Origin of the sequence: Nocardia sp. NPDC051052 (assembly GCF_044456045.1) — a bacterium.
Classification (GTDB): domain Bacteria; phylum Actinomycetota; class Actinomycetes; order Mycobacteriales; family Mycobacteriaceae; genus Nocardia.
Genome location: NZ_JBITFL010000019.1, coordinates 1 through 96,878, shown reverse-complemented (window position 1 = coordinate 96,878; position 96,878 = coordinate 1). Strand labels below are relative to the sequence as shown.

The 96,878-nt window shown below is 67.8% G+C and carries 93 protein-coding genes; 67 read left to right on the top strand and 26 right to left on the bottom strand.

The window, feature by feature from the left end; translation table 11 throughout:
• Positions 1–141 precede the first annotated feature (141 nt).
• The 7 genes from ACIBCN_RS40835 to ACIBCN_RS40805 all read left to right on the top strand — a co-directional run bounded on the left by ACIBCN_RS40835 (position 142) and on the right by ACIBCN_RS40805 (position 8,679).
• A complete protein-coding gene (locus ACIBCN_RS40835) occupies positions 142–1,086 on the top strand; it encodes a sigma-70 family RNA polymerase sigma factor (protein ID WP_396997747.1) in 945 nt (314 codons plus the stop codon).
• A 77-nt stretch (positions 1,087–1,163) separates the two neighbouring features.
• Complete coding sequence (locus ACIBCN_RS40830) at positions 1,164–3,197, top strand: DHA2 family efflux MFS transporter permease subunit (RefSeq protein WP_396997745.1); 2,034 nt, start codon at positions 1,164–1,166, stop codon at positions 3,195–3,197.
• An 81-nt stretch (positions 3,198–3,278) separates the two neighbouring features.
• On the top strand, positions 3,279–3,938 hold the full coding sequence (locus ACIBCN_RS40825) for a PadR family transcriptional regulator (protein WP_396997744.1): 660 nt from the start codon (positions 3,279–3,281) through the stop codon (positions 3,936–3,938).
• A 182-nt stretch (positions 3,939–4,120) separates the two neighbouring features.
• On the top strand, positions 4,121–5,323 hold the full coding sequence (locus ACIBCN_RS40820) for an FAD-dependent monooxygenase (protein WP_396997743.1): 1,203 nt from the start codon (positions 4,121–4,123) through the stop codon (positions 5,321–5,323).
• 72 nt (positions 5,324–5,395) lie between these two features.
• Complete coding sequence (locus ACIBCN_RS40815) at positions 5,396–6,163, top strand: ABC transporter ATP-binding protein (RefSeq protein WP_396997742.1); 768 nt, start codon at positions 5,396–5,398, stop codon at positions 6,161–6,163.
• Positions 6,148–7,716: a hypothetical protein gene (locus ACIBCN_RS40810; RefSeq protein WP_396997741.1), complete on the top strand. Its 1,569-nt coding sequence runs from the start codon at positions 6,148–6,150 to the stop codon at positions 7,714–7,716. Before ACIBCN_RS40815 ends, ACIBCN_RS40810 begins: the two co-directional genes overlap by 16 nt.
• Before the next feature lie 39 nt (positions 7,717–7,755).
• Positions 7,756–8,679 (top strand): LysR family transcriptional regulator, encoded by a 924-nt coding sequence (locus tag ACIBCN_RS40805; protein WP_396997740.1) that lies wholly within the window; start codon positions 7,756–7,758, stop codon positions 8,677–8,679.
• 68 nt (positions 8,680–8,747) lie between these two features.
• Here ACIBCN_RS40805 and ACIBCN_RS40800 read toward each other — a convergent pair whose 3' ends face one another.
• Positions 8,748–9,539, bottom strand: a complete 792-nt coding sequence (locus ACIBCN_RS40800) for a helix-turn-helix domain-containing protein (RefSeq protein WP_396997739.1) — start codon at positions 9,537–9,539, stop codon at positions 8,748–8,750.
• A gap of 129 nt (positions 9,540–9,668) precedes the next feature.
• Between ACIBCN_RS40800 and ACIBCN_RS40795 the strand changes: the two genes are divergently transcribed.
• Together ACIBCN_RS40795 and ACIBCN_RS40790 are read left to right on the top strand one after the other, a co-directional pair.
• A complete protein-coding gene (locus ACIBCN_RS40795; protein WP_396997738.1) occupies positions 9,669–10,115 on the top strand; it encodes a hypothetical protein in 447 nt (148 codons plus the stop codon).
• Complete coding sequence (locus ACIBCN_RS40790; protein ID WP_396997736.1) at positions 10,112–11,131, top strand: NAD(P)-dependent alcohol dehydrogenase; 1,020 nt, start codon at positions 10,112–10,114, stop codon at positions 11,129–11,131. Before ACIBCN_RS40795 ends, ACIBCN_RS40790 begins: the two co-directional genes overlap by 4 nt.
• Position 11,132: 1 nt before the next feature.
• Here the strand turns inward: ACIBCN_RS40790 and ACIBCN_RS40785 are convergent, their stop codons facing one another.
• A complete protein-coding gene (locus ACIBCN_RS40785) occupies positions 11,133–11,864 on the bottom strand; it encodes an HNH endonuclease family protein (RefSeq protein WP_396997734.1) in 732 nt (243 codons plus the stop codon).
• Positions 11,865–12,546: 682 nt separating this feature from the next.
• On the opposite strand from ACIBCN_RS40785, the gene ACIBCN_RS40780 reads away from it, so the two are divergent.
• The gene (locus ACIBCN_RS40780) at positions 12,547–13,422 is read left to right on the top strand and encodes a haloalkane dehalogenase (RefSeq protein ID WP_396997732.1); all 876 of its coding nucleotides are present in this window, start codon (positions 12,547–12,549) and stop codon (positions 13,420–13,422) included.
• 18 nt (positions 13,423–13,440) lie between these two features.
• Here the strand turns inward: ACIBCN_RS40780 and ACIBCN_RS40775 are convergent, their stop codons facing one another.
• Positions 13,441–14,364 carry a TetR/AcrR family transcriptional regulator C-terminal domain-containing protein gene (locus ACIBCN_RS40775; protein WP_396997731.1) on the bottom strand — a complete coding sequence of 308 codons (924 nt, stop codon included), beginning with the start codon at positions 14,362–14,364 and terminating at the stop codon, positions 13,441–13,443.
• Positions 14,365–14,479: 115 nt separating this feature from the next.
• Here ACIBCN_RS40775 and ACIBCN_RS40770 point away from each other — a divergent pair, with 115 nt between their 5' ends.
• Both ACIBCN_RS40770 and ACIBCN_RS40765 read left to right on the top strand, forming a co-directional pair.
• Entirely contained in the window at positions 14,480–15,619 is a 1,140-nt protein-coding gene (locus tag ACIBCN_RS40770; RefSeq protein ID WP_396997730.1) for an FAD-dependent monooxygenase, read from the top strand.
• A 45-nt stretch (positions 15,620–15,664) separates the two neighbouring features.
• Positions 15,665–16,528 (top strand): RNA polymerase sigma factor, encoded by an 864-nt coding sequence (locus ACIBCN_RS40765; RefSeq protein WP_396997729.1) that lies wholly within the window; start codon positions 15,665–15,667, stop codon positions 16,526–16,528.
• A gap of 27 nt (positions 16,529–16,555) precedes the next feature.
• Here ACIBCN_RS40765 and ACIBCN_RS40760 read toward each other — a convergent pair whose 3' ends face one another.
• A complete protein-coding gene (locus ACIBCN_RS40760; protein WP_396997728.1) occupies positions 16,556–17,710 on the bottom strand; it encodes a TDT family transporter in 1,155 nt (384 codons plus the stop codon).
• 70 nt (positions 17,711–17,780) lie between these two features.
• Between ACIBCN_RS40760 and ACIBCN_RS40755 the strand changes: the two genes are divergently transcribed.
• A complete protein-coding gene (locus tag ACIBCN_RS40755; protein WP_396997726.1) occupies positions 17,781–18,692 on the top strand; it encodes a LysR family transcriptional regulator in 912 nt (303 codons plus the stop codon).
• 3 nt (positions 18,693–18,695) lie between these two features.
• Here ACIBCN_RS40755 and ACIBCN_RS40750 read toward each other — a convergent pair whose 3' ends face one another.
• Positions 18,696–19,361 carry a phosphate signaling complex PhoU family protein gene (locus tag ACIBCN_RS40750; RefSeq protein ID WP_396997724.1) on the bottom strand — a complete coding sequence of 222 codons (666 nt, stop codon included), beginning with the start codon at positions 19,359–19,361 and terminating at the stop codon, positions 18,696–18,698.
• Between the two features lie 141 nt (positions 19,362–19,502).
• Here ACIBCN_RS40750 and ACIBCN_RS40745 point away from each other — a divergent pair, with 141 nt between their 5' ends.
• On the top strand, positions 19,503–20,306 hold the full coding sequence (locus ACIBCN_RS40745; RefSeq protein WP_396997722.1) for a transglutaminase family protein: 804 nt from the start codon (positions 19,503–19,505) through the stop codon (positions 20,304–20,306).
• A 4-nt stretch (positions 20,307–20,310) separates the two neighbouring features.
• Here ACIBCN_RS40745 and ACIBCN_RS40740 read toward each other — a convergent pair whose 3' ends face one another.
• A complete protein-coding gene (locus tag ACIBCN_RS40740; protein ID WP_396997720.1) occupies positions 20,311–21,471 on the bottom strand; it encodes an FG-GAP repeat domain-containing protein in 1,161 nt (386 codons plus the stop codon).
• A 214-nt stretch (positions 21,472–21,685) separates the two neighbouring features.
• On the opposite strand from ACIBCN_RS40740, the gene ACIBCN_RS40735 reads away from it, so the two are divergent.
• Positions 21,686–22,081, top strand: coding sequence for a nitroreductase/quinone reductase family protein (locus ACIBCN_RS40735; RefSeq protein ID WP_396997719.1), 396 nt, complete (start codon positions 21,686–21,688; stop codon positions 22,079–22,081).
• A gap of 6 nt (positions 22,082–22,087) precedes the next feature.
• Here ACIBCN_RS40735 and ACIBCN_RS40730 read toward each other — a convergent pair whose 3' ends face one another.
• On the bottom strand, positions 22,088–23,086 hold the full coding sequence (locus tag ACIBCN_RS40730) for a DUF4189 domain-containing protein (protein ID WP_396997717.1): 999 nt from the start codon (positions 23,084–23,086) through the stop codon (positions 22,088–22,090).
• A 173-nt stretch (positions 23,087–23,259) separates the two neighbouring features.
• On the opposite strand from ACIBCN_RS40730, the gene ACIBCN_RS40725 reads away from it, so the two are divergent.
• The 13 genes from ACIBCN_RS40725 to ACIBCN_RS40665 all read left to right on the top strand — a co-directional run bounded on the left by ACIBCN_RS40725 (position 23,260) and on the right by ACIBCN_RS40665 (position 35,837).
• Positions 23,260–23,664, top strand: a complete 405-nt coding sequence (locus ACIBCN_RS40725; protein ID WP_396997716.1) for a PPOX class F420-dependent oxidoreductase — start codon at positions 23,260–23,262, stop codon at positions 23,662–23,664.
• Positions 23,665–23,740: 76 nt separating this feature from the next.
• Positions 23,741–24,832, top strand: coding sequence for a calcium:proton antiporter (locus ACIBCN_RS40720; protein ID WP_396997715.1), 1,092 nt, complete (start codon positions 23,741–23,743; stop codon positions 24,830–24,832).
• Positions 24,833–25,269: 437 nt separating this feature from the next.
• Positions 25,270–26,115 (top strand): ABC transporter permease, encoded by an 846-nt coding sequence (locus tag ACIBCN_RS40715; protein WP_396997714.1) that lies wholly within the window; start codon positions 25,270–25,272, stop codon positions 26,113–26,115.
• Between the two features lies 1 nt (position 26,116).
• Positions 26,117–26,971 carry an MlaE family ABC transporter permease gene (locus ACIBCN_RS40710; protein WP_396997712.1) on the top strand — a complete coding sequence of 285 codons (855 nt, stop codon included), beginning with the start codon at positions 26,117–26,119 and terminating at the stop codon, positions 26,969–26,971.
• 20 nt (positions 26,972–26,991) lie between these two features.
• Positions 26,992–28,002, top strand: a complete 1,011-nt coding sequence (locus tag ACIBCN_RS40705; RefSeq protein WP_396997827.1) for an MlaD family protein — start codon at positions 26,992–26,994, stop codon at positions 28,000–28,002.
• Complete coding sequence (locus ACIBCN_RS40700) at positions 27,999–29,000, top strand: MlaD family protein (RefSeq protein WP_396997711.1); 1,002 nt, start codon at positions 27,999–28,001, stop codon at positions 28,998–29,000. The genes ACIBCN_RS40705 and ACIBCN_RS40700 overlap by 4 nt, the downstream gene beginning before the upstream one ends.
• Positions 28,988–30,022 carry an MCE family protein gene (locus ACIBCN_RS40695; protein WP_396997709.1) on the top strand — a complete coding sequence of 345 codons (1,035 nt, stop codon included), beginning with the start codon at positions 28,988–28,990 and terminating at the stop codon, positions 30,020–30,022. Before ACIBCN_RS40700 ends, ACIBCN_RS40695 begins: the two co-directional genes overlap by 13 nt.
• Positions 30,022–31,107: an MlaD family protein gene (locus ACIBCN_RS40690; RefSeq protein ID WP_396997708.1), complete on the top strand. Its 1,086-nt coding sequence runs from the start codon at positions 30,022–30,024 to the stop codon at positions 31,105–31,107. Before ACIBCN_RS40695 ends, ACIBCN_RS40690 begins: the two co-directional genes overlap by 1 nt.
• Positions 31,104–32,231, top strand: coding sequence for an MlaD family protein (locus ACIBCN_RS40685; protein WP_396997707.1), 1,128 nt, complete (start codon positions 31,104–31,106; stop codon positions 32,229–32,231). The genes ACIBCN_RS40690 and ACIBCN_RS40685 overlap by 4 nt, the downstream gene beginning before the upstream one ends.
• Positions 32,228–33,184, top strand: coding sequence for an MlaD family protein (locus tag ACIBCN_RS40680; RefSeq protein WP_396997706.1), 957 nt, complete (start codon positions 32,228–32,230; stop codon positions 33,182–33,184). The genes ACIBCN_RS40685 and ACIBCN_RS40680 overlap by 4 nt, the downstream gene beginning before the upstream one ends.
• A gap of 14 nt (positions 33,185–33,198) precedes the next feature.
• The gene (locus tag ACIBCN_RS40675; RefSeq protein WP_396997705.1) at positions 33,199–33,798 is read left to right on the top strand and encodes a hypothetical protein; all 600 of its coding nucleotides are present in this window, start codon (positions 33,199–33,201) and stop codon (positions 33,796–33,798) included.
• A 171-nt stretch (positions 33,799–33,969) separates the two neighbouring features.
• Positions 33,970–34,785 (top strand): hypothetical protein, encoded by an 816-nt coding sequence (locus ACIBCN_RS40670; protein WP_396997703.1) that lies wholly within the window; start codon positions 33,970–33,972, stop codon positions 34,783–34,785.
• Positions 34,786–34,952: 167 nt separating this feature from the next.
• A complete protein-coding gene (locus ACIBCN_RS40665; RefSeq protein ID WP_396997702.1) occupies positions 34,953–35,837 on the top strand; it encodes an aminoglycoside phosphotransferase family protein in 885 nt (294 codons plus the stop codon).
• Between the two features lie 82 nt (positions 35,838–35,919).
• Here ACIBCN_RS40665 and ACIBCN_RS40660 read toward each other — a convergent pair whose 3' ends face one another.
• Positions 35,920–36,927, bottom strand: a complete 1,008-nt coding sequence (locus ACIBCN_RS40660; RefSeq protein WP_396997701.1) for an SDR family NAD(P)-dependent oxidoreductase — start codon at positions 36,925–36,927, stop codon at positions 35,920–35,922.
• 127 nt (positions 36,928–37,054) lie between these two features.
• On the opposite strand from ACIBCN_RS40660, the gene ACIBCN_RS40655 reads away from it, so the two are divergent.
• From ACIBCN_RS40655 to ACIBCN_RS40645, 3 genes are read left to right on the top strand one after another with little or no spacing between them, the layout of a single operon-like run.
• On the top strand, positions 37,055–38,242 hold the full coding sequence (locus ACIBCN_RS40655) for a sensor histidine kinase (RefSeq protein ID WP_396997699.1): 1,188 nt from the start codon (positions 37,055–37,057) through the stop codon (positions 38,240–38,242).
• The gene (locus ACIBCN_RS40650; RefSeq protein WP_396997698.1) at positions 38,239–38,877 is read left to right on the top strand and encodes a response regulator; all 639 of its coding nucleotides are present in this window, start codon (positions 38,239–38,241) and stop codon (positions 38,875–38,877) included. Before ACIBCN_RS40655 ends, ACIBCN_RS40650 begins: the two co-directional genes overlap by 4 nt.
• Positions 38,878–38,909: 32 nt before the next feature.
• Complete coding sequence (locus ACIBCN_RS40645; RefSeq protein ID WP_396997697.1) at positions 38,910–39,794, top strand: aminoglycoside phosphotransferase family protein; 885 nt, start codon at positions 38,910–38,912, stop codon at positions 39,792–39,794.
• A 163-nt stretch (positions 39,795–39,957) separates the two neighbouring features.
• On the opposite strand, the gene ACIBCN_RS40640 is transcribed toward ACIBCN_RS40645, so the two are convergent.
• Both ACIBCN_RS40640 and ACIBCN_RS40635 read right to left on the bottom strand, forming a co-directional pair.
• On the bottom strand, positions 39,958–40,338 hold the full coding sequence (locus ACIBCN_RS40640) for a DUF5313 family protein (RefSeq protein WP_396997695.1): 381 nt from the start codon (positions 40,336–40,338) through the stop codon (positions 39,958–39,960).
• A gap of 32 nt (positions 40,339–40,370) precedes the next feature.
• On the bottom strand, positions 40,371–40,811 hold the full coding sequence (locus ACIBCN_RS40635) for a MarR family winged helix-turn-helix transcriptional regulator (RefSeq protein WP_396997694.1): 441 nt from the start codon (positions 40,809–40,811) through the stop codon (positions 40,371–40,373).
• 120 nt (positions 40,812–40,931) lie between these two features.
• Between ACIBCN_RS40635 and ACIBCN_RS40630 the strand changes: the two genes are divergently transcribed.
• Complete coding sequence (locus ACIBCN_RS40630; protein WP_396997692.1) at positions 40,932–41,927, top strand: DUF418 domain-containing protein; 996 nt, start codon at positions 40,932–40,934, stop codon at positions 41,925–41,927.
• A 44-nt stretch (positions 41,928–41,971) separates the two neighbouring features.
• Here the strand turns inward: ACIBCN_RS40630 and ACIBCN_RS40625 are convergent, their stop codons facing one another.
• Complete coding sequence (locus ACIBCN_RS40625; RefSeq protein ID WP_396997691.1) at positions 41,972–43,144, bottom strand: cytochrome P450; 1,173 nt, start codon at positions 43,142–43,144, stop codon at positions 41,972–41,974.
• A gap of 151 nt (positions 43,145–43,295) precedes the next feature.
• Between ACIBCN_RS40625 and ACIBCN_RS40620 the strand changes: the two genes are divergently transcribed.
• Positions 43,296–44,867: a Na+/H+ antiporter gene (locus ACIBCN_RS40620; RefSeq protein ID WP_396997690.1), complete on the top strand. Its 1,572-nt coding sequence runs from the start codon at positions 43,296–43,298 to the stop codon at positions 44,865–44,867.
• 37 nt (positions 44,868–44,904) lie between these two features.
• Here the strand turns inward: ACIBCN_RS40620 and ACIBCN_RS40615 are convergent, their stop codons facing one another.
• Entirely contained in the window at positions 44,905–45,099 is a 195-nt protein-coding gene (locus tag ACIBCN_RS40615; RefSeq protein WP_396997689.1) for a heavy-metal-associated domain-containing protein, read from the bottom strand.
• A gap of 127 nt (positions 45,100–45,226) precedes the next feature.
• Here ACIBCN_RS40615 and ACIBCN_RS40610 point away from each other — a divergent pair, with 127 nt between their 5' ends.
• Genes ACIBCN_RS40610 through ACIBCN_RS40600 form a run of 3 tightly spaced genes read left to right on the top strand, consistent with a single transcriptional unit; the run spans position 45,227 to position 46,045 of the window.
• Entirely contained in the window at positions 45,227–45,679 is a 453-nt protein-coding gene (locus ACIBCN_RS40610; protein ID WP_396997688.1) for a hypothetical protein, read from the top strand.
• Between the two features lie 24 nt (positions 45,680–45,703).
• Positions 45,704–45,859, top strand: coding sequence for a hypothetical protein (locus ACIBCN_RS40605; RefSeq protein WP_396997687.1), 156 nt, complete (start codon positions 45,704–45,706; stop codon positions 45,857–45,859).
• Positions 45,860–45,868: 9 nt separating this feature from the next.
• Positions 45,869–46,045 carry a CsbD family protein gene (locus ACIBCN_RS40600; RefSeq protein ID WP_396997685.1) on the top strand — a complete coding sequence of 59 codons (177 nt, stop codon included), beginning with the start codon at positions 45,869–45,871 and terminating at the stop codon, positions 46,043–46,045.
• A 92-nt stretch (positions 46,046–46,137) separates the two neighbouring features.
• Here the strand turns inward: ACIBCN_RS40600 and ACIBCN_RS40595 are convergent, their stop codons facing one another.
• Entirely contained in the window at positions 46,138–46,740 is a 603-nt protein-coding gene (locus tag ACIBCN_RS40595; RefSeq protein ID WP_396997684.1) for a TetR/AcrR family transcriptional regulator, read from the bottom strand.
• Between the two features lie 107 nt (positions 46,741–46,847).
• Here ACIBCN_RS40595 and ACIBCN_RS40590 point away from each other — a divergent pair, with 107 nt between their 5' ends.
• The gene (locus tag ACIBCN_RS40590) at positions 46,848–48,059 is read left to right on the top strand and encodes an alpha/beta hydrolase family protein (protein WP_396997683.1); all 1,212 of its coding nucleotides are present in this window, start codon (positions 46,848–46,850) and stop codon (positions 48,057–48,059) included.
• 46 nt (positions 48,060–48,105) lie between these two features.
• Here ACIBCN_RS40590 and ACIBCN_RS40585 read toward each other — a convergent pair whose 3' ends face one another.
• Both ACIBCN_RS40585 and ACIBCN_RS40580 read right to left on the bottom strand, forming a co-directional pair.
• Positions 48,106–48,837 carry a VIT family protein gene (locus ACIBCN_RS40585; RefSeq protein WP_396997682.1) on the bottom strand — a complete coding sequence of 244 codons (732 nt, stop codon included), beginning with the start codon at positions 48,835–48,837 and terminating at the stop codon, positions 48,106–48,108.
• Positions 48,838–48,882: 45 nt separating this feature from the next.
• Positions 48,883–49,428, bottom strand: coding sequence for a YdcF family protein (locus ACIBCN_RS40580; protein ID WP_396997825.1), 546 nt, complete (start codon positions 49,426–49,428; stop codon positions 48,883–48,885).
• Between the two features lie 210 nt (positions 49,429–49,638).
• Here ACIBCN_RS40580 and ACIBCN_RS40575 point away from each other — a divergent pair, with 210 nt between their 5' ends.
• The gene (locus ACIBCN_RS40575) at positions 49,639–50,103 is read left to right on the top strand and encodes a MarR family winged helix-turn-helix transcriptional regulator (RefSeq protein ID WP_396997681.1); all 465 of its coding nucleotides are present in this window, start codon (positions 49,639–49,641) and stop codon (positions 50,101–50,103) included.
• Between the two features lie 4 nt (positions 50,104–50,107).
• Positions 50,108–51,097: a zinc-binding alcohol dehydrogenase family protein gene (locus tag ACIBCN_RS40570; protein WP_396997679.1), complete on the top strand. Its 990-nt coding sequence runs from the start codon at positions 50,108–50,110 to the stop codon at positions 51,095–51,097.
• Here ACIBCN_RS40570 and ACIBCN_RS40565 read toward each other — a convergent pair.
• The gene (locus ACIBCN_RS40565; protein WP_396997678.1) at positions 51,049–52,311 is read right to left on the bottom strand and encodes an FAD-dependent oxidoreductase; all 1,263 of its coding nucleotides are present in this window, start codon (positions 52,309–52,311) and stop codon (positions 51,049–51,051) included. The two genes, ACIBCN_RS40570 and ACIBCN_RS40565, sit on opposite strands and share 49 nt — an antisense overlap.
• An 80-nt stretch (positions 52,312–52,391) precedes the next feature.
• Between ACIBCN_RS40565 and ACIBCN_RS40560 the strand changes: the two genes are divergently transcribed.
• The gene (locus ACIBCN_RS40560) at positions 52,392–52,871 is read left to right on the top strand and encodes a MarR family winged helix-turn-helix transcriptional regulator (RefSeq protein WP_396997677.1); all 480 of its coding nucleotides are present in this window, start codon (positions 52,392–52,394) and stop codon (positions 52,869–52,871) included.
• Positions 52,872–53,100: 229 nt separating this feature from the next.
• Here the strand turns inward: ACIBCN_RS40560 and ACIBCN_RS40555 are convergent, their stop codons facing one another.
• Both ACIBCN_RS40555 and ACIBCN_RS40550 read right to left on the bottom strand, forming a co-directional pair.
• Entirely contained in the window at positions 53,101–55,980 is a 2,880-nt protein-coding gene (locus ACIBCN_RS40555; RefSeq protein ID WP_396997823.1) for an AfsR/SARP family transcriptional regulator, read from the bottom strand.
• A 159-nt stretch (positions 55,981–56,139) separates the two neighbouring features.
• A complete protein-coding gene (locus ACIBCN_RS40550) occupies positions 56,140–57,570 on the bottom strand; it encodes an MFS transporter (protein ID WP_396997676.1) in 1,431 nt (476 codons plus the stop codon).
• Between the two features lie 126 nt (positions 57,571–57,696).
• On the opposite strand from ACIBCN_RS40550, the gene ACIBCN_RS40545 reads away from it, so the two are divergent.
• Positions 57,697–58,266 (top strand): TetR/AcrR family transcriptional regulator, encoded by a 570-nt coding sequence (locus ACIBCN_RS40545; protein WP_396997675.1) that lies wholly within the window; start codon positions 57,697–57,699, stop codon positions 58,264–58,266.
• 3 nt (positions 58,267–58,269) lie between these two features.
• Here the strand turns inward: ACIBCN_RS40545 and ACIBCN_RS40540 are convergent, their stop codons facing one another.
• The gene (locus tag ACIBCN_RS40540; RefSeq protein WP_396997674.1) at positions 58,270–59,286 is read right to left on the bottom strand and encodes an AraC family transcriptional regulator; all 1,017 of its coding nucleotides are present in this window, start codon (positions 59,284–59,286) and stop codon (positions 58,270–58,272) included.
• A gap of 69 nt (positions 59,287–59,355) precedes the next feature.
• Between ACIBCN_RS40540 and ACIBCN_RS40535 the strand changes: the two genes are divergently transcribed.
• From ACIBCN_RS40535 to ACIBCN_RS40525, 3 genes are all read left to right on the top strand, one after another.
• Positions 59,356–60,867, top strand: coding sequence for a flavin-containing monooxygenase (locus tag ACIBCN_RS40535; RefSeq protein ID WP_396997672.1), 1,512 nt, complete (start codon positions 59,356–59,358; stop codon positions 60,865–60,867).
• A gap of 163 nt (positions 60,868–61,030) precedes the next feature.
• The gene (locus ACIBCN_RS40530) at positions 61,031–61,441 is read left to right on the top strand and encodes a nitroreductase family deazaflavin-dependent oxidoreductase (RefSeq protein WP_396997671.1); all 411 of its coding nucleotides are present in this window, start codon (positions 61,031–61,033) and stop codon (positions 61,439–61,441) included.
• Between the two features lie 63 nt (positions 61,442–61,504).
• Positions 61,505–62,425 carry an LLM class flavin-dependent oxidoreductase gene (locus tag ACIBCN_RS40525; RefSeq protein WP_396997670.1) on the top strand — a complete coding sequence of 307 codons (921 nt, stop codon included), beginning with the start codon at positions 61,505–61,507 and terminating at the stop codon, positions 62,423–62,425.
• On the opposite strand, the gene ACIBCN_RS40520 is transcribed toward ACIBCN_RS40525, so the two are convergent.
• A complete protein-coding gene (locus ACIBCN_RS40520) occupies positions 62,408–63,148 on the bottom strand; it encodes a hypothetical protein (RefSeq protein WP_396997668.1) in 741 nt (246 codons plus the stop codon). The two genes, ACIBCN_RS40525 and ACIBCN_RS40520, sit on opposite strands and share 18 nt — an antisense overlap.
• Before the next feature lie 148 nt (positions 63,149–63,296).
• Here ACIBCN_RS40520 and ACIBCN_RS40515 point away from each other — a divergent pair, with 148 nt between their 5' ends.
• The 8 genes from ACIBCN_RS40515 (at position 63,297) to ACIBCN_RS40480 (ending at position 71,741) form a co-directional block, all read left to right on the top strand.
• Positions 63,297–64,055, top strand: a complete 759-nt coding sequence (locus ACIBCN_RS40515) for a class I SAM-dependent methyltransferase (protein WP_396997666.1) — start codon at positions 63,297–63,299, stop codon at positions 64,053–64,055.
• Positions 64,056–64,121: 66 nt separating this feature from the next.
• Positions 64,122–64,718 carry an NAD(P)H-dependent oxidoreductase gene (locus ACIBCN_RS40510; RefSeq protein WP_396997665.1) on the top strand — a complete coding sequence of 199 codons (597 nt, stop codon included), beginning with the start codon at positions 64,122–64,124 and terminating at the stop codon, positions 64,716–64,718.
• A gap of 207 nt (positions 64,719–64,925) precedes the next feature.
• Positions 64,926–66,014 carry a sugar ABC transporter substrate-binding protein gene (locus ACIBCN_RS40505; RefSeq protein ID WP_396997663.1) on the top strand — a complete coding sequence of 363 codons (1,089 nt, stop codon included), beginning with the start codon at positions 64,926–64,928 and terminating at the stop codon, positions 66,012–66,014.
• A 70-nt stretch (positions 66,015–66,084) separates the two neighbouring features.
• Positions 66,085–66,858 carry an ATP-binding cassette domain-containing protein gene (locus ACIBCN_RS40500; protein ID WP_396997661.1) on the top strand — a complete coding sequence of 258 codons (774 nt, stop codon included), beginning with the start codon at positions 66,085–66,087 and terminating at the stop codon, positions 66,856–66,858.
• Positions 66,855–68,090 carry a sugar ABC transporter permease gene (locus tag ACIBCN_RS40495; protein WP_396997659.1) on the top strand — a complete coding sequence of 412 codons (1,236 nt, stop codon included), beginning with the start codon at positions 66,855–66,857 and terminating at the stop codon, positions 68,088–68,090. The genes ACIBCN_RS40500 and ACIBCN_RS40495 overlap by 4 nt, the downstream gene beginning before the upstream one ends.
• Before the next feature lie 154 nt (positions 68,091–68,244).
• Entirely contained in the window at positions 68,245–69,444 is a 1,200-nt protein-coding gene (locus ACIBCN_RS40490; protein WP_396997658.1) for an ROK family protein, read from the top strand.
• Between the two features lie 162 nt (positions 69,445–69,606).
• Positions 69,607–70,416, top strand: a complete 810-nt coding sequence (locus tag ACIBCN_RS40485) for an SAM-dependent methyltransferase (RefSeq protein ID WP_396997657.1) — start codon at positions 69,607–69,609, stop codon at positions 70,414–70,416.
• Positions 70,417–70,469: 53 nt separating this feature from the next.
• Positions 70,470–71,741: a diguanylate cyclase domain-containing protein gene (locus tag ACIBCN_RS40480; RefSeq protein WP_396997655.1), complete on the top strand. Its 1,272-nt coding sequence runs from the start codon at positions 70,470–70,472 to the stop codon at positions 71,739–71,741.
• Between the two features lie 8 nt (positions 71,742–71,749).
• Here the strand turns inward: ACIBCN_RS40480 and ACIBCN_RS40475 are convergent, their stop codons facing one another.
• Positions 71,750–72,349 carry a TetR/AcrR family transcriptional regulator gene (locus ACIBCN_RS40475; protein ID WP_396997654.1) on the bottom strand — a complete coding sequence of 200 codons (600 nt, stop codon included), beginning with the start codon at positions 72,347–72,349 and terminating at the stop codon, positions 71,750–71,752.
• Between the two features lie 91 nt (positions 72,350–72,440).
• On the opposite strand from ACIBCN_RS40475, the gene ACIBCN_RS40470 reads away from it, so the two are divergent.
• The 3 genes from ACIBCN_RS40470 to ACIBCN_RS40460 all read left to right on the top strand — a co-directional run bounded on the left by ACIBCN_RS40470 (position 72,441) and on the right by ACIBCN_RS40460 (position 75,277).
• Positions 72,441–72,893: a nuclear transport factor 2 family protein gene (locus tag ACIBCN_RS40470; RefSeq protein ID WP_396997653.1), complete on the top strand. Its 453-nt coding sequence runs from the start codon at positions 72,441–72,443 to the stop codon at positions 72,891–72,893.
• A complete protein-coding gene (locus ACIBCN_RS40465) occupies positions 72,890–73,777 on the top strand; it encodes an ergot alkaloid biosynthesis protein (protein WP_396997652.1) in 888 nt (295 codons plus the stop codon). The genes ACIBCN_RS40470 and ACIBCN_RS40465 overlap by 4 nt, the downstream gene beginning before the upstream one ends.
• A 402-nt stretch (positions 73,778–74,179) precedes the next feature.
• A complete protein-coding gene (locus ACIBCN_RS40460; RefSeq protein ID WP_396997650.1) occupies positions 74,180–75,277 on the top strand; it encodes a CSLREA domain-containing protein in 1,098 nt (365 codons plus the stop codon).
• Positions 75,278–75,452: 175 nt separating this feature from the next.
• Here the strand turns inward: ACIBCN_RS40460 and ACIBCN_RS40455 are convergent, their stop codons facing one another.
• Together ACIBCN_RS40455 and ACIBCN_RS40450 are read right to left on the bottom strand one after the other, a co-directional pair.
• Positions 75,453–76,691, bottom strand: a complete 1,239-nt coding sequence (locus ACIBCN_RS40455; RefSeq protein ID WP_396997649.1) for a hypothetical protein — start codon at positions 76,689–76,691, stop codon at positions 75,453–75,455.
• A 149-nt stretch (positions 76,692–76,840) separates the two neighbouring features.
• Complete coding sequence (locus tag ACIBCN_RS40450; RefSeq protein ID WP_396997648.1) at positions 76,841–78,097, bottom strand: hypothetical protein; 1,257 nt, start codon at positions 78,095–78,097, stop codon at positions 76,841–76,843.
• A 277-nt stretch (positions 78,098–78,374) separates the two neighbouring features.
• Here ACIBCN_RS40450 and ACIBCN_RS40445 point away from each other — a divergent pair, with 277 nt between their 5' ends.
• Complete coding sequence (locus tag ACIBCN_RS40445) at positions 78,375–78,875, top strand: CGNR zinc finger domain-containing protein (RefSeq protein ID WP_396997646.1); 501 nt, start codon at positions 78,375–78,377, stop codon at positions 78,873–78,875.
• A gap of 3 nt (positions 78,876–78,878) precedes the next feature.
• On the opposite strand, the gene ACIBCN_RS40440 is transcribed toward ACIBCN_RS40445, so the two are convergent.
• Together ACIBCN_RS40440 and ACIBCN_RS40435 are read right to left on the bottom strand one after the other, a co-directional pair.
• Complete coding sequence (locus ACIBCN_RS40440; protein ID WP_396997645.1) at positions 78,879–80,240, bottom strand: DUF2252 domain-containing protein; 1,362 nt, start codon at positions 80,238–80,240, stop codon at positions 78,879–78,881.
• Between the two features lie 42 nt (positions 80,241–80,282).
• Positions 80,283–81,071, bottom strand: a complete 789-nt coding sequence (locus tag ACIBCN_RS40435) for a CPBP family intramembrane glutamic endopeptidase (RefSeq protein WP_396997643.1) — start codon at positions 81,069–81,071, stop codon at positions 80,283–80,285.
• 489 nt (positions 81,072–81,560) lie between these two features.
• Between ACIBCN_RS40435 and ACIBCN_RS40430 the strand changes: the two genes are divergently transcribed.
• The 6 genes from ACIBCN_RS40430 to ACIBCN_RS40405 all read left to right on the top strand — a co-directional run bounded on the left by ACIBCN_RS40430 (position 81,561) and on the right by ACIBCN_RS40405 (position 89,600).
• Positions 81,561–82,916 (top strand): flavin monoamine oxidase family protein, encoded by a 1,356-nt coding sequence (locus tag ACIBCN_RS40430; RefSeq protein ID WP_396997642.1) that lies wholly within the window; start codon positions 81,561–81,563, stop codon positions 82,914–82,916.
• Between the two features lie 237 nt (positions 82,917–83,153).
• Entirely contained in the window at positions 83,154–83,489 is a 336-nt protein-coding gene (locus tag ACIBCN_RS40425; protein WP_396997640.1) for a hypothetical protein, read from the top strand.
• A 123-nt stretch (positions 83,490–83,612) separates the two neighbouring features.
• Entirely contained in the window at positions 83,613–88,121 is a 4,509-nt protein-coding gene (locus ACIBCN_RS40420) for a hypothetical protein (RefSeq protein WP_396997638.1), read from the top strand.
• A gap of 50 nt (positions 88,122–88,171) precedes the next feature.
• Complete coding sequence (locus ACIBCN_RS40415; protein ID WP_396997636.1) at positions 88,172–88,699, top strand: hypothetical protein; 528 nt, start codon at positions 88,172–88,174, stop codon at positions 88,697–88,699.
• A gap of 30 nt (positions 88,700–88,729) precedes the next feature.
• Positions 88,730–89,014 (top strand): hypothetical protein, encoded by a 285-nt coding sequence (locus ACIBCN_RS40410; protein WP_396997634.1) that lies wholly within the window; start codon positions 88,730–88,732, stop codon positions 89,012–89,014.
• A gap of 43 nt (positions 89,015–89,057) precedes the next feature.
• Complete coding sequence (locus tag ACIBCN_RS40405) at positions 89,058–89,600, top strand: hypothetical protein (RefSeq protein WP_396997632.1); 543 nt, start codon at positions 89,058–89,060, stop codon at positions 89,598–89,600.
• 6 nt (positions 89,601–89,606) lie between these two features.
• On the opposite strand, the gene ACIBCN_RS40400 is transcribed toward ACIBCN_RS40405, so the two are convergent.
• Entirely contained in the window at positions 89,607–90,782 is a 1,176-nt protein-coding gene (locus ACIBCN_RS40400; RefSeq protein ID WP_396997630.1) for an ROK family protein, read from the bottom strand.
• Between the two features lie 103 nt (positions 90,783–90,885).
• Here ACIBCN_RS40400 and ACIBCN_RS40395 point away from each other — a divergent pair, with 103 nt between their 5' ends.
• From ACIBCN_RS40395 to ACIBCN_RS40375, 5 genes are all read left to right on the top strand, one after another.
• Complete coding sequence (locus tag ACIBCN_RS40395) at positions 90,886–91,968, top strand: sugar ABC transporter substrate-binding protein (RefSeq protein ID WP_396997629.1); 1,083 nt, start codon at positions 90,886–90,888, stop codon at positions 91,966–91,968.
• Positions 91,965–92,702, top strand: coding sequence for an ATP-binding cassette domain-containing protein (locus ACIBCN_RS40390; protein WP_396997627.1), 738 nt, complete (start codon positions 91,965–91,967; stop codon positions 92,700–92,702). Before ACIBCN_RS40395 ends, ACIBCN_RS40390 begins: the two co-directional genes overlap by 4 nt.
• A gap of 73 nt (positions 92,703–92,775) precedes the next feature.
• Entirely contained in the window at positions 92,776–93,990 is a 1,215-nt protein-coding gene (locus tag ACIBCN_RS40385) for a sugar ABC transporter permease (RefSeq protein ID WP_396997625.1), read from the top strand.
• Between the two features lie 247 nt (positions 93,991–94,237).
• The gene (locus ACIBCN_RS40380; protein WP_396997821.1) at positions 94,238–95,278 is read left to right on the top strand and encodes an alpha/beta hydrolase; all 1,041 of its coding nucleotides are present in this window, start codon (positions 94,238–94,240) and stop codon (positions 95,276–95,278) included.
• Positions 95,279–95,409: 131 nt separating this feature from the next.
• Entirely contained in the window at positions 95,410–96,414 is a 1,005-nt protein-coding gene (locus tag ACIBCN_RS40375; protein ID WP_396997623.1) for a cation diffusion facilitator family transporter, read from the top strand.
• Positions 96,415–96,878 lie beyond the last annotated feature (464 nt).

The window sequence follows — 96,878 nt, the reverse complement described above, 5'->3', positions numbered from 1 at the left end:
CGACCTCCTCTTCTCACCAACCCTCATGCGCCGCTTGGTCGACCGCGCCCTCGCCCCCCCCCCCCCCCCCCCCCCCCCCCCGGGGGGGGGCCCCCCCCCCCCCCCCCCCCCCCCCGGCTCGCTCCCTTTGGAAGGACTCTCGTGCCCCAGTTCTGCACGGCCCGCTTCTCCGGCACCGTCAGCGAAGACCCGGTCACCGACTACCTGCGCCACATCGCCCGCACCCCACTGCTCACCGCCACTCAAGAGGTCGAGCTGGCCCAGCGCATCGAAGCGGGTGTGCTTGCCGCCCAACGGCTCGCCGACACCGGCGATCTCGACCCGGCGGAACGCCGCGACCTGCGCAGCCGAGTCACCGATGGTCGGCGCGCCACCGACCACATGGTCGAAGCCAACCTGCGCCTTGTCGTCTCGATCGCCAAGCGCTATCCGACGCCGGTCGGCATGTCGCTGCTCGACTTGGTGCAGGAGGGCACCGTCGGCATGATGCGCGCGGTGGCGAAGTTCGATCACCACCGCGGCCTCAAGTTCTCCACCTACGCCACCTGGTGGATCAAGCAGGGCATCGGCCGCGCGCTCGCCGACCAGGGCCGCACCATCCGCATCCCGGTGCACGTCGTCGAGGTACTGAACCGGGTGAACCGCACCCAGCGGGCGCTCGCTGTGCGACTCGGCCGTGAGGTCAGCACGGCGGAACTGGCCAGCGAGCTCGACATGACCGAAGACAAGGTGCGCGAGGTACTCGACCATGCGCGCCAACCGATTTCGCTGCACACCCCGATGGGTTCGGACGACACCACGGAGTTCGGTGAACTCATCGCCGATGCCGCACCCGACCCGTCCGAATCGGCGCTGGCGACCGCGACGCGCCGCGAACTCGACAAGGTCCTCACCGCGCTGACAGCGCGCGAAGCCGAGGTGATCGCCCTGCGTTTCGGCCTGGACGGCACCGACCCGAAGACGCTCGACGAGATCGGCAAGACCTACGGCGTTTCCCGTGAACGCGCCAGGCAGATCGAGGCGAAAGGCATGGCCAAGCTGCGGCAACCGGCGCGCGCCAAGGTGCTCGAAGGGCTGCTCGGCTAACCCGGCAGCCACCCCCGATGGAGTCGCTGCCGTGTCGCTGGACGGACAGGCAGGCGGATCAAGACCATACTGTTTCAATGACCGGTGCAGTCGCTGTCGCCGAGAAAGCTCCCGAGCCGATGAGCCGGGCGAAGATCAACATCGTGTTCGCCACGATTGTGCTGGGCATGTTGCTTGCGGCCCTCGACCAGACGATCGTGTCCACCGCGCTGCCCACGATCGTCGCCGATCTCGGCGAGGCCGGGCATATGGCCTGGGTGGTCACGGCGTATCTGCTCGCCGAGGCGGTGGCCACCGCGCTGGCGGGCAAGCTCGGTGATCTGTTCGGCCGCAAGCTGATCTTCCAGCTCAGCGCGTTGATCTTCATCATCGGCTCGATGATCGCCGGCCTGGCCAACGGGATGACGCTGCTGATCATCGCCCGCGGCATCCAGGGCTTCGGCGGTGGCGGGCTGATGGTCACCGCGATGGCACTCATCGCCGACACCATCCCGCTGCGCCAGCGCGGCAAGTATCAGGGCGCGCTCGGCGCGGTCTTCGGCGTCACCACGGTGATCGGGCCGACGCTCGGCGGCTTGTTCACCGACCACGCGAGCTGGCGCTGGTGCTTCTACGTCAACGTGCCCGTCGCGATCATCATGATCGCGATGTCGGCCCGCACCATTCCGCGAGTGCGCGCGGTGATCAAGCCGATCATCGACTACGCGGGCATCGGCCTTGTCGCCGTTGCGGTTTCCACCCTCATCCTCGGGCTGGAGTGGGGCGGGCAGGAGTACGCGTGGGGCTCGTCGATGATCCTCGGGCTGTTCGCGGCGTCGGTGCTGCTGTTCGCGGCGTTCGTGGTGGTCGAGTTGCGGGCCGAGGAACCCATGCTGCCGATGGGGTTGTTCCGCAGCAGAGTGTTCACGGTCTGCTCGATCCTCAGCTTCGTCTGCGGCTTCGCGATGCTCGGCTCGATCACCTATCTGCCCGCGTATCTGCAGTACGTGGACGGGGTTTCGGCGACCATGTCCGGCGTGCGCTCGCTGCCGTTGGTCGCCGGACTGCTGGTGACCTCGATCCTGTCCGGCCAGGTGGTCGGTAAAACCGGTCACTACCGGTACTTCCCGATCGTCGGCACATTGGTGATGGCGCTCGGGCTCTATCTGATGTCGACGATGGGCCGCGATACCGGGATCTGGGAAGAATCGCTGTACATGCTGGTGCTCGGTCTAGGCATCGGCCTGACCATGCAGGTGCTCACCATCGTCGTGCAGAACACCGTGCCCTACGCCCAGCTCGGCACCGCGACCTCCGGCGTCACCTTCTTCCGCACCCTCGGAAGTACTTTCGGCACAGCGATTTTCGGCACGCTGTACAGCAACGAGATCGGCCCGAACCTGCGCGAGGCGCTGGTCCAGGCGAAGGTGGTGCCGCCCGAGGTCGCGGCGAATCCGCAAGCGCTGCAAAAGGTTCCGGAGGAAGTGGCCGCGCCCGTCATCGATGCCTACGCCAACACCATCGATCACGTCTTCGTTTGGGTGGTCCCGGTGGCGCTGGTCGGTTTCGTGGTGGCCTGGTTCCTGAAGGAAGTGCCACTGCGGGACAGCGCCCGAACGAGCGCGGGCGATGTGGGCGAAGGCTTTTCGGTGCCGGACTCCGCGGATCGGGTGGTGCAGCTGGAACGAGCCATCGCCGGAAGCCTGCGCAAGGAACACGCCGAGGGGCCGATCGGCCCGCGCATCCTCGCCGACGCGGGCAGCACGCTCAGCCGCGGCGAGGCCTGGGCGCTCGGCCAGGTCTACCTGCGCGACCGCGTCAAGGGTGGGGCCACGCTGGACTCGGTCGCGCGGGCGCACAAGCTGCCCGACGACGTGCTCGCGCCGATCTATCGCCGGGTGGCCGACAAGGGCTACCTCGTCGACGACGGCCGCGAGCTGCGGCTGACCGACCAGGGCACGGCCGAGCTGGACCGGGTCAAGGCCGCGTGGCGCCGCTGGCTCGACAGCAGGCTCGACGACTGGAACAACGACGACCCCGCCGACCGCGCGCTGTTCGATCAGGCCCTGGACAACCTCGCCGCCAAGCTGCTCGAGCAAGAGGCCGGCGAGCACGAACCCGCTCGCGCCTGAATTCATCCGCCGCATGCCACGAAACCCTCTTGCGTCGCAAATACTCGTGCACGTATATTCGTATACGAGTAAGGAGGTGTGATGGCGACCAAGCGCAAGGTGAACAACCTGCTCGCGCTGGCGGTGCTCTCGGTGATGATCGACCGGCCCAAGCATCGCTACGAGATCGCGCAGACGCTGCGCGACCGCGGCAAAGAGCACGACATGGACATCAAGTGGGGCTCGCTCTACACCGTCGTGCAGAGCCTGGAAAAGGCCGGCTTCCTGGAGATCGTCGGCAGCGAGCGCGACGGCGCCAGGCCCGAGCGGGTGATCTACCAGCTCACCAGCGCCGGACGGACCGAACTCACCGACTGGACCCGGGAATTGGTCGCCGTGCCGGAACCCGAACAGCACCGCTTCGTCGCGGGCTTGTCCATTCTCTCGGTGCTGCCTCCCGACGACGTCATCGAATTGCTCGGCCAGCGCATCGAGGCGCTGCGTCACCTCATTGCCGCGGTGCGCCGGGAAATCGACAAGGTTCTGGCCATGCAGCTGCCGCGACTGTTCATCATCGAATCCGAATTCGGCGTGGCGATGTTGGCGGCCGAAATGGCTTGGGCGCGTTCGTTCCGCGACCAACTCGCCGACGGCACGTTCCCCGAGGTGGACTGGTGGCGGCAGGTACACGCCGACAACGTCCCGCCCGCGGAAGTGATCGCGGCCGTGGAAGGGAGGCTGGCCGAACCGGAACCGTCCTGACCGCGAGACCAGGCTCGGCGGGGTGCGGCAACACCGCCGCCGAGCCCGATTGAACAGTCTCGAACCGCGCCCGCATGCGCGCACCCGGCTACAAGGCTGGCAACCACAGGATAACTGGGTGCGTACTGCACGGGTTGGTTCGGGGATTCGAAAACCCGTAACACACGAACCTGGAGACACCCATGTCCACAACACGGACCGCACTGGTCATCGGCGGCGGCATCGCCGGACCGGTCGCCGCCACCGCGCTGCTGAAGGCGGGCATCGACGCCCGCGTCTACGAGGCCTATCCCGGCCCGTCCTACAACATCGGCAGCGGACTCGCACTCGCGCCGAACGGCATTGCCGCTCTCGACATCATCGGGGCGGGCGACCCGGTCCGCGACATCGCGCTGCCGGTATCGAAGATGGGTCTGTCGATCGGTGGCAAGATCAGCTACCTGCCCGGTCTGGTCGGCCTGCCGCCACTGCAATTGGTGGATCGCAGCGAACTGCACCAGGTGCTGCACAATCACGCGGTCGCGGCCGGCGTCGGCTTCGAGTACAACAAGCGCCTGGTCGACGTGGTCGAGGACGAGTCGGGCATCACCGCCCGGTTCACCGACGACAGCACCGCCACCGCCGACGTGCTGATCGGCGCCGACGGCATCCGGTCCACGGTGCGCGGCTTGATCGACCCGGACGCGCCCGGCCCGGAATACCTCGGCATGCTCGGCTTCGGCGCGATCATCGACTACGACGGCGTCGAGCCGGAATCGATGACCTTCGCCTTCGGCAAGAATGCCTACTACCTGTTCGGGTCGACCGGCGCAGGCCAGGTCATGTGGGGCGCCAACCTGCCGCACAAGGAGTACCTGTCGCTCACCGCCGCCCGGGCGATCCCGAAGGCACACTGGCTCGGCATCCTGCGCGAGACCTACGCCGACGACACGCCCGGCGGTGAATTCGCCCGGCGCACCACCGAAGAGCAGCTGGAAGTGACCGGCGCACTGCACATCATGCCGTCGGTGCCGCACTGGTTCCGCGGCCGCATGGCCCTGGTCGGTGACTCGGTGCACGCGCCGTCCAACAGCTCAGGGCAGGGCGCGTCGCTGGCCATCGAAAGTGCCGTTCAGGTGGCGCGCTGCCTGCGCGACTTGCCGACGCCGGAAGCCGCGTTCGCCACCTACGAGCAGCTGCGCCGCCCCCGGGTGGAAGCCGTGGCGGCCCGCGCCGCGAAGGTCAATCACAGCAAGACCCTCGGACCGGTCGGGCGCAAGATGATGCAGCTGATGGCGCCGCTGTTCATCAAGCTGATGAACCCGGAGAAGAGCATGGGGCCCGAGCAGCGCTACCGGATCGACTGGGACGCCCCGGCGCGGAAAGAACTCGCGGTAACTGCCTGATTCGGTCGAACCGCGCGGGCTGATGGTCCGTACCCTTGGAGAACATCGATCCGAAAGGACTCCGGGGGACCCATGCAACCTGACCATCAGCCCGCGCTGCACCTGACCGGCCTGTGTAAACGCTTCGGCGGACCGTGGGTCGTCGACAACGTGAGCCTGGCGGTACCGCCGGGCTCCTTCTTCGGCCTGGTCGGCCCGAACGGGGCGGGCAAGACGACGACGCTGTCGATGGCCTGCGGGCTGCTGCGGCCCGACGGCGGCGGCGCCGCGATCTTCGGCGCCGACGTGTGGGCCGATCCGATCCGCGCGAAGACCCTCGTCGGCGTGCTGCCGGACGGTCTCGCGCTGCCGGAACGGCTCACCGGCCGCGAATTGCTCACCTACACCGGCCTTTTGCGCGGCATGCCGGAGCGCACCGTCGCCGAGCGCGCCGACGAGCTGCTCACGGTCTTCGAATTGACCGGCGCCGAAAAGACCCTGGTGGTCGACTACTCCGCGGGCATGCGCAAGAAGATCGGCCTGGCGACCGCGCTGCTGCACGCGCCGAAACTGCTGGTGCTCGACGAGCCGTTCGAGGCGGTGGATCCGGTGTCGGGCAGCACGATTCGCACCATCCTGCAGCGCTTCGTCGCGGCCGGTGGCGCGGTGGTGCTGTCGAGCCACGTGATGGCGCTGGTGGAGAGCATGTGCGACCGGGTCGCGGTGATCACCGCCGGACGCGTGGTCGCGGCGGGCACGGTGGACGAGGTGCGCGGCGGAACCACCTTGGAAGAGGCGTTCGTCCGGCTGGTGGGTGGCCGGGTCGGCGGAGAGGACGGGCTGTCGTGGCTGGCATCCTGATCCGGATGCGGCTGCTGCTCACCAAGCGCGCGCTGAGCAGCAGCGGCTGGCAGGGTTTCGGCTACGTGGTCGGCGTCCTGATCGGCACCGTCTTCGCGATCGTCACCGCGACGCTGATCGGGTTCGCGCTGCGCGATGGTGACGTCGCGAACGGAACAACCGTTGCCGCAACGATTTTCGGTATCTGGACGCTCGGCTGGCTGTGCGGCCCGGTGCTGATCGGCAGCAGCGACGAGACCATCCAGCCGGAGCATCTGCGGTTGCTGCCGATCAGTAGTCGTCAGCTGGCCGGTGGCTTGCTCGCCGCCGCGTTCGCCGGACCCGCGCCGGTGGTGAACCTGATCGCCTTCGGCGGGTTGGTCGCGCTCGCGGCGCAGGTGAGTTGGGCGGCAACGCTGGTCGCGGTGGTCGGGGTGGTGCTGCAGCTGGTCTTCGTGGTGCTGCTGTCGCGGGTGGTGCTGGCCTGGATCGGGGCCGCCATGCGGTCGCGGCGGGGCAAAGACATCGGCGTGCTGCTGGCCGGGCTGCTCGGCCTCGCCTACTACCCGATGAGTTTGCTGATGTCGCACGTGAGCGCGCTGCGTGACATGCCACCCTGGGCGGCGACGACGCTGCGCTCGATACCGTCCGGGTGGGCCCCGGTCGCGGTAGAGGCTGCGGCACAAGGTAATTGGCTGCTCGCCCTGCTGCCGCTGCTCGGTCTGGCCGTGGTCTCGCTCGGACTGTGGCAGGCCTGGTCGGTGCTGCTGGCCCGGCGGCTGGCCGCGCCGATGAATTCCGTGGCCAGTGGCGCGGGCAGCGGGCTGCTCGGCCGGGTGCGCCAGCGCGGACCGGTCGGCGCCGTGCTGATCAAGGAGCTGCGCACCTGGTCGCGGGACAGTCGACGCCGGGCCGCGCTGCTGCCGGTGCTGGTGGTCGGCATCCTGATGCCGGTGTTCCCCGCCTTCCAGGGCAGCGGCACCGGCGGCGTGCCGTTCGCGGGCGTCACCTCGGTCTCGTTCGCCGCACTCGCCGGTGCCAACCTGTTCGGCTACGACGGCACCGCCGTGTGGCAAACCCTCGTCACCCCCGGCGCGGTGCGCGCGGACGTGCGCGGCCGCCTGCTCGCGCTGCTGATCGTGCTCGGGCTGCCCACGCTGCTGCTCGTGCTGATCCTGCCCGGCGCGGTCGGCCGATGGGACCTGTATCCGTGGGTGCTCGCGCTGTATGCCGCCGCGCTCGGCGTCGGGGTCGGTGCGGCCGTGCTCGTGTCGGCGCTCGCGCCGTATCCGATACCGCCGCGCACCGGGAATCCGTTCTCCGGTTCGGGTAACCCGGGCTGCGCGAAGGTGCTGCTCCAGTTCACCGTGCTCTTCGGTCAGCTGTTCGCGGTGCTTCCGGTGGTGGCCATCCTGCTGATCGGCCATTTCACCGAGGTGAAGGCGATCGAATGGCTCGCGGTTCCGGTCGGCATCGGCACCGGCATCGCCGCGGCCATCGTCTGCGTCCGCATCGCTGAAAAGCGCCTGACCACCGGTGGGCCCGAGCTCCTCGATGCGGTCCGCCCCAGGTGAGCGCCGGTGGCCGCATCGGTGAGGCGATAGAATCGCCTGGTGAGCGATAGGGATTCCGATGGCAGTCTCGATCTGAATCAGTTGCGCACGTTTCTGGCCGTGCACCGCGCGGGGTCGATCACCGGCGGAGCGCGGCTGATCGGGTTGTCGCAACCCACGGTCACCGCGCAGCTGCAGGCGCTGGAGAAGCGGTTGGGTCAGCGGCTGTTCGAGCGGTTGTCGCGCGGGGTGGCACCGACGGCGGCCGCCGCCGAATTGGCCGCGCGGATCGCCGAACCGCTGGACGCGTTGACCGCCGTTGCCGGGCGGTCGGTGCCCGCCGAGGACGAACCGCAGCCGCCGGTCCGGCTGGCAGGCCCTGCGGAACTGCTTGCGGTACAGGCGCTTCCGGCCCTCGCGCCATTGATCGCACACGGCGTCCGGCTGACCGTGACCGCCGGACTCTCGGAGGAGCTGCTTGCCGGACTGCGCGCGGGCCACTACGACCTGGTGCTGTCCACCCTGCGCCCGCGGGGCCGGACCGAGGTCGCCGAGGCGCTGTCGGACGAGGAATTCGTGCTGGTCGCCGCGCCCGCCGTGGCCGCGCGGATCGATGCCACCCGGCTGGTCGTCGACGGCCCGGCCGCGCTGGCCGCGGTGCCGCTCGTCAGCTACGCCCCCGACCTGCCCATCCTGCGCAGGTATTGGCGACATGTCTTCGGGATCCGACTGACCGGCGAGGCGGCCGTCATCGTCGCGGACCTGCGTGCGGTCGCCACCGCGGTCGTCGCAGGCGCAGGCATCAGCGTGTTGCCGCGTTATCTCTGTGCGGCCCAATTGAATTCGGGCGCACTGGTCACCTTGCTCGACCCGCCGGATCCGCCGATCAACACCGGCTTCCTGGTCCGCCGCGCCGGCACCGACACCCGCCCCCACGTAGACCTGGTCCACGCGCGCCTGCGCGCCGCCGCCCGAACCTGGTAGCCGCACCGGAACTTCGGGCCGGGGGAGAGGCCGCGCAGGACGGCGCTGATCCGGGTTTCGCTCGGGCGCTATCCCCGGGCCGCGCGGGTGCGCAGGATCTCGGCCGTCTGCGCGTCGGCAGGCAGGAATGCCTCCAGATGCAGCTCGGCGAGGGTGATGTCGGTGGCCGTGGCGAACGAGGTGAGGGTGGTGATCAGCCGCAACTCGCCGTCGTCGCTGCGCAGCCGCAGCGGCACCGCGAAACCGAGATGGTCGGGGCCCGGTTCGGCATGTGGGAGATAGCCTTCCAGCTCGGTGATCAACTCGGCGAGTGCCGGATCGGGGCTGCGCGACATCCGTCCGCGCAGGGCCTCGGTCACATGCTTGCCCCACTCGGGCAGATTCACTACGCGCCTGGCCAGGCCATCCGGATGCAATGCGAGGCGCAACACGTTGATCGGCGACTTCAACAGTTCGGGCGCGGCCCCCTCGGTCAGCACCGTGAAGGCCGCGTTGGCGGCGAGCAGCACGCCGCGCGGCCGCACCACGATTGCCGGATAGGGCAGGTGGCCGTCGAGGATGGTCGTCAGCGCCTCCCGCACCGGGCCCAATTCCGGTGTATCCACATCGGATTCGGGAAAGGCGGGCGCGTAGCCTGCGGCGAGCAGCAAATCGTTGCGCTCCCGCAGCGACAGATCCAGCGATTCCGCGAGCCGCACCACCATGGTGCGCCCAGGCCGCGATCGCCCCTGTTCCAGAAAGCTCAGATGTCGCTGCGTGGTGTCCGCGCGGATCGCGAGGTCGAGCTGACTGACTCGACGCAGGGTCCGCCAGTGCTTGAGCTCGCGGGCGAACCCCGGTGCCGCTATCGCCGTTGTCATGTCCACAGTCTTATCCGACCTGGGCTGGAGTGCGATTCCGTGCAGGGTATGACCAAGCAGTTGCGCGGCGATTGCGCTATACCCTCGCGGGAATCGCGCGGTATCGCCGCGATCGCAAAGCTATGTCCCATGAGTAAGCAACTGAACGACAACGAACTGGCCCGCTTCGCCGAGCAGTACGCGGCGCAGTGGAACGAGTCCGACGCGGACGCCCGAACCAAGCAGATCCGCGAACTCTGGGCGCCCACCGGCGCGCAGACCCTGGTCGATCCGCCGATCGAGATGCGGGAAGAGGCTGAGCGGCTACAGTTCCCGATGCCGGCGCTCGAGGTCCGCGGCCATGATGCGATGGACCGCAGGGTGACTCGGGCCTACGAGATGTTCATCGAGTCGGGTGAGTACGAGTTCGCGGTCGAGGAGGCGCCGATCCGGTTGCCCGCCGGGCTGATCGGGGTGTCCTGGGCGATGGTGGCCAAGGCCGACGGCACGGTCGCGGGCGGCGGCTTCGAGGTCATCGGCCTCGACGACGCGGGCCGGATCCTGTCCGACCACCAGTTCATTGTGGGTGTCCGATGAATGGCATTGCCTACCACCTGGATCCGCTGCGCGGCCTCGACGGCCTGACCGCCGCCGCGCAAGAGGTCCCGGAGCCCGGTGTGCATCAGGTGGTGATCCGGGTCCGCGCGGCCTCGGTCAATCGCCGCGACCTCATGCTGATGGACGGCGTCTACCCGTTGCCCGCCACCCCGGGGATCGTCCCGCTCTCCGACGGCGTCGGCGAGGTGATCGCCGTGGGCGCGAACGTGACCCGGGCCGCGCTAGGCGATCGGATCACCGCGAGCTACTTCGTGCGGTGGATCGACGGTCCGCAGCGGCTCGCCACGGCGGCCGAGCAGTACGGCGCCAACTTCGACGGCATGCTCGCCACTTACGCGGTGGTCGAAGAGGATTCGGTGGTGCACGTGCCCGCGCATCTGACCGATGCGGAGGCGGCGACGCTGACCTGCGCGGGAGTCGTTGCGTGGGCGGCACTCACGAAGCCGGTGCCGGTGCGCCCCGGCGAGACGGTGCTGACCGTCGGCAGCGGAGCGGTCGCGTTGTTCGCCGTGCAGCACGCCACAATGCTGGGCGCGCGGGTCTTTTCCATCACCTCCAGCCCGGGCAAGGCCGACGGCCTGCGCAAGCTCGGGGCCGACGAGGTGATCGTCTCGACCGAGACACCGGACTGGGACCAGGCGGTGCAGGAACTGACCGGCGGCGACGGCGTCGAGCACGTCGTCGACGCGGTCGGGCTGCCGACATTGTCGAAATCCGTTCGGTCCGGCGGATACAACACGCAGATCACCATGATCGGCGCGGCGCGATCACCGGTGGCCGAGTCGGTTGCCGAGGTGTTCGGCACGCAGTACGCGTCGATCCGCCGGATCGCCGTCGGCAGCCGCACCGACTTCGAGGCGATGAACCGGACGATCGGCGAACACCGGATGCGGCCACTCATCGATCGGGTGTTCCCGCTCGACGAGGTGGTCGAGGCGTACCGCTACTTCCGGGACGGCAACCCGTTCGGCAAAGTAGTAGTGACGATGCCGTGAACTACGGGCAGGTGCTGAGTTCCCGTGTCATGGCGTCCTTCTCGGCCTGGGTCACCCAGAGCTGGTAGGCCGCCTTGACCTGGATCTGCCTGGTCAGATACGCGCACCAGTAGCCCTTGCTCGGCGGCAGCCAGGTGGCGGCGTCGGAGTCGCTCTTGGACTGATTGGTCGGGCCGTCGACGGCCTGCAGGTTCAACGGATCGTTGGCCAGATCCTGGCGACGCTCGGCGGAAAGCTGTTGCGCGCCTTTCTGCCAGGCGTCCGACAGCGGGATGATGTGGTCGATCTGCACATCGTCGGAAGTCTTCGGGCCGCGGACGAACTTGATGGTCTTGCCGGTGTACGGGTCGTTCAGGGTGCCGGTGGCGACGACGCAGCGGCTGTTGTCCTTGAAGGTGACCTCGGTGAGGTCGCGCTGCAGGATGTCGTTGCGGGTGTCGCACTTGTTGTGGCCGCCGGGGACCGACACGTCATCGGTCCAGGCGGTGCCGAATTGTTCACGGGTGTAACCGGTTTTGGGGGCGCGGCCGGCCACCCGGATGGTGTCGAGCATGGCGAGCGCGTCATGGCTGGGCATGCTGGCCGGCGCGTTGGCGCAGGCCAGCGCGGATCCGGTGCCGCACACCGCGTTCGCCCTGGGGGATTCGACTCGGTTGACGTAGTAGTAAGACAGTCCGATGAATGTCGCGATGGCCAGCCCGATCAGAGCGAGCCGCTGAACTGAGAACTTCATCGAGCTTCCTAACGCCAACCACCCTGAACTATATCGGGCGCCAACGTATCCGGAGGTCGAGGTCGTGGAAGTGATTGTGGGCTATGACGTTCCGCACAGCCAAGGGGGGTTGATAGCCGAAACCACCCTCGAGTCGCCGTGCCGGCGCCGACTCGAGGGTGGCTGATCACGAGGGAGGTCGCTCGTTGCGCGGGGGTGCGGCTGGTTGTCCAGTCCAGGTACCGCACCCGCCGACACCACAGGGCCGATGAGGGAGGACCCGAGGTGTCGAGCCGCGCCGGGCGAGCTCGCTCGTGATGACTAGGAGCAGATCGGGATTCGATTGGTGTCCGCTGAGAGTGCTACCCGCGACTGGGAATTCGCCTCTCGCTCTCGCACCGCTTCGCTCCGTCCCGACCTGACTTGTTTCTACGTATTGAGACAGTAGATAACGGGCTTTGATCTTGGCAAGTCGATTGCCCTGATTCGGGACTTTTCTCAGGATCATTTCAGCCTGATGGTTACATCTACTGGATTCTTACGGATGTGCCGCTCAGTTGCGGGAACGCGGACGCGGCCGTTGGGCGTCGCACGGGCGCTCGACGACGTGACGAGCGTCACTTTCGTGGCGGTCACAGTGCGGTGATTGCCCGTGTCCAAACCAGGTGAAGGCAACAACGCCGGACCCTCGGAAGGACAGCTCATGGCTACCGTCGATGTTCTCGACTCGTTCCTCTCTTACCGCGACGCGGGCACCGGCTCGGTGCCGGTGGTGTTCCTGCACGGTAACCCCACCTCCTCGCACCTGTGGCGTGCGGTGATCCCGCACGTCACCGGCCAAACCCGGGCGCTGGCACCCGATCTCATCGGCATGGGCGAGTCCGGCAAGCCCGATATCGGCTACCGGTTCGTCGATCACGCCCGCTACCTCGACGCCTGGTTCGACGCTTTGGAACTGGACCAGGTGGTCATCGTCGGCCACGACTGGGGCGGTGCACTCGGCATGGATTGGGCCGCACGTCATCCCGGCCGGCTGCGCGGCATCGCGCTGATCGAGACCTTCCTGCGGCCGATGAGCTGGGACGATATGCCGCCACTCGGCGCCGAGCTGTTCCGCAAGTTCCGCAGCGCGGAGGGCGAGCGAATGATCCTGGCGGAGAACATGTTCATCGAATTCAACCTGCCGAAGGGGGTGGCGAACCTATCGCCCGAGGATCACGACATCTACCGCGCGCCCTTCCCGACGCCGGAGTCGCGCAAGCCGATGCTGGTGTGGCCGCGCGAGTTCCCGCTCGGCGGCGAGCCCGCGGATGTGGTGGCAATCGTCGAGAACTACGGGCGATGGGCGGCGCGGACGCCCGAGGTGCCCAAGCTGGTGATGGGGCTGGAGAACGGGGTCGGGCTCGGCTCACCCGAAGCGATCAATTGGGCGGCAACGACTTTCGCGAGCACCGAGATCGCGTCGATCGGACCCGCCGGGCATCACGCGCCCGAGGATCGACCGGACGAGATCGGCACGGCGGTGGCGGATTGGCTGCGGCGGCACGCACTCGTCGCCCCGACGGCCGCAATCTCCTGAATGGCCGTGGTGCGGCGATCAGTCGCGCGGCACCACGAAGGCGGCGAACCCGTCCAGCAGGCGATGCAGCCCGAAGTCGAAAAGCTTGTTGATGTCGAACTGAAAGTCGTTGCGCTCGTTCAGGCTTTCCAGGGTGGGGAAGTGGCCGCTGGCCAGCAACCGCTCGTACTCCCGCTCGCGGACATCCCACGGTTCGACGGGGGTGTCCGCTCGTCGTGCCTCGAGCTCGAGGTTCACCGCGATTCCGCGCACGTAGCTGTACAACGACACGTGCGCGTAGAGCACGGCGTCGGGGTCGAGGCCGAGATCGTCGAACGCGTGCACCGCCCATTCGGTGTGCGCCAGCAACTTCGGCGCGGGCTCCGGGTCGTTCAACCACAGCGCGGTGACCACCCACGGGTGCCGGTGATACATCGCCCATTGCAGGCGGGCCAGGACTTCCAGGCGTTCCCGCCAACCGGCGGGCGGCGGATCGGGGAATTCGGCTTCACCGAAGGCCTCGTCCGCCATCAGCAGCACCAGCCGATCCTTGCTGCCCACATGGCGATACAGCGACATCGTCGGCACGCCGAGTTCGGCGGCGACGCGGCGCATCGACAGCGCGGTCATGCCCTCCGCGTCGGCGATCGCCATGCCTGTGTGCACCACCAATGCCTCGCTCAGTTCGGTGCCGGTGCTGTTCTCGCGCGCGGGACCGGCCTGCGGGGTGTCCACCACGGTGCCGACCCCGGGCACCGCACGCACCACGCCCTCCTGACGCAGCGCGGCAAGCACCTTCGTCGCGGTGGCGATGGCGACGCCCCACTCCTTGGTGATCTGCCGAGCCGACGGCACTCGATCGCCCGCCCGTAACTCGCCTGAGGTGATCCGGTCCTGGATCTCCCCGGCGATGCGCATATAGGGCGGGGTCGAGTCCGCGGCGTCAGCTGTACTAGTACGCATGTCGTCAATAGTAGACAGTTATGCAGCAAATACTCGCCTAGTACTGCCTGTACAACGTATCTATTGGCATGTACGTTGTATCTCGACGGCACAACGCGCAGAGAAGTGGAACGCGATGACGAACACGAACATCCTGATTTCCGGTGCCGGAGTGGCGGGTCCGGCTCTCGCGTATTGGCTGCGGGTACACGGCTGCACCGCGACGGTGATCGAGCGGGCGACGGCACCGCGCCCAGGCGGATACGCGGTCGACTTCCGCGGTGCGGCGATGACGGTGCTCGAGCGGATGGGCATCTTGGACGAGGTTCGCAAGCGCAGCACCACGATTGGCGACAGCGAGGTGGTCGACACCGACGGCAGGCACGTTGTGACGATGCCCGCGGCGATCTTCGCCGGTGAGCTCGAGGTGCTCAAGAGCGATTTGACCGACATCCTCTACGCCCATACCAAGGACGAGACGGAGTACCTGTTCGACAACTCGATCACCGCCATCGACGCGGACGCGGACGGCGTTCTGGTCAGCTTCGAGCGCGGCGAACCGCGCCGCTTCGACCTGGTGGTCGGCGCCGACGGGTTGTACTCGAAGGTGCGCGCGATCGCCTTCGGCGACCACGTGAACTACATCCACCACCTCGGCCTCTACAACGCGATCTTTTCCACCGACAACTTCCTGAACCTCGACTACGCGGGCCGTGGCTGTCAGCTGGCCAGCGGCCGAACCGCCAACGTGTTCAGCACCAGGAACAACACCGAGGCCAGGGCGTCGCTGTATTTCGGCTCGGACCCGCTCGACTATGACCGGAACGACGTCGAGGCGCAGAAGCGGATCATCGCGGAGCATTTCGCGGGCGACGGGTGGGTGATCCCGCGCCTGCTGAAGGACCTGGCGGCATCGTCGGATCTGTACTTCACGCCGATCAGCCAGGTACAGATGGACAGGTGGTCGGCCGGCCGGGTGGTGCTGCTCGGCGACGCGTGCGCGTGCGCCTCACCGCTGTCCGGCCGCGGCACCTCGCAGGCGCTGATCGGCGCCTATCTCCTGGCCGGTGAACTGGCCACCGCCGCAGGCGATTACGAAGCCGCGTTCGCCAGCTATGAAAATCAGCTGCGCGAATACGTGAAGACCAATCAGGCAGGCGCCGTCGAGGTGGTCGGCATGCAGTTCGCCGAGCCGCCGCCGCAGGAGGTCTTCGACGCCATGGCCGCCAACCCGCCGGAGGCCGACCCGGAGCTGCTCACTCTGAAGGACTACTGACACCTCGGGTTGCGCCGAAGCGTCCACCAGCCGAAAGATGGCTGGATGAGCACAGAGGCGCACGAAGGGGAGCTGGTCAGGGCCGAGGAGCGGGAACTGGTTGGGCGCGCCGTTGCCGGAGATCGGGACGCGATCGCCGAAGTGGTGCGCCTGCTGCAGGATCCGCTGTATCGGCTCGCGCTGCGGATGGTGTGGCGCCCGGTCGAGGCCGAGGACGCGACGCAGGAGATATTGCTGCGCGTGCTCGGCAACCTCGGCACTTGGCGCGCCGAGGCGAAGCTGCTGACCTGGGCCTATCGGATCGGCGTCAACTATCTGCTGAACCTGAAAAGGCAGACACCGCAGGAGGCGGCGCAGCTGAGCCTGGACGCTTATCGCGAGGGTCTGGCCGACGGATTCGCCGAGGCGGAATACCGCGGACCGGAGGCGACGCTGCTCACCCAGGAGGTGCGGCTCAACTGCAGCCAGGCCATGCTGCAGTGCCTGGCCCGCGACGAGCGCGTCGCCTTCGTCCTCGGCGACGTCTTCGCACTCAACTCCACCGAAGCCGCCTGGATCCTCGACGTCACCCCGGCCGCCTACCGAAAGCGGTTGGAGCGCGCCAAGAAACGCCTCGGCAACTTCCTGACCAGCACCTGCGGACTGGCCAACCCGGAGGCGTTCTGCCGTTGCTCGCGCCGAGTGGACAAGGCCGTCGCGCTCGGTCGCGTCGACCCGCGCAGACCGAACTTCGCCCGCCACCCGATCAGTCCCGGCGGCCGCACCGTCGTCCAGGCCGAGCAACAGATGGTGCGGCTGCACGACGCGGCCGCCGTGCTGCGCGCCCACCCGGATTACGCCGCGCCGCAAGCGAAGATGGACGCGATCGCGGGGCTCCTGCATTCCGGCCGCTTCCCGCTGCTGGATTGAGGCCGCTGGAAAGCATTCGGTGGCAAGTCAACTGGTCACGGGGCGGAGGAGATCGCCGCTCAGTACGCCGCGGACGGTCCGGATCGCCACTGCGGTCCAGGCGGCGACCAGCAGCACGTACAGGGCGATCGCGGTGGCGGCGAAAAGGTTCGCGCCGGTGTGGGCATAGAGGACAGTGCTGCCGGTGACGCAGGTGCCGAGGGGGAAGGTGAAGCCCCACCAGGTCAGGGTGAAGGTCAATTCGCCTGCGCGGAAGGTCTTTACGGTGATGGCGACCGCCAGTGCCAGCCACAGCATGGCGAAGCCCCAGGTGACGATGCCGAAGATGACCGAGAAGACCATGAAGCCCTTGGCATAGAGGTCGGGGAGCGCGGCGGGGGCGGCGTTGGCGAGCAGGCCTGCGGCGGTGACCGATTGGCCGAGCGGGCCGAGCACGATCCACAGGGTGGGCACCATGCCGGCCTGGGGTGTGCCGTGATGCACCAGCCGCGACCAGATCATGGTGATGGTGACCAGCGCGGCAAGCAGGCTCAAGCCGAACATGGCGACGCAGAGCAAGATCATGGTCAAGCGCAACTGGCCGGCGGGGGTGTGCGGGACGAGCAGCGCACCCATCGCGGCCGAAACCATCGGCGGCACAACGGGCATCAGCCAGCCACCGAAGGCGGCGTCGGCGGCGACGCGGTGGCTGGTGAACATCCGGTAGGGGATGGCGAAGGCGGTGAGCAGGCCGAGTGCGGTGCCGACGGTCCACAGCACCCAGTCGATCGCCACCGCGGCGGGCATCCCGATCACGTCGGAGCCGAGCAGCAGGGCGCCGCCGCCGACGGTCAGCAAGGCCATCGGCGGTGCGCCGAAAAACTGCGACATCACCGGGTGGTTGCGATGGTCGCGGGCGGCATCGGGGAAACGCACCCAGTGCGCGATCCACGCGACGCTCAATGCCACCAGCACCGCGGCGGCCAGCGCCCACACCACGGTCGCGGCACCGCGTAGCCCGGGGAACTGCAGCGGCAGGGTAGCCGCGGCGGTGGCGACGATGCCGGTGCCCATCACCGCGGCGAACCAGTTCGGGCCGAGTTGGCGTAGCGAGCCGAGTCGGTGCCTGCGGTCGGCACGACGGTCGAGCTCGCCGACCAGGCGCCGCTGCGCTGCGGGGCGGGAGGTCACGGTGGCGGTCATGTCTCCAGCGTCGCCGGATCCGGCGGTGTCAGGTAGCGGCCGTGCTCCTATGCATGCATAGACTCGTTCTATGCCGTTGTCGCCCCGTGTCCCGGATCTGGCCGCGCTCGACCTGCTGCTCTCGGTGATCGAGCTGGGCAGCTTGGGCCGGGCGGCCGCGGCGCACGGCATCAGTCAGCCGTCCGCGTCCTCCCGGATGCGCTATCTGGAGAAGCTCGTCGGCATGCCGGTGCTGGAGCGCACCACCCTCGGCTCCCGGCCGACGCCCGCCGGGTCGCTGATCGCGGAGTGGGCCCGCGGCGTGGTCCGCGCGGCCGAACAGCTCGACGCGGGCATCGACACCTTGCGCGCCGAGCGTGCCTCGCACCTGCGCGTCGCGGCCAGCCAGACGATCGCCGAATACCTCTTTCCCACCTGGCTGATGAAGCTGCGGGCCACCGTGCCGGGCACGGCCATCGCGCTGGAGTCCGGCAACTCCGTCGAGGTCGCCAAGGCGGTCCTCGACAACAGGGCGGACATCGGTTTCATCGAAGGCCCACAGAATTTTCCCGGCCTCGAGTCGCACGTCGTCGCGCACGACCGCCTCGTTGTCGTGGTGGCGCCGGCGCACCGCTGGGCGCGCCGCGGCGCGGTCACCCTGGCCGAGCTCGCCGAAACCCCGCTGATCCAACGGGAAACCGGCTCGGGCACCCGGAACTGGTTCGAGCACGCGGTTTCTCGCCAGCTTCCCGGCTGGAAACCCGAGGTCGCGCTGGAGCTGTCCTCCACCACCGCGATCAAGACCGCCGCCGCGTCCGACGTCGGCCCGGCGGTGCTGAGTTCCCTCGCGGTAGCGGCCGAAATCGCCGCGGGCACACTGGTATCCCCGAAGGTCACCGACCTCGAACTGAATCGCACCCTGCGCGCCGTGTGGCCGACGGGTCAGCGACTGACCGGCCCCGCCCGCGACCTCTATGCGATCGCCCGCGCCACCGATCGATAGGACTCACGCGCTGTCGGCGGGCTGCGCGGCGGGCGGAACGCCGGTGTCCAGGAAGCGGATCAGGCGGTCGATGCGGGCGGTGTGGTCGACGCAGCGTTCCAGGTGGTTGGCGAGCAGCGCGATGGTGATGGCGGCGGCGGTCGACTGCGCCGATGCGGGGGCGGCCAGCGCCGAATGCAGTTGCTTGTGCAGGAGTTCCATGGCGTGCAGGCCGGGATCGTGTTCGGCGGGCGGATCCTGATGACCGGTGGCGACGGCTTCGCCGCTGAGCGCGGTGCGGGTTGCGGCCAGCCTGCCCATGGCGGCGAGAATCTCGAGAATCGATTGCGGCGCAACATGTCCCGGATGGCTTTGATACACCTGGTCGGCGACCTGATTGAACAGCCTGCCGATCCGCGACAACTCGGTCGCGATCTGGATGGCGGTGACCACGTGCCTTAGATCGCGGGCGACCGGCGCCTGCAACGCGAGCAGCACCACCGTCCGCGCCTCGCACGAGCTGTACATCGTCTGTAGCTGCTCGTCGAGGGCGAACACCTCATAGGTGGCGGTGAGATCGGCGCCGACTAGTGCGTCGGTCACCCGCTCGGCCGCGTCATGGGTGAGCCGGCACATCAACGTCAAGTCATTGGTCAACGCGACGAGCTCGCGAGTGAACTGGGTGCGCACGCGCAAATTCTCGCCCATATCCGCGCGGCCGGGCACACTAATCCCCTCCTGGCCATGAATTGACAGCGCAGATGATGCCAACTCGGCACTATGTGGTCGAAAATAGGGAGGGCACTCGACCGCGACTGACAGGATTGTGGCGTGAAGCGCGATGTCTCAGCCCAAGTCGAGGTGGCGATCACCGCGCCGACCACCCTCGAATTCCAGATCGCCGTAGCACGGCAGACAAACCTGGACCTGAACGAGTCGCTGGTGTTCGAGCTGGACGGCTGGGCCGTCACGCCGTGGGAGATCCTCGGCCCGCACGGCACCCGTATCCACAAATTCTCCGTCGGCCCAGGCACTTTGCGCGCGCACTACCGCGCGAGCGTGCTCGGCACCGCGATACCGGAGCCGAGCTCCGACTACGACCGCGCGCTGTATCTGCGGCCGAGCCGATTCGCCGAGTCGGACAAGCTGCTCGGCTTCGCCGCCACCGAATTCGGTTCCGGCACACCGGATGCCGAGCTGGCGGTGCAGGTGTCGCAGTGGGTCGGGCGCCGGATCCGCTACGTCGCGGGCAGCAGCGACCCCATCGACGGTGCGGTGGAGACGCTGCTGTCCGGTGCCGGGGTGTGCCGCGACTTCGCGCATCTGGTCGTGGCACTGCTGCGCGCGGTGAAGATACCCGCGCGGGTGGTGTCGGTGTACGCGCCGGGCTGTTCGCCGATGGACTTCCATGCGGTCGCCGAGGCCTATATCGACGGCGTCTGGCGGGCCCTCGACGCCACCGGCCTCGCCCCGCGTTCGACGCTGGTCCGGATAGCCACCGGCCGGGACGCCTCCGATGTCGCGTTCCTGGACAACCACGGCGGCGAGATCATCGTGAACAGCCTGCTGGTCACCGCCTTGGTCGACGGCTACCTGCCCTTGGACGACACCGTCACCCCGACGTCGGTCTGCTGAGGCGTCAGGAGATGTTCTTCAGGAACGACACCCCGTTCGCGCTGCCCGCCACCACCACGTCGAGCTTGCCGTCGCCGTCGTAGTCGGCGACGGCGGGTGTCTGCGGCTGTGCGGTGACGCCGAAATCGCCGGTCTTGCTGATGGTTCCGCCGTTGCCGGTGAAGATCACGATCTTGGAGTTCAGCACCGCCGACATCGCGGCATCCAGCTTGCCGTCGGCGTTGAAGTCCGCCGCGGCGATGCTGGTCGGGCCGAGGCCGGAGACGTTTACCCGGTCGGTCTTCTTGAAGCCGCCCTGTCCGTCGGACAGCAGCAGCGTGGTGCTGAAGGAGAACGAGTCGGCGGTGATCACGTCGTCGATACCGTCGCCGTCGAAGTCGCCCGCGCGCACGTCCTCGGTGATCAGGCCGGACGTGCTCGCGCCGCGCCGGGTGAAACTGCCGTCGCCGTTGCCGGTGAAGACGTGCACCTGCTGCAGCGCGTCGTTGTTCACCGCGATATCGATCATGTTGTCCGAGTTGAACTTTCCGACGGTAAAGGCGGCGGCGACACCGGGGATCAGGCTGGTCGGCCCGGCGTCGAGGGTGCCGTCGCCCTTACCGAGCCAGGTCTGCACGCCGGCCGGTGCCAGGCTGAGCACGTCGGCCTTGCCGTCGCCGTTGGCGTCGGCGACGATCACTTCCTGTTGCGCGCCTTCGAGTGTCGTGTACTTCTTGGCCGGGCGGAAGGTGCCGTCGCCGTTGTTCAGGAACGTCGCGATCGTCGTCCACGCCTGCGCGACGACGTCGGGCTTGCCGTCACCGTTCAGGTCGCCGACGCCTACCGCACCGAAACCGAGGCCGGCATCGCCGACCCTGGTACCGGTGTTGAATCGGCCATCGCCCTTGCCGGTCATCAGAATCGGCCCAGCCCCTTGGAAATCGGCGGCGACGATATCGGCCTTGCCGTCGCCGTTGAAGTCGGCGGTGACGGTGCCGATCGGGGACGGGCCCGGCCCCCACGACGGAAACTGGCCGCCGGACGGCGAATCCACCTTCGGCGCGAAAGAAATCGCCCCCGCGGCGTGCGCGGGGGCGGGAGCGATCAGACCGGAGCCGATCAGCGACAGTGCCGCGGTGGTCGCGGCGAGAACTAGGCCGCGTGAATGCAGGGATGCAGCGTTCATGAATCGTCCTGGTGTGCGGAGAGTTATTGCAGGGACCGGACTTTATGACGTGCGTCACATCGGGGCGAGATAATGGCGCCAATTCGTCGGATTGCCCACCGGGCCGGTATTCCGCTGTGGCATTGCGCCAAAAGCGTTTTCGTCACCGTGTCGCACATTCGCTCGCGCGGTGCGGCACAGTGCCCATATCGCGCCCCGGTGCTACCGTCGCCGCATGCCGGGCAAGCGCGACATTCAACATCGACTGGTGACGACGTTGCAGCGTCGCGTCGTCAATCCGTTGCAGCGCAGGCTGCCCGCCCAGCAACTGCTGGAGACCGTCGGCCGGGTGAGCGGGCAGCCGCGCATCACCCCGATCGGTGGCCGCAAGGTCGACAACGCGTTCTGGCTGGTCTCCGAATTCGGCGACCGCTCCCAGTACATCCGAAACATCAAGGCGAACAACCGGGTTCGCGTTCGCCTGCACGGCACCTGGTACACCGGCACCGCGCGACTGCTGCCCGAGGACGACGCGCGCGCCCGGCTGCGTGCGCTGCCGCGCGGCAACAGCGCGGTGGTCCAGCTGGTCGGCACCGACCTGCTCACCGTCCGCGTCGACCTGGACGGCTAGCCGCGGTTACTCCTTAGCGCACTTCGACCAGAATTCGAAGGGGCCCGGCACATTCCAGTCGCCCTGTGCCTTGGCCACCGCCTTATCCTGTGCCTCGTTGATGGTGGTACCCCAGGCTGAGGCCCAGCCGCCGTTCCGGCCGAAGGCGAACGCGACGCAGGCGTCTTTCGACCAGATGGGTTCCTGACAGGAGGCGCCGCACGCGGCCTGTGCCTGGCCGGTGGCGGCGTCCTGGCCGAGTGAGCTTCTGGCCCAGTGCACTTCGTTGCTCGCCTCGTTGTAGGCCGCCGCGATCCACACGGTCGTGACGGCCTTAGTCGTCGGTGCCGTGGTCGGCGGTGCGGTAGTGGCCGGCGGGACCTTGGCGCTGGGCCGGGTGGTCGGCGCGCCAGATGTGCTGGTGGAAATGGTGAGGCTGGTGGTGTCGGTGCCATTGGCGTCGGCGCGGTGGTGCTTGGCCGTGTTCTTCCACACCTTCAGCCCGATGATCCCGGCGATCACGACCACGGTGAGCAGGATCGAACCGATCACGGCGAGCACTTTGCTGCCACCACCACCCGACCCAGGTCCGGTGGGCCCGTACTGCGGTGGATATCCCTGCCCGGGCGGACCGGGCGGGATGCCACCCTGCTGCGGCGGATACTGCTGCGGTGCTTGCTGATACATCGGCGCCTGCTGATACTGCGGGACCGACGGGTACTGCGGAACCGGCTGCTGCGCGTACGGGCCGTAGGGCTGTCCGTGCTGATACCCCGGATCCGGCTGGCTCAGCGGATTGAATACGGTCGGGTCCGACGGCGGCACCTGCTGGTAGGCCGGGTCGGGCTGACTCGCCGGGTTCAGCTGAGTCGGGTCCGGTGTCTGCTGGTATCCGGCCTGGCCGATCGGATTCAGCATCGTCGGATCCGAGCGCTGATGACCGGGCGCCTGCTGCTCACCCGCCCGCGCATCGTGCGCGTTCGGGTCGTATGGCTGCCCGGGGTACTGGCCGGGTGGGTAAGACATGAGCCCCCGCTGTTGTTCGTCTCGATCAAGGCCGAACCAGGGTATCGGCTCGATAGCCAGTTATCTGCCCCCGTCAATGGGGGGTGCTCCACGCGGCGGCTACCGCATCGAAACCGCCGGGCGACGCGGTAGTTTCGTTGCTGCGGACAGCGCATAAATCGACTGGAGGGTGCATGACGATCGAGATTCCCGAGAAGGTGCGGGACCTGCTGGAGCGACCCATCTACGCGAGCCTCGGCACGACGAGGCCGGACGGGGCGCCGCAGGTGAATCCGATGTGGTTCGTGTGGGACGGCGAGTTCATCTGGTTCACCCACACCAACTACCGGCAGAAGTTCAAGAACCTCGCGCACGAGCCGCGCGTCTCGATCTCGATCTACGACCCGGACAATCCGTACCGGTACATCGAGGTCCGCGGTGTGCTCGACCACATCGATGACGACCCGGAGGGCGGGCTCTATTCCAGCCTGTCCGAGCGCTACGGCAACGGTCCGGTGGTGCCGCCGGACGCGAAGGACCGGGTGGCGATCGCGATCCGGCCCACCGGCATCACCGGATACGCGCTACACCGCGACTGACCCGCAAAACCGGGCAAATCGCCCTACGGTACCGCTCTGACCTGGATGCGGAGAGTTAGCTGCAACGATGGATCTCATGATCCGTGTGTTGACCGACCGCTGGACCGTGTTCGTCCCTATCGTCGCCGCCCTCGCGCTGGCCCTCACTTGGGGGCGAAGCCTGTCCGGGGTGGCCGTTGTCGTGGTGGCCGCGGCACTGATCGGCGCGGTGCTCGCGGCCGTCTACCACGCGGAGGTGGTCGCGCACCGGGTCGGCGAGCCGTTCGGGTCGCTGCTGCTCGCGGTGGCGGTGACCGTCATCGAGGTGGCGCTGATCGTCACGTTGATGATCTCCGGCGGCGACAAGGCCGCCTCGCTGGCCCGCGACACCGTCTTCGCCGCCGTCATGATCACCTGCAACGGCATCTTCGGCCTTTCGCTGCTCGTCGGCGCGCTGCGCAGGCGGGTGGCCGTGTTCAACGCCGAGGGCACCGGCGCCGCGCTGGCCACGGTCGCGACGCTGGCCACGCTCAGCCTGGTGCTGCCGACCTTCACCACCAGCCAGTCCGGGCCGGAGTTCTCCGCCGGGCAGCTCGCCTTCGCCGCAGTCGCCTCGCTGGCGTTGTACGGGCTGTTCGTGATGGTCCAGACGGTGCGTCATCCGGACGACTTCCTGCCCGTCGAGGGCAACGGCGCGGTCACCGACGACGACGAGCACAGCGAATCGCCCACCGCCAGAGCCGCACTGATCAGCCTCGGTTTACTGTTCGTTGCTTTGGTTTGCGTTGTCGGGCTGGCCAAGGTGGTCTCGCCGTCCATCGAGTCGGCCGTCGCCGATGCCGGGCTGCCGCCCTCGGCGGTCGGCGTGGTGATCGCGTTGCTCGTGCTGCTGCCCGAGACCCTCGCCGCGGTCCGCGCCGCGCGCCGCGATCAGGTGCAGATCAGCCTCAATCTCGCGCTCGGCTCGGCCATGGCGAGCATCGGCCTGACCATTCCGGCGATCGCGGTGGCCACCATCTGGCTGGACGGGCCGCTGGTGCTCGGACTGGGCGCCACCCAAATGGTGTTGCTCGCGCTGACGATCGTGGTCGGCGTGCTGACGGTAGTGCCCGGTCGGGCGACGCTTTTGCAAGGCGGGGTGCATTTGGCGCTGTTTGCCGCTTTTGTGTTCCTCGCGGCCAGTCCGTAAAGACGTGATTCAGCTCACGGCTAGAAATTCGAATTAGTCATCGAGTGACCGGGGTCACGACTATTCGGTGTGCTGACTGTTGTCCCGGCGTCCACCGGCTCGTTGCGCTATTGCGTCTACCTTGTCCTTTTTGCTGATTCGGTCCGCACCGTAATCACACCGAGATCTTGCCCAGTGTTAACCGAATTCTGTGACACGGGTCATATTGATTAGCAAAATGCGCTGATAACTTGTTGCAGAATGCCGAACTACTTCCGTTTGGACGCTTTTACCAGCGCTTTCGGCTAGTCGTCGGCAATCGATTAGGAGGCGATGATCACACCGTGATCGGCTTTACTGTTACCGATCGTCACCGATAGCTTCTTGGTGGCAGTGACGCCCATCATGGAGAGAGCGATTGTGAAATCTGAGACACACCGGCCTGGCCGGGGCCACGCGTGGCGCCTGTGACCCGGGCTCGCTCGAGCGCCTCTGCCGTTCGCGTCGTCCGCAACAACTTCTCCGACACAGTCGTCTCGTCTTTGCGGACGTTCGGTCGTGCCGTGGACATCGCGCGGGAATCGGTGACTGGCACGGTCACCGGGATCGCGCGCGGCCAATTCCAGTGGCGCGAGGCGGTTACCCAGGCCTGGCGCTTGGTGACCGTCACGGCGATCCCCGCCATCCTCATCGCGATCCCCTTCGGCGTCATCGTCTCGATCCAGGTCGGCAACCTCATCCACACGCTCGGCGCCGACTCGCTGCTCGGCGCGACCGGCGGCCTCGGCGTGATCAAGCAGGGTGCCCCGCTGGCCACCGGCTTCCTGCTCGGCGGCGCGGGCGCGGCCGCTATCGCCGCCGACCTCGGCGCGCGCACCATCCGCGAGGAGATCGACGCGCTCAACACCATGGGCATCAGTCCGATTCCGCGGCTGGTGATTCCGCGGCTGGTCGCGATGATCCTGGTGGCGCCGCTACTGAATATCCTCATCATCTTCGTCGGCATCGTCGCGGGTTACGCGGTCGCGGTCGGCGGCCAGAACGTCACCCCCGGCAGCTACTGGGCCACCTTCGGCTCCTTCACCACCGTCGCCGACGTGTGGGTGTCGCTGCTCAAGGCCGCCCTGTTCGGCTTCCTGGTGGTGGTCATCGCCTGCCAGCGTGGGCTGGAGGCCAAGGGCGGGCCGCGCGGTGTCGCCGACGCGGTGAACGCCGCCGTGGTGCTGTCGGTCGTATCGATTGCCGTCGTCAACCTTGGCGTCACCCAGGTTGTCGAGATGTTCCTGCCGACCAGGCTGGTCTGACATGGCATCGACCTATGTGCCCAAGGGATTGGGCTGGATGTACCGCCACCGCGGCCTGGTCTTGCGGCGGTTCGAGTCGCTCGGCTTCGTGCTCGCCTTCGTCTGGCAGGTGCTGTCGTCGATCCCCTCGACGCTGAAGCACTATCGCGACGAGACGCTGCGCCTCATCTCCGATATGACCTGGGGCCGCGGCTCGGTCATCGTCGGCGGTGGCACGGTGCCGATGATGATCGTGCTCGGCTTGGTGATGGGCGCATCGGTCGCCGTCGAGTCGTTCACCATGCTGAACATGCTCGGCATGGGCCCGGTCACCGGCATCGTCTCGGCCTACGCGACCACCCGCGAACTCGCGCCCATCGCCGCGGCCATCGGCTTCGCCGCGCAGGCAGGCTGCCGCATCACCGCCGAGATCGGCTCCATGCGCATCTCCGAGGAGATCGACGCGCTCGAGGCGATGGGCCTGCGCTCGGTGCCCTTCGTGGTGACCACCCGGGTGATCGCGGGCGCGATCTCGATCGTGCCGACCTTCCTGATCGGGCTGATCCTCGCGTACCTGTCGTGCCGCGGGTTGATCACGCTGGTGCACGGCCAATCCGGCGGCGTCTACGACCACTACTTCTTCCAATTCGTATCCGGGTTCGACGTGGTCGCCGCGGTGATCAAGGTGGCCATCTTCGCCACCGTCGTGATCCTCATCCACAGCTACTACGGCTTCTTCGCCACCGGCGGCCCCGAGGGCGTCGGCATTGCCTCGGGCCGCGCGGTGCGCGCGTCGTCGGTGGCGATCGTGGCCATCGACATGGTCCTCACCATCGTGCTGTGGGGCTTCAACGCGACGATCAGCTTTACGGGGTAACCGCGATGCCGAAGTATGGAATGCCCGGAGTGGCTATCGACAAGCAGCAGACCCGGCTCGTCGGCGTGATCGCGGTCAGCGTGATCATCGCCGTGCTGGCGGTCACCGTGCTGTATCGAGAGTTGCGCTCCGACAACGGTTTACAGATCACCTTGCATACCGAGCAGATCGGCGACGGGGTGCTGACCGGCACGCCGGTCCGGATGGACGGCGTGCAGGTGGGCACGGTGGCCGCGATCGCACCGGACGAGCGTGGCACGCAGCGAATCACGCTGCGGCTCAACCCGGCTCAGCTGCACGGCCTCGACGACAGCATGAAGGTCGACTACGCGCCCGCAAACCTGTTCGGCATCAGCGAGATCGGCCTGCGCCGCGGTTCCGGCGGAGCCGCGCTGCGCGACGACAGCGTGATCGACCTGACCGGCGGCCACACCGACGCGGTGTTCGACGCCACCATGGGCAGCATGCTGCGCAGCCTGTCGCAGACCGGCGACTCGGTGCTCACCCCGCAGATGGCCACGGTGATCAACCAGGTCTCGCACGACATGAAGGCGTTCACCCCGTTGGCGCAGTCGATCATCCAGGTGGCCCAGATCGTGACCGACAACCAGCGGATGCCACCCTCCGAGCTGGCGGGCAGGCTCGGACCCGCGTTCTACGGCGCCGGTGATTTCTCGGGCGCCAACGAGCTGATGGTGTACATCCTGCGCAATATCCCACGGCTGCAAAGCAATCGGGACGCGTTCGACGCGGGCGTGCGGATGCACACCGACCGGCTGCTGCCCGGCATCGCGAACCTCGGCGGGGTGCTCGGCGGCGACCTGTCCGGCGTCACCGACATGCTCGCCCCGGTGTTGCAGTTGCTCGCGCAGATGGTGCCGCAGCCGCGACAGTCGGGTGCCGACCTCACCGAACTGCTGCGCCGGCTGCGCGCCTCGATGCCCGACACCCCGAACGGCCCCGTGCTGAACGCCGAGGTCGACCTGAGCGGGGTCCCCGTGCTGGCACCGCTGCTGGGTGGTGTCCGATGAAGGTGCGTTCGGCCGCATGGCGGCTCGCCCTGTTCGCCGTGGTGATGATCGGGGTGTTGTTCATCGTCTGCACGGCGATCAAGCGACCGGTCTCCGGACCGACCGAACAGCACGCCGCGCTGTTCACCGATGCCAACGGCCTGAAGGTCGGCGACGACGTGCGGATGTACGGCGTGCAGGTGGGCAAGGTCGACGGCCTCTCCCTCGACGGCACGCAGGCGCGGGTCCAGCTGTCGCTGAAGACCGACGCGCCGATCTACGACAACTCGAAACTGGCCATCCGCTATCAGAATCTCACCGGACAACGCTATGTCGACCTGCAGCAACAGCCGCAGCCCGGCAAGCGCGTCCAGGGTGGCGCGACGGTCGGCGCCGATCACACGGTGCCCTCGTTCGATGTGACCAGCATGTTCAACGGCCTGAAGCCGGTGCTGGCCACCATCTCGCCGGAGGAGATCAACCACTTCAGCGCGAGCATGGTCGCGCTGATCGAGGGCGACGGCAACGGGATCGGGCCCGCGCTGGCCGCCATCGACAAACTCGCGGCGCACGTCAAGGACCGTCAAACGGTGATCGACAAGGTGCTGCAGAATCTGTCCGATCTGCACGAGACGGCGGGCGGGAAAATCCATTACATGGTGCCGATTCTGGCCCGGCTGGCCGACGTCATCTCCGGTCTGCAATCGAATATGACCGGGTTGGCGCAGTTCGCGGCGGCCGCACCCTCGGTGCTCGGCCCGCTGGACAACCTGTTCAACGCGCTCGGTCTGCAAAGTCCCGACGACGTGGACGCGTTGATCACCAAGATATTTCCCGATCCGCAGCAGGCACTCGCGGTGTTCGACAAACTGCCGGGGCTATTGGCCGGCTTCGACGCGGCCATTCCCAAGTCCGGCGCGACGGGCTGGAAGCCGCAGTGCACCAAGGGACAGGCCGACGTGCCGCAGGTACTCGGCGTGCTGATCGCAGGACAGCAGGTGGCGGTATGCGCTGGTTGAGCACGATGTTCGGCGATCGCCGGGTGGTCGGTGAGCCGGAGAAGAAGCGGCGCGAGATCCGGCTCGGCCTGATCGGCGTGGTGCTGGTGGCGATTCTGGCCGTCGCGGTCGGCGTGCTGTTCGTCGTCCCGTTCGGCAAGAAGACCTACACGGCCGAGCTGTCGGAGGCGCAGTCGGTGAAGGCCGGTGACGATATCCGCGTCGCCGGGATCAGCGTCGGCACGGTGAAATCGCTGGAGCTGAAACCGGATCGGGTGCTCATGCGGTTCACCGTCGACTCGAATGTTTTCGTCGGCGACCAGTCCACGCTGGACGTGCGCATGCTCACCATCGTCGGCGGTAACTATGTCGCGCTGTTCCCCACGGGCACAAACCCCTTGGGCGACAAGCACATTCCGACCGACCGGGTCCGGTTGCCGTACAGCCTGGTGCAGACCTTCCAGGACGCGGCCGAGCTGCTGCGAAAGATCGACGGAGATACCTTGCGGCGCAACCTGGCCGCGCTCGGCACCTCTGTCGCGCAGGCCCCCGACACGTTGCGCACCACCCTCGACAGCCTCAACAGCTTCGTCGACGATCTCAATCGCCAGCACGTGATGATTTCCAAGGCGATCGCCAACGCCGACGAGTACACCACCATGTACGACGGCGCCAAGGGCTCGCTCGGCAAGCTGGTGCAGGCCACCAACCAGCTGGAAGACCTGGTGCTCAGCAAGCGCGCCGAGCTGGCCGAAGGCATTCGGTTGTTGAAGCAGGTGATCAGCAAGGCCGCGGCGATCGCGCCGACCTATGCGGAGGCGAAGCCGAAGCTGCAGCCGCTCTTCGACGTGCTGCCGCGCATGGAGGAGCTGCTGAATCGGCTGGATCCGGTGATCGGCTCCGTGCAGGACATCCAGCAGAAGGTGTCGGCGATGGCCATCCCCGACGGTGGCGTGACGGTCGATCAGTCCGGTCAGACCATCACCGCGCCGCCCGACGCGATCGCGCGGGTGTGCGTGCCGCTACCGGGGAAGGATTGCTGATGCTGCACAAGGTCCTCGGCTCACGGGCGTTCATGTCGGTCTCGGGTGCGCTCGTCGCGGTCGTGCTGGTCGTCGTCGGCTATTTCATCGCCTTCGATCCGATGAAGAAGACCGAGAGCTATTGCGCGATCATGCCGGACACCGTCGGCCTGTACGTCGGCAATCAGGTGACTATGCGCGGCATTCCGGTGGGGAAGGTGACTTCCATTGCCGCGCAGGGCAAGTCGGTGAAGGTGGAGTTCGCCGTCGAGGCCGACAAGCCGGTGTACGCCGACGCGGGCGCCACCACGCTGGCCGACAGCATCGTCGCCGCGCGGCAGCTCGCCGTGGTGTCGAGCGGTAAGGACACCGCGCGCTGGAACTCCGCGCAGTGCCTCACCAAGACGATGACGCCGAAGAGCGTCACCGAGACTTTGAACGCGGTCGCGCAGCTGTCGGCGGAAATCTCGGGCCCGGACTCGAAGACGCCCGACGCGCTCGCCAACGGGTTGTCCCAATTGAACGCGGCTACCACGGGAACCGGGCCGCAGATCAACGCGATCATCAAACAGCTGAGCGGTGCCATGGCCTCGCCGGACGCCGACATCGGGCATCTGGTCGGTGTCTTCGACGCCTTCTCCTCGGTCGGTAAGAAGGTCGAAGAGCATTGGGGCGACATCGAATCGATGTTCACCCGGTTGGCGCCGGTGCTCGTCACGGCCAGGGAAGACCTGCTGGTGCCGGGCGCGGACGTGATCGATGGTCTCGCGCAGCTGCTTCCGGTGCTCAACGACCTCACCACCGCCTTCGGCGGCCCGCTCGGTAAAGCCCTCGATTTCACCGTTCCGCTGGTGAAGTTCCTGCGTGCCAGGGTCGGCTCACTGGCTCAGATCGTGTCGATGCTGCCGGTGCTGACCGACGCGTTCCGCTCGGTCGGTAACTCCGGAATCGCCTACGCGCCACCGAAGGTCGCGATTCCGCAGCCGAATGCCGACCTGGTCTGCGCGGCGGCGAACGCCATCGCGCCGGGAAAATGCACCGCCGACGGCGGTCTGGTGAAGGTCGATATGGCGGCCCTGATGTTCGGATCGGCAGGTGCGCGATGAAGATCCAGCGAGACGAAACGGGGCGGTTGCACATCGCATTCCAGCGGAGTTGCGAAAGCCGTAGGGGCGGTGCGCGTTTCGTTGCCGGTCTGGCGGCGGTAATGGCGGCCGTGCTGCCCGCCGCAGGCTGCGCCTTCGACCCCTCGTCGGTGCCGGTGCCCGGCGCCGAGGTCTCCGGCGCCACCTACGACATTCGGATCCAGTTCGAGAACGTGCTGAATCTGCCCGCGCGCGCCAAGATCATGGCCAACGGCGCGCAGGTCGGCACGGTTTCCGATGTGTCGCTGGTGGATTCGGCTAAGGCCGGTGGCCGCGGCGGCTATGTGGTGGTCGACGCCCGCATCTCGAAATCGGTGCAGCTCCCGGCCGCCACCCGCGCCGAACTACGGCAGAACACCGTGCTCGGCGACATCCACCTCGCGCTGCTCACCCCGCCGACAGGCTTCGACAAGCTGCTGCCCGAGGGCGGCACCATTCCGCTGTCGCAGACGAAACCGCCGGTGCAGCTGGAAGATACGATGGCCGCGCTGGCCACCTTCACCCAGGGCGGCGCGGTGCAGCAGGTGCAGGACACCATCGAACAGCTCAACGATGTGCTGCCCAAGGACGTCGGCCGGACCGCGCAGATCGGCAAGACCATGGCCGACGACGCCGTCGATCTGGGCACTCACCTGGACAAGCTCGATTCGCTGCTGGACGGCATCGACAACAACTCCAATGTGCTGCACGAGATTCGGCCCCAGCTCGCGCAGCTGCTCAGCCAGGAGTCGGTGGATCAGATGAACGGCATCGCGCCGTCCATCGTCGGGGTGACCAAGATCTTCAACGCGCTCGGCCCGATCGGCACCTCGCTCACCTGGCTCGGCCCGCTGCTGAACAGCGCCGACGGCACGGTGCAGGCGTTTCTGCCGTTGCTCGCCTCGGCAAGGCCGCTAGATCTGAGCCAGCCGTCGAATCTGCAGACCTTGGTTTCGCTGATCCGCGACAAGATCATTCCGTTCGCCGAGCACGGCCCCAAGGTGAACGTTGTCGGGGTCAAGATCGACGGCGCGACCGCGGTGCCCGTTCAGGACCAGACCGACCGAATCATCCAGACGCTACGCATGATCGGAGTCGTCCGATGAAGCTCGGGCACCTCGCCTCGCTGGGCGGTATCGCCGCCATCATCGTGCTCGGCGCCGGCTATCTGACCTTCGGCGTGGTGCGGGTCGACCCGCTGGCCGACTACACCCACGCCAGCATGCTGCTCGCCAACTCCGGCGGGCTGGCCGTCGGCTCGCCGGTGCTGCTCACCGGTATCGAGGTGGGCCGGGTCAATTCGGTGACCAACAGTGTCGGTGGCGTCGAGGTCGGCATGAAGCTGGTCGCCGATCGCCGGGTGCCCACCGACAGTGTGGTCACCATCGAGCATCTGTCGGCGCTCGGCGAGCCGTACGTCGAGTTCCGGCCGAATTCCGATGGCGGGCCGTACCTTCGGGACGGTCAGCAGCTCAAGACCTCGAATGTGCGTACGCCGCTGTCGATTCCGGAGGTCGCCAGGCTGGCCACCGCGACGCTGAACCAACTCGATCCGAAGATTGTCGGCTCGCTGGTGAGCACGGCCGAGCAGTCCCTGGTCGGCACCGACGGCGCGATCCCGAACCTGGCGCGCTCGGGCGATCTGCTAGCCGCGGCCATCATGAGCCGCAACCCGCAGATCGTCTCGCTGCTCAACAGCCTGCAGAGCACGGCGACCAATATGGACTGGGTCGGCCCGTCGTTCAGCGCCGCCGCACCCGAGTGGACCAACTTCGCCCAGGCGGTGAGCAATTTGGTCACCCACGTGGGCAGCATGGTCGACGGCGAGCCGATCGATCAGTACACCACCGGCAACGGGCTTGCCCCGTTCACCGAGAAGACCATCGCCGCGCTGCGCGAACTGCAGCCGGAGTTGAGTTCGCTGGCGCCGATCCTGCGCCCACTGGTGGATGCGACCGTCTCGGCCGCGCCGCGGATCGATATCTCTGCCCTGATCTCCCAGGCCCTCGCCGACGTCGACGCCGATGGCGCCGTCAAGGTGCGGGTCGCTGTCAAATAGGAAAGGAGGCCGCGATGTCGAACGACGTTGTGACCGAACCGAAGCCGACCACCGAGGCGCCGGAGACCGCCGCGCCCGCGGCCAAGAACGCGCGGACCGTGTCGATCCGCCTGTCGACCGTCGCGTTCGGCACCGCGCTGGTGGCGCTGGCCGCCGCTACCGCGGTGTTCGCCTCGTTGTGGGTATCGGCGCGCGGTGACCTGAACGATCGCGACGCCGCAGCCGCCGCCGATCAGCACGCCGAGCAGGTCGCCACCGATTACGCGGTCGGCGCCTCCAACATCAATTTCCAGGACGTCAACGCCTGGGTCGCCAAGCTCAAGACCAACACCACCCCGCAGCTGGCGGGCAAGTTCGACGCCACCGCGCCGAAGCTGCAGGACATCCTGGTTCCGCTGAAGTGGACCTCGACCTCCACCCCGATCACCGCCAAGGTGATGAACACCGACAACGGGGTGTACAAGGTGAATGTCTTCCTCAATGTCACCTCGACCAGTGCCCAGACGCCCGAAGGCGCGCAGACCACGGTCACCTACACGGTGAACGTGGATCCGAACAACGGCTGGAAGGTCGCCGATGTCGGCGGGGTAGCGGGCGCGCTGCCCAAGCAGTGACCGGTGCCGCCAGCAAACGCGTTTACCGGTAGCTAATTCTCGTAAATGGCTTCTACCTGCGTAAACAAAAAATGCATAAATTGAGCATCGACTCAGCAACCTTCGGGTAGCGTGCCGTGAAGATCAACTTTCGTACCGGTGTTTCCTGTCCATACAGTGAAGGCGGTTTCGATGGTGGCACCCGGCGGCAGTCACGAACCCGAAGGGGGAAGCGGCGCCGACAACCGTGGCCTGGTCGTTGCGGCGGTGATCGCGGCGGCGCTGGTGCTGGTGGTCGCGATCGGGCTGCTGCTCGGGTCGAGTGACGACTCGAAGGACGAGAAGTCGGCCTCGACGGCCGGCACCGCGAGCCCGTCATCCGGCGGCACCGCCACCACGGCGCCGCAGCGGCTGAGCTCAGGACCCGCGACGCCGGTCGCGCCGGTGCCACAGCCCGCCCGCAAGCTCGGTGACGACTGCTCGGCGGGCGGCATCCTCGCGCGGTGGGATCTGCGCGCCGGGCAATGGGCGTGCGTCCCGGCCGGACAGGACGTGCACCGAATCGGCGACGACTGCTCGCACGACGGGATCATCGCGCGGTGGGGCCGGGGCCCGGACGGGCGCTCGGTCTGCCTTCCGCAAGGGTCTGGGCTGGACATTCACGCGGCCGGTGACGACTGTTCGCATGACGGGATCGTCGCTCAGTGGTCCCTGCCCCCGGATGGTCGCTGGGTCTGCGTCCCGCAGGAGCAAGGCGGTGGCCCGGCATCGCTGCCCGCCAATCCGCCGCCGCCCGCGAACCCGGGACCGCCGCCGAATCCGGGCCCGCCGCCCCAGGTGGACCCGGTCCCGCCACCCGCCGATCCAGGTCCGCCGCCTGCGAATCAAGGTCCGCCGCCCGCGAATCCGGGCCCGCCGCCCGCGAATCCAGGTCCGTCGCCGATCATTCCTGGGCTGCCACCGTTCATTCCGGTGCCGCCACCCCCGGGACCTCCGCCGCCCCCATAGCCCCTGACTGCCGATCCGCCCCCAAACCCGGCCTCGCCGCCGCAGCCGCACAACTTTTGACATCCGCACGCGTATCCGCGCGGCGAGTTGGTGTGCGGGACATCAGAATCCGTGCGTCTATTGTTGCATCGCGAAAATCGATCGACACGGCTGAGATGCTCGACGTCGTGACTGTCGTGCCCGAATTCTTCGCTACTCGACTCGCCAAGCAGGAGGGCGCGCCAGCCCGGACCTGGCTCGACCGCCTGCCCGACCTCGCCGCGCACTACGCCGGACAGTGGCGCCTCACCTTCGACGGGCCGTCGATGCACGGCTACGGCGCGCTGGTGCTGCCGGTCCGGCGCGCGGACGGCAGTTCGGCCGTGCTCAAGCTGGCCTACCTGACACCCGAAACGAAGGACGAGCCCGTCGCGCTGGCCGCGTGGCAGGGCGACGGCGCGGTCATGCTCTACGAGAGCGACGCCGACCACGGCGCGATGCTGCTGGAACGTCTGGATGCCGGACGCTCGTTGCACACCGAGCCGATCGACGACGCCGTACGGATCACCTGCGAACTGCTACACAGGCTGGCTATTCCGGTGCCGCAAGGCATTTCACGGAATCTGCGGACCGAAGCCGCAGGCTGGGCCGAGGAACTGCCCAGAGAGTGGGCCCGTCTCGGCGCACCGTATCCGCGCAAGATGCTGGACGCGGCCGTCGAGGTGTGCACCCAGCTCGGACCCGTCGCGGACCAGCTGCTGGTGAACGAGGACCTGCACTTCGAGAATGTGCTTGCGGCAGTGCGGGAGCCGTGGCTGGTCATCGATCCGCAGCCGCTGGCGGGCGATCCCGAATTCGCCACCCTCTCGCTGTTGTGGAGTCGGCGAACCGAATCCGCGCTCGACGACCGGTTCGCCGCCGTGGTCGACCTCGCTGGACTGGATGCCGACCTGGCCCGGGCCTGGACGCTAGTGCAGTGCGCACGAAACTGGTTGTGGTTCGCCGAGGACGAAGACTGCGCCGACCCCGGCTACCCGTCCGTCCAGGAGATCGGTCCGTGGGCGTTGCGTTGAATCTCACGACTCCACCTCGCTGGCGCTCGGTTCCGTCGAGAGCTTGGCACGCTGTGTCCTCAGTTCGCTCGCTGACGCTCGCTCACGCATGCGCGGTCTTTCCACCGTCTATGACCAATTGCGCGCCGGTGAGATAAGGGTGCTCGGTGGAGGCGAGGGTGAGCGCGAACGCGGCGATCTCCGCCGCCGTCGCCAGTCGGCCGAGTCCCGGAACATTGCTGCTCGCCCACTGTTTCATCATTACCTGATACACGTCATCGGGGACGTTCTCGAAGCCGCCTGCCCGGCGCACCAACTCGGTGTCGGTGGTGCCGGGGACGAGCGCGTTGACCCGGATGCCGCTCGCCGCGTAGTCGAGCGCCGCGGCCTGCACCAGGCCCACCAGACCACGTTTGCTCGCGGTGTACGCGCCTCTGCCCGCATCGGTGGCGAGCGCGTTACTCGACGAGGTGACCACGATCGTGCCGCCGCCACGTCGAAGCAGGTGCGGCACTTCGTATTTCATCGCGAGGAAGGTCCCGCGCAGGTTGGTGTTCAGCACCCGATCGAATTCGGCGGTGCTGTACTCGTGCAGCTTCTTCTGCACGGTGATACCGGCATTGTTGAACGCGACATCCAGTCCGCCATAGGTTTTCACGGTGGCGTCGACGAAATCGCGCACATCGTCCTCCACCAGGACGTCCGCGCGGATGTATGTCGCCTCCCCGCCCGCCGCGCGGATCTCCCGCTCCACCGCCCGTCCGCGCTCCTCGCGCCGCCCGCAGAACGCCACCCGCCCGCCTTCCGCGGCGAACAGGTGCGCCGCCGCCGCGCCGATGCCCGAGGTCGCGCCGGTGATCAACACCGTCTTGCCCTCGAACCGCCGCACCGCGGCGGGCGTGAACCGCGGCGGGTTGGAATTCGCGCCCAGCGCGACACCTCCGGCGAGACCCGCGGCCGCGCCGACCGCGAGACCGGACGCCGCGGCCATCGTGCCGAGCAGTCGCCTGCGGCTCGGCTTCTCGTGTACGGCCGGGGACGCGGCCCCGGGCCGGGAATCGTGGAGCTCGTCACCGTCGGACACTCGCGCCGAGTCGTTTTCGTTCGTCATGCCAGCAACCCTCGCGCCAACCGAGTGCCGGCGACTCCGCCCGCCGGCCCGAATCTCGGCCGCGAGGAGGAGGGCGCTCCTCCGGCGGGCGGAGCCCGGCCGGGTAGGCGCACGGCATGATGGGGTGGTGAGTTCGGCTGGCGTGACACGAGGCGTGGAATCGTGGCTCGACGTGCGGTTCTTGCCGGTGCGGCTGCTGGTGCTCGCGGTCGCCGCAGTGGGGTGTCTGCTCTTCCTCGCCGATTCGCCGAGCGTGCTCGACTGGACCATCGGGCTGCTTGCCGTGCTGGCGACCGCGGGCGGGGTGCGCTGGCCCTTGGCCACGTCGCTGCTGGTGAGCGGCCTGCTGCTGCTCGGATTCGAGATCGGCGACACGGGTCCGGTGGTGGCCAAGGTCGCCGCCGCGATAGCGCTGGTCGAATTGTCGGCCCGCCGATCCGGCTGGCAGCCGTGGCTGGCCGCGTGCGCGCTGGCCGGTGCCTACCTGCTGCATCCCAGCAGTGATCTCGCCGCGAACGGGTATCGAGCGGTGGTGATGGCGGGTGCACCGGTGCTGATCGGCGTGCTGTTGCGCACGGCGCGCGAGGGTGCCGACCACGCGCTGCGCGAGGCGCACGAGATCGCCCAGCGCCGCGACGCCGAGGTCGCGGCCGCCCGGGCCCTCGAGCGCACCGCTATCGCACGGGAATTGCACGACCTCGTCGCCCACCACGTGTCCTCGACCGTGCTGCGCGTCGGCGTCGCCCGGCATGCCATGCCCGACGCGCCACCCGGTGCGCTCGAAGTTCTCGACGACATCCACGCCAGCGGCAAAGAAACCCTCACCGACCTGCGCAGGCTGGTCGCCATCCTGCGCGATCCCGCGATGACCGGCGACTCGTTCATCGCCCCCGCCGACCTGCCCGCTGCCCTCGCGGCCGTAGTGCACCGCGCGCGGCAGTCCGGCATCACCGTGCACGCCGAAGTGGCCGACGACGTCGTGGACGTCGATGCGGTACTCGCCCTTACGTTGTTGCGACTCACCCAGGAGGGCATCTCGAACATCGCGAAGCACGCCGGATCGGGGGCGACCGCGCGATTGACCATCGCGCTGGCGGCCGGTGACGTTCGATTCACGTTGCGCGACAATGGATCCTCACCGAAGTCGAGAGCTGCCAACGGTGTCACCGCGAACCGGTCCGGCGGCCACGGGCTCGGCCTGATCGGACTGCACGAGCGCGTCGAGCTGCTCGGCGGCGAGTTCACCGCCGCCCGCGTCGGCGCGGAATGGCAACTCGCGGCACGTCTTCCGCTCGGCAGGCCGGTGTCGTCATGACGATCCGCGTCCTCATCGTTGACGATCAGCACCTGGTCCGCGCGGGCCTGCGCATGCTCTGCCAGACCGACGACAGCCTGGAGGTGGTGGGGGAGGCCGCCACCGGCACCGACGCCGTCCGGCTCGCCGGGCAACTGAGCCCCGACGTCGTCCTGATGGATCTGCGCATGCCCGGCATGGACGGAATCCGTGCCACCGCAACGATTCTCGCCGCCAGACCGGCTACCCGGGTGCTCGCGCTGACCACCTTCGACGACGACGATCACCTCTACCCGGCGCTGGCGGCAGGGGCCTGTGGGTTTCTCGTCAAGGACGCCTCGCCCACCGACCTACTCCATGGCATCCACCGTGCCGCCGCCGGTGATCACCCCTTCTCACCCGATGTGCTGCGCCGCGTCGTCGACTCCGCCCTAGCGGCCCGCACCTCCGCGCCCGAGTACGCCGCACCCCAAGGCCTGACCGCCCGCGAAGCGGAGGTGCTCGCGCTCGTCGCCGAGGGCCTCGCCAACGCCGACATCGCCGCGCGCCTGCACCTCGGCATCACCACCGTCAAAACCCACATCACCAACCTGATGGCCAAAACGGGGAGCACCAACCGGGTGCAACTCGCGGTCCTCGGCGTGCGCGTCCGCTGAAATTAGCTGGACAGGGCTGAGAGGCTCGATAGGTGAGCATTGTTCCCGAGTTTTTCGCTGAGCGCCTTGCCAGGAATGAAGGGGAGGAGGCGCGGGCCTTTCTGGACCGGCTGCCCGGGCTGGTCGAGGAATACCTGCGGCGGTGGCAGCTGAGCCTGGACGGTCCGTCGATGCACGGTTACGCCGGGCTGGTGCTGCCCGCCACCAGGGTCGATGGCAGCGCGGTCGTGTTGAAGCTGAGCATTATGACACCGGAGACGCGCGACGAACCGCTCGCGCTCGCCGCCTGGGACGGCCTGGGCGCGGTTCGCTTGCTCGACAGCGACCCCGAGCGCGGCGTCCTGCTGATGGAACGCCTCGACTCGACGAGATCCCTGGTGGACGAGCCGATCGACAAAGCCGTGCAGACCGCCACCGGCCTGCTGCGCCGCCTCGCGATTCCCGCCCCCTCCGGCCTGAGCCGTGACCTCCGGCACGAGGCCGAGCGGTACGCGGCGGAACTCCCGCAGGACTGGGCGCGGCTCGGCGCACCGTTCCCGCGCAAGCTGCTCGACGCGGCGGTCGATGCGTGTAATCAATTGGGCCCCAGTGCGGCCCGGCTGCTGGCCAACGAGGATCTGCACTACGAGAACGTGCTCGGCGGGACACGCGAGCCCTGGCTGGTGATCGATCCGCAGCCCCTCGTCGGCGACCCCGAATTCACCACCCTGTCGCTGATCTGGAACCGCCGGACGGAGTCATCCTTGGACGAACGGTTCGCCGCGATCGTCGACGGCGCCGCCCTCGACGCCGATCGCGCCAGAGCGTGGACACTCGTTCGCGCGCTGCGCAATTGGCTGGACTTCGTGGACGACGACGACCTCGAGGACGACGGCTACTTCGCGGTGCAGGATATCGCGCCGTGGGCGCTGCGCTGAGTCTGCCTGCTATGCGGCGAAATTGGGCACGACGAACCGTTCGACCAGCGCCCGCTCCGTGGCGGGATCGGGTGCGGGCCAAAACAACAGTGACAGCACCACCTGGACGATCCGCTGCCCTGCGGCGGGGTCGGCGGTGGCGATTCCGGTGAGCGCGCGGCAGTCAGTGTGGGTGCTGGGCGGCGTATCTCGCGCGCTCGAGTGCGCGGCGACGCGTGCGTTCCGGGCTTTCCAGATCAGCGGGGAGTCCGTGCTCGGCCAGCCGGTGAGCGCGATTCATCGGCATGAACGCCGCCGTGTAGAACAGCGCGAGGAGCACAGCGAGCAGCACCATCGAACCGCGTAACCACAGCTCGCCCGGGAAGAGCAGGAAGACGACGAACAGCGGGGTGAACGGGATCATCCCGCGCACGATGTGTCGGGTGGTCGCGTGCTTTCCGGCCAGGTCGTTGCGCACCCAGTCGGTCATCGAATCGGGCAGTCGGCGGCCGAACGCGTAGCCGATCCACTGGATTGGGTTGGGCCGCCGTGATTTTCGGGTCATGCGCAATCTCCTGATGGGTGTTGCGAATAGAGCTAGACCGACAGCGACCGCCGTGCGGCCTCATTCACCCGAGTCAGCACCTCGCGGAGCTCCTCGAGATCGGCGAGGGTGACGCCGAGCCGCTCGACCACCGCGGGTGGAATCCGCTCGGCCTGCTTGCGCATCGCGGCACCTGCCTTTGTCAGGTTCACGACCAGGTTCCGTTCGTCGCGGCTGTCCCGTTCGCGCGTGATCAGCCCGGCGCTCTCCAGTCGCTTGAGCAGCGGCGACAATGTCGGCGAGTCCAGCTGGATGGCCTCGGCGATCGCCTTCACCGACATCGGCGCCTCGCCCCACAGTGCGAGCATCACCAGATACTGCGGATGGGTGAGCCCGAGCGGTTCCAGCAGCGGCCGATAGACGCCGAGCACCGCGCGATTGGCCACCGCCAACGCGAAGCACACCTGCCGGTCGAGCTGCAGCGGATCGTCCATCTGTCCTCCTGTCGAACTGCCCACAATGTTAACGCACAAACAGTTAGCGCATGAAGTATATGTGCGACATCACGTCGGAGAAGCGTGGTTCCGGCGCCGGTGATCATTAGTTTGAGACGCATGCAGAACGACGCAGGCCGCATTCACGAGCTCGACGCCGTGCGCGGATTCGCCCTGTGCGGAATTCTGGTGGTCAACATCTGGCAGCTCACCGACATGGCCGAGGTGCGGGCCCCCGGCGAGATGATCCCGCTGCGGCACCTGCTCTCGGTGCTGTTCGAGGGCCGCTTCTTCCCGATCTTCTCGTTCCTGTTCGGGCTGAGCTTCGCGCTGTTCCTGGACAGCGCCGCGCAGCGCACCGATCGCCCCCGCCTCGTGCTGATCCGCCGCCTCGTCGCGCTCGGCGTGCTCGGCCTGATCCACCACCAATTCCAGCCCGGCGAAGCCCTATTGCCCTACGCCCTGGTCGGTTTGGTGATCCTGTTACCCGCCACCAGCCTGCCGCGCCTGGCCATCCTGGTCGCCGGTCTCGCCGCGACCATCGGCGTCGCGGTGACCCTTGGCGGCGGCTTCGGCCTCGTGCCAGGCCTGTTTCTCCTAGGCCTGGCCGCAGCCCGCTACGACATCGCCGACACCCTCGACGAACGCGGCTGGCAGCTCGCTGCCCTCTTCGCGCTTGCCCTTCCCGCCGCGGTACTCACCGCGATGTGGGAATACCACACCCCTTACCTCGACCTCCTGATCAGCACAGCGCCCCCGATAGCAGGCCTACTCGGCGCTCTCACTTACCTGACCGGCCTGCTATTGATCCTGCGCACCGAAACCGGCGCGGTCCTGTCCGAAGTCCTCGAGCCGATGGGCCGAATGGCCCTGACCAACTACCTCGCCGCCACCATCCTGATCCTGCTCGTTGAACCCCACCTGCACCTCGCCGGCTCCGCCAAGTACGGCCAACTCCTAGCCTTAGCTGCGGCCATCATTGTCCTGCAGGCAGTTACCAGCTGGGCCTGGCTGAAGCTGTTCTACTACGGCCCCATGGAATGGATTTGGCGCTGCATCACCTGGTGGGACCTGGTCCCCGCCCGCCGCCTACCGGAGCCCGTTCGATACAGGTGACGGGTTCGGGACGCCCCGGCCTGAGATCGCGGGTAAGCGGCGTGTCAGCCCAGCTTCACCGGCAACGTGAAGGGCCCGCGGTGTCGAAAGCCTGAGCGCCAGGCGATATCTCGTTCGTGCACGGTCAGTGTGGTGGCTGGCCAGCGGGTGAAGACGCGGTCGAGGGCGGTGGCGGTGAGGGTGCGTACCAGGGCGTTGCCTAGGCAGGCGTGCAGGCCGTAGCCGAGGCCGAGTTGTGCGTGGGGGGCGCGGGTGAGGTCCAATTCGTCTGGGCGGTCGAAGATTTCGGGGTCTCGATTGGCCGAGGCGAGGCACAGTAGGACTGTTTGCCCGGTTCGGATGGTTTGCCCGCCGATGCTGAGGTCGGTGGTCGCGAAGCGTGGGCCGGCGAGGACCTGAGGCGAGAGGTAGCGCAGCAATTCGTCCACCGCCGAATGCTTTTCGGTCGAGGTGTGCAGAATCTGCAGCTGGTCGGGACGTCCGAGCAGTGTCAGCACCGACCCGGCAACCAGGTCGACCAGCACCTCGTACCAGACGAAGAGCAGGTAGAACAGGAGTCCGGCGAGCTCGTCCGCGGACGGCGAGCCGGTATCGTCGTGCGCGGCGACCAGCCTGCCGAGCAGCGTGTCGGCGCGGGTAGCCCGCGCCTGCTCCGTTGTCGCGGTGATGATCTCGAGCATCGTGGCCAGGGTGTCTCTGGCGCGTGGGGGAGTGGCCGAGGCAAGCAGCGTCGAAGTGGCCCAGCCGAGCAGACTTTCGCGTTCCGTCTCGCCTAAGCCGAGTAGTTCGCCGAGTACCGCGGCGGGAAGCGGGACGGCCAGTTGCTCGACGAGGTCGACCTCGGTGCCGGAATCCAGCTCTTGGAGAAAGGCATCGATCAATCCGGGAGCCAGTTGCGTCCATTCGGTCAGCCGTCGCGGCGAGAGCTCGCCCGTCACGATTCGGCGCATGCGCGCGTGGTCGGCGGGTTCGGCGAGGACGAGCGTGTCCAGCGGCGGTGGGAGCACGAAACCGCGATAATCCTCGGTGCCTGCCCGTCGAATGTCGACCGGCAGCCGATCGTCCAACAGCCCGGCGCGCACGTCGCGGTACCTGGTCACCAGCCATGCGGGCGGCCCGTCCGGAGTCCGAATCCGATGCACCCCGCCCTCGGCCCGCAACCGCTCGAGCGTCGGCCACGGATCTGCCGCGAATCCGGCACCGAATACGTCCGTCATCCGATCATCATCTCGCATTGCGCGCCAAGACTTCTCGATGGCCCGATCCCGGTTGCGGTTAGCGCTGTCCGCTATCGACGGGCAATCGCGGCGACCCGGGTACGGCGTGCCGGGCGGGCAACTCGGGTCCGGCATCGCAGACTGGACGGTCATGGACCAGTTGGTGCTGATGTTCGTCATCTTGTTTGCCGCGATCTTCGCCGAGCCGCTGGGCAAGCGGCTCGGCGTGGCGTCGGCGGTGTTGATGACGGTGTTCGGGTGTGTGGTGGCGTTGATTCCGTTCGCGCCGCGGATCAACGTGCCGCCCGATTTGATCCTGCCGTTGGTGTTGCCGCCGCTGTTGTACGCGGCGTCGCGGCGGACGTCGTGGCGGCAGTTCGCGGAGAACTGGGGGTTGATCGCCTTGCGCGCGTTCGGCCTGGTCATCGCGACCGCCGCCGCGGTGGCCGCCGTGTTCCATGCCTGGTATCCGGCGTTGCCGATCGCGGCCGCTGTCGCGTTGGGGGCGGTGGTCGCGCCACCGGATCCGGTGGCGGCGACCGCGCTGGCGGGCAGCCTCGGATTGCCGCGCCGACTGGTGGTGGGGCTGGGTGGCGAAGGGCTGTTCAATGACGTCACCGCCATCGTCATCTACGGGGTCGCGGTGCAGGCCGTGGTCACCGGGCGGTTCTCCGCGCCGCACGCCGCCGCGGAATTCGTGATCTCGGCGGTGGTCGCGATCGCCGTCGGGCTGGTGCTCGGCTGGGCGGGCAGCCGGTTGACCAACTATCTCGCGGAGGCGACCTGGCAGGTGGCGCTGAGCCTGCTGTTGCCGTTCGCCGCGTATGGACTCGCCGAGGCGTGGCACGGGTCCGGCGTGCTTGCCGTGCTGGTCTGCGCGTTGTATCTGACCGACGCGGTCACCGAGTTCGCCGACTCGGACTACCGGCTGGTCGGCGCGTCGTTCTGGGACATCATCGAAATGTTGTTGAGCGGCTTCGCTTTCGGCCTCATCGGCCTCGAGCTCGGCGCGGTACTCGACGCGACGGGCCATGATTGGCCGAAGATGCTCGGCGGTGCCTGCGCGGTGGTCGCCACTGTGGTCGGTCTTCGTCTGGTCTGGCTCCTGACCACCTGGGCGATCGGCCGAACCTGGTGGCCCAATGCCGACGAGCCCTATACCTGGCGGGAGACGGTCGTCACCTGGTGGGCCGGTATGCGCGGCGTGGCGACTGTCGCACTGGCACTGGCTATTCCGTTCGTCACCGACGAAGGCAAGGACTTCCCCGGCCGCACCGAGATCCTGTTCACGGCCTTCGTTGTCGTCCTGTTCACCCTGTTGCTGCAAGGACCGACGCTGCCGTTCGTCGTCCGCCGCACCGGCGTGCACGCGGACACCCAGAAGGAGCGCGAACTGGAACGACAGCTGTGGGAGCGGGTGATCAAGGCGGAAATGGCCAGGCTGAAAGAGATTGCCGCCGAACAAGATCTCCCCGACGATGTCTACGAGCGGCTCCGCGACGGCTTCCGACAACGCATGATGCGCGCCGACCCGCAGGCCGCGGACGCGGACGCCAAATCGGAGGCGGCACGGAATGTGAAGCTGGCCAAACGATTACGCGGCATCCGTGAGGACGTCGTGGAGGCAGGCCGCCGCGAGGCTCTCAACGCCCGGCGGGAACCGGGCATGCCGCCGGATCTCGTCGACCGGGTGACCAGGCGGCTCGATCTCGGCAGGCGCTGAACCCGGTGTCACCGAATCGGCCAGGCGGGCAACAAGATCAGCTCGCGGCCACGCCGGTATTGCGGATCGCCTCGAGCACCTCGTTGTAGGTGAGGTCGGAGTTCACGGTGGCGGACTCCGAAGGCACGTCGATGTCGACGTAATCGACGCCGTTGACGCCGCGCAGGGTGGACTCGATGGCGGAGGCGGACTCGTGGGTGACGTTGGGCAAGGTGAAGGTGTACGAACTCATGACCTTCGAATAGACCGTATCGACCGGCGTAAACGCCGGCGAACAGTTGAGTTCGATTCCCTACGTTTGGTCGCCGAGTCCCCGGGAATAGCCGGGGTGTCATACAACTCGACACAACAGGATTGTCATGATCATCATCATCGGGCTCGTCGTCTTGATCGCAGCAGTGATCGTCGGAGTCGCCGCGGTGGTGGCGAACAACGGCGAAGCCAACTTCCTACCAAGTGATTTCGCCGTCTTCGACTACCACTTCCACGGCTCCAGCGGTTTGCTGTTCGGCTACGGCATCGTTCTCGGCGCCATCGGCATGGTGGGCCTAGCTCTCCTGCTGACCGGTGTCTGGCGTGTATCCCGCCGCAACATGGCGGCACGTCGCGAGCTCAGACAATCCCGCCGCGAAATGGCGGCGGTCCGGCGCGACCTAGCGGACGGCACACCGCCGGTCCGCAAGGAGCCCGTACCGCAGCCGCACCGCGAACCCGTCTGGAGTCGGTTCGTGCGCCGTCCGGCCACGACTCCCGCCGGTGACACACCGCGCGCCGCAAGCACGCCCCGCGTGCAGGCGCCGGCGTCGAAATAATCATCGAGAAAAGGAAATACGACCATGATTATTCTCGGACTTGTCCTCCTCATCGCGGGGTGGCTGCTCGGAATCGGATTGCTCACCACCGCAGGCATCATCATCCTCGTCATCGGCCTCGTGCTGATGGTCGCCGGATCGGTGGGCCGTCCGGTCGGTGGTCGGCGCTGGTATTACTAGGGACCGATCATGAGTAAGTTCGAAGACAGAATCGCGCACCAGGTGCAAGCCGCCAGGGGCAATGCGAAGAAATACCTCGGCCGGGCGGTGGGCAACCGCCGCCTGGAATCCGAGGGACGTCGAGAACAAGCCAGCGGCAACATGAAACGCGCCGCGGATAAACTACGGGACGCGTTCAAGCGCTGACCTGAGGGCCGGTGTCGGCCGAGGGGCAATTCAAGCCCCTCGGCCGACACCGGCCATGTCGCTGTCAACGCGCCTGCTCACCGTCACCGGCCTCAGCCGCGGAACGCCGCGATCAACGTATTCGTCAGGGTGTCAAGGTAATCGGGCCTGGTCGGCTCGCCGCCAACCAGCTGCCGCCAGAACAGCGGGGCGATGCACAGGTCGAGGGCGAGCTCGAGATCGAGGTCCGCCGGAAGTTCGCCCCGATCGATCCCGCGTCGCAGCAGCTGCCCGACCTTCCCGCGACGGCTTTGCCCGACGGCCTGCAGCGCGTCGGCGACGGCGGGTGTGCGGATGCCCTCGGCCAGCAGGTCGGGGATGATCCGCGCGGCCAGCGGATGGCTGAAGCCGCCCGCGGTCACCTCGAGAAATGCCCGCAGATCACCGTGCAGTGACCCGGTATCGGGCACCTCGGCGGCCGCGACCGCGACCTGCTCGACGAGCGCGAGCACCATCTGCTCCTTGGTTGCCCACCGCCGATACAGCGTCGGCTTGCTGACGCCCGCGCGCCGCGCGATCCCCTCCATCGTCAGCTTGCCGTAGCCGACCTCGGCCAATTCGGTGAAGGCCGCGCCGGTGATCGCGGCGGTCACCTGCGGCTGCCGCACCGCGGCCCCGGCGGGGACGCGCTTGCGGTCGGGGAGTGCCTCTGTCATGCCAGCAGTCTACCAACGTCGATACGGTTGCGTTTCGTCGTCAATCGTCGTACCGTTCTCCTAGTACGACGAAACGCAAACGTATCGACGTTAAAGGCGAGGTAGAGATGAAATTCCTGTTCGACGACGAGTCCTTCGACTTCGAGACGCTGCGCGCGGCGGGCTTCGCCTGCTACGGCGGCGCCGAGCTCGGCGAGGTGCTGACCACCGCGCGCCGGATTACCGACGGCGACGAGGCGGCCTGGCTGCGCGAGTGGCGAGCCACCGCCGAGCGGGTGCACGCGATCGGCGACGACTGCCTCGCGAAGGGGCGCAAGGTCAGCGCGCGCGAGGCCCTGCTGCGCGCCTCGAACTACTACCGCACCGCCGAGTTCTACCGCCGCGACAACCCGGCCGAGGACGCCGAGGCCCGTGAGCTGTCCCAGCGCTCGCGCGAAACATTCACTCAGGCAGCGCAATTGCTCGACACCCCGGTGCGGCCGGTGTCGATTCCCTTCCAGGACACCGCCCTTCCCGGCTACCTCTACCTCGTCGACGACTCCGGCGCACCGCGCCCGACGGTGATCTTCAACAGCGGCTTCGACTCCACCCTGGAGGAATCCTGGTTCGTCCTGGCCGCCGCCGCGGTCCAGCGCGGCTATCAGGTGCTCGCCTTCGACGGCCCCGGGCAGGGCGCGGTGATCCGGGAGCAGGGACTGCCCTTCCGACACGACTGGGAGGCCGTCATCACCCCGGTGGTCGACTACGCGTTGAGCCTGCCGGAGGTGGATCCGGCGCGAATCGCGTTGTACGGCTACAGTTTCGGCGGCTACCTGGTCGCTCGCGCCGCCGCCTTCGAGCACCGGCTGGCCGCGCTGGTGCTCAATGACGGTCTCTTCGACTACCACGCCACCAACGTCAAGGCGATGCCCGAATTCCTCGCCGAGTGGGTCGAATCCGGACGCGATGCCGAGGCCCTCCCGGTCACCGCACTGCTCATGGCATACAACACCACCGTTCGGTGGGCACTGCGCAACGGCACCTGGACCTTCGGCGCCGCCTCGCCCGCCGATTATGTCCGCAAGACCGAGCCGTACACCTTGGCCGGGATCGCCGACCAGATCGACTGCCCGACACTGGTTCTCGACGCCGAGAACGATCTGTTCTTCCGTGGTGAGGCGCAGCGTGTCTACGACGCGCTCACCTGCCCGAAGGAGCTGATCGTCGGCACCGGGGCCGAGGGGGCGGGCGAACACTGCCACATGGGCGCGGCGCTGCTGACCAACCAGCGGGTATTCGATTGGCTCGATGCGATTTTCGAAGCGCTGCCGGTTGGGTGACATCGGTGCTGCCGGGCTCTGATGGGCCGGAAACCCTTCCAGCGCATCAGAGCCCGGCGACGTCCGCGAGTTGCCCGATGCCGTAGGTGACCGCCATGGCCAGCGCTCCGCCGATCACCACGCGCAGCACCGCCCGGCTGCGCGCGCTGCCGCCGAGGCGGGCACTCACCGAACCGGTAACCGCCAACGCGACAAGCACCGCGGCGAAGGTGATCGGAATTCGCACCGAAACCGGCGGCAGCAGGATGGCGAGCAGCGGCAGCAGCGCGCCCAGTGTGAACGACACCGCCGAGGAGAACGCCGCCTGCCACGGATTGGTCAGTTCGTTGGGGTTGAGCCCCAGTTCGGCCTCGGCGTGCGCGGTGAACGCGTCGTGCGCGGTGAGCTCCTCCGCGACCTTGCGTGCCGTGTCCGCGGACAGCCCCTTGGCCTCGTAGATGCCCGCCAGCTCGGCCAGCTCGAATTCCGGTTCGTCGAGCAGTTCGCGCTGTTCCTTCGCGAGCAGTGCCCGCTCGGAATCACGCTGGGTGCTCACCGACACATACTCGCCGACCGCCATCGAGATCGCGCCCGCCGACAGCCCCGCGATGCCCGCGGTGAAGATGGCACCGGTGCTGGTCGTCGCCGCCGCGACGCCGACGACAAGCCCGGCCGTGGACACGATGCCGTCGTTCGCGCCCAGTACCCCCGCACGCAACCAGTTCAACTTGGACGCCAACCCCTCGGTATGGGGCTCATGCGGATGCGCGCCTGCGGGTTGGCCGGTCGTTTCGTCCATGAGGCGAAAGACTAAGCGACGTTCGGCCCGTGAGCCGTCAGCCGCTCAACATCCCGGGGACAGGAATGCTCGCAGGTACCCCGCCGACTGCCTGATGTACATCCATGCCCAGAAGCGCAGGCCCGAATCGCTCGGGCTCGCCACCATGGTCAGTTCGCCGTCGAAGCATTTCGACACGATGTAGCGCGCCCGCGATACGTGCGGGGTGTAGGTCACCACGATGATGTGCCGCCAGCCGGATTGCTGGGCCCGCCGCCGGATTTCGTGCGCCTCGCCCTCGGTGGTCCACGGATCGGGTACGAAACAGCTGACGGTGAAGTCGAATCGGCCCGCGCAGTACTTGTCCATCTCATGGTCGTCGAGGCCGGTGGACCGCGAAATCAGCAGCGTCGGAGCGTACCCCTGCTGGGCCAGCTCGAGCCCGACGTCGAAGCGTTCGTAGGCGGTGCCGCCGAGCACCACGATGGCATCGGCCTTGCGCAACGGATCGGTCTGCGGATAGACGTACACCGGCAGACCCGCGAGCCCGATCAGCGAGACCAGCGCGAGCAGGGCTCCGAAGAAGATGCCAGCTCGTCGCAGCCCGATCACCAGCCCGACGATACCGAAATCCCGGCGGCGGCCGATGGCACGCAGGCGGGAAGGCATGCGGCCGCTGCGGCCATGGATGCCGATTTCGGCCAGGGGGAATACTGGGTGCCAACCGGCGCGTTCCATTCCACGGAATGGATATTTTCGACATAAGCCGCTCGACAGTCGGGCTTAGCTGGTTGAGAGGCATGACACGGAATGGAGTATCTGGTGGCGGAAGCGCGCTTGGTCGAGCTGTTCGACCAGCTGGTGCGGGTGGAGATCCTGCTGTGGAACGCCGTTGAGCGGCGGCTGCGCGACGACCATTCGATGCCGCTGCCGTGGTTCGAGATGATGCGGGTCGCCGAACGGCTCGGCGGGGCGCGGGTGCGGGATATCGCCGACGCGATGACGATTACCGAGGGCGGTGCCAGCAAGGTCGTCGATCGGGTGCAGGCCGCGGGTTACGCGGAACGGCAGCGCGATCCCGCCGACGGGCGTTCATCGCGAATCACGTTGACGCCCAGTGGCGCACGCAAGCTTCGTGCCGCCACGGCAACCGTCGAAACCGAACTCGCTGAGCGGATCGGCGCGGTGCTCGGCACCGATTCCGTGGACCGGCTCGACGCCACCCTGCGGCTGCTCCGCACCGCCAACCTGTCCGCCGCGCCGACGGCGGAGCTCGAGAAGGAGTAATCGAATGTCTGCGATTCCCAACACTATGCGGGCCGTCGTGCTGGATGGCCCAGGCCCGCTGGAGGCTCTGCGGATACGGGAGCTACCGGTGCCGGCGCCAGGGCCGGGCGAGGTGCTTATCCGGGTAAAAGCGTTCGGCCTCAACAGGTCTGAACTGCACACCAGGCTCGGGCTTGCGGAAGGGGTCACCTTCCCCAGGGTGCCCGGTATCGAGGCGACCGGCATCGTAGCGGCCTGTCCCACCGGCGAATTCGAGGTCGGCCAGCAGGTCGTCGCGATGATGGGCGGCATGGGCCGCACCTTCGACGGCGGATACGCCGAGTACACCCGCGTCCCTGCGGCCCAGGTCATTCCGTTCACCAGCACGCTGGACTGGCCCACCCTCGGCGCCGTTCCGGAGATGCTGCAAACCGCGTACGGTTCGCTGACCATCGGGCTCGATGGCCAACCGGGTCAATCGATCCTGATTCGCGGCGGCACCTCCTCGGTCGGCGCGGCCACCGCGATTCTCGCCAAACAGCGCGACATGATCGTCTTCGCGACCACTCGTAATCGGGCGAAGGCCGACGCGCTGAAGCAACTCGGCGTCGATCACGTGCTGATCGACACGGGTTCGGTCGCCGACGAGGTCCGTCGCATCAGCCCCGGTGGCGTCGACACCGCCCTCGAACTGGTCGGCACCCCGACCCTGCCGGATACCCTGCGCGCCACCAGGATCCACGGCGTCGTCTGCTTCACCGGCATGCTGTCCAATGAGTGGCTCGTCGAGAACTTCTATCCCATCGGCTATCTCCCGCAGGGCGTCCGCCTCACCGCCTACGGCGGCGACGCGAGTGACCTGCCCGCCTACGTCCTGCAGGAATTCCTCGACGCGGCCGCGGCCGGGCGGATCGCCATACCCGTCGATCGCGTCTTCACCCTCGACCAGATTCGGGAAGCCCACGGCTATATGGAGTCCGGAGCGGCCACCGGCAAGCTCGTCGTCGCGCTCTGAGCGTCGGTGTCCCAGCTGATCCGGTAGTCGTACATCCAACTCAACGGGGCGACACCGGTTTTGGCGGCCTTCTTCAGGAAGTACGGGGTGAGCAGGCGGACAAGCAATCTGCCGAACCCGTTGGACGCCTTGTCGCCGCTGGTCGCCGCGCCGTGCGCCACGACACGTTCGACGCGGTCGCGGCGGCGGACCTCGTATTCCGTCAACGCGGCGGCGGTGCCGGGGATGTCGCGCAGGCAGATCGCCAGTGTCACCGCGTCTTCCACCGCGATGGAGACACCCTGGCCGGACGAGGAGGCCACGGCGTGCGCGGCGTCGCCGACGATGACCATGGTGTCGTTGTGCCAGGTTCGTACCGAGGGCATGTCGTACTGGTTGAAGCCGGGGACGAAGGTGTGATCCGGTGTCGCGCCGACAATGCGGGCGGCCGGGGTGTTGTCGGCCAGTAGCAGCTCGACGAGTTGGTCCCGCCACTGCGCCACCGTGGTGCTCGCGGATTCCTCGCGCGAAAGTTCGGCCGCCCGAGGCACATTCGCGAACCACCAGATCTCGCCGTCCGGCGCGACCAGGTAGCCGAAGAACGCCTTCTTGCCGAAGATCATGCTGTAGACGCCGGGCCGGAGGCCGAGCTCGGCGTACAGGGCGCGGTTCGTGACGAATCCGCCGAGCCCGTAGATGCCGAGGTAGTGCGCCGCCGGTGCCGTCGGATCGATGATTTCCCGTGTCCGGGAGCGGATTCCGTCGGCACCGATCAGCACGTCGGCCTCGATCGTGCTGCCGTCGGCGAACCGGGCGCTGACCCCGCCATCGGGCGTCGGCGTCGCGTCGACCAGTCGCTTGCCGTATTCGTAGCGCACGTTGCGTCGTGCGGCTTCGGCATTGAGCGCGCGGTACAGGTCGCGCCGCTTGACGCTGTGCGTGGTGGTGCCGTCCGGCAAGGTTCCGCCGATCGGCATGTCCACGATGTGCTTGCCCCCGCTGGTCGAGAAGGACAGCGTGCCGGTCGGATGTCCCGTCTCCGTCACGACGCGCTCGGCATCCAGCAGTGACAGCGCCGACAGCCCGTTCACCGCGACCGTCAGGTACGCGCCGATCTGCTCGGCCGCCGCCTCCTGGTAGGCCTCGCAGACGATCGGTTCGAGCCCCGCCTGCTGCAGTGCCATCGCCGTGACCGGCCCGGCGATCCCGCCGCCGATGATCAACGCCTTCTTCATGGTGTGCCTCCGAAACTTCGCTACGCTCTCATGTATCTTGATTATCAAGACATAAGTAATTTGACCGTCAAGAGGCTTGAATGTCAAGAGAAACCTTGGAAAGCCTGCGTGAGCAGGTAGGACACGAAGCGCAGTCGTTGCAGGCTGCGGTCGACTCGGTCGACTCGGCAGCCGCCGCCGTCCTCGGCGTCAACCGGACCGACCTGCGCTGCCTGGAGATCCTCTTGGCGGGTGACTCCACGCCGAGCGCGCTCGCGACCGCGCTCGGCCTGACCAGCGGCAGCGTGACCACCATGCTGGATCGCCTCGCCAAGCTCGACTTCGTCGTCCGTCATCCCGAGCCGGGGGATCGGCGCAAAGTTCTGGTCCGGATCACGCCCGAGGCCGCCGCGAAGGCATGGGAGATCTACGGCCCCCTCGCCGAGGAGGGCGCGTCCGACGTGGGTCGCTATACCGCCGACGAGCTGCGCACCGTCCTGGACTTCTTGCGCCGCTCCCGCGAACTCCAAGAACGCCACCAGGGCAGAATCACCGCTCTGCCCAAGGGGATTCGGCGCTGACGAACCGTCAGCGCCGTCGCACCGATGCCGATATCATCGGGTCCGCGCAACGCCTCGCGCACCCCGCGAGCGCGAGTCGGCGCGGACCCGACCGACCGCTCGGTCCCAGTTCCGGCGGTCGCGAGTCCGCACGACCCATCTCCTGCGCACCACTGGCGAAGGTGGTCGCATCGACAAAGCAGAATGCCAGCCGCCGCTCAGCGACCGATAAATATCGAATAAACGTTCGTTATTCGACGCCGTCGAGTCGAGTCGCGCCGGTGCCGAACAGCCGGTCGATGGTCGGCGGCGAAAGCCCGGCCCGACTGAAGATCTCGGCAGACTCCCGGAACTCCTGCTCGGCGCGCGCCTGCCGACCCCGCGCCGCTAGCGCGGCGGCATGCAACGCCATCGCCCGCGCCCGATCGATCGGGTCGGCGGCCGTGGTCAGCAGGTGCAGCGCGCCCGCGGCGTTCGCCTCGGCCTCGGCCACATTGCCTGCCTGCAAATGGATCTGCGCCAGCCGGGTGCGCGCCCAGCCCTCCCACAGGCGCACCCCATTGCGTTGCGCCGCGCGCACCGCCTCGGCGCCTAGTTCGATCGCGCGCTGGTGCTCACCGCGCATCGACAGCGTGGCGGCCAGTTCGTGCGTGGCCCAGCCGAGCGCCACCGGATTGGACGACTCGCGCGCGAGCGTGATGGCCCGCTGCGCCATCGCCACTGCCTCGTCGTATTGCCCGGCCTCGCAGTAGGTTCGGGTGACCAGCGCCAGGCACCAGGCTTCCATCGATCGGTCACCGAGGGTGCGGGTGAGCTCCGTGGCGTGCTCGAAATGCTGGTGCGAGGCGTCCGCGTCGCCCAGCCGTCGCGCCGCTACGCCGAGCAGCACCGACGCGAGCACCGAGAGCCTGCGGTCGACATCGTCGGTCGGCGGACCCGAAACCGCGCGCAGGTGCGGCAGACTCGCCTCGACCTCGCCGAGCCCGACCTGGAGCAGCGCTCCGAGCGCGGCCCTGATCCGCCGCTCGGCGGCCAGGTTGTCCTCGGCAATGGCGGTGTCCAGCAACGATTCCAGCGCGCGGGACAGCTCGCGCGCACCGGTGCCCGCGTCCATCAATTCGGCCATCACCCAGGCCAGGTCGGCCGCCACATCGAGCGCGCGGCCGCCGACCCGCGCCGCCTGCTGATGCAACGCGATGACGACCGGGCGTTCGATGTCGTTCCACGCCTGGCCGTCCGAGCCGCTGTCGAACGCCCGGCCGGGAACCGTGGTCGCGACGAGCAGCCGGGTCGTATTGCTGTAGTCGATCGCGCTGAGCAGGTTCTTCGCGCTGGCCAGGTGGTAGTCGAGAACGCGGACCAGCACGGCGGATTCGTCCTCGTCGGCCACCCCGCGCGCGAAAAGCCGCAGCAGATCGTGAAATCGGTAGCGACCGGGCGCGGTGGTCTCCAACAGGCTGAGGTCGACCAGTGATTCGCACACCTCCTCCGCGTCGAGCGAGCAGATGCCGAGGATCGCCGCGATGCCGTCGACGGACAGATCGGGCACCTCTGCCAGGGCCAGCGTGCGAAATGCCTTGGCCTGCGCGTCGGACAGCTGTCCGTAGCCGAGCCGGAACACCGCCTCGACCGCGAGCTCACCGGTCTTCAGCACGTTCAGCCTGCTCTTCTCGTCGGCGAGCCGGTCGGCGAACGAGGCGATCGTCCACTGCGGCCGAACCGCGAGCCGGGCGCCGACAATGCGCACCGCCAGCGGCAGCAAGCCGCAGTGCGCGACTACCGCGCGTGCCGACTCCGACTCGGCGGCAACGCGTTCCGCGCCGAGGATGCGGACGAGCAGCGCCATCGCCTCCGCCGTCTCCAGCACGTCGAGCCGGGTGCGGGTCACCGCGGGCAGCTCGGTCAGCGCGGATCGGCTGGTGATCAGCACCGCCGACCCGGCGAGCAGCGGGGCCACCTGCGCGTAGTCCCGAGCATTGTCGAGCACCATCAGTATTCGCTTGCCGGACAACCGGGTTCGCAGTTCGGCAGCGCGCTCGTCGACGGTGGACGGTATGTCTGCCTCGGCGGTGCCGAGCGCGCGCAGAAAGCCACCTAGCGCGGCGCCGGGGGGAGTGGGGACCGGGTCGACGCCGTGCAGGTTCGCGTATAACTGCCCGTCCGGGAACCGATCTCGCACGCGGTGCGCGACGTGCAGGGCGAGGGTTGTCTTGCCGACCCCGCCCATGCCGCCGACGGCGGAGATGGCCACCGCACTGCCCGAGTCGGTCAGCTGCGCGGCCAACTCGTCGACCAGCCGTTCGCGGCCGGTGAAATCGGCGATGTCGGGCGGCAATTGGGCGGGTACCGGCTCGGTGCCTGGTTCGACCAGCACGCGCGGCTCGGTGATCGCGGGCATCGCGCCACGCAGGATCCGCTCGTGCAGCACGGTCAGCTCCGGCCCCGGTTCGACGCCGACGCCGTCCACCAGCGCCCGGCGCGCCTGCGCGTAGGCGTCGAGCGCGTCGGATTGGCGGCCGCAGTGGTACAGCCCGGTCATCAGCAGCGCCCGAAACCGTTCGCGCAGTGGATATTCCTCGATCAACGCGGCGAGCTCGGCGACGGCGTCGGAGCTGCGGCCGGTCTCGATGTCGAGGGCGAGCCGATCCTCCAGGATGGCCAGCCGCCACTGCGCCAGCCGCGCACGTTGCCGCTCCGCGAACGGGCCGGGCAGCCCGCTCAGCGCGGTGCCCTGCCACTTACCGAGCGCGGCAACCAGATTCGCGCGCGCCGCGGCGGGATGGCTGTCGCGGACCTGTGCGGCCGCCGCGACGAGCCGCTCCACCTCCGCCACATCGGTCGATCCCGGCGGTATCCGCAGCAGGTAGCCGTCCCCGATGGATACCAGCACCGTCGCCGGTGCGCGCGCCGCCCGATCGGGTTCCAGCGTCCGGCGCAACTGCGCGACGTGGGTGCGCAGTGCGGCGGTCGCGCGCGGCACCGGTCGCGCTCCCCAGAGCCCCTCGACCAATTCGGCCGCCGTCACCGCGCTACCGGCACGCAAAAGCAAGGCCGCGAGCACGGCCCGACGCTGTGGCGGCCCGAGCGGTAGCGGTTCCTCCCCGCGCCACGCTCTGACCTCGCCTAACACCACGAACTGCACCTATACCTCCCGAACGCTGGGAGTGTACGTGGCGCCGTGTCGCCGCCGCGCGATCGGCGAGTTGACCTCGGCGTGGCCGGTGCCGGAAAGCCTGCGGTCCAGCGCCGCGAGTGGACACTGGACCGCAGGCTTTCCGCGCCGAAGGGATCAGGTGGTCGATCGGTTGCCGCGGAAGGTGAGCGCGACGAGGAAGGTCAGTACGGCGATGCCGGTCGCCGCGGCGAAGGCCGTCGTGATGCCGCTCACCAGAACCTCCGGTGCCGATCCCGTGGCACCGCGCGCCGCCGTGCCGAACACCGTGACCAAGATGGCCAGGCCCAGCGAGGAGCCGGTCTGCTGCAGCGTCTGCAGGGCACCGCCCGCCGCACCGGCATCGCTCGGCGGCACGGACGACATGATGATCACGTTCAGCGGCGAAAACGCCAGTCCGATACCGAGTCCCATCAGCAGCATCGCCACGAACAGCAGCGGGAAGTAGCCGCTGTCGGTGCTCAGCTGGGTGAGCAACGCCAACCCGGAGCCCATCAACACCGTGCCGATCATGGTCACCGGCTTCGGCCCGAACCTCGGCAGCAACCGGGGGATCAGCCGGATCATCGTGAACATCAGCACCGCGGTCGGCAAGAACGCGAAACCCGTTGCCAGCGCGTTCAATCCGCGCACTTCCTGGAGATACTGGGTCAGGAAGAAGAACATCGACATGCCCGCCATCGGCCCGAGGAACATGTTCGCGTACGCGGCGGCGCGGTTGCGGTCGATGAACAATCGCAGCGGCAGCAGCGGCTCCGCCGTTCGCAGTTCGACGGTCAGGAATGCGGCGAGCAGGATGACGCCCGCCGCCAGCGAGATCTCGGTGATCTCGTTGCTCCAGCCCTTCGACGCGGCGCTGATGAAGCCGTAGACCAGCGCCGCGACACCACCGGTCGCGGTGACCGCGCCGGGCAGGTCGAGGTGGGCCGGCTTGCGCACCGCGTCAGGCAGGTAGCGCAGCGCGAGCGCCACAACCACCAGCCCGAAGGGCACATTGATGAACAGCACCGAACGCCAGCTGAGCCATTCGGTCAGCAGTCCGCCGAGGATCAGGCCGATGGCGAAGCCCGCACTGGACATGCCGGAGAACAGCGCGAGCACCCGGATGCGTGCCTTCGGTTCGGTGAACGTGGTGGTCAGCAGCGCGAGCGTGCTGGGGCCCGCCATCGCGGCGCCGATGCCCTGCACCACCCGGGCAACGAGCAGCCAGGTCGCCGACGGTGCCAGGCCGCCCGCCAGCGAGGCCAGGGTGAACAGGGTGGTGCCCGCGATGAACAGGTTGCGCCTGCCGAACAGGTCGCCAGCGCGGCCGCCGAGCAGCAGCAGGCCGCCGAAGACCAGGGTGTAGGCGTTCATCACCCAGGACAGGCCGGTGGCGCTGAACTCCAGGTCGGTGCGGATGCGTGGCAGCGCCACGTTCATCACGGTGATGTCGAGGATGATCATCAATTGGCAGGTCAGCAGGGTGACCAGCACTAGGCCGGAGCGGAACGGCCGGCTTCGGATAGCGGACGTGGGGGTGCCCGCGGAGATTGTGGTCGTGGACAAGAAGCGCTCCATCGAATCGTGAGCTAAACGGAGAGAGTCTCCGTTTCCGATGGAGCTATCATATGGAGAGGTTCTCCGTTTACGCAAGACTAACCGGAGACTTCATCCGTTTCCACTGGAGGGATCGTGGACGAACCGTCGACGGCGCGGCCGATGCGGGCCGACGCGCGGCGCAACTACGCGCGGATCGTCGAGTGCGCGCGCGAGGCGTTCGGCGAAGAGGGCCCGGAGGTGCCCCTGGATGACATCGCGCGCCGCGCCGCTGTCGGACCAGGAACGCTTTACCGGCACTTCCCGAATCGCGAGGCGCTGATGGAGGCGGTCTACCGCGACAGCATCGAACGGCTCAGCCGGCGCGCGGCCGAACTGCTCGAAACCCATTCGCCCGCCGACGCGTTCGAGCAGTGGATGCGCGAGCAGGTGGCATTCGTCATGGACAAACGCAGTCTCGCGACCACGTTGAAGGCGCTGATCGACCACGACTCCGAAACCTTCACCCTGTGCCGGTTATTGATCAACGACGCGTCCACCGCGCTGTTGAAAGCCGCGCAGGACGCGGGCGTGATCCGCGCCGATATCGAGCCGAGGGACATGCTGCGGTTGGGGCACGGCATCGGCGTCGCCTGCGAGAAGACGCCGGAGGCGGCCGAGCGGCTGCTCGGTGTCACCCTCGACGGGTTGCGCGTTTCCCGATAGTCGTCACCCGCGACGGGGTGCGCCCTCGCGGCGCACCGCGGTCGGCGTTGTGCCCCACCATCTTCGGCAGCATCGGGTGAAGGTGGACTGCTCGGACAGTCCGAGGACGGAGGCCACCTGGCTCATCGGCATGTCGGTGGTGGTGAGGTAGCGGTGGGCTTCGTCGCGGCGGACGTCGTCGAGGATGCTGGCGAACGTCGTGTCCTCCGCGGCCAGCCTGCGTTGCAGGGTGCGCGGATGGACGGTCAACAGCCTTGCGACGGCACCGATTTCGGGCGCGATGGTGCCGAGTAGCTGTTGCACGGTGGCGCGGACCTTGGGCACCACCGAGGCGTCGATGCCGCCCGCCTGCTCGGCCAGGAACGCCATCGCCAGCCGGTGCAGGTTCTCGTCACCGCCGCTCAGCGATAGTGACGGCAGATTTCGCGGCACCCGTAGCGCCGCGTACGGCCGGTTCGTCCGTACCGGTGCGCCGAAGAATTCCTCGTAGCGGTCGATCGGTGCCGTTGGGCGATAAGGCAATTCGACCGACAGTAAATGGTAGCGGTCGCCCGCCAGACGCTGAATTGTGTGATGCACGAACGCGAGCCCGAGATCTGTTGCCTGGATGGGGGACAGCATGCCGGGCTGGACGCCGTAGTGCAGCGCGATCACGCCGCGATCGCCGTACGGGTCCGGCTCCGGGGTCAGGGTGAGCGCGCGGGCATGCAGGAACAGGTAGCGCGCCGAGCATTCCAGGACATGGGTCAGCGACGGCGAATTGCGGATGGCCAAGGCCAGCGGGCCGAGCATGTCGAGGTCTTGGCGGCGGGAGATGAGCAGGCCGAGGTCGGGGCAGTCCAGCCGCGCCGCGGCCAGTTCCAGCACCGCGGCCAGCGCTTGATCGGGGATGAGGAGGTCGTCGGCGTCGAGCGCGGCGATCGGCAGGCCGCAGGCGGCGGCGAGCTGCTCGGCATCGCCGCCGAGTTCGGCGACCGTCGCGCGGAAGCCGCGCAGTCCGGCCGATCGGATCACCGTCATGTCGTTCAGAGTTAAATACTTGTCGCACAAAGTCAAGAATGCGAGTCTGTCCGGTCTCACACTGGAACCATGAACGAGACCGCCGTAGCCCTCGAACACCTCGACGTCGTGATAGTCGGCGCCGGCCTGTCCGGCATCGGCGCCGCCTATCGGCTGCAGACCGAGTGCCCCGGCAAGACCTACGCCGTCCTCGAGGCCCGCGCCGCGATGGGCGGCACCTGGGATCTGTTCCGCTATCCCGGCATCCGCTCGGACTCGGACATGTTCACCCTCGGTTACCCGTTCAAGCCGTGGCGCGAGGCCAAATCGATCGCCGACGGGCCGTCGATTCGGCGCTACATCAACGACACCGCCACCGAATTCGGCATCGACCGGCACATCCGCTACCAGACCAAGGTCGTCGCCGCCGACTGGTCCAGCGAAACCGCCCGCTGGACACTGACTCTCGAAGAGCGTGACGACACGGGCGGCATCTCGTGGCGCTCGCTGACCTGTGGCTTCCTGTACGCGTGTGCGGGCTACTACAACTACGACCACGGGTACACGCCCGAATTCCCCGGCCTCGCTTCGTTTTCCGGTCAGGTCGTGCACCCGCAGTTCTGGCCGGAAGACCTCGACTACACCGGCAAGCGAGTCGTCGTAGTCGGCAGTGGGGCCACCGCGGTGACCCTCGTGCCGTCGATGGCCGAGCAGGCCGAGCTGGTGACCATGTTGCAGCGCAGCCCCACCTGGATCAGCGCCGTGCCCGGCCGCGACAAGTACGCCGACAAGATCCGCGAGTTGCTGCCACCGAACTTGGCGCACCGGGTGATCCGCACCAAAAACATCCTGTTCACGATCGGCTTCTACCAGTACTGCCGCCGCCGTCCCGCCGCCGCGCGCAAACTGCTCACCGCCCTCACCACTCGAATCCTCAAGGACGAGAAGGCGGTAGCCGAACACTTCACGCCCACCTACAACCCGTGGGACCAGCGCCTGTGTGCCGTCCCCGACGCCGACTTCTTCAAGGCGATGAAGAAGGGCAAGGCCGAGGTCGTCACCGATCACATCGATAGCTTTGTGCCGGAAGGCATTCGGCTGAGGTCCGGCCGAATCCTGCAGGCCGACATCGTCGTCACCGCCACCGGTCTGCAGATGCTGCCCTTCGGCGGCATCGTGCCGCGCGTCGACGGCGCACCGGTCACCCTGTCCGATCAGTTCATCTGGCAGGGCGCCATGCTCACCGGCCTGCCCAACTTCGCCGTCTGCGTCGGCTACACCAACGCGTCCTGGACCCTGCGCGCCGACCTCAGCTCCCGCCTGGTCTGCAAGATCCTCAACCACATGGACCGCCGCGGCTACGCCGCCGTCGTCCCCGAGCCCGACGGCGAACTGAACGAACAACCGCTCCTCGACCTCGACGCGGGCTACATCCAGCGCTCGATCGCCGACTTCCCCCATCAGGGCGACCGCCACCCCTGGAAGGTTCGCCAGAACTACCTCCTCGACTCCGCGACCACCTTGCGCACCGACCTGAACAAAACTCTCGCCGCCACCCCGAAATCGGCAGTGCGAGAACCTGATCTGTCGGCGGTGCGCTGACCGAACCCGTCGGCCGGGGCATCATTGCGGCCCGCATTAGGTGTCCCCGCGGTCATGTCCCGTTCGACGGGCCGGAGGGTGGTCGGATAGTGCTGGATTCGACGATCTTGTCGATAGGCTCGGGTAACGGCGTCAACCCCCTTACGCACCCGAGGAGCACCGCATGTCCGACTGGAACTCGCAGATCATCGAAGAATTCCGCAGCAATGCGGGCAAGGTAGGTGGCCCCTTCGAGGGCGCCGACCTACTCCTGCTCACCACCACCGGCGCGAAATCCGGCCTCTCCCGAACGACCCCCGTCGCCTACCTGCGCGACGGCGCCAACCTGGTCATCATCGCCTCCAAAGCCGGCGCCCCCACCAGCCCCGACTGGTACCACAACCTCCGCGCCAACCCCGAAGTCACCGTAGAGGTCGGCACCGAAACCCACAAAGCCACCGCCACCCCCATCACCACCGGCCCAGAACGCGACCGCCTCTACGCCGCCATGGTCGAGGTAATGCCCGGCTTCGCCGAATACCAGGAAAAGACCGACCGAGTAATCCCCGTCGTCACCCTCGCTCTCGAGAACTGACGACGCAGCGCTCACCCCGCCGGTAGGGAGACGTTGTCGATATGCCGCGTTAGGGTCGGATGTATGCGATACGCGATCTCGATTCCGCAGCATGCGCCCGACGGCACCTTTCGGCCCGAGGAACTTCGGGGATATTTGGGGCGGGCGGAGGGGCTCGGGTTCGAGGGGGCGTGGATGACGGAGCAGGTGTTGGGGTCGGCGGCTGCTTTGAGTCCGTTGGAGACGTTGGCGTTCGCGGCGGCCAGCAATGAGCGGTTGCGGTTGGGGTGTGCGGTGTTTGTGACGCCGTTGCACAATCCGGTGCATCTGGCGAAGCGGATCTCGACGTTGGATCAATTGAGCCGGGGGCGGCTGGAGGTGGGGGTGGGGATCGGCGGTCGGGGACGGATGTTTTCGGCTTTCGATGTCGATCCCGCGGACAATCTGGTGCGCCGGTTCAATGAGGGGTTGCGGGTGATGAAGGCGCTGTGGACTCAGCCGGAGGTCGATATCGACGGGGAGTTCTGGCAGTTGGCGGGGGCCACGATGGAGCCCAAGCCGTTCCAGAAGCCTTATCCGCCTTTGTGGTTCGGTGGCAGTAAGCCCGCCGCGCTGCGCCGGGCGGTTCGGCAGGGGGACGGTTTCTTCGGAGCCGGGTCCACGACGACGGCGAAGTTCGCCGAGCAGGTTCCGGTCGTCCGCGCGGCGCTCGCCGAGGCCGGTAGGGACACCACGGATTTCCCCATCGCGAAGCGGGTGTACATCGCGGTGGACGACGACGTCGACCGGGCACGGCAGCGGATGACCGAGGTCCTGATCTCCCAATACGGTGACTTCGGCAAGACTTTGCTGCCGGTCGCCGTCTGCGGGCCGCCGGAAACCTGCGTTCAGGAGCTGCGCGCGGTAGCCGCGGCCGGAGCCGAAATGATCCTGATCAACCCACTTTTCGACTCGGCCGCACAGATGGAACGCATCGCCGCCGAAGTCTTACCGCACGTCGGCTGATCTCCGCTGGGACGAGGCAACCCACACTCGCAGCGGGCCAACAGGGGTGAACCCATTATGGATCGCTCCGATCAAGTCCTCGTCGTGCTCGTAGCCGACGATGCTTCGGCCCGGCCACAATTGGTGGATCGTGCTCGCGCATTCAGCCCAAGCCTCGGCTGCTTCGATGCCTGGGTGGAACAGATTGGATACGCCCACCACGTCCCCGCTCCGATGGGCGACCGCACCGGCGGTGAGCCGGCCGCCTCCCCAGCGGCCGAGCACCGTTACCGAATCATCGACCAGCAGCTGCGGTCGAAATACCTTGCGGACTAACGGATCCCGACTCCACGAGGTCGCCCATGTGGACAGCGAATCGGGATCTTCGATCGGTGTCCACGGACGTGACGAGGCGGGTGGCCGAAGGTCGGCTGGTCGATAGATCCACTGTGCTTCGAAGAGGATATGAAAGCCTGCCGCGCTGAGTTCCAGACACGCGAAGCTGTCCTTGATCGAGGCTCCCGGCGCGGTGCGGTCGATTCGACGCAGCAGCTGGTCTGCGGCCGTGTGGGGGCTCAGGGTTACCGCGTCTGGATACAGCATGGGGGTCCGCTGGGCACTCGCCCACGCCGCGGCATCGAACTCGCCGGTCAGCCCGTGCGACCGACATATCGCATCGCACCACCGCGCATTGTCGAGCGCGGCCACACGTACCCACTTGGTCGAGTCGATCTGCGCGGTCACGGTAGACAGGCTGGCAGATCTGGGCGACCCGGATGCGCCCCTTGGAAATCTGTCTATCCGTGCGGTCGAAGATCGGGCAGGATCCGACTGGTACCGAATCGGTCTGGGGGTATGCGGGCCGATCACCGTCTGGCTAGGGGGATTACTCATGGATTGGGTCAAGGTGTTCTTCGAGACCGCGCCGATGTGGTGGGGTCCGCAAACGGTGCAAGAGTCGGACCGGGAGCGCGCGGCTTCTATCGCGCGGCTGGCGGGCGGCGGGGTCGAACGAGTCCTCGAATTGGGTGCGGGCAGCGGGACAACCGCGGTCGTCACGGCCGATCTCGGCTACTCCGTGGTCGCGGTCGAGCTCAGTTCGGTGCGAGCGCGGCAGGCGCGGGAACGCGCCGCCGAGGTCGACGGGCGCGACCTGCGGATCGTCGAAGGTGACTTCTACCAGGTCGAGCTCGATGGGCAATTCGACTGCGTGGTCTATTGGAACGGCTTCGGTATCGGCAGTGATGCCGAACAGCGCACGCTGTTGCGCCGGGTGAGCGGCGAATGGTTGCGTCCCGGCGGCACGATGATCGTCGATGTGTTCAGCCCGTGGAAATGGGCCCGTGTCGCAGGCGAACTCGACCACGAGGAATACGTCGTCGACCTCGCGAACTTCAACGACTACGACCCGATAACCAGCCGCTTCAGCGACAGATGGTGGCCGGTGGACAAGGAGTCCGAAGCGCTCGATCAGTTCGGGCGCTGCTATACGCCCGCCGACCTGCTGCTGTTGGTCGAAGGCACCGGCCTTGCCGTCGAGCGAATGGAACTCGACGGCGCGGAACTCCGGACGGACCAGCGATATTCGACCGCGCATCCGCTGTGGGACGCGTGGGAATATCAAGCCGTGTTGCGCCGGGAAACCCCCTGACCGCGAAGCCGTGCTGAAGGTGCTTGTCCAGCACGGCTTCTCAGCGGATCAGGCACAGTGATCGTCATGCGTATCGCGGTGTACCTGGCCCATCCTGAAGCAGGCAGTTTCAACAGAGCGCTCTTCGACGCGGTGATCGATGAGCTGCGGGAGCGGGCGATCGAGGTCGTGTCGCACGACTTGTACGCGGAGGGCTTCGACCCGATGCTGGCCGCCGCGGAAACGGAAACCGTCGACGGCACGCCGACGGACAACGCACAGGTCCGCCGGTACCAGGAGGAACTGACCGAGCTCGACGCCCTGATTTTCGTCCATCCGAACTGGTGGGGCATGCCGCCGGCGATCCTCACCGGCTGGGTGCAGCGGGTGCTCACCCCCGCCGTGGCCTACAAGCTGGCCGACGCCGCCGGAGAACCGATCGGATTGCTGCGGGCCAAGCGTGCCCTGGTGCTCAACACCTCCGATACCACCGAGGATCGGGAGCGCGACGTCTTCGGCGACCCGCTGCGTCAGATCTGGGCCGCCTGCGTGCTGCCCTACATCGGCGTGGATGACGTGCGGCGCAGGGTGTTTCGAACGGTGACCGACTCCACCGCGGCGACGCGCACCGCCTGGCTACGGGAAGCCCGCGACCTGGCGGCCGCTCTTGCCGCGGACATCTAGGCGGTCATCGAGCCGATGCGACGGCGACCGGCCTGCGTTGGATGTGAGCACATGCTCACGTGTCCTGATTGTTATCTCGAACAACAAATTGGTCGCTAGAACAGGTTGTGTGGTGGGTCACAGTCGAATATGTTGCAGCGAACAACATTCGCTCGACCTCGACCGCCCGGGCACTCCCGGGGCGGTGGTTCCACGAAAGGGCCCCTCATGCGTAAGGGCATTCTCGGCGTTGCGGCAGTCTCGGTCGCCGTGCTCACCTCGTTGACATTGACCGCTTGTGGTGACGATTCGAAGGGCTCGGGAGGTGGCGGCGGAGCCAAGGTCGGGGTGATCCTGCCGGACAGCAAGACGTCGGCCCGCTGGGAGACGGCGGACCGGAAGTACCTGCAGCAGGCGTTCGACTCCGCGGGCGTCAAGGCCGACATCCAGAACGCGCAGGGCGACAAGACCGCGTTCCAGACGATCGCCGATCAGATGATGACCAACGGCGCGTCGGTGCTGCTGATGACGAACCTGGACAGCGGCACCGGCAAGGCCGTGATCCAGAAGGCGAAGGCGCAGGGCGTCACGGTCATCGACTACGACCGGCTCACCCTCGGCGGCGGCGCGCAGTTCTACGTGTCGTTCGACAATGTGAAGGTCGGCAGCCTGCTCGGCCAGGGCGTCGCCAAGTGCCTGACCGACAAGAACGCGGTCAAGCCCGCGGTCGCCTACCTGAACGGCGGGCCGACCGACAACAACGCCACACTGCTGAAGACCGGCTACGACGGGGTGCTGAAGCCGAAATTCGACGCGGGCGAGTACGTGAAGGGCCCAGACCAGGCGGTCCCGGAATGGGATAACACCCAAGCGGGCACCATCTTCGAGCAGATGCTCACCGGCACGCCGAACATCGGCGGCGTGGTGGCCGCCAACGACGGCCTCGCCAACGCCGCGATCGCGGTGCTGAAGAAGCAGAAGCTCAACGGCCAGGTTCCGGTGAGCGGCCAGGACGCCACGGTGCAGGGCCTGCAGAACGTCCTGAAGGGCGATCAGTGCCTGACCGTGTACAAGGCGATCAAGAAGGAAGCCGAGGCGGCGGCCGAGCTGGCCATCGCGCTGACCAAGGGGCAGCAGGGTCAGGCGAACGGCAAGGTGCAGGACCCCGAGGCCAAGACCGACGTGCCGTCGGTGCTGCTGGAGCCCAAGCCGATCTACATTCAGCAGGTGAAAGACGTTGTCGCGGACGGCTATGTGACCAAGGCCGAGCTGTGCACCGGCGAGATCGCGAAACTCTGCGCGGACAACGGCATCTGATCGCACCCAGCCCCTTCCGCCGTTTCGATGAGGGGACGGCGGAGGGGGCACCTTCTCAGGAGCAGCACCCATGATCGATACGCCGGTAGTTGAATTACGCGGCCTAGAAAAGAGTTTCGGGCCGGTGCATGTTCTGCACGACGTCGCCTTCAGCGCCTACGCGGGTGAGGTGACGGCGCTGGTCGGCGACAACGGGGCCGGAAAGTCCACGCTCGTCAAGTGTATCGGCGGCACCCACCCGATCGATGCGGGCGAATTCCTGTTCGAGGGCAACCCCGTTCAGGTGCACAGCCCGCGCGACGCGGGCGCGCTCGGCATCGAGATCGTGTACCAGGATCTCGCGCTCTGCGACAACCTCGACATCGTCCAGAACATGTTCCTCGGCCGCGAGCGCAAGAACGGGATCGTGCTCGACGAGTACGCGATGGAAGAGCTGGCCGGAAAGACCTTGGCGAGCCTGTCCGTTCGGACCGTCAAGAGCGTCCGCCAGCAGGTGTCGAGCCTGTCCGGCGGGCAGCGGCAGACCGTCGCGATCGCGAAGGCCGTGCTGTGGAACAGCAAGGTGGTGATCCTCGACGAACCGACCGCCGCGCTCGGCGTGCAGCAGACCCAGCAGGTGCTGGAGCTGGTGCGCCGCCTGGCCGACCGAGGCCTCGCGGTGGTGCTGATCTCGCACAACATGAACGACGTCTTCGCGGTCTCCGATCGGATCGCGGCGCTGTACCTGGGACGGATGGCCGCCCAGGTCCGGACCTCCGATGTGACCCACGGCCAGGTCGTAGAACTGATAACGGCGGGCCGCAGCGGCGCACTGGGCCTGGACGCGAATGGAGTTAAAGGATGAGCGCCGTCTTGACTGAAAAGCCTGCTACCGCACCGGTTTCCGATTTGGTGAATACCTATGTCGGACGAGTGCGCAGCGGCGATATGGGCGCGCTCCCCTCGGTGCTCGCCTTGATCATCCTGTCCTGCGTCTTCTGGGCCGCGCGCCCGGTCTTCATGTCCGAGGCCAACTTCGCGAACCTGTTCACCCAGGGCGCGGCGATCGCGGTGATCGCGATGGGCCTGATCTTCGTGCTGCTGCTCGGCGAGATCGACCTGTCGGCGGGATTCACCAGCGGTGTCTGCGCGGCGGTGCTCGCGGTGTTGCTCACCGACCGCGGCTGGCCCTGGTACCTGGCGGTCGTGGCGTCGCTGCTCACCGGCGTGGTGATCGGGCTGACCATCGGCACCATCGTGGTGAAGATCGGCATACCGTCGTTCGTGGTGACGCTCGCGGCATTCCTTGCGCTGCAAGGAGTCGCGCTGAAGATCATGGACAACGGCCGCAACATCTCCATCCGCGACGACACCATCCTGGCCGTCGCGAACAAGAACGTGCCGCCGCTGCTCGGCTGGCTGATGTACCTCGTGCTCATCGTCGGGTTCGCGTTCCTGCAGTACCGAAAACTGCGGGCCCGCACCAAGCTCGGGCTCACCGGCGAGACCGCGCCGGTGATCGTGGCGCGGATCGTCGCGGTCGCGGTGGTGCTCGGCGTCGCGGTGCTGGTACTCAACGGCGAACGCAGCCGCAACCCGGAACTGCACTCGCTCAAGGGCATGCCGATCGTGGTCCCGCTGATCGCGATGCTGTTGCTGCTGTGGACCTTTGTGCTCAACCGCACATCCTTCGGCAGGCACATCTACGCCGTCGGCGGCAACGCCGAGGCCGCACGACGCGCGGGCATCACGGTGGATCGCGTGAAAATCGCTGCCTTCGTGCTGTGTTCGACGATGGCGGCGGTCGGCGGCCTCGTCGCGGCCTCGCGCGCCAACTCCGTCGACCCCAACACCGGCGGCAGCAGTGTGCTGCTCCTCGCGGTCGGCGCGGCGGTCATCGGCGGCACCAGTCTGTTCGGCGGTCGCGGCCGAATGCTGGACGCGGTCCTCGGCGCCGCGGTGGTCGCGGTGATCGACAACGGCATGGGCCTGATGGGCTACAGCGCGGGCACGAAATTCGTTGTGACAGGATTCGTCCTGCTCTTGGCGGCCGGGGTAGACGCCCTGTCGCGTAAGCGCACGCTACGAACCGGATAACCGCCCGAGGAACGGTCTATGCGAAGGAGGCCACCGTTACGACTGATTTCGCAGGTGCATGGGTAACCAGCCCAAAGCTTGGGCGTTCCTTCACCGTCGGCCCGCGAACTCCGCTTCGAGGCACCCACGACCGGCAGCAGGCGCGGAGACGCGGATGAGGGCAGCCCCCTCGCCCGATGAGATCCGCAAGAGCAACTTGGCTGGGTTGCTCCGGCACGTCCATCGCGGCGGTCCGGTCTCGCGGGCGACGCTCGCGGAGCGAATGGGGTTGAACCGCAGCACCATTCTGGCGTTGACCGCCGATCTCGCCGCAGCCGGTCTGGTCCGTGAGGAACTCCCGGGCCAGACCGGCAAGGCGGGCCGTCCCTCGCTGGTGGTGCGGCCGGAATCGGATCGCGTCTACGTCGTCGCGCTCGACGTCGGCGCCGATCGGCTGGCTGCGGCCAGGGTCGGCCTGGGCGGATCGGTCCTCGACCAGGTCGAAACCGCCCGGCCGCGCGGCACTTTCGACCCGGAAGACGTGATCGCCACGCTGGCGACCATGGCCCGCGAGATGATCGCCGAGGCCGCCCGCGATGCCGTGTGTGTCGGTGTCGGCGTGGCGTTCTGCGGGATGGTGCGGGAGGAAGACGGCGTCGTCCGCTACGGACCGAACATCGGCTGGGTGGATGTGCCGTTCGGCGCCAGCCTGACTCGGGAACTCGACCTCGGCTTGCGCGTCGCGGTCGGCAACAACGCCAACCTCGGCGCGCTCGCCGAACGCGAACGCGGCGTGGCCTCGGGTCTGGCCGACCTGATCTACCTGCACGGCGACGTCGGCATCGGCGCGGGCATCATCATGGGCGGCCAGCTGCTCGGCGGCGAGGGCGGCTACGCGGGCGAGGTCGGCCACATGATCGTCAACCGGGACGGGCGGCCCTGCGCGTGCGGATCGCGCGGTTGTCTCGAGGTCGAGGCGGGCGAGCTCGGCCTGATCGCCGCGGCCGGGCGGACCGACCCGGCGGGCCGGGCCGCGGTCGAGGCGATCGTGGAGGCCGCGGCCCGCGGCGACTCGACGGCCAGGGACGCGCTGCATCAGGTGGGGGACTGGCTCGGCTACGGCGTCGCCAATCTGGTCAATATCTTCAACCCGTCGATGGTGGTCTTCGGCGGCGTGCTGCGCGAGATCTACCTCGCCTCGGCGGCCCAGGTGCGCAGCAGGGTTGCCGTCGACGGGCTGCTCGCGGTCCGCGAACGGGTGCGGCTGCGCACCTCGGCGCTGGGCGGCGACGCGACCTTGCTCGGCGCGGCGGAGCTCGCTTTCACCGACGTGCTGACCGATCCGGTGCAGACGCTGGCCAGGATTCGCGCCTGAAACCGGGTGCGGGCCAACCGCGGTCAGACGCGATCTTCCCGCTGGTCACCAAAGCCGACTACTATGCTCAGACCACCATTGTGGTGATCAAACACACGGCACGCGAGTGGGTCGGCCGATCCAATAACGACGTTGTCGAGCGTGAGCATAAAAGGGGTTTCGATGGACAGGCCTGCGTGGGCACCCGAAGGCGTGGATATGCAGCAGGCGAGCCCGGCACGGATGTACGACGCGTTGCTGGGGGGCTCGCACAATTTCGACATCGACCGCCAGGCTGCCGAGATGGCCAAGACGTTGGTGCCCGACCTGCCCCGGCTGGCGCTGAGTAATCGAGCGTTCCTGCGTCGGGCGGTGCGCTTCCTGGCCGACTCGGGTATCCGCCAATTCCTCGACATCGGATCGGGGATCCCGACGGCGGGCAATGTGCACGAGGTTCTGCAGAGCATCGACCCCGATATTCGGGTGCTCTACGTGGACATCGATCCGGTGGCCGTCGCGCATTCGCGCGCGATTCTGCGGGGCAATAGCCGGGCCGGTGCGCTCGAGGCCGACCTGCGCAAGCCCGCCGAGCTGCTCGATCGGGCGGCGGAGACCGGGCTGATCGATTTTGACCAACCGGTCGGGATTCTTCTGGTCGCCGTACTGCACCTGCTCTCGGATGGCGACGAGCCCGTCAAAAAGGTGGCTGACCTGCGGGCCGCCGTCGAGCCGGGCAGCTACGTCGCCATCTCGCATCTCACCTCCGAGATGCGTCCGGAGGACGCGGGCAAATTAGGCGCCCACGCAACGGATAAGAGTCGAGTTGGCATCCATTTCCGCGATCGCGAGGGAATCGCCGCTATGTTCGATGGATGGGACCTGATCGAGCCCGGCGTGGTCGCGTTGCCGGTCTGGCGCCCGGAGTCCGAGCGGGATCTGCACGAGGCACCGGGCCGGTCGCTCGGGCTGGCCGGCGTCGGTCGGAAGGTCTGAAGCGCGAATACGAACCAGCAGGGGGTCCCTGAGTGGGGTCGCATGAGCTAGCGATGCGGTGGGCCGAGGCGCTCGATGGCGCGGTGGCCCCCACTCTCACGCGAACCCAGATCGAGGCCATGCTGGCCAGGCTCGGTGAGGCGCTGGCGGCGGTGGTGCTCGGCACCGCCGATCTCACCGTGGCGCGCGACGCGGCGTTCGTGCTGGTCGCGGCGAATTATCGGGACGCGGTGGCGGTCAGTCGTTCGGTGGTGGTGATCTGCCATGACCTGGTGGCCGACCTCTGCCCGACCGGGACCGAGCCGAACTACGAGCAGGTCCGAGACCGCTCGGTGGTCGCCGCCGCCGAATTCGCGGCCGGCTTCACCGCGGCGTTGCGGACGGCGGCGCTGGCCGAACAGGAAGCCACCTTGGCGGCGACCCTCGCCGCCGCGCAGGAGGCCGAGGCCAAGCGGCAGCTGTCGGAGGCCAGGTTCGCCGCCGTCTTCGCAGGCGCCTCGGTCGGTATCGGCACCATCGATGTCGAGGGGCGGGTGCTCGACTCGAACGTCGCCATGGCCGAAATGCTCGGTCTGCCAGTGGAAGTCATGCCGGGACGGCCGGTCGCCGAACTGCTCGGCCCGGCGAACATCGGGTACGCCTTCGCGGAGTTGCAGCGGTTGTTGAGCGGCGAGTCCGACCGCTTCCGGCTGGAGACCGATCACCTGCGCCCGGACGGCACCATCACCACCATCGACCTCTCGATGTCGGCCGTGCGCGACAGTGTCGGGCAGGTGCGGTTCCTGATCGGGGTGGCGATCGACATCACCGAACGCAAGCAGCTGGCCGACCGGCTCTGGCACGACGCCAACCATGACAGCCTCACCGGCCTGCCCAACCGCACCCTGTTCTTCGATCGGCTGGCGAACGCGAGCCCCCCGATCGGCGTGTGCTACCTCGATCTCGACGGGTTCAAGGAGATCAACGACGTGTGGGGACACACGGTGGGGGACAAGGTACTTCGCGTGGTCGGGGAGCGGCTGCGCGCGGCCGTCCAGCCCGTCGAGGGACTCGTCGCGCGGCTCGGCGGCGACGAATTCATCGTGCTGATCGAAAAGTGTACGGGCGCGGGGAAATTGACCGAGGTGTCCGGCTGGCTGTCGCGGGCGCTTGTCGAGCCGATGGAGGTGGAGGGCCATCTGGTGACCGTGGCCGCCAGCATCGGCACCGTCTTCCTCGACGATGTGCCCACCGCCCCAGACCAACTCATGCACGCGGCCGATACGGCCATGTACCGCAACAAGGCCGCGCAGGGCATGCGCGAGTCCCGGTTCCGGCAGCGATAATCGCGGATTCAGCGGGCGTTCAGCGCGCGGAGCATATGGTCGGCCAGCCGGTCGAGATAGTCCGGCCCCTCTTCGGCGTGCCGGACGTTCAAACGCCAAAACATCGGCCCGGCAATGAGATCCAGCGCCAGTTCGATATCGGTGTCGGCGGGTAGCTCGTCGCGCTCGATGGCACGATGCAGCAGTTCGGTACCCAGTGCACGCCGTGGTTCGCCGATGGTCGCCCGAACCGCGTCCGCCAGCACCGGATTACGGCCTGCCTCGGCCGTGATGTCGGGCAGGATCCTCGCCATTCTCGGATGGGTGAGCCACGCGTGCAGCACCCGAAGGGCGGCAACGAGATCGGTGCGCAGCGCGCCGGTGTCGGGGAATTCGGCCAGCTCGATGCTGAATTCGGCGAGTACCGCGATCACCATGTCCTGCTTGGACGGCCAGCGCCGGTAGAGGGCGCTCTTGCCGACACCCGCCCGCTTGGCCACCGCTTCCATCGACAGCCGGACATAGCCGCTCGCGGCGAGTTCGTCCAGCACCGCCTCGGTGACGGCGGCGGTGATCTGCGGCTGCAGGACCGCGGCGCCGGTGGGTGCGCGTCGGGGCTTCTCGGGCATGGCGCCAGTATACGGAATGGACGAGACGGTACCGTCCCGGCTACATTTGGATGGGACGGTACCGTATCGTCCAAATGAAGTGGAGGGTCTGATGCCCGAATCGGTACGCACGCCAACCGAGGTGGTCGACGAGGCCTTACGGTTGCTGTTGACGAAGAACATGGTCGGGTTCGCGGGTCTCTGGGCGGAGCAGGGGAGCATCGAGTTTCCTTTCGCGCCGCCCGGATATCCGTCCGAGCTGACCGGGCGCGCGGCCATCGAGCACTACCTGCGGGACTACCCCGAGCAGCTCGACGTCCGTGCGATCGATCCGCCGACCGTGCACGTGACCGCCGACCCGGAGATTGTCGTCGTCGAATTCGCGGCGGCTGGTGTCGCGGTGCGGACCGGGCGGCCGTATCGGATGCGGTACATCGCGGTGGTCACCGTGCGCGCGGGCGAGATCGTGCATTACCGCGACTACTGGAACCCACTCGCCGCCGCCGAAGCGCTCGGTGGCGCCGGTGAGCTCGCGTCGCTCGGTGCTACGGAGGGAAATCTATGAGCGAGCCGACCATCCTGGTCACCGGTGGCACCGGAACGACCGGAAGCAGAGTCGCCGCCGGGCTGGACGCGGCGGGCGCCGAGGTGCGGATCGCCAGCCGGAACCCGCTGGGCAACAAAGCCATTCGATTCGAATGGAACGATCCCGAGACACACGGGCCCGCACTGGCCGGAGTGGACGGCATCTACCTGGTCCCGCCGATCGGCGCGACCGATCCAGCGCCGATCGTGGCACCCTTTCTGGACGAGGCGGTGCGGGCCGGTGTACGGCGCGTGGTGCTGCTCGGCTCGTCGGCGATCACCGGCGAGTCGCCGGGGCTGGGAAAGGTGTACGGCCTGGTGCGCGGCGCGGTGCCGGAATGGGCGGTGCTGCGGCCGTCCTGGTTCATGCAGAACTTCGTCGGCGGCCATCCGCTGGCGGCAGGCATTCGCGCCGGCGGCGCGATCGTCACCGCGACCGGTGACGGCCGGGTGGCCTTCGTCGACGCGGCGGACATCGCCGCCGTCGCGGTACGCGCGCTGCTGGATCCGTTGCCGCACAACGCCGAGCACGTGATCACCGGACCGGAGGCGTTGAGTTACGCGCAGGCCGCCGCGATCATCGCCGAGGAGACCGGGCGGCTGGTCCGGCACGAGCCGGTCGGCGTCGCCGAATTCACCGCGCTGGTCCGCGAATCCGGGGTGCCCGCCGACTATGCGGCGTTCCTGGCCGGGCTCGATGACGAGATCCGGTGCGGTGCCGAAGATCGTGTCACGACGGTGGTGCCGGAGGTGACCGGCCGGGAGGCCGGATCGTTCCGTGCGTTCATCGCGCGCGACTGGACGGAGCTGGCGGCCGACATGGCAGCGGAAGTCGTTGTGCTGCCGGGTGGTTCAGTGTACTGATCGCGGGCCGTTGAGTTCGGCCAGACTATTCGGCACGAAGACCGGCGGCGTGCGGCCGGAAATGCGGTAGCGGCCGCAGCAGCCGAGTCACCGATAGCAGCGGAGGCCGTGCCGTACGCGACATCGAGCAGCGGGGGTGTGCCGCGGCCATGGCAGTTCCAGGCGGCGGCCGTCGTGTTCCACCGTTGCGGTCGCGAGGGTTCGACGTCGTCGTGGGTGACCACGATCTCCGCGAAGGGATCGATCCTGTCGACACGCCCAGCGGAATTGTGCAATAGCGAAGGAACTGGTCGACACCCCACGGCGCGGGTTTTGGTTCTGTTAGAACCGGAATGACTGAGACAGTGCGTCGGAGAGGCGCCGTCTTTACCCGGAGTTGTCGCGCCGAGAGTGGTTGGTCAGATGAAGATTTCGGCTATTTCGATGATCGGTGTCGTATTTCTCGGCGCGCTGTGCGGGGCGCCGGGCGGTGCGGCCGCCGATACCGGGTCGGCGGGGACGTCGCCCGAAGTGTTCACCGTGACAACCACTGCCGACGGTGCGGCCGCGAATCCGTTCGACGGTCAGTGCCGCACCGACTCCGGCGAGTGCACGCTGCGGGCCGCGGTGCAGGCGGCGAATGTCCGGCCGGGCAGCACTATTCGGGTGCCGGAAGGGCGGTATGTGCTGACGATTCCGCCGAACTTCTGGAACAGCAACGGCCCCTTGATCGATCCGGCCACCGGCGACCTCGATGTCAACGCCGACACCACCATCGAAGGCGCGGGGCAGGACCGTACCGTCCTGGACGCCGGACACCGCGACCGTGTCATGCTGACCACCGCGCACGTCGCGATCTCGGGGCTCACCATCACCGGCGGCAATGCCACCGAACACGAGATCCCGCTGTTCGAGACCGGCGGTGGCGGAATCGCCAACTCCGGCAAGCTGATTCTCGATCATGTGACGGTTACCGGAAACGCCGCCGACTACGGCGGCGGCATCTTCAACATCCCCGTCGCCGACATGAAAGCCACCGACAGCATCATCACCGCCAATACGGCGGGCGAGGCCGGGGGCGTCCGCTGTGACAACACCTGCACCTTCACCCGCACCGAAATCACCGGCAACCGCGTCGTCAATCCGCACACCAAGTGGTACCGATTCGGCGGATTCGCTGGCCGCGGTGGCGGACTCGACATCCGCGGTGTCGGCGAGGTGGTGCTCATCGACACCCTCGTCCTCGGCAACAGCGCCGATGAGGGCGGTGGCGGCATCAATATCGCCCCCGGCTATCTCGACACCCTGCCGTACCAGCTCACCGATGCCGTCAATCCCGGTATGGGCCACCTGATCCTGCGCGGCTCCACCATCGCGCAGAACACCGCCGGCCTCGGCGAGCAGAACTGCAAGAAGGTGTTCGCGATCATCCTCTCCACCGGCGGCAACCTCAGCAACGACCACTCCTGCGACCTCACCGCCACGGGGGACGAGGTCCGCCCAGACGCCGGCATGCGGTGAATCCGCACAACCAGAAAGGAATTCGCGATGGGTTCGTTCAATGTAGGCGACTGGATGACGGTCCTCGGCCAGGCCTTCACCTGGGTGATGTCGATGCTGGTGTCCGGCGCCACCGCCGGATCGTCCTGATCAGTCCTGTATGGCGGCGGGGTAAGACACGGAACTGTTGCCCCGGTTATGTCAGGATGCCGCGCAGCTTCGCCGCGTAGCTGTCGGCGCGCCGTTGCTGTTGTGTGGCAGTCGAAGTCAGGTGATGTATCTCGATGCTCAACCGGCCGCCGAAGGTGCTGAGAATGCAGGTGCCACCGGTGGGTTGCTGCGGCGGGCCCGCCTCGGGTTCCGCGGTCGCGGTGACCGTGGATCGGAAGTCATTGATACGCAAGCCTTCCGGTACCCGCAGATCCGGCACTCTGCCCCAGTTGGACACGATCACCAGGCCGGGGTCCGGCGCGGTGACGGTTTCCGCCATGTCGGGAATGTGCAGCGGCGTCTGCCGCACGGTGCCGTCGGCCAGTCCGGCCCACAGTGATTCGCAGATGCCGTGGGCCAGCTCGAGCAGGCCGGTGGGTTCCGCCGGGGTGTAGGTGGCGAACCCGAGCAGGTCGGTGCCGTCGGTCAGGCCGACCGCCGGGGTGATGCGGGTGCGCAGGTCGACCGGGTAGATGTACTGGATACCGGTCAGTGGCAGCGCGCGAATCTCGGCTTCGCTCAACAGAATTGCCGCCGAGACCAGACCGTTGATCGTCACTCCTTCCCGATGCCCGAGCGCGACCAGTGCCGCGGTCTCGGCCACCGAAAGGCGGCACCGCGAGACTTGCGGCGCCATCGACCAATCATCGGGTGTCGGTTCCGCCTCGGTCGGAGTCATGGCGACCGTCGGCTGCTCAGCGGAAACCGGGCCGGTCATTTTCTCGATGCCGCGCTCGGCCAGCAACTCTTCGATGGACACCGGATACGGGTGTACCTTCCGCTCCGGCGAACGCCCGGCAACGACGTCGGTGTAGCACGACCACAACTCGGCCAGCACGGTTAACGAGTGGTAGGCGTCCGCCACGCTGTGATGGGTCAACAGCGCCACGCTCGCGGTCGCGCCGTCCCGGACCACACACACCGCGCTCAGCGCGGCTCGCTGATCGAGTTTCTGGTCGATCACCAAGCGGCCCGAGGCGTCGTCGACCACGGAGATCTCCGGCGCGGCGCCCGTCGAGCCGACGAGGACGTAGCCACCGTCCTCGGCCGGCTCCAGTCGCGCACCGAGCACCGGGTAAGCGCGCACGACGGCTTCGTATGCCGCGGACAACGCGGCAACGTCCAACCGGCCGGACACCTCAACCGCGTAGCCCACATAGACTCCGGCGCTCGCGTACATCCGCTCGCTCGGGGCCAGTGGACGGATAACAGTGGACATGGTCATAGAGCTCCCCTTCATCTGTGACGAATTCCGCGTGCCCATGGATCATCGAAGCTATGCGCGCATGCCGGAGCGATCGAATTCCCGGCCATCGACCACTATCCGCGAGCCGAGTTTCACCGACGTCTCAGTCCGCGGTCGGAGCGAATGACCTACGCGGCGCCGACTACGCGGACCGCATCCAGGTGCGCCGCGAGCAGGCGCACCCGCCGCCGCTGTTGCGCGGTGGTCTCCACCGGATGATGGATCTCGATACTGAGCTGGTCATCGAACGTGCTGATGATGATGGTGCCGCTCGGCTGCTGTAGCCGATGCCCGGCCTTGTCCGGCTTCGCGATCATAACGGTGCGAAAGTCGTTGATACACAGCCCTTCCGGTAGTCGCGGCCGGTCGATTCGGCCCCAGTTGGTGGCCAGCACGATGCCGGGAGCCCGCGGCGGCGGGCCGGACGCGATGTCGGGGATGTGCAGCGGGGTCTGCTGCACGACGCCGCTCGCGAGGCCGTTGCGCAGGGCGTCGCTGATGCCGCGAGCGAGGCCGATCAGTGTCGTGCCCGCGTCGCCGGTGGGCACGAAATCGGCGAAGCCGAGCACATTCGTGCCCTCGGTGTGGCCGATCGCGGGGGACACCCGGTTACGCAGGTCGACCGAGTAGGTGTAGCTGAGCTCGGTCAGCGGCAGCTCGCGCAGTTCGGCCTCGGTGAGCAGGATCGCGGCCGAGGCCAGCCCGTTGATCGTGGTGCCCTCGCGGTGCGCGAGGTCGGCGAGCGCGGCGGTCTCGCGCTTGTTCAGACGGCAGCGGGCCGTCAGTGGTAGTAGGTACGATTCGTCCGCCGCGACAGGTGCGGCGGCGCCGGGGGATTCGGTGACGATCAACGGCCGACTCGACACCGGCAGGCCGGACATCTTCTCGACGCACCTGGCGAGCAGCAGGTCCTCGACCGCGGCCGGAAAACGGTGCGAGCTGAGCGTCGGCGCGCGGCCGTCGCTGATTTCGGTGTAGCAGGACCACAGCTCGGCGAGTACCGCGAGCGAGTGGCAGGCGTCCGCGACGCTGTGGTGGGTCACCAGCGTTACCCCGGTGCTGTCGCCGTCCCGGACCACGCACAGCGCGGCGAGTGCCGCGCGCTGGTCCAATCGTGCGCCACTCAGCAACTGTTCGGGATCTCCGTCGACGACGGTGATTGTCGGTGCGCGGCCGGGCGATTCGACGAGGATATGGCCGCGCCCGTCGGGCTCCAGATGCGCGCCGAGCGCCGGATAAGCGCGCACCACCGCGTCGAACGCGGCGGACAGCGCCGCCAAATTCAACCGACCGGACAGTCGCATCGAGTATCCGACGAGAACCTCACTACCGGCAAAGATTTCTTCGCTCGGTGCCAACGGCCGGATGACGGTAGCCGTGGTCATGTCGAAATACCCTCCACATGAGACTGCCCATCGAGGCTAGCTCGAATACCGGGCCCTGCACGGCCTTTCGGGATCATCGCCGCTCAGTGGTACATCGCGCATACCGAACGAGCTGTTTCCCGTCGTTGCCACAACGAGACCATGCTCGGCGATCAGCCACTGACCACACACGCAGCGCAGGTAGTGGACGGAGCCGTGCGCGGATACGAGAGTCGGTGTCGGCCAGGAACAGGAGGGGCAGGTCAGGTCCATGCACACAGCGTGATGTAATGACCTAGTGCATTTCAACCCTTACGGCGGCGCGGCCGCCGAACTGGCCGCTCGGCTGGTGAACGCGGGCCGGGGCCAGGATCTGCGGGAGTTATTGGCCGCGGCGGATTACAAACCGATCGGTTCTCTCAATACGGCCCAGGCCGCGGAACTACGCCGCTGGATCGATGAACTCGGCGCGGTGTTCGACCACCCCACGGTGGATCGGCTCAACGCGTTGCTCGCGAAAACGACCAGTCAGCCCTATATCTCGACGCACGACGACCGGATGCCGCATATGCACTTCGCCCGAGAGACCGCGCCGGTCGACGAACGAGTCAAGGCCTACACCGCCGTCGGCCTGGCCACGTTGTTCTGTGACGACCCCGAGCGCATCGGCAGGTGCGCCCGTGCCGGATGTGACACCGTCTTCATCGACACCTCCCGCAATGGCAGGCGTCGCTTCTGCTCGTCGCAGTGCTCGAACCGGGTGCACGTGGCCGAGCATCGGTCGCGGCGCGCGAGCTGAGCCTCAATACGCCTTGTCCGCCGCCACGATCCGGCCGGATTCGATTGCGGCGAGCAGGGTTTGGTGATCGATCGTGGTCTGATCGGCATAGGCGACGGCGAAATCGATCATCGCGCGATCGAAGGTGTCACCCGCCCCGAGATACGACGCGATAGCGACCCGGTCGCCGGAACGGGCGTGCGCGCGGGCCAGCGTATGGCCGCACAGTGCCGCGTAGTCGCGCAGATAGGACCGCGACATTTCCTCGATGACCGGGGAACCCTTCATGTCGCGCAGCTGGCGCCAGTAGTAGTGCCTATTGTCCGCGCCGCTGGCCCAACCGAGGAAGATGTCGCTCGCGGCCTGGATGAGCCGCTGCCCGTGCACCACTCGATGTCCCTGGTTACGGAACTTGCTCGCCGCGGTGTGTGGCGCGAGCACCGACTGCTCGGCCTCCTTCACCTGCAGAAACAGCGGGCTGCCATTCACCCGCCCGGCGAGCAGAGCGACGAAGCAGCGGGTGCCGACGCTGCCGACACCGACCACTTTGACTGCCAGATCGAGCATTTCGTGCCGATCGAGCAGCACCCGGCGCTCCTCGGCCAGGGAGCGGCGATAGTCGCTGAACACCTTCTGGATCGTCGCGGCGTCGATCTCCCCGATCGGGATCAGCAGCGGCGGGCGGTGCCGGATACGGGGGACGCCGTCGGCATCGGGCTCGGTCAGCTTCTCCAGCGCCTGCAGGTTGGTGCGTGCCCGCGCCTCGGCGAGCGCCTGCTCGACGCCCTTGCGGCGCTTGGGTTTCTGCGCCAGCGTCGCCAATTGGTCGGCGTCGATCTTCTCGTACCAGACGGTCAATTCGCCGAGTCCGGACAGCCGGATCATCGCCTCCCGGTAGGCCATGGCCGCGGCGCCGACCGCGGCCTCGGCGTCGGTGTCGGCGAAGCCGTTGGCGCGCGCGGCGACCGCGATGCTGGCGGCCAGCCGCTTGACGTCCCATTCGAAGGGGCCGGGCAGGGTCTCGTCGAAATCGTTCAGGTCGAAGACCAGCGCGCGTTCCGGCGAGGCGAACAGGCCGAAATTGGACAGGTGCGCGTCACCGCACAGCTGGACGGTCAGCCCGGTGTTGGGGGAAGCCGCGAGGTCGGCGGTCATGATCGCGGGCGCGCCACGCAGGAACGGGAATTCGCCGGCGGCCATCCGGGCGTATCGGATGGGCACCAGCTCGGGCACCCGGGTCTCGGCCTGGCGTTCGAGCACGGCGATCGGGTCCGCGCGGTCGGCGGGCGGCTCCCATATCCCCAGCGTGCGTCGCCCGACCCGCTTGCGCGCCCGGCGGCCCAGCTCGGCCGCGCCCCGTTCCACAATCGCCAAGGTGTCCGCCATCGTGCCAGTTTGTCATCCGACGGCAACTGTCGAGCAAATTTGCTAGGAGTGTCGACCTCGGTCGCGCCACCAGGACAGGAAGACGATCACACCGAGCACCAGCATCGCGAGGGTGATCGCCGCGCGGAGCGGACCCACCGGGATCACCGCGACGTTCAGGTCGTAGAGGATGTGCGCGGCAATGAACGGCCAGATCAGCCGCACGCGCAGGTACGCGTAGCGCAGCAGCGCGCACCAGACCAGGACCATCAGTATCGCGGCGGGGCCGTAGTAGAGATGGAAAGGTAGTCGCAGCGCCATGAGCACCGCAAGCTGCGCGGGCCAAGCCCAGCGCAGGCGCAGCATGATGGCCATCGGCAAGGCGAGCAGCATGGTCTCCTCGACCAATCCGGCGCGCAGACTCCAGGTCACGCCGTCCCAGGCCGACATCGCGCCGAGGGGGTTGCCGTCCTCGCCGGTGACCCATTCGGGGAAGGTACCGAGGCCCAACAGGCCGAGCCAGATGGCGAGGTAGCCCGCGCCCGTCGCGCCGAGGAAGCCCGCGCGGGCCCGCGAACCCGCACGCAGACCGAGTTCGGCGCCGGTCAGACCCAGCCAGCGGTGTGCGACCCAAAGCGCCAGCGCGGCGAACGGGAAGGCGGTCCAGCCCGCGATGCGGTAGGTGTCGGCGGGGAGACCGGTCCACCGCGGGTCGGTTCGGTGCACCAGCAAGACGATGGCGACAACCGTGGGTGCGCCGAAGGTCAGGACAAAGGCGATGGTTTGCAGAATCCAGGCTTTGACCGCCCACGATTTATCGCTGGTCGAAATTTCGACGGATTGTGAAGTCATCGCGCCTTTCTCGGCGATGGGGGCGTTAAGGATGACCGGAAATTAGCACATGAATTCGGCATCACCGCATCGCTATGTGTGCAAGTCGAAACTCGCCTTTGTGGATGCTCAATTGTTATGTAATGCAGCGCTATGCGATTTGTGCTGTCGGATGGCGCAACTCGCATTCCGTTCACGATGGTCGCGCGAAAGGGTTTGATCCGACGACGGTTGTATCGTTGAAAATGTCATCTGCACAATACATTTCGGTCCACGGCTGTTAAGCATTTCGATGGCCGCGCCGATCGGACTCGAAAGGTTCTCCGAGAACAGTAATCGTTGCTTTGCTGTGGATGGCGGTTCCTGCCGGACGCCTTCGCGAAACGGAAGACGACACCGGTCGGGATCCGGCACCGCGACATCGGGTTCGGCAATTCGGGTCGAGCGGTTGCGCATCGGCGGACTGTGATCAACAGTGGTTGTTCAACGGTGTAGTGACGGGAGGCCGGCATGGACCACGCTGAGGTGGTTGTCGTCGGTGCCGGATATGCGGGACTGGCCGCGGCGCGGGCGCTGCGGGCGGCCGGACGCGAGATCGTCGTGCTGGAGGCCAGCGGGCGGGTCGGCGGCCGGGCGCAGACCGACCGGATCGCGGACGAATGGGCCGTGGATCTCGGCGCCCAGTGGATCTCCGGCGGCCACACCCGATTCGCCGCGCTGGCGCGGGAGTACGGCGCCGAGACGTACGCCGCACCGTCCGACGGCGCGAATCTGCTGGTAGAGGGCGCCGTCCGGCACTCATTCGACGGCGCGCGGCCGCCGCTGCCGCCGCTCGTGCTCGTCGTTCTCGGGCAGGCCATGTGGCGGATCGAGCGGCTGGCCGCGCGCATCGACCTCGCGCGTCCGTGGACCGCCCCGGGCGCTGATCGGCTCGACGCGATGACCGCGGCCACCTGGCTGCGCCGCAACCTGCCCGAACGCCGGGCCAGGCATCTCGCCGAGGTGATGATCGGTGAGGAGTTGTGCGTCGACGTCGGCAGCGTCTCGATGCTCGCCCTGCTGACCACTATTCGCGCTGCGGGTGGCGTCGACGCGGGTGCGACGGCGGAGACGGTCACCCGACTGTTCGTCGACGGCGCCGACGGACCCGCTCGTTCGATCGCCGCCGAGCTGGCCGACGTGCTGCGATTGCACGCTCCGGTCACCTCGATTCAGCAAGTGGCGCAAGGTCTTTCGGTAAGCGGCGAGTTCGGTGCGGTGCGCGCCGCGCAGGTGATCGTCGCGCTGCCGCCCGCACTGGCCGGTCGGATCGCCTACGACCCGCCACTGCCCGCCGCCCGCGACCACCTGACCCAGCGGATGCCGATGGGGTCGGTGCTGAAGGCATTCGCCGTCTATGAGCGGCCATTTTGGCGCGATGATCGACTAACCGGCCAGGCACTGAACCTGCACGATCCGGTCCCGGTCACCTTCGATGCCACCCGCCCCGGCGGCCCAGGCTGCCTCGGCGCCCTCATCCCCGGTCGCGCGGCCCATCGCCTCGCCGCGCTCTCCGCCGACGAACGCCGGACGATGATCGTCGGCTCGCTCGTCCGCGCCTTCGGTCATGCGGCGCGTGCGCCGATCGACTGGCGCGAGAAGGTCTGGGCCGACGATCCGTACACCCGTGGCGGGTACGGCGCGTTTTTCCCACCCGGTGTGCTGACCAGTATCGGTTCGGCGCTGCGTCAACCGATCGGCGCGATTCATTGGGCCGGCAGCGAAACCGCCACAGAATGGGCCGGCTACGTGGAGGGTGCGGTCCGTTCCGGCGAACGTGCGGCCGGTGAGGTGCTCGCGGCATATCGGGCTACCGCCGTGGGTTAGCGCGCCGATCCCGGTGTCGGACTATGGTTTCCAGGCGTCCGACGATGCGAACTGGACGCATGACCAAATATGAGTTGAATCATAGGCTGAATGAGAATGCCTGTATATATCCGTTAACGCTTTCCTGACGGGCCCCGCTGTTCCTGGACCAAAAAGGCGCTCTTGACCTCGGTGAATGGCGGATAGTGATCTCCGTTATGTTGACTGAGATTCTGCGCTAGGCGAACTATGGACCGCATGGCACATTCAGCAAATTTTCAGCAAAGTCTGGGGTGGCTGAGTCGCACCTTCCCGGCCGCGCTGCTGGTGTTGTGCACAGTGCTGGTCGGCGGATTGCTCGCCGGGCCCGGCGCGGCTACCGCGGACTCGGACCTGCCCGGCTGTACCACCGACTCGTCGGTACCCAATGAACTGACGGTCACGTGTGACCCCGGCTCCGGTGTCGGCGAGCACGCCTTCATCCGCTGCCGCGACCTGCTCGGCATGCCGCACACTCACATCGGCGCCACCATCGGTACCGATGGTGGCTGGTCCAGGGCGAATTGCGCCCCGGCCGAAACCGGTCCGGTCTGATCCGGGCGGGGACTCGACCCCGATATCGCCTGCCGCGCCGGAGCCCGCGAACTCTCGACTACCAGGGCCATGGGCGCATCCAACCAGCACGTCCCTAGCGACGGGTTCACGGAGAGGCTCCAAATGCGTGTAGTCACCAAGGAACGCCAGCGCGAAACCAAAGCATCCGCCAAACACCGCAAGAGCGTCGAGAAGTCCCGGCGCGGCATGTACGCCGCAGCCACTTTCGCCTCGATGGCGACCGCGATGATCGGCGCCGGTCACGCCAGCGCCGATATCGAGTTGCCGCCACCGCCCGCCGATCTGAACGGCGTGCTGTCCGGCGCCGGTGATGTGGCGGGGCAGGTGCTCGATCCCGGCCAGCAAGGCGCGCTCGATGACGCACTCGGTGCCGCGAGCGCGGCAAGTGCGAATACTCCGTTCGGTGACCAGGTGAACTCCGCGATCGACACCTATCGCGCCGGTGGTGCACCGCCACCCGGACCGGAGTGGCTCGGTGGTGGAGGCGCAGGCCTGGGTGCCCCCGCCGCGGCCGCCGCCGAGGTGGCAGGCCGCGTTCCCGCACCTGTCGCCGACCTTGCGGCAACTGTCGCGCAAATCGCGGGTTCGGGCATGCAGCTCGACCAGCTGGCCACCTGGGCAAACACCACGTTTCCCGACGGTCCGATGCGCGGCCCGGTGAACGACCTGCTGGCCTTCGTCGAGCAGGCCACCGAGCTGGCCGGCACGCGCCGCAGTGGCACGACCCCGGCCATCGACGACCTGATCGACCAGGCACGCACGCTCTTCGGCTTCCCCAAAGACGGACCCGATCCGGTCAAGGGCCTGCGCGACATGCTCACTCCGGCGGTGGGACAACAGGATCCCGTCGCCCAGCAACTGCCGCCCGGACTGCTCGCGATCGCCGCGCCGGTCATCGGCCTCTTCGCGCCCCAACTCGCGGGCATGGCGCCGGTGCTCGCGTTCCTCGCGCCGCTGATTGCGCTGGCCTCGAACCCGGCGGCCGCGATCGGCGCGGTCTTCACCGAGATCCGGGAGGCGGTGCGCGGTCTGGTGTCCGATGCCAGGCATCCGGCGGCGCTGCCGCTGCTCGCGCTGCCGGTGATCGCGGTACTCGCGATCGTGCCGCTGCTCTTCGCCGGCGGCATCGGGGTGGCGGCCGTACTCGCCCTCGGTGCGGTGATACTCGGCGCGATTGTGTTGGCGCCGTTGGTGATCGGTGCGCTGATCATCGGCGGCCTGGTGCTGGCGGTGCTGGCCATCCCGGTGCTGATCGTGCTGGCGGTGATCGCGATTCCGGTGCTGCTCATCGCGATTCCGGTGGCCATCGTCGCGTTCTCGGTGCTGGCGCCGGTCATCCTGGTCGGTGGCATCGCCGCGATCGTGGTGGCCATCGTCGGCGGAATCGCCCTCGCCGTACTGGCATTGGCCGGTGGACTGGCTTTCAGCATCGTCGGCTTCGCCGTGCTGGCCGTGGCCGCGCTGTTGGCCACCGTCTTCGTGCCCGTCCTCGGCCTGGTGCTCGCGCCGCTGTTGTTCGGCGGCGTACTCGCCTTCCTGGTCGTCAGCCTCATCGCCACGGCCGTTGCCTTCTTCGGCGTGCTCGGTGTCGCCGGACTCGCCACCGCCGCACTGATTGTCGGCGTCGGCCTGCTGTCGCTGCTGACTCCGTTCGGGCTCATCGCCATTCCGATCGTGATCGCACTCGCGGCCGTCGCCCTGGTGGCGTTCGGCGCGGTCGGCCTCGCGGGCGGTGTGATCCTCGCCGTGGTGGCGCTCGCCGGGTTGCTGGTGCTCTCGGTGGTGGCCGGGGCCGCGGTGACCGTGCTGTTCGCGCTTGCCGTGGTGGCGACCGCGATTCAGCTCGTCGCGGCCGCGGTGTTCTGGGCCGGGCTCGCCGCGGCGGGCATCGTGTTCGCCGCGCTCGGTGCGGTGGGCGTCGCGCTGGCGGTGGTCGGCGGACTGATCGCCACCCTCGCGCTGGTCTTCGCCATCCCGGTCCTCGGGCCGCTGCTTGCCCCGCTGCTGTTCATCGGCCTGGTCGCCATTCCGGCGGCCATCGGGCTCGCGGTGCTGTTCGGCGGCTTCGGACTGATCGCGTTCTCGGTGTTCGCCTTGACCGGGACGGTGCTGCTGGGGATCGCGACGCTGGCCGGTGCGGCACTGCTCGCGACGCTCGCGTTCATGGTCACCATGCCCTACGCGATTCCGCTGATTCTGGTTGCCGCACTGGCCTTTTCGATCATCGCGGGCGTCGGCATCGGCGCGGTCGCCGCGGCGTTCGTGGTGGCGACCTGGGTGGGCGGCGGCGCCATCGTGCTCGGCCTCCTCGCGGTCGCACTCGCCGTGGTCGCCACGGTATTCGCCGGCGGGCTGGTCGTCGGGGTGCTGTCGTTCGTCATGCTGACCCTCGCGGCGTTCGCGGCGATCGTGATCAACGCACCGCTCGCGCTGCTCGCGATACCGCTGCTGTTCGGCGCGGTGCTGCTCGGCACGCTGGCGACCCTCGGCACGGTGGCCGTGGTCAGCACGCTGCTCGGCGGATTCGTCGCGGCGCTCGGACTCGGCCTGGTGGCCGCCTGGGTGTTCTTCGGCGTGCTCGCGCTCGGTGTTTTCGTGGCCGCGTCCGCGCTGTTCCCGCCGTTGCTGCTGATCACCGTGCCGCTCGCGGCCGCGGCCTTCGCGGTGATGGCGGTGCTGGCGATCGCGACACTCGCGGTCGGCGGAGTCGCGCTCGGCGCGATCCTGTCGGCGGGCTGGCTGATCGCGGCCGTGCTCGGGGTGGCGGCGGTGATCGCCACCGCCGCGGTCGCGGTGGTCGGGTTCGCACTCGCCGCCGTGCTCACGGTGCCGTTCTTGATCTTCGGGCCGTTCGCGGTGGTGGTGTCGACGGCGCTGTCGCCGATCATCGCACTCGCGCTGCTCGCGGTCTGGTCGCCGGTATTGGTGGCGGGACTCGTCGTCGCGGCCGTCGGGATCGGCATCGGCCTGCTCGGGCTCGCCGGTCTGCCGGTGCTGGCGGCGATCATCGGCGTCTCGGTGGTGGCCGTGACCACGGCGCTCGCGGTCACGCTGTTCGCAGGCAGCCTGCTGCTCGACTTCGCCACGCTCGGCCTCGTCGCGGCGGTACTCGCGCCGCTGGTCGCCTTGGCCGGACTCGGCGCGCTCGCGCTGCTGGCCCTCCCGGTGCTTGCCCTGCTCGCCGCGCCGGTGCTCGGCCTGGCCGCTCTCGGTGCGCTCGCCGTGGTCGCGCTACCGGTGCTGGCCGCGGTCGCGCTGCCCGTGCTCGGGCTTGCCGCACTCGGCGCGCTTGCCGTCGTGGCTATTCCGATCCTCGCGGTCCTCGCGTTGCCGGTCCTCGCCCTGCTCGCCCTCGTGGCGGTGCCGCTCCTCGCGCTGGCCGGATTGGCCGCGCTGGCGGTGACCCTGGTAGCCGGTGCGGTCGCCGGGGCCACGGCACTCGCGGTAGCGGTGCTCGGGATTCTCGCGATCGGTGCTCCGCTGGCACTGCTGGCGATCGTTCCGCTGCTGGCCCTGGCCGCGGTCGGTGCGCTCGCCCTGCTTGCGCTGCCGGTGCTGTTGATCGGTGGGGCCTTGGCCGCCGTGGTCGGTGTGCCACTCGCCGCGCTCGGTGCGCTGGCGCTGCTCGCGCTGCCGATCGTGCTGATCGGTGGTGCGCTGGTCGGATTGGCCGCCTTGATCGGTGTGCCGCTGGCGGCGGTGGGAGCGGTTGCGCTGCTGGCCATTCCGCTGCTGCTGGCCGCCGGTGCACTGGCCGCGGTAGCCGGTGTGGCGCTCGCAGCGGTCGCCGTTCCGGTCTTGCTGGCCGGCGCCGCGCTCGCCGCGATTATCGGCATTCCGGTGCTACTGGTCGGCGGTGGGCTGGCCGCCCTCGCGGCCGCGTTCGTCGCGGTGAAACTGCTGATCTGCCTGCCGCTGGCGCTCGGTGCGCTTGCCCTGCTCGCACTTCCGGTGCTCCTGGTCGGCGGTGCGCTGGCCGGACTGGTCGCGCTGGTGGGCGTGCCGCTCGCCGTAGTCGGTGCGCTTGCGCTGCTTGCTCTTCCGGTGTTGCTCGCCGGTGGAGCGCTGGCCGCGGTGATCGGCCTGCCGCTGGCAGCGCTCGGACTGTTCGCGCTGATCGAGATTCCGAAGTTGCTGATCGGTGCTGTGCTGACCGGCGCGGCGGCGGCGGTCCTGGCACCGCTTGCCGCGGTCGGTCTGGCCGCGCTGATTGCCGCACCGCTGGTCGGGCTCGCGGCGCTGATCGGTGCGCCGCTGGCCGCGCTGGGCGCCGCCGCGGCGGTGGCGCTCGCCCTCGCCCTCGCCGTGCTGCTCACCCCTGGTGCGCGGGTCGGCATCATCTCCGGCATCCGGGCCGCACTGGATCGCAATGGGCCGCTGGGTGCTTCGGGCGGCGGGACCGCCGCGACCGGAACGCAGTTCCTCGACGACATTCCCGACGACCCGAGCCTGGAGCAACTGGCGGCCTCGCTACAGCGACTGCTCGCTCCACTGCCGAGCACCCCTGCCCCCGCGCCGGTCGCGTTCGCCGACCTGCCCTACACCGGAAAGGGGGCCGCCGAAGCGGTGGCGCACGATCGCGCCTCGCGCCTCGTCAGCATCTCACTGTGACGAATCCTGCTCTGTGCCAAGCCATCCAGCTCTAGCCAAGGAGATCAGACATGACGAACGCCACCGAAACCCTGCACCTGGAGTACCTCTACGGCCCGCAGTGGCAGGACGCGGTCCGCATCATCGAGCGCTCCGGCCAGTTGACCGCCGAGGAACGGGAAAAGCTGAACGCGGCGGCGAAGAAGCTGATGCAGGACAAGGTTTCGGCCCTGTCCAACGGCGCAGGCATGGAAGGCGGCCTCAGTGGCCTGCTGGCCGGGCTCGGCATGGGTGCGAATGCCCAGACGGTGGCGTCGCATCCGTTGAACATCGCGGCCGCGACGGCCAAGGCCTTCGGGCGATCCCGCAACGTGCAGCTCGCGGGCATGATCGCCGGTCAGGCCGTCTCGCCAACCGCGGCGGGCGCACCGGGTGACCTGAGCGGGCTGCTCGAGTCGTTCGGCTCGATCGGCGCGGTAACCGTGGTCGGTCAGGCCGTCACCGCGTCGGTGCTGAGCGACCTGGTCGGTCAGGGCGAATTCACTCAGGCGGTCTACGACGAGCTGATGCGGCCGTGGAGCAGCAATATCGACGTGTAGTCCGCGACGAGCACGAAAGGGGTTGGCACCATGTTCGATTCGCGAAACATCGGCTCCGGTGGCGTCGCCACCGATGCGCTCGGTGGTCTGCTCGACGTCCGATCGGCCCCAGTCACGTTCGGCTATTACGAACGCAATGAGGTCGCCGTCGCCAACGGCGTCGAGTGGAACACCCGGTCCCGGACCGCCCCGATCGGGTGGTGGAACCGGCACCGGCACGTACAGGCGGGGTGCGGCATGGCGATCGTCATGACGCTCGCCTTCGTGCCCGCCGTGCAGAACGCGGTCCTCACGGTGCTGACCCATGCTGGATAACGCGCGGAGGCGGCGGTCACGCCGAGGGGCAACCTCCCTCGGCGTGACCGCCATGGCCGTGCTGTTCTTGGTCGCCGCCGCGCTGTTGTGCGCGTGTTCGAGTGGCGGCTCGACCACCGCGATCCGCGACCGCGTCGCCGACGCGGACACCGCGGACTGCGCCCTCGGCGGCCAAGCCGTCGCGGGCCTGCGCGACACCTTCCGTCAGCTGTCCGAGCAGCTCGACGGCCTCGGCCCGGCCGCGTCTCGCGGCGACCTCGGCGACGTGAAAACCCGTGTCACCCATGGCATGTGGCTGTCCAACCAGGTCTCGAACACCCTCAACCCGGCGGTCGATCGCATCGGATCCCCGCTCATCGGCAGCGCCTACCGCGACGTCGCCACCGCGGGCGGTCAACTGCACAACTCACTGTCCGGCTTCGCCTCCGTGCTGGACAACGGCAACCCCGCCCAGCCGGTTGCCGACTCGGTGACCGCCGCGTTGACGTCCCTGAACTCCGCCATGGACCGCATGCGCCGCACCTGCCCCGCCGTGTTCGCCGAACCGAAGGGCCCGCAGTACGGTCCACCGCTCAGCGCCCGCTGAGCCGAATCAAGCTCCCGTCGAACGCCTTTCGAAGAGCCGATCCCTGGCGACGGACAGCGCGCGGGAGACGGCACCGGTGAGGACCCCATCGTCGCCGAGCGTGCTGGCGACGATGCGGGGGTGCAGCGGGCCGAGTTCGGCCATCCGGCGCGCGATCGCGTCGCCGAGTAGCTCGAGGTTGTTGCCGATACCGCCGCTGAGCACGACGAGTTCCGGGTCCAGGATCGAGGCGACGGCGGTGATGAGCGCGCCGATCCGCCGTCCCTCGGACTCGACCACCGCCAGAGCGCGTGGGTCGCCCGCGGCCGCCGCTGTGAAGATCTCCTTCGCGGAAGCCCCTGCGAGACCGGCCTGCTCGGCCGTACGCGCGACTCCGCCCGCGGCGGCGACGGTTTCGGTCATGCCGCGCTCGCGGGCATCGAGCGGGGGAGCGTCGACCTCGGTGGCGGGCAGGAACGAAACCTCGCCCGCCGCACCGGTATTGCCGACATAGAGCTCGCCGTTGATCACGATGCCCATGCCGACGCCGGTGCCGACCGAGATGAGCACGAAGTTGCGCACGCCGGCGCCCGCGCCGAAGGTGAGCTCGCCGACGGCGGCGAGATTGATGTCGTTCTCGATGGTCGATTCGACCGCGAGCGCGTCCCGCAGCTGACCGACCAGCCCGGCGCGGCCCCAGCCGGGCAGGTTCTGGGCGTAGTCGAGGCGGCCGGTGCGCGGATTGAGCACGCCGGGGCTGCCGATGACCGCGTAGTGCACAGCCGACCAGTCGACGCCGGACTCGTCGGCGACCTCGTCGGCCAGCGCGCGCACCCGCCGCACCAGATCGGCGGCCGAACGGGCCGAGTTGCGCACATCGCGGCGTCCGATGAAATCGCCGCGCAGGTCGGCGATGGCGAGGCGAATCCAGTTGCGGCCGATGTCTATGCCCGCAACCACCCCAGCGCGCACGTTCACGTCGTAGAGTGCGGTGGTCGGCCCCGGCCTGCCGCTGAGCGACCCGACCAACTGCACCAGCCCGGCCTGCTCCAGCCCCGAAAGCGCCGCCGACACAGTCGGTTTCGACAATCCGCTGGCCTTGGCCAGGTCACCGCGCGAGGCAGGCCCGCTAAGCCGCAGGTAGTCGAGCAGCAACCGCTCGTTCATCGTCCGAAGGAGCTGGGGATTGCCGACCCTACTCATCAATCCTCCTGCTCGTACCACTGGACACCACCGTGTTAGTAAACTACCTTTCTTACCAACGCTCAACCGGGCGCTCTCACTCTCCTCTCGGCACGGTGACCTCATGCGTCGAATTCAGCTCCTCACCGCGGCGGCGGCCGCACTCGTCCTGGCGGCAGGCTGTAGCTCCGGCGACAGCACCACAGACGCGAAATCGGGCGGCGACACCCCGACGATCGCGCTGCTGCTCCCGGAATCCAAGACCACCCGTTACGAAGCCTTCGATCGTCCGCTGTTCGAGGCGAAGGTCAAGCAGCTCTGCGACAAGTGCAAGGTGCTCTACTTCAATGCCGATCAAGACGCGGCAAAACAGCAGGGCCAGTTCGAATCCGCGCTCACCCAGGGCGCCGACGTCATCGTCTTCGACGCGGTCAACGCCGATGCCGTTGCGCCACAGGTGAACACGGCGCGGCAGAAGAAGATCCCGGTGATCGCCTACGACCGGCTGATCTCCGGCATCGGCTACGAGTACTACGTGTCCTTCGACAATGTGAAGGTCGGCAGGGTGCAGGGCGAGGCCCTGCTCGCCGAGTTGAGCAAGCGCGGCACCGCCGACAAGGGCCAGCTGGTGGTGATCAATGGATCGCCGACCGATCCCAGCGCGGGCGACTACAAGAAGGGCGCGCACGAGGCGCTGGACGGCAAGGTGAAGATCGGGCGCGAATTCGACACTCCCGATTGGTCTCCCGACAAGGCGCAGCAGCAGATGGAACAGGCCATCACCGCACTCGGCAAGGACGCGATCGTCGGCGTGTACTCGGCCAACGACGGCATGGCGGGCGGAGCCATCGCGGCGCTGAAGCGGGCAGGCTACGCGACGTTGCCCCCGCTCACCGGCCAGGACGCGGAACTCGCTGGGGTGCAACGGATTCTGACCGGCGAGCAGACCATGACCATCTACCTCGACTACCGCGCCCAGGCGGAGAAGGCGGCCGAACTCGCGGTGGCCGTCGCGAAGGGCGAAAAGCCGACGGCGCCCGCGAAAACCAACAATGGCGCGACCGACATCCCGTCGTATCTGCTCGACGCGATCGCGGTCGGCAAGGACAACATCAAGGACACCATCGTCAAGGACGGCCTATACACCGTCGCCGATATCTGCACGCCCGACGTGGCGGCGGCATGCCAGGCCGCGGGCATCAAATGACAGCTCCCACAACGGTTCTCTCGGCCCGCGGGCTGACCAAGCGCTACGGCGCGGTGCAGGCGCTGGACGGCGCGGATCTCGAGGTGCACGCCGGTGAGGTGGTCGCCCTGGTCGGCGACAACGGCGCGGGCAAATCGACTCTGGTAAAGGCGATTTCGGGCGTGACAGTGGCCGACGAGGGCGAGATCGTCTTCGGCGGTGCGGCGGTGCGGATCACCCGCCCGCAGGACGCGCAGGCCCTCGGCATCACGACCGTGTTCCAGGATCTCGCGCTGTGCGACAACCTCGACGTCGTCGCCAACCTGCATCTCGGTGCGGAGACCAGCATTTGCAGCGTGCTCGACGAGATCGAGATGGAACGCAGCGCCCGCGACCTGCTCGCCTCGCTCGACGTGAAGATCAAAGACGTCCGCTCGCCGGTGTCCGCGTTGTCCGGCGGGCAGCGGCAGTCGGTCGCCATCGCACGAGCGCTGCTCGGGCGGCCGCGGATGGTGATTCTCGACGAGCCGACCGCGGCGCTCGGGGTCGAACAGACCGCGCAGGTACTCGCGTTGATCGGCCGATTGCGCGAGCGCGGCCTCGGAGTGCTGTTGATTTCGCACAACCTGGTCGATGTGCGCTCGGTCAGCGACCGCGTGGTGGTGTTGCGGCTCGGCCGGAACGCAGGAGAATTCGAGACCGCTACAGCGACTCAAGAAGATATTGTGGCAGCGATCACGGGAGCGGCCGCATGAGAGAGCGAAGCGAACGAATCATGTCACAGCGTGCGTCGCTTATGACGGAACCGAGCGCCAGCCAGGTGGAGTCATGAGTGACGTCGTCATGAAAAGAACTGTCTGGCAGGGAAACCAAGGACGCGGCTTAGCCGACGCCGCAATGGACCGGCTACGTCGCGGCGAGGTCGGATCGGTACCGGTGGCAATCGGTCTGGCCATCATCGGCATCGTGTTCTACCGGCTCAACGCCCACTTCCTGTCCGCGGAGAACCTCACCAACCTGGCTCTGCAGATGGCCGCCACCGGAACCATCGCGCTCGGCATCGTGCTGGTGCTGCTGCTCGGCGAGATCGACCTCTCCGCCGGCTCGGTCAGCGGCTTGACGGCCGTGACAATGACGCTGCTCTACGTGCGGCACGGCTGGAATGTCGTGCTCGCGGTCCTCGCGGCCGTCGCGGTCGGTGCCGCGATCGGCCTGCTGCACGGGCTCATGCGCACGATGCTGAGCATGCCGTCGTTCGTCGTGACGCTGGCCGGCCTGATCGGCTGGCAGGGCATGATGCTGTATCTGCTCGGCAAGGAAGGCACCGTCAACCTGCCGTTCGATCGCGGCATCGCCACCATCAGCGACACCTGGCTGCCGTCCGTTCTCGGCTGGCTGCTGGTGGTGTTGCTCGCGGGCGGACACCTCGTCGCGAGCCTGGTCACCCGGCATCAACGGGTGCACGCGGGGCTCGACGCACCAACGCCGGTCTGGATCGTGGTGCGTTCCGGCGGGTTGGCCGTGCTGCTCGGCATCACCGTGGTCGTGCTGAATTCCGATCGCGGCGTGCCACTGACCCTGGTGATCTTCGGCGGACTTGTCCTCGCCCTCGACCTGATCCTGCGGCGCACGGTCTTCGGCCGCCGCATGTACGCGGTCGGCGGCAATGCCGAGGCGGCCCGCCGGGCAGGCATCAACGTCACCGCGATCCGCATCTACGCCTTCGTCGGCTGCTCCGTGCTGGCCACCCTCGGCGGCATCCTCGCCGCTTCCCGGCTGGTCGCGGTCAACCAGAGTTCCGGCGGCAGCGACATCTTGCTCAACGCGATCGCCGCCGCCGTGATCGGTGGCACCAGCCTGTTCGGCGGACGCGGCCGCGCCTACGCCGCGCTGTTGGGAATCCTTGTCATACAATCGATTACGAACGGAATGCTGCTGCTCAACGTGGACTCCTCGGTGCGCTTCATGGTCACCGGCGCCGTGCTCGCGATCTCGGTCGCCATCGACTCGGTCGCGCGACGCGGCGCCGAGGGAGCGCGCTGAGCGGAGGGCGATCTCACCATCGCCCGTCGGAGGGCGCCTGGGCGCGGCAGGGTTGTCCCGCGTCCAGGCGCTCCTGAACTTGCGGCGGCCTTCGTGTGCGCAGCGCACGGAGGCCGCCGCTGTGGTGTGTCCCAGCGAACATCCAGTAACAGACCTGGGCAAACGACCGACACGGTGGGGAAGTTCTTTTCGAGTTCGGTGCCGTGTGGGTCGGGGTTTTGGGAGTGTGTTCGTGGATCGCAGATCGATGTGGGTGGTTCGGGCTCGGGCGGTAGTGCTCGCGGCGTCGCTGTGTCTCGGCGTCGGCATCGCGGCCGGGGCACCGGCGCAGGCGACGGCGACGAGCGCGCAGTGGGTTGATACGCCCGCGGCGCCCGACGGGTCGGTGATCGCGCGGGTGGAGGAGCCCGACGGACGCAACATTCGGATCTGGGTGCGGTCGACGGCGATGGAGGGCGCGACCTTCCCGGTCGACATTCAGCGGCCCGCCGACACCTCGCAAGCCCGGCCGACGCTGTATCTGCTGAACGGCGCGGGCGGCGGTGTCGACGATGCCAGCTGGCAGCTGCGCACCAATGTCCTCGACTTCCTGTCGGACAAGAACATCAACGTGGTCCAGCCGGTCGGCGGGCAGTTCAGCTATTACACCGACTGGCTCGAGGACGATCCGGTACTCGGCCCCAACAAGTGGAAGACCTACCTCACCGAGGAATTGCCGCCGCTGATCGATGCGGCGCTCAGCACCAACAAGGTGAATGCGATCGCGGGACTGTCGATGGCGGGCACCTCGGTCCTCGCGCTGTCGATCGCGAAGCCCGAGCTGTATCGCAGCGTCGCCTCCTACAGTGGCTGCGCGCAGACCAGCGACCCGATCGGTCAGGCCTTCGTGCAGATGACGGTGGAACGCGGTGGCGGCACCGTCGCCAACATGTGGGGTCCGCCCGGCGATCCGGCGTGGGTGGCCAACGACCCGCTCGTGCACGCGGACAAACTGCGCGGCGTGAACCTGTTCGTCTCCAGCGGCAGCGGCCTGCCCGGCGCGCACGACACGCTCGACGGGCCGTTCCAGATCAAGCCCGGCGTCTCGCAGTGGGCCGACCAGCTGGTGGTCGGCGGCGCGATCGAGGCGGGCATCCGGATGTGCTCGGCGAACCTGCAATTCCGGTTGGACCAGCTGGGTATCCCGGCCACCTTCGACTTCACGCCGACTGGCACGCACTCGTGGGGCTACTGGCAGGACGCGTTCGTCGCCTCCTGGCCGGTGCTCGCCAAGGGGCTCTACAGCTGACGCACCCGCCGACCGCAGCCCTGTGATCTAGGTCATCCGACGTAGTAGGCTGCGGTCGGCACAGGGTGGGCTAAAGTGGTCGAACAGATGCAGATATGCGCATACGTGGCGGTGATGAAAGCGGGCGGCTAATGGGACATGAACACGAGCACGGGCACAGCCATGGCGGCGGCCACGGACACTCGCACGGGGTGTCCGGTGACGCCGATCGCCGCTGGCTGACGGTCGCGCTGGCGCTGATCGCCGGGTTCATGATGGTCGAGGTCGTGATCGGCCTGCTGGCGAATTCGCTGGCCCTGCTCTCGGACGCGGCACACATGCTGACCGACGCGGCGTCGATCGTGCTCGCGCTCACCGCGATTCGGCTCGCCGCCCGCCCCGCGCGCGGCAAATACACCTACGGCTTCAAGCGCGCCGAGATCCTGTCCGCGCAGGCGAACGGCATCACGCTGCTGGTGCTCGCGGGCTGGCTGACCTACGAGGCCATTCGACGGCTGCTCGATCCGCCGGAGGTGACCGGTGGGCTGGTGGTCGCCACCGCGCTCTTCGGCATCGTGGTGAATATTGCCGCGGCATGGGCGATCAGCAAGGCGAACCGCTCCAGCTTGAATGTGGAGGGCGCGTTCCAACACGTGCTCAACGATCTGTACGGCTTCATCGCGACCGCCGTCGCTGGCGTCGTCGTGCTGGTCACCGGATTCACCCGTGCCGACGCGATCGCCACCCTGGTCGTCGTCGCGCTGATGGTGAAGGCCGGCCTCGGCCTGGTCCGCGAGTCGGGCCGCATCTTCTTGGAAGCCGCACCCGCCGGCGTAGACCCGGACGCCCTCGGCCGCCGTCTCGTCGAGATGCCCGGCATCGACGAGGTGCACGACCTGCACGTCTGGCAGATCACCTCCGGCAACGTCGCCCTCTCCGCCCACGTCCTCGTCCAGCCCGGCGCCGACTGCCACGGCCTACGCCAGCAAATCGAACGCCTCCTCGACCACGACTACGAAATCACCCACACCACCCTCCAGGTCGACCACTCCCAACTGATCTCCACCACCCCACCCCCCAACCCCGACCGCCTACTCCCGGTCCTCGAAGAACACTGCGACGACTCCCACGGCCCAGTCCACCGCGAACGCGCCTAGGACCCCAAATCCCCACCCGCCCATGTGATCCGCCCTTTCGGGGTTCCCCAGAAAAGGTGCAGCTCCCGAGAAGGAGTGCGGATCTTGGGCGGTCCGGCGGGATGCACCTCGAAGGCCATCCCGGGGTAGGGACCTGAAACGGTCGAGATCCGCACTGTCTCTAGGGATCCGCACTGCCTCCAAGACCCTAAAGCGAGTGCAGATCCCCAGGGAGGGTGCGGATTTCGGGAGGGTGCGGGTTCCTTGGCCGTTGACAGTCAGGGTCTGCGACCGGTGGCGCTGATCCGGTCCATCGAAGCGCACGCGCCGAACCCACAGACCCCCCATACCTCCCACAGACACCTCACGTGAGGTGTCTGTGGGAGGTATGGGGGTCTGTGAATCCCCCCGTATACCAGCAGGTTTCACCACCGCAGAGCAGACCCAAGCAGCGACAGCCCGATCCTCGGGCCAGAACCTAGCCG

Bases quoted from the DNA above. Each gene is read 5' to 3' on its own strand.
- ACIBCN_RS40830 (WP_396997745.1), top strand. From the start codon at position 1,164: ATGACCGGTGCAGTCGCTGTCGCCGAGAAAGCTCCCGAGCCGATGAGC.
- ACIBCN_RS40825 (WP_396997744.1), top strand. From the start codon at position 3,279: ATGGCGACCAAGCGCAAGGTGAACAACCTGCTCGCGCTGGCGGTGCTC.
- ACIBCN_RS40820 (WP_396997743.1), top strand. From the start codon at position 4,121: ATGTCCACAACACGGACCGCACTGGTCATCGGCGGCGGCATCGCCGGA.
- ACIBCN_RS40815 (WP_396997742.1), top strand. From the start codon at position 5,396: ATGCAACCTGACCATCAGCCCGCGCTGCACCTGACCGGCCTGTGTAAA.
- ACIBCN_RS40800 (WP_396997739.1), bottom strand. From the start codon at position 9,539: ATGACAACGGCGATAGCGGCACCGGGGTTCGCCCGCGAGCTCAAGCAC.
- ACIBCN_RS40795 (WP_396997738.1), top strand. From the start codon at position 9,669: ATGAGTAAGCAACTGAACGACAACGAACTGGCCCGCTTCGCCGAGCAG.
- ACIBCN_RS40790 (WP_396997736.1), top strand. From the start codon at position 10,112: ATGAATGGCATTGCCTACCACCTGGATCCGCTGCGCGGCCTCGACGGC.
- ACIBCN_RS40785 (WP_396997734.1), bottom strand. From the start codon at position 11,864: ATGAAGTTCTCAGTTCAGCGGCTCGCTCTGATCGGGCTGGCCATCGCG.
- ACIBCN_RS40780 (WP_396997732.1), top strand. From the start codon at position 12,547: ATGGCTACCGTCGATGTTCTCGACTCGTTCCTCTCTTACCGCGACGCG.
- ACIBCN_RS40775 (WP_396997731.1), bottom strand. From the start codon at position 14,364: ATGCGTACTAGTACAGCTGACGCCGCGGACTCGACCCCGCCCTATATG.
- ACIBCN_RS40770 (WP_396997730.1), top strand. From the start codon at position 14,480: ATGACGAACACGAACATCCTGATTTCCGGTGCCGGAGTGGCGGGTCCG.
- ACIBCN_RS40765 (WP_396997729.1), top strand. From the start codon at position 15,665: ATGAGCACAGAGGCGCACGAAGGGGAGCTGGTCAGGGCCGAGGAGCGG.
- ACIBCN_RS40760 (WP_396997728.1), bottom strand. From the start codon at position 17,710: ATGACCGCCACCGTGACCTCCCGCCCCGCAGCGCAGCGGCGCCTGGTC.
- ACIBCN_RS40755 (WP_396997726.1), top strand. From the start codon at position 17,781: ATGCCGTTGTCGCCCCGTGTCCCGGATCTGGCCGCGCTCGACCTGCTG.
- ACIBCN_RS40740 (WP_396997720.1), bottom strand. From the start codon at position 21,471: ATGAACGCTGCATCCCTGCATTCACGCGGCCTAGTTCTCGCCGCGACC.
- ACIBCN_RS40735 (WP_396997719.1), top strand. From the start codon at position 21,686: ATGCCGGGCAAGCGCGACATTCAACATCGACTGGTGACGACGTTGCAG.
- ACIBCN_RS40730 (WP_396997717.1), bottom strand. From the start codon at position 23,086: ATGTCTTACCCACCCGGCCAGTACCCCGGGCAGCCATACGACCCGAAC.
- ACIBCN_RS40725 (WP_396997716.1), top strand. From the start codon at position 23,260: ATGACGATCGAGATTCCCGAGAAGGTGCGGGACCTGCTGGAGCGACCC.
- ACIBCN_RS40720 (WP_396997715.1), top strand. From the start codon at position 23,741: ATGATCCGTGTGTTGACCGACCGCTGGACCGTGTTCGTCCCTATCGTC.
- ACIBCN_RS40710 (WP_396997712.1), top strand. From the start codon at position 26,117: ATGGCATCGACCTATGTGCCCAAGGGATTGGGCTGGATGTACCGCCAC.
- ACIBCN_RS40705 (WP_396997827.1), top strand. From the start codon at position 26,992: ATGCCCGGAGTGGCTATCGACAAGCAGCAGACCCGGCTCGTCGGCGTG.
- ACIBCN_RS40700 (WP_396997711.1), top strand. From the start codon at position 27,999: ATGAAGGTGCGTTCGGCCGCATGGCGGCTCGCCCTGTTCGCCGTGGTG.
- ACIBCN_RS40695 (WP_396997709.1), top strand. From the start codon at position 28,988: ATGCGCTGGTTGAGCACGATGTTCGGCGATCGCCGGGTGGTCGGTGAG.
- ACIBCN_RS40690 (WP_396997708.1), top strand. From the start codon at position 30,022: ATGCTGCACAAGGTCCTCGGCTCACGGGCGTTCATGTCGGTCTCGGGT.
- ACIBCN_RS40685 (WP_396997707.1), top strand. From the start codon at position 31,104: ATGAAGATCCAGCGAGACGAAACGGGGCGGTTGCACATCGCATTCCAG.
- ACIBCN_RS40680 (WP_396997706.1), top strand. From the start codon at position 32,228: ATGAAGCTCGGGCACCTCGCCTCGCTGGGCGGTATCGCCGCCATCATC.
- ACIBCN_RS40675 (WP_396997705.1), top strand. From the start codon at position 33,199: ATGTCGAACGACGTTGTGACCGAACCGAAGCCGACCACCGAGGCGCCG.
- ACIBCN_RS40670 (WP_396997703.1), top strand. From the start codon at position 33,970: ATGGTGGCACCCGGCGGCAGTCACGAACCCGAAGGGGGAAGCGGCGCC.
- ACIBCN_RS40660 (WP_396997701.1), bottom strand. From the start codon at position 36,927: ATGACGAACGAAAACGACTCGGCGCGAGTGTCCGACGGTGACGAGCTC.
- ACIBCN_RS40650 (WP_396997698.1), top strand. From the start codon at position 38,239: ATGACGATCCGCGTCCTCATCGTTGACGATCAGCACCTGGTCCGCGCG.
- ACIBCN_RS40640 (WP_396997695.1), bottom strand. From the start codon at position 40,338: ATGACCCGAAAATCACGGCGGCCCAACCCAATCCAGTGGATCGGCTAC.
- ACIBCN_RS40635 (WP_396997694.1), bottom strand. From the start codon at position 40,811: ATGGACGATCCGCTGCAGCTCGACCGGCAGGTGTGCTTCGCGTTGGCG.
- ACIBCN_RS40630 (WP_396997692.1), top strand. From the start codon at position 40,932: ATGCAGAACGACGCAGGCCGCATTCACGAGCTCGACGCCGTGCGCGGA.
- ACIBCN_RS40625 (WP_396997691.1), bottom strand. From the start codon at position 43,144: ATGACGGACGTATTCGGTGCCGGATTCGCGGCAGATCCGTGGCCGACG.
- ACIBCN_RS40620 (WP_396997690.1), top strand. From the start codon at position 43,296: ATGGACCAGTTGGTGCTGATGTTCGTCATCTTGTTTGCCGCGATCTTC.
- ACIBCN_RS40615 (WP_396997689.1), bottom strand. From the start codon at position 45,099: ATGAGTTCGTACACCTTCACCTTGCCCAACGTCACCCACGAGTCCGCC.
- ACIBCN_RS40610 (WP_396997688.1), top strand. From the start codon at position 45,227: ATGATCATCATCATCGGGCTCGTCGTCTTGATCGCAGCAGTGATCGTC.
- ACIBCN_RS40605 (WP_396997687.1), top strand. From the start codon at position 45,704: ATGATTATTCTCGGACTTGTCCTCCTCATCGCGGGGTGGCTGCTCGGA.
- ACIBCN_RS40600 (WP_396997685.1), top strand. From the start codon at position 45,869: ATGAGTAAGTTCGAAGACAGAATCGCGCACCAGGTGCAAGCCGCCAGG.
- ACIBCN_RS40595 (WP_396997684.1), bottom strand. From the start codon at position 46,740: ATGACAGAGGCACTCCCCGACCGCAAGCGCGTCCCCGCCGGGGCCGCG.
- ACIBCN_RS40590 (WP_396997683.1), top strand. From the start codon at position 46,848: ATGAAATTCCTGTTCGACGACGAGTCCTTCGACTTCGAGACGCTGCGC.
- ACIBCN_RS40585 (WP_396997682.1), bottom strand. From the start codon at position 48,837: ATGGACGAAACGACCGGCCAACCCGCAGGCGCGCATCCGCATGAGCCC.
- ACIBCN_RS40570 (WP_396997679.1), top strand. From the start codon at position 50,108: ATGTCTGCGATTCCCAACACTATGCGGGCCGTCGTGCTGGATGGCCCA.
- ACIBCN_RS40565 (WP_396997678.1), bottom strand. From the start codon at position 52,311: ATGAAGAAGGCGTTGATCATCGGCGGCGGGATCGCCGGGCCGGTCACG.
- ACIBCN_RS40560 (WP_396997677.1), top strand. From the start codon at position 52,392: ATGTCAAGAGAAACCTTGGAAAGCCTGCGTGAGCAGGTAGGACACGAA.
- ACIBCN_RS40540 (WP_396997674.1), bottom strand. From the start codon at position 59,286: ATGACGGTGATCCGATCGGCCGGACTGCGCGGCTTCCGCGCGACGGTC.
- ACIBCN_RS40535 (WP_396997672.1), top strand. From the start codon at position 59,356: ATGAACGAGACCGCCGTAGCCCTCGAACACCTCGACGTCGTGATAGTC.
- ACIBCN_RS40530 (WP_396997671.1), top strand. From the start codon at position 61,031: ATGTCCGACTGGAACTCGCAGATCATCGAAGAATTCCGCAGCAATGCG.
- ACIBCN_RS40525 (WP_396997670.1), top strand. From the start codon at position 61,505: ATGCGATACGCGATCTCGATTCCGCAGCATGCGCCCGACGGCACCTTT.
- ACIBCN_RS40515 (WP_396997666.1), top strand. From the start codon at position 63,297: ATGGATTGGGTCAAGGTGTTCTTCGAGACCGCGCCGATGTGGTGGGGT.
- ACIBCN_RS40510 (WP_396997665.1), top strand. From the start codon at position 64,122: ATGCGTATCGCGGTGTACCTGGCCCATCCTGAAGCAGGCAGTTTCAAC.
- ACIBCN_RS40505 (WP_396997663.1), top strand. From the start codon at position 64,926: ATGCGTAAGGGCATTCTCGGCGTTGCGGCAGTCTCGGTCGCCGTGCTC.
- ACIBCN_RS40500 (WP_396997661.1), top strand. From the start codon at position 66,085: ATGATCGATACGCCGGTAGTTGAATTACGCGGCCTAGAAAAGAGTTTC.
- ACIBCN_RS40495 (WP_396997659.1), top strand. From the start codon at position 66,855: ATGAGCGCCGTCTTGACTGAAAAGCCTGCTACCGCACCGGTTTCCGAT.
- ACIBCN_RS40490 (WP_396997658.1), top strand. From the start codon at position 68,245: ATGAGGGCAGCCCCCTCGCCCGATGAGATCCGCAAGAGCAACTTGGCT.
- ACIBCN_RS40485 (WP_396997657.1), top strand. From the start codon at position 69,607: ATGGACAGGCCTGCGTGGGCACCCGAAGGCGTGGATATGCAGCAGGCG.
- ACIBCN_RS40480 (WP_396997655.1), top strand. From the start codon at position 70,470: ATGCGGTGGGCCGAGGCGCTCGATGGCGCGGTGGCCCCCACTCTCACG.
- ACIBCN_RS40475 (WP_396997654.1), bottom strand. From the start codon at position 72,349: ATGCCCGAGAAGCCCCGACGCGCACCCACCGGCGCCGCGGTCCTGCAG.
- ACIBCN_RS40470 (WP_396997653.1), top strand. From the start codon at position 72,441: ATGCCCGAATCGGTACGCACGCCAACCGAGGTGGTCGACGAGGCCTTA.
- ACIBCN_RS40465 (WP_396997652.1), top strand. From the start codon at position 72,890: ATGAGCGAGCCGACCATCCTGGTCACCGGTGGCACCGGAACGACCGGA.
- ACIBCN_RS40460 (WP_396997650.1), top strand. From the start codon at position 74,180: ATGAAGATTTCGGCTATTTCGATGATCGGTGTCGTATTTCTCGGCGCG.
- ACIBCN_RS40455 (WP_396997649.1), bottom strand. From the start codon at position 76,691: ATGACCATGTCCACTGTTATCCGTCCACTGGCCCCGAGCGAGCGGATG.
- ACIBCN_RS40450 (WP_396997648.1), bottom strand. From the start codon at position 78,097: ATGACCACGGCTACCGTCATCCGGCCGTTGGCACCGAGCGAAGAAATC.
- ACIBCN_RS40440 (WP_396997645.1), bottom strand. From the start codon at position 80,240: ATGGCGGACACCTTGGCGATTGTGGAACGGGGCGCGGCCGAGCTGGGC.
- ACIBCN_RS40435 (WP_396997643.1), bottom strand. From the start codon at position 81,071: ATGACTTCACAATCCGTCGAAATTTCGACCAGCGATAAATCGTGGGCG.
- ACIBCN_RS40430 (WP_396997642.1), top strand. From the start codon at position 81,561: ATGGACCACGCTGAGGTGGTTGTCGTCGGTGCCGGATATGCGGGACTG.
- ACIBCN_RS40425 (WP_396997640.1), top strand. From the start codon at position 83,154: ATGGCACATTCAGCAAATTTTCAGCAAAGTCTGGGGTGGCTGAGTCGC.
- ACIBCN_RS40420 (WP_396997638.1), top strand. From the start codon at position 83,613: ATGCGTGTAGTCACCAAGGAACGCCAGCGCGAAACCAAAGCATCCGCC.
- ACIBCN_RS40415 (WP_396997636.1), top strand. From the start codon at position 88,172: ATGACGAACGCCACCGAAACCCTGCACCTGGAGTACCTCTACGGCCCG.
- ACIBCN_RS40410 (WP_396997634.1), top strand. From the start codon at position 88,730: ATGTTCGATTCGCGAAACATCGGCTCCGGTGGCGTCGCCACCGATGCG.
- ACIBCN_RS40400 (WP_396997630.1), bottom strand. From the start codon at position 90,782: ATGAGTAGGGTCGGCAATCCCCAGCTCCTTCGGACGATGAACGAGCGG.
- ACIBCN_RS40395 (WP_396997629.1), top strand. From the start codon at position 90,886: ATGCGTCGAATTCAGCTCCTCACCGCGGCGGCGGCCGCACTCGTCCTG.
- ACIBCN_RS40390 (WP_396997627.1), top strand. From the start codon at position 91,965: ATGACAGCTCCCACAACGGTTCTCTCGGCCCGCGGGCTGACCAAGCGC.
- ACIBCN_RS40385 (WP_396997625.1), top strand. From the start codon at position 92,776: ATGAGTGACGTCGTCATGAAAAGAACTGTCTGGCAGGGAAACCAAGGA.
- ACIBCN_RS40380 (WP_396997821.1), top strand. From the start codon at position 94,238: ATGTGGGTGGTTCGGGCTCGGGCGGTAGTGCTCGCGGCGTCGCTGTGT.
- ACIBCN_RS40375 (WP_396997623.1), top strand. From the start codon at position 95,410: ATGGGACATGAACACGAGCACGGGCACAGCCATGGCGGCGGCCACGGA.